The following is a 115343-nucleotide window of genomic DNA, read 5'->3' as shown; positions in this document are numbered from 1 at the left end:
GCGGTCTCGGCGTCGAGGAAGCCAGCGATGCGGCGCTGCTCCTCCAGCGGAGGCAGGGGAACCGGCGCGTCGCCGAGCCGGTCTCGGTTGAGTTCGATCTGGTTTGTCGCCCCGACCACGAGGGCCGCGTACACGTACTCTTGGAACGGCCGTGAACTGAGCCAGTAATAGGAGAATCGAGCATCCAACTCGTCGGGCTTTGCCCGCGCGATCGTGACATGGCTGTCCGCCATGCAGGGGAGCCCGTCCGGCGAATCGGTGAAGTATCCGACACGGCCCAGAGTGCCTGTGCCCGTGGAGTTGATGAGCACATCGTTCGGGCGCAAGTTGCCCTTGAGGTTCTTCGGGTTTCCGCTGAAGTCATGGAAGCGAGTGCGCGACCAGTCTAGACCGCTGGCTTGGTTCGAGGCCTGACTAATTGCCCGTACGGGTCCGACATCCACGTAGTCCGGAGCAGACCCACGATTCAACATTGCTGTCACGTGCTTCAGCGGAGCGGCGGACCAAGAGGTCGGGAGGGTAACGCCCAGCACGGTGCTCATTCCGTCACCTCGCCCAGCAGCCCCTGAATCTCCGCCTCCAGCGACTTCAACTCCGCGTCGATCTCAGCCAGCGGCCTCGGCGGCTCGTAAACATAGAAATGCCGAGTGAACGGAATCTCGTAGCCGATCTTCGTCTTCGAGTGGTCGATCCATGCGTCCGCGACGTGCGGCAACACTTCGCGCTTGAGGTAGTCCTCGACATCCTTGCCGAGCGGAACGTTCTCGTAGTCTCGCAGGTCCGCGTCCGGCTCCGGCGTGCCCTTGACCTTCTGGACCTCGCCCTCGGGGTCCCGGACGCCGATCGTCTCCCGTACCGCCTTCGCGAACGGCGCTCCCGAGGGCCAGGTCAGGCCGGCCTCGACCACCGCGTCCTTAAGCGCAATGAACGCCTCGGACTTCGTCGTCCAGGACGAGCCGAGCAACGTACGCACCGCCGCGACGACCTCCTCACTCCGTTCCAGCCGCGCCACCGGCTTGGCTTCCTCTAGAGCCGCCAACGTCTCCTCCGTGACTTCGAAGCGCAGCTTGAGCGGGCGTTCGACGGTGATGCGCTGGTAGCCGAAGTCCTCGTTGGCGATGACCTTGACCTTCCCGTGCAGCGGGTGCCCGGGGTCCTTCGCGACCTGCAGCGCCTCCGCGTACAGCCGGGTGATGTTGCCGATGTGGTCGGGGCGGCCGTTCGTTCCGTCGCCGAGTTCCTTGCGTTTGTCGCCGAGCGACTTGCGCATCTTCTGCCATTGGTCGCGCGCATCGAGCAGGACGACCCTGCCCTTGTGGTCGGCGTCCTTGCGGTTGGTGAGGATCCAGAAGTAGGTGGAGATGCCGGTGTTGTAGAAGAGCTGGTCGGGGAGGGCGACGATCGCCTCCAGCCAGTCGTTCTCCAGGATCCAGCGGCGGATGTTGGACTCGCCGGATTCGGCCGCACCCGTGAAGAGCGGGGAGCCGTTGAAGACGATGGCGATGCGGGAGCCGCCTCCGCCGTTGACGTCCACCGGCTTCATCTTCGAGATCATGTGCTGGAGGAAGAGCAGCGAGCCGTCATTGATGCGCGGCAGGCCGGCGCCGAAGCGGCCGGCGTCGCCGAGCGACTTGTGTTCGTACTCGACCTCCTCCTTGACCTTCTTCCACTCCACGCCGAACGGCGGGTTGGCGAGGATGTAGTCGAACTTCCGGCGGGCGTGGCCGTCGTCGGAGAAGGAGTTGCCGAAGCGGATGTTCTCCGGGTCCTGGCCCTTGATCATGAGGTCGGAACGGCAGATCGCCCAGGACTCGGGGTTGAGCTCCTGCCCGTACACCTCGACCGTCGCGTCCGGGTTGAGGGCCAGGATCCGGTCGTCGGCGGCGCTGAGCATGCCGCCCGTGCCGCAGGCCGGGTCCATGACCGTGCGGACGACACCGGGCAGACTGAGGGCGTCCGCGTCGGGCGCCACCAGCAGGTTGACCATCAGCTTGATGACCTCGCGCGGGGTGAAGTGCTCACCCGCGGTCTCGTTAGACTGCTCGGCGAAGCGGCGGATCAACTCCTCGAAGATGTAGCCCATGTTGTGGTTGGGCACGACATCGGGGTGCAGGTCGAGGTCGGTGAACTTGCCGATGACCTGGTAGAGCAGGTTCGCGCCGTCGAGCTTCCTGACCTGCTGGTTGAACTCGTACTTGTCGAGGACCTCGCGGGCGTTGTCGGAGAAGGCGCCGACGTAGATCTGCAGGTTCTTCGCCGCGTTCTGCGGGTCGGCTGCGATCTTCCGCAGCGTGAGGTCGCTCTTGTTGTAGAAGGAGTTACCCGAGGCCTTGCGCAGGAAGTGGTCGGTGTCGATTTCCTGGCCCGCGAACTTGGCGACGGTTTCGACGACCTTCTCGCGTGTCGGCTCCAGGACGCACTCCAGGCGGCGCAGCACGGTGAACGGCAGGATGACCTTGCCGTAGTCGGACTGTCGGTAGTCACCGCGCAGGAGGTCGGCGACGGACCAGGCGTGATTTGCCAGCTCCGTGTGCTTACTGATGTTCAAGAGGTCCAGGCTTCCTTCCGAAGAGCACCATCCGGGCGGGGGATGGCAAGGATCCAGTGTGGTCGCATGCGGTGGGACGCGTCGGGTGTTTCAGGCAGAACGGATGTCCGGGGTGTCCGGTGGCAGGAGTACGCCGGCGGTCAGGCCGGTGGTGAGGGTGGCCGCGGTGTCGGCGGCGAGGTCGGCGGTTCGGCGGACGGCTGCGCGCAGTTCGTGCACGCGGCGGAAGGCCTCCCCGTAGCGCCGCTGTTCTTCCAGAGGTAGCAGCGGCACGCGTAGGCGGCCCGGTGTGACGTGTACGAGGCTGCTGCCGGTCGACGCGGAGGCGATGTTGTCCTCGGCGCCGAGGAACCCGGCCAGGAACCACGGGTCGAGGCGGGCGGGGTCGGGGCGCAGGAGGTGGATGTGCTGCCCTAGCAGGGCTCCGGCGTCCCGGTCGTCCGCCACCCGGGTCATTGCGGCCGCGTTGCCGCCGCCCGCGACGGCGCGTACGAGGACGTCCCCGGCGGCCACGGGTTGCACGGCGTCCGTGTGGATGTCGACAGCCGTGCCGGACGGCGGGTTTCCGGCCGCGATGTCGCGGGCGGCGAGGACCGGCCGCTCCACGGCGGGGGCGTCGGAGCCCTTGGAGCCCCGGGTGCCGGGCGTCGCCGCCCGCAGCACGGTCAGGGCTCCGCCGCGTGCCAGGTCGGAGACGGTCGCCGTACGCCACTCGCGGGCCGAGGCCCCGGACGGTTGCCACCCGCCGGAGGCGGAGGAGGCCGCCAGCGCGGTGACCTGTTCGGCCAGTTGTCCGTGCAGGTCGTGAACGCGGCGGGCCAGGGCGGCCGGGTCGATGTCGGCCGCGGTCGCCCGGACATGGCGGGCCGGGGTGACGTCGACGACGTCGTCGAGGAGGTCGACGAGCGGCACCGCGCGGGCGACGCCCGGCTCGTCGGCGTAGGCGTCGGGTGCGGTGGTGAACGCGGCCCACTGGCCTAGGACCCGCTCCGTCAGCCCCGGCCAGTCGAAGGAGGCGGCGGAGGAGGAAACGGTGGAAGAGGACGAGCCGGAGCGGCGGGTGCGTGAGCCGCCACGGGTGCCGGTTTCGGCCGTGGCCGTGTCTGTGGCGGGCGCCGTGCCCGGGGCGCCGTCCCGCTGCTCGCCCTCCCCGTCGACGAACAGCACCGTCGTACGGTCCGTGCCGCCCGGCTCGGGGCGTTGGAACACCCAGATCTGCAGGCCGATGTGGAGCGGATACGCGGCACGCGCCGGAAGGGACACGACGGCGCGCAGGGCCCCGCCGCGGATGAGTTCCGCGCGGACGCGGCGGCCGGAGGAGCGGAAGGCGAGCGCGGGCGGCAGCAGCATGACCGCGTGGCCGCCGGGCTCCAGGTGCGCGAGGGCGTGCTGCACCCAGGCCAGTTCGGACTCGAAGCGCGGCGGAAGTCCGTACGCCCACCTCGGGTCGTAGGCCAGCTCGTCGTGACCCCAGTCCCGGTCGCCGAACGGCGGGTTGCACAGGACGGCGTCCACGGTGACGTCGGGAAAGGCGTCGTCGCGCAGGCTGTCGCCGACGCGGATCGTCGTCTCTGCTTCGGGTGCGGCCAGCAGCAGCCGGACCGCGGTGCGCCGGCCCTGGACGGGGAGCGAGTCCTGGCCGAACAGCTTCCGCGCGCCCTGCCGGGCCGCGGCAGCCAAGAGCGTGCCGCTGCCGCAGGCGGGGTCGAGGACGCGGGACGCGTCGGCGGGCAGGAGCCGTGCCATGAGCAGGGCCAAGCTCTTCGGGGTTTGGTAGACGCCGCTGGCGGCGCCCTCGTCCAGTTCGCGTTCGGCGAGGACGTCGACGGCGGCCTGTGGCCCCGCCTCACGGACGCAGCCCAGCAGCGCGCGGACCGCGTCCGCGTCGTCCGGACCGTAGCGGACCGGCTCGGCCTCGGGCACGGCGGCTGGAAGCTTGCCCGCGGTCTTCTCCGCCAGGGCGATCAACCGGTCGTCGGGGAGGGCGGCGAGTTCGGCCAGCTCCTCCGGTGTGCGGCGGGACGCGCCGGCCGCCAGTGGGAACAGTCGCGCGGCCACTCCCGAGCCGGGGCCCAGCAGTCGGAGCGCCGTACGCAGTTCCTCGGTCGGCGAGGCGGTGGAGGTGTGCCCGCGGCCCCGCAGCCAGGCCTGGACGGCCGGCAGGTCGTAGAGCGGGCTGGATTCCGTGCCTGCGCTGGGAGCCGGGAAGTCGTCGTGGCGGCGGCGCCAGTTGCTGACGGTGGCGCGCGTGACCCCTGCGATACGGGAGATCTCGGCGGCTGTCACATGCGCTGAGGGCGCCGGTCGGGCTGGTGGCTGCTGGGGCATGGCGTGGGGCTCCGCACCTCTCGGGCCAGTCGGACAGGGACGGTTAACAGATTACAACAGTCGTCAAATTCGTCAAGCTGTTTGACAGTGCTTTCAGTGTCATGCTTATCTAGCGATGGTTCCGAGTGGAAGCGTGATCCCACCGCGCAACTGCACTGTGGACCCCCCGACGCGAACGCCGGGGCGCCATCCGCACCAACCGCGTGCCGGTGCCCGCCCCACCCTCCGAACGAGCATCCGGCCCCCGGGAGACGCACATGACCGTGACGGAACAGTTCCAGCGCAACGCGGACGAACCCACCGAACCCGCTCGGCCGAACTCCGCCGACCAGCCCCCGCCCCTGGCCGATCTCGTACGGACCCGTCTGGGCGAGGCGGCACTCCCCGAGTCCGTGAAGGCGCTGCTGAAGGAGGCGCTGGGCGAGAACGAGACCCGTGGAACCTCCCCGGGCGGCCGGATCTACCTCGGCTCCCTCGCCGTCAACGGCTTCCGCGGCATCGGGCCTCGTGCCCGGCTGAGCCTCAGCCCCCGCCCGGGCGTCAACCTCGTCGTGGGCCGCAACGGCTCCGGCAAGTCCAGCCTCGCCGACGCCATCGAGGTCGGCTTCACCGGCACCCGGGCCCACCGGCCGGGCCAGGACGCCACGCGCGGCGGCCACTGGTACAACCTCCACAACGCCGACAGCCCCAAGATCGAGCTCAAGCTCGCGATCGAGGGCGACACCGGCAACAGCACCGTCACCCGCACCTGGACGAGCCAGGAGTTCGGCAGCTCCGAAGCGACCTTCAAGCGCCCGGGTCACGGGACCGTCCCCGTGGCCGAGGCCGGCTGGGACACGGCCCTCGCCGACCACCGGCCGTTCCTCTCGTACACCGACCTCGACCTCATGCTCACCGGCAAGCCGTCCGAGCGGTACGACGCGATCGCCACCATCCTCGGCATGGAGCTGCTCTCCACCGCGACGAACCGGCTGAGCGCGCGGGAGAAGGCCATCGCTGCCGTCGCGAAGGAGATGAAGGACGCCCTCCCCGGCCTGAAGGACGCCCTCTACACCCTCGAGGACGACGACCGCGCCGTGCAGGCCCTGCTCGCCGTGGACACCCCGGGCGCCCCGGACCTCGACACCATCGACGCCCTCGTCACCGGACTCCCCCCGGCCGACGACAGCCGGCTCGCCGAGCTCCGGATCGAGGCCGGGGTACACGGGCCCGACCTGGCGGAAGTCGAGGAGGCCGTCCGGCGGCTGCGGAACGCCCTCGCCGACGTGGAGGACCTGCACGGCACCGACGCCGAGAACGCCCGGCTGCGCGCCGACCTGCTGGAAAAGGCCCTCGACCACGCCCACCGGCACCCCGACGACGACGTCTGCCCTACGTGCGGAGCGGAACGGGTCCTCGGACGGGAGTGGTACGACCGCGCCGCCCGACAGGTGGCGGAGCTGCGCCACGAGGCGAAGACCGCCGAGGACGCGCACGCCGCCGTCCGGACCGGCAAGCGGAACCTCCACAACCTCATCGAGAACCCCCAGCGGATCCCCGCGGCTCTGGCCGACCCGTGGAAGGGGTGGACCGACTGCCGGCGGATCACCGACCCCGCCGATCTCGCCAGGAGCGCCGAAGAAGCCGCCACGGTCCTCGTCGACGCCTGCGACACCGTCAGGAGGCACGCGGCCCACGAGCTGGAGGAGCGTGACGAACGGTGGCGCGCGCTCGTCACCCGGCTCGCCGCCTGGGCGGACAAGGCGCGCGAGACCGAGCGGGACAAGCCTCTGCTGGGCAACCTCCGCAAGGCGGTGAAGTGGCTCAAGGACCTCTCCACCGAGCTGCGGGAGCAGCGTATGGAGCGCTTCACCGACGCCACGCAGGCCATCTGGGAGCGTCTGCGGCAGGAGAGCAACGTCGACCTCACGGCCGTGGGCCTGAAGGGCAGCGAGAAGGCGAACGTCCGCAAGCTCGTCATGGCGGCCTCCGTCGACGGCCAGGACGCCCCGGCGCTCGACGTCATGAGCCAGGGCGAGCTGCACTCCCTCGCGCTCTCCCTCTTCCTGCCGAGGGCCACGACCGCGGACAGCCCGTTCGGCTTCCTCGTCATCGACGACCCCGTGCAGTCCATGGACCCGACCAAGGTGCACGGACTCGCCCAGGTGCTGCACGAGCTGGGCAGGCACCGGCAGATCGTCGTCTTCACCCACGATCCCCGTCTGCAGAAGGCGTTCACCGACCAGGAGCTGCCGGTCACGGTCTTCCAGGTGATGCGTGGCGAGGGGTCCCGGGTGAAGGTCGACCGCGTCGACGACCCGGTCAAGCAGGCCATCGGCGACGCCCGGGCCATCGCCGCCACCCCGGGGCTGCCCCCCGAGACGTACAGCCACGTGCTGCCCGGCCTGTGCCGGATCGCCCTGGAGAACGCGTTCCTGGAAGCCGCGTGGATCCGCCACCACCGCACCGGCGGCTCGGAGCACGACCTCCAGACCGCGATCGACAGCGCGGAGAGGTTCCTGGAGGTCGCGGCCTTCGCCCTCTTCGGCGACGTGACGCGCGGTGCCGACGTCACGGGGGAGGTGCTCCGCCGCTACGGAAGCCCGGCATGGTCGCTGATCCAGCAGTGCCAGAAGGGGTCCCACTCCAGCGGCGCCTCGATCCCTGACCCGCACCGCTTCGTCTCGGACGTGGAGAGCCTGGCGCAGAAGATCCGCAAGCCGGAGGTGACCGCATGACCACCCCTGTTCCCGCATCCGTCGAAGGCCTGCTGCTGACGGCCGACCGCCTCCTCGACGGCGAACTCGCCGACGCGACCACCGCCGGCCGGCACCGCGGCGCCTGCCTCGCGCTGCGGACCGCGCTGGAGCTCTGCGTCGACCGGGTGCTGGAAGCCGCGACACCCGGTCTGTCCCAGACCACGGGGCGCGCCAAGCTGCTCCTTCTGCACTCCGTCGCGTCGGCCGAGACGGCCCGACGGGCTAAGGCCCTCTGGTCCCAGCTGAGTCTGGGGTGCCACTACCACCTGTACGAGCTCGGGCCCACGTACGACCAGGTGCGGGCCTGGCGGGCCGAGGCCGACGGCCTCGTCCGAGAACTGGGCCACTGACCCTTCGTCACCGTCCGGTTTCTGATAGTTGTTTCAGCGGGGTACGGGCACATGCCCGCGGCGGTGTTCCTTGGCACCGCAGGGAGGACGCACATGAGCACCACCACTCGGGACGAGACCCTCGCCGGCGAGCAGCGGGCGGTGGACCACGCGTACGACTGCTACACCACGAAACTGGCTGAACTGAGCGGCACCTCGGCGGCCACCGCCTCGGCGAGCGGCAAGGACGGGATCACCAACCGGGCCGAAGCGGAGGCGCGGGCCGAGGCCTACGGAGGACTGGGCGACGAGGCGCTGGTCTTCTCCCGCGTCGACGCCCCGGAGGACCCGGGCGGAGAGCCCCGACCGTGGTACATCGGGCGCCGAAGCGTGCACGACGCCTCGCACGAGCTGGTGGTGCTGCCGTGGACCAGCCCCCAGGCGAAGACCTGGATCGAGACCCGGCCCGAGAGCCCGGGCGAGGTGGTCCTGCGCCGGCAGCTCCGCTGCGTACAGCGCATCGTCGAGGGCTACTTCGACGAGATCTCCCCGGCGGCACCCGCTCCCGCTCCCGTACCCGAGCCCGTCGGCGTACCCGAGTACGCCGACGTACCGGTGCCCCGTCAGGCCGCCGACGACAGCGTGGCGGAGGAGGCGGACGCGTCCCCCGCCCCGGAACGTACGACGGCCCCCACGCCCGGCGATGTCGTACGACGGCAGCGGCGTAAGGCACCCCAGCCGGACGACTTCCTGCTGCAGGAGCTCCAGCGGTCGCGCGGTGGTCGGATGAGGGACATCGTCGAGACCATCCGCCGTGACCAGATGGCGCTGGTCACCGGCTCGCCCTCGGACATCCTCGTTGTGCAGGGCGGCCCCGGTACCGGCAAGTCGGCGGTCGGTCTCCACCGGGTGACCTGGCTCGTCAACAATGAGCACTTCAAGGCCCAGGACATCCTCGTCATCGGCCCCCACCAGCGGTTCCTCGACTACGTCGGCCAGGTCCTCCCCACCCTCGGCACCCGGGATGTCAACGCCGTCCAGCTGGACCGGCTGTGGGAGGGCGAGACCCTCGGTGTGGACTCCCCGAAGGCGCGTCTGGCGAAGTCAGGGGAAGGCATGGCGGCTGTACTGCGGCGCCGGGTCGAGAGCGACTACCGTCCCGAGGCCCTCGACGCCCTCACCGTCGCCCCCTCCTACGAGGGCGACGAGCCCGGGGTCGTCGTCACCGCCGGCAGTACGACCCTCCGCGTGCCGAAGTCCGAGGTCCTCGCCCTCCTCGACCAGGCTCACGCCGGCGACGGGCCCTTCCGGGAGCGGCGGGACCGCTTCCGCGGCCTGTTCGTCGACCGGCTTCTCCAAGAGCTCGCCGATGTCGCACCGCGCCGCGGACAGGCCGGTACGATCCGCCGCGACCTGGAACGCAACCGCCGCGTCGAGCGCCTCGTCGAACGCGTCTGGCCGTCCCCCGGACCCCGAGAGGCCCTGCGTAGCCTCTACGACTCGGCCGACCTCCTGCGGGACTGCGCCGACGGCATCCTCGACGAGTACGAGCAGGCAGCCCTGTTGCGGGCCCGCGCTGCCAGCGCCGACGCCGACCCGTGGACGCTCGACGACCACGTCTGCCTCGAAGAGCTCGGGGTGCTGATCAGCGGCGACACTCCACCGCGATACGGCCACATCGTTGTCGACGAGGCCCAGGACCTCACGCCCATGCAGGCCCGCTCCCTGCGGCGGCGGTGTGCCGTGGGCGGCTCCATGACCGTCCTGGGCGACCTCGCGCAGGCGACGGGCGCCCACATCCCGACGAGCTGGGACCTGCTGGGCGCACTCCTTTCCGACCACGGCGACTGGAGCGTGGCTCAGCTCATCACCAGCTACCGCGTCCCTGCCGAGATCATGGAGTTCGTCGCCCCTCTCGCCCGCGTGGTCGCCCCGTCCCTGCCATATCCACAGGCTGTCCGTGAGGCGGGCGCGGACGCCGTGCGGACCGTGGCGACCGAACCATGGAAGCTGCTCGACGACACCGTCGCCCACGTGGCACGACTGGTGCGCACCAGCGACGGCAGCAACCCCCGCTCCGTTGCCGTCATCGTCCCCGACGACTCCGACTGGCTGGACGCCATCAGCCACCGGATCCACGAGGGCGGCGACATCGCCGAGCGCGATCGCGATGCCGTGTCCGTACTGGCCGCCGCGCAGGCCAAGGGAATGGAGTACGACCACGTCCTGGTCGTCGAGCCCGCGACGATCGCCGACCGTGGTCCGGCCGGGCTGCGTCAGCTGTACGTGGCCCTCACCCGCAGCACCCAGAGCCTGACGGTCCTGCACACCGCCGCATTGCCGGAGGCGCTCACCGCATCAGCGGACGACTCCGAACCCGCGGCACCGGACCTCCGGCCGGCGGGCGCGGCGGAAAGCGTTCCCCGGATCGGCAGCGATGTCCGGGTCGAGGTCGTAGGCCACGTCTCTGGCGGTCGGTACAAGGTCAGGCCGCTGTCTCCGGTGATCGGTCGGCCGCTCGTGCTCACCGTCCGCCAGGGCTCGGTTCCCCCGCGCCGGGGTGACGAGCTGGACTGCTGGGTGTTCGCGAACGATACGAGTCAGACCGTGCTCACCGCTGATCAGCGTGGCCGGTCGCCCGTCTCGGAGCGGATGGCGGGGCGCTATATCGCGGCGCTGGACGTGCTGGGAGAGCTGACCGGCAGCGACGGCGACGTTCCTGACGCCCGCAGCCGCCTCTCCGAACTCCAGGGCATGGCCAATCGCATCCTTCGCCGGGACCAGGCTGACTGGGTCGATGTACTTCATCTGTTCGGTGATCCGGACAGAGAGCGACTCGGACTTCTTCGAGACCTTGCCGCGACAACCAACCGTGCGCTCAAGGAGGGCGCTTTCGACGCAGGTCGGCTCGCGGAGGGGCTGGATGCTTCCGGCTGGGCAGGGCCCCTCGCTGAAGCACGGCGAGAGCTTCAGGAACGCTTCAGCATGGCGACGAAGCCGAACTCTGACGGCGCGATCCCCGTCGCCCCGACGCAACCAGATCAGAAGGAAAAGGTGCAGATGACCACCGCGGACACCGCCGCCGCAACACCGGCTGCGACCACGAAGGACGGTTTCCTCCGCGCGCTGGAAGCGGCTGCCGAGGCCGACCGTACGTGCAAGAAGCACGAGGCGGTCCGTCATGCGCTGAAGGCATCACTTCTCTGGGCGGACCTCCAGCCGGCCGACTCCTCGGTCGTCGACGTCAGCTGCGTCACCCAGCACGGTCTCTTCCTCTACGAGGCCCTGGGCGCAGGCTGCTCCACCTATGCGGACCTGCGATCGGGCGCGACCCGCCTCCTCGAGATCAACCACACGCTGCCCGCGCCGGCCGAGGGTCTGCACCTTGTCCTCTCCGAACCGCCTACCGAAGACTGGTCTGCAGACACGATTCGCGATGTCTTCCGTGTCAATGTCATCTGGCGCAGCCCGACCGGCTGGGGCGGCGACAACGCGCACACCGCCTTCGGTTCCTCCGGGGTGAGCAATCACCAGTAACCGTCGTTCAGTTCTCGCCTTCGCCTGCTGGAGCAGGCGAAGCACAAGCAGGTGACACCGCGGGGTTGGGAGTGAAGTCGAGCAGTTCAGACGCATGTCGCTCTCCCTCTTCGCCCCCGTGGCCCCTCAGGGGCGCCGTGATCAAGCGTTGTTCACCTGGTCATCTGGCCAGCTCCGTGAAAGGGGCGTCGGTGCGCCCGGCGTAGAAGCCACGCACAGGTTGGCTGATACGAGCCGGTGTGTGGCGGGGAGCTGACCTTGACCAGGGTCCGTGAGAGCTGGTCCGCTTATGCGCGATAGGGCGTCGGATTCGGGGGTTGCGTTCGTGACCGGAGCTACAGCTGGAAAGCTGTGCCGCGCCACAGGCGGCCAGCCCGAACGGACCAATCCCTGCTCCGTCAAGACGACCCACGTATGAGGCTCCGGCGGGGGATTTCCGTCGCCGTCGTGGCTGCCGGCGGAGCCGTTACGACCATGCTCGTGGGGCTCGTCACCAACGCCGTGTCCGAGTCGCAGTGGCCCGGGTGGCTGGGGTGGTTGCAGCGGCATGGCTGGTTCTCGTTCGCTTTGCTCGGCGGGGCCATGGTCGCGCTGGCGGTGCTGCTTGCCGCTCTGTCGGAGTCGGGGGCGCCGGAACGCCGCGCTGCGTCGACGCCCCAGCCAGAGGAAGGGGCGGTGCCTCCGGGTGCTGCCCTCGTGCTGCGGTCCCTGCCACGCGACACCAACGCGTTCACCGACCGGACCGCCGAGCTCGAGGCGCTGGTGCGGTCCGTACGGAACTCGCAGGAGAGCGGTGACGCGCTGCCTGTGCATGTGATCGACGGAATGCCAGGAGTCGGAAAGACGACGTTCGCCGTACACGCAGGACATGTGCTGTCGGAGCGTTTCCCGGACGGCCAGCTCTTCGTGAATCTCAACGGGCACACGACAGGAAGGCCCCCCGTACAAGCCACGGAAGCGCTTGCATCGTTGCTGGCGGCGACCGGAGTTCCAGCGCAGCGGATTCCTGTCGGCGACGACCTGGGTGCGGTCACCGAGGCGAGGGCGGCCATGTGGCGGAGCCAGCTCGCGAACAAGAAGGCACTGCTCATCCTCGACAACGCGGCCAGCTATCGCCAGCTGGAGCCCCTGCTCCCCGGCGGGAGCGACTGTCTCGTGCTGGTGACGAGCCGGAAGCGGCTGGCTGCGTACGAGGAGGTGGTTCTGCCAGTGGAGGCGTTGCCGGCGGAGCATGCGGTCGAACTGTTCGTACGCCTCAGCGGGCGGTCGGCGGAGTCGCTGGATCGGTCCGCCCTCGAGCAGTTGGTGGAGCTGTGCGGGTACCTGCCACTCGGGGTGTCGTTGCTCGCCGCGCGGCTGCGCCATCGCCCGTCGTGGAGCGCCGAGGATCTCCGTGCGCGTCTGGTCACGGCCGGGGACCGGCTGGGAGAGCTCCGAGCTGGGGAGCGCGCGGTCGCCGCGACGTTCAGTCTGTCCTACCAGGACCTCACACCTGAGCGGCAGCACTTCTTCCGGTGTCTCGGCCTCTACCCTGGAACCGAGCTCGATGCCTTCTCCGGGGCCGCGCTCGGCTCGGTCTCGGTGGCGGCGGCACGCGAGGGACTCGACGCGCTCTACGACGCCCATCTGATCGAGGAACATCCGGGAAGCCGGTTCCGGCTTCACGATCTCCTACGCGACTATGCCCGCGGTCTCGCCGACGAGGGAGGCAGCATGACCCCTGTTCATGCCGTTCAGCGCGTGTGCTCCTACTACTTGGCCGCCCTAGCTGTCGCGAACAGACACATTGCCCGAAGCGGCGCCTCCACGCCGAATTCTCCGGACGGCGCCGCCCAGGTCGAGACCCCGCCCATCGATTCACGTACGGCGGCTCTGGGATGGCTGGAGGACGAGCGGGCCAACGTCCTGGCCTGCATCCGGAGGGCGAACGACCTCGCGCTGCACGAGTTGGTGATCCACATGGCTGCGGCGATGGCGCCCTTCCTGCGGCAGGCCGGGCCTTGGGATCAAGCCGTTGGCCTCCACCGGACCGCCGCCGAGGCCGCCCGGCACACCGGCGACCGGCGGGCGCTGGCCAACGCGCTGGCCGAGCTCGGAGTCGTACGGCGCTTCATGGCGGCCTACCCCGAGGCCATCGAGGCACTGAACGAGGCGGTGACGCAGTACGAGGCAGTCGGCGAGAAGCGAGGCAAGGCCGACGCTCTGAACCAGGTGGGCATCGTCTGGTACATGACCGCGGACAACGACGCCTCTGCCCAGGCGCAGACCGAGGCCCTCGCGCTCTATCGGGAAGTCGGCGACCGTCTCGGCCAGGCCAACGCGCTCGCGGACCTTGGCATGGTGCGCCGGCAGACCAGCCGGTTCGACACAGCGGTGGCGGCACAGACCGAAGCGTTGTCGATCTACCGGGAGCTGGGCGACCGGTACGGGGAGGCCAACTCACTGCGGGACCTCGGCGTTGTGCACTGTCTCCTGGGCGAGTATCAGCTGGCTGCGCAGCGCCACCGTGAGGCATTCGACATCTACCGGGAGCTCGACGACCGGGTCCACCAGGCGTACGCCCTCAACGAGCTCGGAGTCGTCAGGCGTCTGACTGGCGATCCCACCGGAGCGCGGGAGGCTCACACCCAGGCGCTGGAGTACTTCACCGAGCTCGGTGAACGGTTCGGCCGCACGAACAGCGTTCGCTACCTCGGGGTACTGGACCGCATGGACGGGAACGTCACGGAGGCGATCCGGCTGTTGGATGACGCCCTGGGCTCGTACCGCGATCTCGGCAGCCGTGGTGGCGAAGCCGCCGCTCTGGGCGAGCTGGGTGTGGCGCGCGGGGTCGCCGGCGAGCGGGACGGTGCCGTCGAGTCGTTCCGGCGGAGTCTGGACATCCTCCGAGAGCTCGGCGACCGGTGCGGTGAGGCGGAGGTCCTGAATCACTGGGGGACGCTGCTGCACTCCTCCGGTGACTGGACCGCCGCCCGCGGAATCTTCGAGCAGGCGCTGGGGCTGGCCCGGGACATCCGCTGCCCGCTTGAGGAGGCACGGGCCCTGGACGGGATCGGCCGTTGCGACTGGACGGCCGGCGAGCGGGCGCGGGGCGCAGGGGCGCTGCGTGAAGCGCTCGATGTGTACCGACGGTTGGGCGTGGTCGGGGCGGCAGATGTCGTCGAGCGGCTACTTGCGTTGCAGGCCGAGTAGCCGGGCACGTGGCCGGATTCGTTATGTCGCCGAGGGTAGCGGTGCTGCTACCTTGCGGGCTGGTCTGCCGCCTCAATCACCGTTGTACTGCCACGAGGAGCGTCGAATGCCGTCACGTACGCCCGTTCCCGCACCGCAGGCTCCGGCGCCCGTCGTCGCGGAGTCCATCAACGGTTCGGTCGTCCTGGATCGTGTCGCCGTCCGCGTACGGCAGCGGCTGGCGGCCGAGCAGACGGCGTCAAACCACGTCGGCGAGAGTGGTCACCAGGCTTCGCTGATCTGGACCTGGCCTCTTTGAGTCGTTCCGCTCGATGACACCGCGCGCGGACGTCGCCCCCTTTCGGTCGTTCATCCTCAAGGTTGCCAATCGCTGCAACATCGACTGCGACTACTGCTACGTCTTCAACTCCGCTGACCAGGCGTGGCGGCACCTGCCTGCCCGGATGAGTGCGGATGTGGCCCGGGCGGCTGGGCTGCGAATCGGTGAGCACGCAGCGGTGCACGGCCTGCGGAGCGTGCACGTCGTACTGCACGGCGGTGAGCCGTTGCTCGCCGGCCCCCGGCACATGGCAGACCTGCTCGGCGCCGTACGGGAGGGTGTTCCGGCTGGTGTGGCGGTCCGTTTCGAGCTTCAGACCAACGGGACGCTCCTCACGCAGCCGTGGCTGGACCTCTTCGAGCGGTACGAGGTCGTCGTGGGCGTCAGCCTCGACGGACCGCCGACCGCGAATGACCGGCACCGGCTGACGCACGCCTCGCGATCGAGCGCCGCCTCGGCCGTACGAGGTATCGAACTCCTGCGTTCCCGGCCGCACCTGTTCGCAGGGCTGCTCGCCGTCGTCGACCTGGCCAACGACCCGGTCGAGGTCCACGACTACCTGGCGTCGTTCGAGCCGCCTGTGATCGACTTCGGCCTGCCGCACGGGACGCACGACGAGCCGCCGCATCGCGACGACCCGAGTGTGCCCGAGTACGGGTTGTGGATGAGCCGCGTCTACGACGCCTGGCTCGCCCGGCCGGAGCAGCGGCACAGCGTGCGGATGCTGGAAGACATCGTGGCGCTGAGCTCCGGGGTGCACAGCTCGGTGGAGTCCCTCGGCCTGGCCCCGCCGACGAGCATCGTGATCGAGTCGGACGGCACGATCGAGGGCGTGGACACCCTGCGGTCCGTCGAGGAAGGCGCCTCCTGGCTGGGACTCGACGTCTTCAGGCAGTCCTTCAATGAAGTCCTTCACCATCCGAAGCTCCTGCACCGGCAGAACGGGAAGGCCGCGCTCGCCGATCAGTGCCGGAGCTGTCCTCTGGTGGAGGTGTGCGGTGGGGGCTATCTACCGCACCGCTTCAGCACCGACCGCGGCTACCGAAACCCCTCGGTCTACTGCGCGGATCTGGAGTACCTCATCCGGCATGTTCAGGGCTCCCTGCGCCAGCACGGCTGGGCTCCTCAGGCACTGACGCCCCCGTAGCCACGAGCAGTGCCGCCACCCCATGATCACGCATTGAAACGAACGAGTGAAGCGATGCAAAAGCGACAGGAGATGTCGATGACCGTGACGATCCGCCCCGCCGAAAGGCGCGACACCGAGGCAGTGGCCGATCTGATCGAGGAGATCGAACGGTTCTACGGATCGACCGAGATCCAGCCGTTCGAGGAGCGACGCTCCCAGGTGGAGGAGGCGCTCTTCGGCTCCCCGCCGTTGGCGTCCGCTCTCTTGGTCGAGGACGAGGCTGGTGATCTCGTCGGGCTCGCCGCCTACTCGTTCCTCTGGCCGGCAGCCGGCTCCTCCCACTCCCTGTTCCTGAAAGAGCTCTATGTCCGCGGCACCCTCCGCCGCCAAGGCGTCGGCGCCCGCCTCATGGACGAGCTCCGTGCCCTGGCCTCCGCACGTCCCGGATGCAGCCGGGTCGAGTGGATGACGGACCACGACAACCCCGGCGCGCGCGCCTTCTACAAGTCTTTGGGGTTCGCGGAGTTCGACGGGAAGATCGTCTACCGTGTGGACACCGGTACGACGTGAGGGTGGGCGGGTACCGTGAAGGAAGAGCGTTGCAGCTCGCCAGACGGATTCCGTGCCAAAGGTGCGCCCTGTGACCTCACCTCAGCAAGAGTGGCGACGCTTCGGTGCGGACACGATTCTCATCTCCCGACGCAGTACGCGCACCTTCCCGGAGCCTGCACCCACCTGACCGAGGAAATCGGTGACCGCCCCGCGCTGTGGATGGATCCCCACAGCTCCGAAAGGGCTCTGGGACCGGTTGAGGCAGTAGCTATCCGGCGACCGGGCATGAGGGCCTTCTGTTGGTCGGTGGAGATGTCGCAATCCACACACCGAACCCGGAAGGCCCTCACCCGTTCAAGACGCCTCAGCCGAGACCTGCATCACCGGTCCATAACCTCCCAGGGCAATACAACTAGGCAACCACTCGCCCACCTCAGTGTCCGTTCCGTCCCGACAGGTTGTCACGGCGGTCGTCGGCGTCCGCGTAGTTGATCTTTGCTTGTTCTTTGAGCTCTCCATAGTTGCGGACGATCAGGCGCGGTTAGGGTCAAATGGCCACGAGTGCAACGGGAGGGGACACAAGTGGGCGACGATGGCAAGATCCTTGACATCAAGATGGCGGATCTGAAGGCGACAGCACCGACGTTCCACGATCAGAGCGAGGCGCTTGGCAAGGCTCTGGGTACGCTTCGCACGTCGCTGGCGAAAGCGGGGGCGGCCTGGGGAGATGACGACCCGGGGAAGCAGTTCCACGACAAGTACGGGCCGATCGTGGCCCGGATCGAGGAGTCTGCCGGCATCATCAAGGACGGCCTGGCGAGCATCCACACGGCAATGACCGACATGGCAGACGGGCACATAGAGAACGACGCTCTGATCGGGGCCATGTTCCGCAAGATCACACCTCAGCCCCACGGCGAGCCCGATGCCCCAGGGCACCAGCAGTGAGCACCGGTGACAAGGTCCGGGAGATCGTCACCGACGTCACCGGAATCGAGTGGCCTGCCGGCAACGTAGGCAAACTGCGTAACATCGCCAACGCGTGGCGAACGTTCGCCGACGACATGGAAGACGTCGCGGCGGCCGCCAACAAGGCGGCTCAGACGCTGATTCACAACAACAGCGGAGAGGCGATCTCCGCGTTCGCCGACCCCTTCTGGGCCCGCTACTACCACGACAAGAAGGGGTGGCTCCAGGACCTCGTCGAGGGTCCCCGCTCGCTTGCGGACGGGATCGACAAGTACGCCGATGCCGTGGCCGACGCGAAGAAGAAGCTCGACCGCGAACTGGAGATCGCCGGCGCCGTCATCGTCGCCGGCACAGGCCTGGCGTTCTTCACCCTGGGTGCTACCGAAGTCGCCGCGGCTGCGGCCACCGCCACCATCGTCGAGCTCGCCGCGACTGTGGGCGTGGCCCTCACCACCGAGGTCGCCACCATCGCCGGCACCGTCTTCGCGACCGCTGCCATCGCGGGCATCGAATCCGTCACCGTCGACCTCGCCGTCGCGCAACCGCTCAAGATAGCCGCGGGGCTGCAGACCGGCTTCAACCTTGACGAGGCACAGGACGCCGGAGTCTACGGAGGCCTTACCGGCGGAGCCTTCGGCGGAGCCGGGAGGGCGTTCCAGCTCGCGAGGGAGGGCGGTGGATGGACCAGTCTCCTGGGAGGTGTCCGCCTGCCGGGCTACACCCCGGAGTTCGCGCTGCCCAGCGGGCTCGCGGTCGAGGCGGGCGATCTCGGCATGCTCCTCCGCGACGGAGAGCCGAACGCATGGCCTCGCAGCAAGCGCAAGGGGCCCGTCAATCCCAAGTACCGTGCGGATATCGCGGGGGACGAAGGAATCAACGGCTCGCATACCATCGAGCGGCACGTGACGATGACGACACGCGACCTGCGTGCGCGTCTGCGGAGCAACCCCAAAATGCCTGCGGCATCCAGATACATAGATGAGGCTTCGGCTCAGAGATTCACTGATGCGGCGATGCTGAAAAACCAGAAAAAAATCGGCGAATGGCTCGCCAGCCCCAGGGGGCAGAAGATGGACTTTGCTGAGGAATTCGATGAGGCAACCGGCCTGAGTTTGACCCGGGAGAACTTCAAACGCGGAACCGCCGCGCAATGGGTGAACGGAGTGCAAGTGGTTCTTAAGCGCGACCCGTCCGCTGCGAACGGCTACCGAATCCTCACTTCATATCCCATTCCATAGCTCGAGAGTAAGGCGCGAACAGGTGACACCGTCGAACGATCGTTTCCGTGAGCTGCGCGATCTCCTGCGCTCTTATACAGTGACTGGCTACGCCTTCGATGACACAGAGGACCGTCGCGGAGTTGCGCTCAGTGCCTACCTCAGGCAAGCGGCGATCGAGCCCGCGCGCGCAGCCGAGGCGGCAGCCGAAATCGACGATCTCCTCGAGGCCGGCCTGTTCAATGATGAGATCGCGGATGATGTCGACCTCTTGCCTCACATCCACCCTCCCCACGGGAAGACGGTGGAAAGCTGTCTTGCCGTCATCGGCGGGCACCTCCGGCAGTTCCTCGCAGAGCCGGAAACTCCCTCCCAGTCGCCCCCTCAAACCTCATGGGAATGGAGAGAGCGTTTTCCAGGACTCCGACACCTGTTGGCAGCATACTTCCATCAAGATTTCTCGCTGGAGTACTCCTCGCACAGGGAGGCTCTGGACGACTACCTTTCAGATGCTTCGGAGAGTGACCTCCGACAGTTGGCGGGCGAGATCCGTGAATTCATGATCCTCAACGAATCGGATCACATGCTCAAGGAGTCGGCGGCGACGCTGGGGCTTGGCGTTTTCCCGCCTAAGGGTGTGCGGCTGCGTCAATGGTTGGCGGATGTGCGGGAGATCGTTCTCCACCAAACGCAGGGATGAGTGACGGGTAGTCGGCATCGCTTGGCGGTCGATACCTGGCTCGCCAGGCCCAGCCCTGCCTTGTCGGTGACACCCGCAGGTCCGGTGCACGGAGGTTTTACGTCCCGGGCCTGCCTTTGACTGTTGAGATACGGATCAGGGATCGGCCGCAACAGCCACCCTCCGGCTGGAGGGGCTGGATTGGCTCGTAGGTGCTCCGGCCGGCAGCCTGGCTCTGTCGCCTGCCCATGTTGCGCAGCATCCGGCCAGCACCGGCTGCGGTCCGTTCAACGGGTCAACGCCTGGAACCTGGTCGGCGGAAGCTTCCGGTTGGAGACAACCGATGGCCCTCCGTGCCCCACGCTCACGAAGCGTGCCGTCCGCGCAGGCGCTCCGCAGGGGGAACCTCTTCGGCGTTCCTCACCGTCACAGGTCAGCAACGGCAGTGCCAACGGCTTTGAGCCGTGCCACGCTCCCTTCAAGGGAGAAGGAGCCATGATGATCTCCGCAGTTCGCCGTCGGCTCGTAGAGCGTGAGTGGGGCCTGGCCCGCGGGAATTGGCCGTCGCTGCGGTCCGACATCGTCCAATGGGCGGAAGGCGTCACGAGCGACCTGCGTGCCACCGGGACTGAGGCCACGCTGCGGCCGCCCCTGCGGAAGGCGATCGCTTGGCACGTGTACGTCGCGGCACGCGCGAAGGACATGAACAGCATCCTCTTCGCGATTTGCCTCCTGTGGCTTCCTTGGTTCGCCTGGGCGGTCACCAGTCACCCTCACGCAGGTGAGATCTACGGTGCACCTGTCGCCCTACTGCCGATGCTCTACGCACCGCTCATCCTGTGGAAGTTCGGGGTCGTGCGTTGGGCGAAGGGCAGATGCCTGCCCCCTTGCCCTGACGCTGCCCGTGATCCATGCCCTCGGGACAATCGCGGAATGCGCTCGGCTCGTAGCTGTACCTGCCAAGCTCATGCCTGTCACGCTCCAGGCTGTTTCGAAGAGCCTCCGCGCCACGGAGCGTGCCGTACTACGAGCACGCCGCCGGTGCCGATTGATTCCTCGCTCGTTACCGCGTCGCGGGCACATCGATCGGCACGCCAGACTGGTCGTGGCCGCGCTGCGCAGGGCGGAGCTTCGACTGGATGCCGAGGCTGCCGACGGTGCACGAGAGCTGTCCCGGCTTCTGATCCTCGTCGCGGAGGGCTACGCTTCCGGCCGTCTCGGTTCCCTGCTGCCCGAGGATGAGCTCAAGGATCTGGAACCGGTTCGAGACAGGACTGCTCTTTGGGAAACGCTGCACGTCATGGCTGCGCTGGCCGTGATCGGGGCTGTCGGGTGGACCAGTACCTGGTACGGGGAGCAGATCGGGGTGGAGGCTCCGTGGTCGCTGATCCCGGCGGCCATCGCTGCGGTCCCTCGTCTTTCCTCGGCTACGAACGTCGGGGCCGGACTTGCTCATGTCCTACCTCGGTCCGTAGCTCCTCCAGTTCTGCCCGATGTCAGTGGGCGACCTGGGGAAAGCCCACGCCGCAGAGATCCACGGCGATCACGCGGCGGCAAGCTCGCCGACGATGGCCAGCGCCTACCCCCGGGTGGCCCTGGACGCTCTGCCATGGCCGAGGTGGCACAGTCGTAGCGGGGGGTTCACTGAGCGTACCTATCGGGCCCCGCAGATGCCGGACGTGGTAGTGCCCGAAAGACCCGCGAGGGCTTACCGATGGTGTGGGTTTCAGGGGGTGACTGCGCCCACCGGGGGTGAGGTGATCCTCACGCCTCTGACCTGGGGTGATGAGTATTGCGTTCCGGTACAGGTGGCGAAGCGTTTTCAGACGCATCCGTAGCACTTCCCTGACCTGCGCCTTTGAGGTTTCCCGCAAGCCCCACGAAGGCGGGGCTCTGCCGAAAACGCGCGTCACCGGCAGGGTGCGGAGACCAGGCCGTGAGGCCGGGCCACCGCGGTCAGTGTAGCGGGTGGCGCATGATCCGCATCTGCGTTACCGCCCCCACCCCCTCCGGGCGGCCCGGGCGGGCGCCGGTCGGGTCACTGCGTGCCGTCCAGGCCCTCCAGGCTGTCCATGAACGAGCTGACGGAGAACACCGCGCGGCCGGGGCCGGCCGGGCCGTAGCCGGGCGGGGAGCTCAGGCCGTACTCCTCCAGCGTCGCCCGGTAGGTCTCCAGCAGGCGGATGTGGTATTCGAGCGGGGCGCCCTGGGGGTTGGCCTTGCCCAGCGGGGTCGTCGGTTCCGGGCACCAGGTGGTGAAGCGCGGTACGACGCCGTTCGACATGAAGAACCGCAGCCCCTCGGCGGTGGAGTCGATCGCCTCGCTCACCTTGGTGAAGCCGAACGGCTCGGCCATCTCGATGCCCGCCACGAAGTTGGGGATCACGTTGCGCGCACCGAACACCTCGGCGGAGTCCAGGATCCTGCGGTGCCACTCGTCCCGCCCGACGTAGCGCTCCTTGCCCGGGCAGTGCAGCTGGAACAGCCGCCGGTCCCACACCTCGAAGTTGGGGTGGTAGATCCGGATCCCGTAGTCGTGGAAGCGCTGCACCGCGTCGCGCGGCAGCGCCTGCGCGACGACCTTGCCGATCCAGCGGCCGGGGAAGCGTTCCTCGATGGCCTTCGCGTAGTGCCCGTAGAAATCGGCCTCGTCGCGGCCGGCGACCTGCGAGGTGATCGAGCCGCCCGTGAGGGTGTAGGCGCGGGAGGTCCCGGCGGTGTCGTAGCGGTCGATGATCTCCAGGGCCTCCAGGACCTCCTCGACCGGCTTCACCCCGGTGTACGGACGGCCCGCCGCCTTGTGCTGGCGCCAGTTGTGGTTGATGTCGCAGAACTGGCACTCCTCCTTGGCGCCGAAGTACTGGCACACCCGGAACACCGTCAGGTAGACGAGGTAGCCCCACTGGATGGTCGGCGCGACCTCCATCACCGACTTGCCGTTCGAGAGCTTGTGCCGGTAGTACTCCGGCATCGGCGGCAGGCCGACGTCCGCGATCCGCGCACCGTCCAGGTACAGGCCGAGGGAGCCGTCCTCACCGCCGCGCACGACGTACGGGGAGTCCGGGTTGACCCGTACCGACACGACGGTGCGGCGCAGCCCGTACGGTCCGCCCGTCAGGACGATCTCCTCCGGGGGCCGGTTGAGCGCGGCGGCGCCGAGCTCCGGCAGGGTGCGGTGGTCGAAGGAGAAGATGAAGTACGACTTCGGCTTGACGTCGCCGGAGGCCCCGTCGGCGCCGCCGCTGAGCGCGGACTCGTCGAAGGCCATCCCGCCCCGCAGCAGGTCCTCCTTGATGACGGCCTCCCGCGGCACGTGCGGGAACCGCCCCATCAGGTCCTCGACCAGCGCCGTACGGCTGGGGCTGTCCATGTCCTGCTCCACCATGTCCGACTCCTCGCGGGCCGCTCGGCAGCGCGCCCTTGTTGTTCCTATGACCCACCCTGACGCCTGGATGTGACGGGCCCCGCGCCGGGGGTGCCGCACACCCCGGGGCGCCCTTCAGGGTCTGCGGGCGTGCAGCACGCGCATGCCCCGCGGGCCCGGGCCGTCGTGGGCGATCTCCAGCCCGGCGTCACGGCACCGGCCGGCCAGCCACTCGGCTCCGATCCGCAGCTTCGGATAGCTGCCGGTCCGCAGGGACCACTCACCGTCGACCCGGGTGTGCAGCAGGTCGTGGACCATCACGGTGTCCTCGTCGACGTACTCCAGGAAGCAGGTCAGCAGCCGGTTCTCGTCGCCGCGCACGGGCAGGAACCGGTCGGTCCCCTCCAGTGGGCGCGTGAGGTCGCGATAGGTGATGACGAGGTGGCCGCCCGGAGCCAGCGCCTCCCGGACGTCGGCGAGGAGGGCCACCACGTCGGAGGCGGCGGGGAGGTGCGGGAGCGTGTCCCCCATGCACACGACCGCCGCCACCGTCCCCGGGGAGGCGACCTCCGGCAGGGCGGTACGGATGTCCGCGTGGACCGTGCGGACGGGCGAGGACCCGCCGGTGTGCCGGCCGAGTTCGTCGAGCAGCTTCTCGCTGGTGTCGACCGCGGTCACGCACCGGAACCCGAGGCCGGCCAGGGCCAGCGACTGTGCGCCGGGCCCGCAGCCGAGGTCGACGGCGGCGTCCCCGGCGGGTCCGCCGGGCAGGACGCCGAGGCCGCGCAGCAGCGCGGCCTGGGCCTCGGCGAGGGAGGCGAGGTCACCGCCGAGCATCCAGGTGTACTGGTCCGCGAGCAGGTCTTCGTAGTGGTCGGTCACTGATGTCATCCGGACTCCCCTGGTCGAGCGGTGCGTCGGCACCGTCAGCTCGCCTCCTCTTCGCCCTCTGCGGCGTCAGCGCCCCCTGCGGCCCCTGCGGCCCCTGCGGCCTCTCCGGTACGGACCCAGTTGGCGAGGTCGGCGAGGTACATGTTGGCCCGGGCGGCGTCGAGTTCGGCTCCCAGCGCCGCCCGGTAGGTGGAGGTGGCCGCGGTGTACCGCTCGCGCCCCGCGGCGGTGACGACGGCGCTCACCGCCCGGCCGTCGCCGCCGCCGGAGATCCGTTCGGCCAGGCCCTGGGCCTCCAGCCGGGCGATCAGCCGGGTCACCGAGCTGTCCTTCATCCCGATGCGGTCGGCCAGTTCACCCATCCGCAGTCCGCCGGTGCTCTCCGGGCGGCTCAACGCGCACATGGCCCGGTACTCGGACAGCGGCAGACCGTGCCGGCGCTGCAGCGCCTCGTCGAGCCGGCGCTCCATCCGGCCCAGCAGCCGTACGGCCATGCACCAGCGGTCGTCGACGGCGTCATCGGCGGTGAGGGGGGCCAACTGCGTTGCTACCGGGGGCACATCCACAGGGCCGAAGATATCTGCTTGCTCATACAAGGATCAAGGCAGGGGGTGGCGGAACGCCCGCGCGCCCGCCCCGCCGAGCTCGCCGGGGCGCCGAGCCCGCCGCCCCGCCGCAGCCTCAGGGCCGCGTCACCCGCACCTGGAAGCTTCCGTTCCGCAGCTCGCCCACCACCGAGATGCTGATGCCCGCCTTCTCGTCGGTGAAGGTCTCGCCCGGCCGGAACGGCGCGTCGGACAGTTCCGCGTGCACATTGGGCCGCCGGGTGCAGCCCCCGCTGCCGCTCACGCTGTCGGACACCGTCACCGGCCCGCGCCCGGTGTCCACCTCGGAGTCCACCTTGTAGATCAGGACGCCCGGCTTGCAGACGGACTCGTCGTTCCCGGCCTGCGTGCGCACCTCCATCGCGTACCCCGAGCTCTCCGACAGCGGTACGAAGGCCAGCTTCATGCCGCCCTCCACCGCCAGCGGCGACAGCACGTGGTCGGTGACCCCGGACTTCGCGGCGCAGCTGATCTGGTCGCTGTCCAGCCAGCCCAGCTTCCACTTGTGCCAGCCCAGCAGGTCGTTGTTGGAGCCCCAGTCCTCGCTCATGATGTCCCAGTGCCCGACCGCGCCGCCCCCGTCGGAGGTGTACAGGTCGGGCAGTCCGAAGACGTGCCCGTTCTCGTGGGGGAGCACCCGGTAGCCGGTCTCCCGGTAGGTGCCCGAGCCGTCGTCCTGCCGGCTGTAGACGAAGGACGTGTTGGCGAGCGGCACCCCGTCGGCCATCGGGGCCTCGCTGTTGCCGGAGAAGGTCACCGACAGGACGGTGTCCAGGGCGGAGGGCCCGGCGTTCGGGGTGACCAGGATGTTGATCAGGTCGTACCGGCTGAAGTCCACCTCGGAGTCGGCGGCCTTCGCGATGTGCTCGACGAGCTGCCGGTAGCCGGGCTCGTACGCGGACCCGCGCCCGATCCCGTACGCCGCGAACGGCATCGGCATCCGCAGCCAGGTCCTCACCGGCGCCTCGGCCCGGTAGCTGAGCCGGCCGTAGGAGCTGGTCCGGAACCAGTCGGAGGTCTGCGGGAAGAACTCCGCCAGCCGGTCCACGGCCGTGCCCTCGCCCTTGGCGTCGGGGAAGTCGATCATCAGGTTCAGTGCCCGGACCTCACCGGTCGACCGGGAGTACCCGGGCGGGGTCGGCAGTCCCTCGGACATCTGGACGCCCATCGTGGCGGTGATCCGGCAGGGCGCCAGGGCAGACTCGGCACTCGTGGCCACGGGCCCGGCCGCCGAGTGGCTGTGGCTGGATATCCCGTCGCTGGCGGTCGCCGTGACGCCGAGAGCCAGCGCGGTCAGGCCGATGTACGCGCAGGTGCGGCGTGGTCTGCGTATCCGGTGGCGGGTCTGCGACATGGAGATCGCCTTCGGGTCCGCGGCAGCCGGCCGGGCCCGACTGCGCTCTGTGGGCTCACCCTCCGACGGCGGCGGCGCGCCCGCGCGTCGGGAGAGGCCAAACGGGATCGCGGGCCCATGGGGAGTGTGACCCAGGTCACACGGACGAGTGAAATAACCGGGGACGCAATCCCCGTTTGAACCTACGTCCCACGAAGTGGGGACCGCTTCCCCGTTTGGGTGGGCGGTGCCGGTTGTAGCCGTACGAGTCCCCGTGCCGAGGAGGCCCCCGAATGAAGAGCCGCGACGCGGTCGCCGCCCAGGAGGCGCCGGGCACGCTGGTGGACCTGTCGGCCCCGGCCGCCGCCCCCGCGGGACGGCGTACGGTCACACGCGAAGCGGTCGCCGCGGCCGGACCCGGCCCGGGACCCGCCGCCGGACCCGGCCCGCGACCCGCCGCCGGACCCGTCGCCGCATCGGGCGCGGGACCCGCCGCCGGGTTCAAGCTGCCGCGCCCGCGGGCCGACGCCGTCCGCAACCGCGAGCGGATCCTGGCCGCGGCCCGCGAGGTGCTGGTCGAGCTCGGCTCGACCGCCCCCTTCGACGAGGTCGCCCGCCGGGCCGGCATCGGGAACGCCACGCTCTACCGGCACTTCCCCGACCGGGCCACGCTGGTCCACCACGTCGTGCTCTACGTGATGGACCGGGTCACCGCGCACGCGGAGGACTCCCTCGCCGAGGAGTCCGACGCCTTCGCCGCGCTGTGCCGCTTCACGCACGCCGCGGCGGACGAGCGGATCGGGGCCCTGTGCCCCATGCTCTCGGGGGACTTCGACCGGGACCACCCCGAACTGGTCGCGGCCCGTACCGCCTTGGAAGACGCGGTGAACGAACTCGTGGTCACCGGCCAGGAGTCGGGGCTGCTCCGCACGGACATCGGCGTCGGCGACCTGATGGTCGCCCTCTCCCAGCTCAGCCGCCCGCTCCCGGGCACCGGCTGCCTCGAAGTGGACCGCTTCGTGCACCGCCATCTCCAGCTGTTCCTCGACGGGTTGAGGGCTCCGGCCCGCTCCGAACTGCCCGGCACGGCCGCCACGCTGGAGGACCTGAGGCGGAAAACCATGTGACGGCCCCGGGTCGCGCACCGTAGCGTCGTGAATCCTGCTTAAACCTTATTTTTCAGTCATTCCGCACAGTGAGTGGGTACCCCCATGCCTAAAACAGCCGCGAGTCTCGCGCCGGCTGCCGATCCCAGCCGCTGGAAGGCACTCGTCTTCATAGCCCTGGCCCAGCTGATGGTCGTCCTCGACGCGACCATCGTGAACATCGCCCTCCCGTCCGCCCAGACCGATCTCGGCATCTCGGACGGCAACCGCCAGTGGGTCATCACCGCCTACGCGCTGGCCTTCGGCGGACTGCTCCTCTTCGGCGGCCGCATCGCCGACAAGTGGGGCCGCAAGAACGCCTTCGTCGTCGGCCTCATCGGCTTCGCCCTGGCCTCCGCGCTCGGCGGCGCCGCCACCGGCGAGGCGATGATGCTGGGCGCCCGCGCCCTCCAGGGCGCCTTCGGCGCACTGCTCGCCCCGGCCGCGCTCTCCCTGCTGGCCGTCATGTTCACCGACGCCAAGGAGCGCGCCAAGGCCTTCGGCATCTACGGTGCGATCGCGGGCGGCGGCGGCGCCGTCGGCCTGATCCTCGGCGGCTTCCTCACCGAGTACCTGAACTGGCGCTGGACGTTCTTCGTCAACATCCCCTTCGCGATCGTGGCGGCCGTCGGTGCCTGGCTGGTGATCCGTGAGCCCGCGGGCGCCCGCAACAGCGCCAAGCTCGACATCCCCGGCGTGATCCTGTCCACCCTCGGTCTGGTCGCGCTCGTGTACGGCTTCACCCGCGCCGAGTCCGCGGGCTGGTCGGACGCCCTGACCGTGGGCATGTTCATCGCCTCGGCGGTGCTGCTGTCGGCCTTCGTCTACACCGAGTCCAAGGTGCGGTCCCCGCTCCTGCCGCTGCGCGTCCTGCTGGAGCGCAACCGCGGCGGTGTCTACCTCTCGCTGGGCCTGGCCGTCATCTCGATGTTCGGCCTGTTCCTCTTCCTCACCTACTACCTCCAGGTCGTGAAGGGCTTCTCGCCGGTCAAGACCGGCTTCGCCTTCCTGCCGATGATCGCGGGCATGATCACGGGCTCCACCCAGATCGGCGCCCGTCTGATGACCCGCGTCCCGCCGCGGCTGCTGATGGGCCCGGGCTTCCTGCTCGCCGCCACCGGCATGCTGCTGCTGACGCAGCTGGAGGTCGGCTCCTCGTACCCGGCGCTGATCCTGCCGGCGCAGCTCCTGCTGGGCCTCGGCATGGGTACGGCGTTCATGCCGGCCATGTCCCTGGCCACGCACGGGGTGAACCCGGCCGACGCCGGTGTCGCCTCCGCCATGGTCAACACCTCGCAGCAGGTGGGCGGCGCGATCGGCACCGCCCTGCTGAACACCATCGCCGCCTCGGCGACGACCGCGTACCTGACCGACCACGCGGCCGAGGCCGCCGCCGGCGGGCCGGGCGCGAAGCTGATCCAGGCCCAGGCCATGGTCGAGGGCTACTCCTCCGCCATCTGGTGGGCCGTCGGCATCCTGGTGGCCAGCTCGCTCATCGCCCTGACCCTGATCACCACGGGCCGTCCCGGCTCGGGTGGCCCGGTGGCCTCGGGCGAAGGCTCCGAAGCCGAGGTCAAGATCCCCGTGGTCGCCCACTGACGGCGGGCCCGCGCGCTCGGGAATGACTGATGACCCCGCTTCGTTCAAATTTGAACGAAGCGGGGTTAGTCTTGTCGTGGCGGCCCCGCCCGACGACTGAGGAGCGCCCCCGTGAACCGCATGCCGGCCCTGTACCTGAGCCATGGCGCACCCCCGCTGGCCGACGATCCGCTCTGGCCCGGCGAACTCGCCGCCTGGTCCGCCGGCCTGCCCCGCCCCCGGGCGGTCCTGATGGTCTCCGCCCACTGGGAGGAGGCCCCGCTGGCCCTCGGCGCCACCGAGACGGTCCCCCTCGTCTACGACTTCTGGGGCTTCCCCGAGCACTACTACCAGGTCCGCTACGAGGCCCCCGGCGCCCCCGGGCTGGCCGCGTCGGTACGGAAACTCCTGCGGGCCCCCGGCATACCCGTCCAGGACATACCGGACCGCGGGCTCGACCACGGGGCGTACGTCCCGCTGGTGGAGATGTTCCCCGAGGCCGACGTGCCGGTCCTGCAGATATCCCTGCCGACGCTGGACCCGGCCCGCCTGATGGACATCGGCCGCAAGCTCGCCCCGCTGCGCGACGAGGGCGTGCTGATCGTGGGCAGCGGTTTCTTCACGCACAACCTCGCGGCGCTGCGGCACACCGGCCCGGGCGTGCCCGGCTGGTCGGCCGAGTTCGACGCGTGGGGCCGCGAGGCGCTGGCCGCCTCCGACGTCGACGCCCTGCTCGACTTCGAGGCCAAGTCCCCCGCGGGCCGTCTCGCCCACCCCCGTACGGAACACTTCGCCCCGCTGTTCGTCACCCTGGGCGCGGCCGAGGCCGCCGGGGACCTCGGGGCGTCGCAGACCCCGGTCGACGGCTTCTGGATGGGCCTCTCGAAGCGCTCCCTCCAGTTCGGCTAGATTGCCGGACCGCCAAGGGGCTTCTCGTACCAGCGGACGTCCCAGTACCGGCCGAACTTCCAGCCGGCCTCGGTGAACTCCCCGACGCGGCGGAAGCCGAACCGCTCGTGGAGCCGTACCGACGCCTCGTTCGGGAGGGCGACGCCCGCGAAGGCCCGGTGGACCGGCTCGTCCGCCAGGGCGGCGAAGAGGGCGTCGTACAGGAGCGTGCCGATGCCCCGGCCGACCGCGTGCGGTGCGAGGTAGACGCTGACCTCCACCGAGCTGGCATATGCCGGTTTGGGGCGAAATGCGCTGCTTGTCGCGTATCCAGCTATTCGATCGCCAGTCCAGGCAACCAGAAGCCGGTGAGGGCCGTCTTCAGGGTGGGAGTGCAGCCAAGGGCGGCGCTGCTCCGGGGTGAAGGCGACCGTATCGAATGTGACGGCGGTCTCACGGACGTAGTGGTTGTACAGCTCCGTGAGGGAAGCCAGATCGGCTTCGACCCCGGGCCTGACCTGCACCTCTTCGAGTTCCGGCAGCACCGCGTCTCCTTCATGGCCATGAGGGTGACGGGGCAGGATACTGCAAGATCTCGGAAAACAGGGGGCAACGTGGGAATTCTGTCCCGTTTCCAGTCGTTGTTTCCTTCGGAAGCGGGCACTCGGGAGAGTGTCCGAGGACGCACACCGGATCCAGTGAGGTGTCCGACGCGTCCGGCAGCCGCACCGCGAACGAACTCATCGCATCGCAAGGGAGCACGCATGGCAACCCGCGCCGTCGCCCGTCGTCAGTCCACGAGCAGCGCCCGCGCTGTGGGCGGGGAGATCGCAGACCGTGACCTGGTCGGCATGTACCTCGACGAGATCGCGCGCACCCCGCTGCTCGATGCCGCCAAGGAAGTGGAGCTCTCACAGATCATCGAGGCGGGCGTGTACGCCCGGCAGATCCTCGACGGCGAGATAGACCGCGAGGGCGAGTCCCCGGCGCGCGAGGAGCTGGAGGCGCTGGCCGCCGAAGGCGAGCGCGCCAAGGAGGTCTTCATCCGCTCCAACCTCCGCCTCGTCGTGGCGGTCGCCCGCCGCTACCCGCGCAGCGGTCTGCCCCTGCTCGACCTGATCCAGGAGGGCAACGCCGGTCTGGTCCGCGCGGTGGAGAAGTTCGACTACGCCAAGGGCTTCAAGTTCTCCACGTACGCCACGTGGTGGATCCGCCAGGCCATCACCCGCTCCATCGCCGACCAGTCCCGCACCATCCGCCTCCCCGTCCACCTGGTCGAGGAGCTCGGCCGGATCCGCCGGGTGCAGCGCGAGTTCAACCGCGAGAACGGCCGCGACCCGGAGCACGCCGAGATCGCCGCCGAGCTGGACACCACCGAGAAGCGCGTGGGCGACGTCCTGGACTGGGCGCGCGACCCGGTCAGCCTCAACATGGCGGTGGACGACGAGGGCGACACGCAGTTCGGCGACCTGCTGGAGGACACCTCGGCGATCTCCCCGGAGCAGTCCGTGCTCTCGCTGCTGCGCAGCGAGGAGCTGGAGGACCTCCTGGGGAAGCTGGACCAGCGCACCGCGTCCATCATCAAGATGCGGTACGGCATCGACGACGGCCGGGAGCGTACGCTGACAGAGGTCGGCAAGCAGCACGGCCTGACCCGCGAGCGGATCCGGCAGATCGAGAAGCACGCGCTGCTGGAACTGAAGAAGATGGCGCGCGACACCGGCTTCGACGCCGTGGCCTGAGCGGCCCGCGAAGGAGCCCCCAGTACGAGCCCCCGGTGCCTAACCCCCCCAGGCGCCGGGGGCTCCCTCCATGCCGGACGCGGCGGCCCCGGCCCCGCCCCCGGACCCCTATCCGGCGGCAGCGGTCAGCCGCGCGGCCAGCTCCCGGGCGCCGGCCGCGAGGGCGGCCGGCGCGCACACCGTGAAGGCCAGCCCGGTCAGGGCCAGCCGGGCCGCCACCCATTCGGGGGAGTCCCCGGTCTCGAACCGCACCCGGCAGCCCCCGGGCTCCGCGACGGCGTCGGCCCGCAGCCACCCCGGCAGCGCGTCGGCCGGCGCCGCGAAGACCACCTCCACCGGATAGGTCCGGCTGCCCCGCAGCCCCCGCCCCACGAACTCCACGGGATCCATCGGCAGCTCCCGCGGTGCGAACCGCGCCCCCGTCGCGAACGGCTCGCTCACCCGGTCCACCCGGAAGGTCCGCCAGTCCTCGCGCTCCATGTCGTACGCGACGAGGTACCACCGGCTCCCCGTGCTCACCAGCCGGTACGGCTCCACGAGCCGCCGCGTGTCCACCCCGTCCCGCGCCCGGTACGCGAACCGCAGCCGCTCCGGCCCCGCCACGGCCGCCGCCATCGTCGTCAGGGTCCGGGGGTCCACCGTCGCCCCGTCCCCCCGGGTCACCGCGACCGTGGCCGACTGGAGGGCGCCCACCCGGTGCCGCAGCCGCGACGGCAGGACCTGCTCCAGCTTCGCCAGGGCCCGTACGGAGGCCTCCTCGACCCCCTCGATCGCATGCCCGGCCCCCGCCCGGAGGCCGACCGCGATCGCCACGGCCTCCTCGTCGTCCAGCAGCAGGGGCGGCATCGCCGCGCCCGCCACCAGCCGGTAGCCGCCCTCGGAGCCCAGCGTGGCCTCCACCGGGTACCCCAGGTCCCGCAGCCGGTCGATGTCCCGCCGGATCGTGCGGGCGCTCACCCGCAGCCGTTCCGCCAGCTCGCTCCCGGGCCATTCCCGCGGGGTCTGGAGGAGGGACAGCAGGGTGAGGAGCCGTGCCGGGGTGTCGTTCATGACATCAGGTTGCCAGCGAAATAGGACACCATCTGACCTACATGCCGTCTAGGTTTCTCCCCATGAGCACCGAGACAGCCAAGGCATCGCCCGAAAGAGAGAACGGGCCCGTACAAGAAGAGCGGAACGACGCCCTCCTTACCGCAGCAGACGCAGCAGACGCAGCCGACGCGGCTGACCCCTCCGGCGCAGCGGACGCGGCAGCGGGCGCACCCGCCGACCGCCGCCGCTGGCTGGCGCTCGCCATCGTGATGACCGCGGCCTTCATGGACCTCGTCGACGTCACGATCGTCAACATCGCGATACCCACGATGCGCGCGAACTTCGGCGCCTCCACCAGCGCGATCCAGTGGATCACCGCCGGTTACGCGCTGGCCTTCGCCGCGGGCCTGATCACAGGTGGCCGTCTCGGTGACATCTACGGCCGCAAGCGCGTCTTCCTCATCGGCATAGCCGGGTTCACCGCCGCCTCGCTGCTCTGCGGCATCGCCGCCAACCCCGCCATGCTCGTGACCTCCCGCGTCCTCCAGGGCGGCATGGCCGCCATGATGGTCCCGCAGGTCCTGGCGATCATCCACGTCACCTTCCCGCCGCACGAGCGCGGCAAGGTCTTCGGCATGTTCGGCGCGATCGTCGGCCTCGGTGCGGTCTCGGGCCCGATGCTGGGCGCGCTGCTCACCGAGTGGAACCTGTTCGACCTCGAATGGCGCCCGATCTTCCTGATCAACCTGCCCGTCGGCATCGCCGGCGTGCTCCTGGGCCGCAAGTTCATCACCGAGTCCAAGGCCCCCAAGGCCCTGCGCCTCGACCTGGTCGGCGTCGTGCTCGCCACCCTCGCCCTGGTGATGCTGATCTTCCCGCTCACCCACGGCCGGGAGAACGACTGGCCGTTGTGGGGCTTCGTCTGCATGGGCCTCGCGCCGGTGGTCTTCGCGTTCTTCATCGCCTACGAGAAGCACAAGATCCGCAAGGACGGCTCCCCGCTCGTCGAGCTCTCCCTCTTCAAGGTCAAGAGCTTCGCGGGCGGCATCGCCGTCCAGCTGACCTTCGGCATCGCGACGGGCATCTTCTTCCTGGTCTGGACGCTGTACATGCAGATGGGCCTCGGCTGGAGCGCGCTGCGCGCCGGCACCACCGGCATCCCCTTCTCGATCGCCGTCTCGGTCGCCGCGGGCATGTCCGTCCAGAAGCTCGTACCGCGCTTCGGCCGCAAGGTGCTCCAGGCGGGCGCCCTGACCATGGCCGCGGGCCTGCTCCTCTACATCTGGGAGTCCGACCACTACGGCATGGGGATCGCCTCCTGGCAGATGGCGGCCCCGCTGATCGTCATGGGCGCGGGCATGGGCCTGATCGTGGCCCCGCTGACCGACACCGTGCTCTCCCAGGTGCCGCGCGAGCACGCCGGCTCGGCCTCCGGCCTGATCAACACCACCGGGCAGATGGGCAACGCCCTGGGCCTCGGCCTCACCTCGGTCGTCTTCTTCGGGCTGATCGACGACGACATGGTCCTCGGCGCCCCGTACGTCGACGCCTTCCGCGGCGCGCTGTGGTGGGTCGTGGCGGTGCTCGTCGTGATCTTCGCGGTGATGTTCATGCTCCCGCGCAAGGCGGTCCCGATGGACGAGCGCGAGGGCGCCCACTAGGCACCACTCGGCACGACCGTCACATCTCGGCTCACGGGCATGTCCGCTTCTGTTGGCGGGCATGCCCGTTTGCTTTGTTTTTCAGCGAAACGGGCGTACCGTACAAGAGAACCCACACAGTCGGGCATCAGTCGGACCTGAACGGACCTGAAACCACGTGTACGCACCCGAGCGCCAGCAGGAGATCCTCCGCCTCGCCCGCGAGGCCGGCCGGGTCGACGTCCTCTCCCTCGCCGACCGCTTCCAGGTCACGGCCGAGACCGTACGGCGCGACCTGACCGCCCTCGACCGGGCCGGCCTGGTCCGCCGGGTGCACGGCGGGGCCATACCCGTCGGCCGCCTCGACTTCGAGCCGGACCTGACCGAGCGCGAGGCCACCTCCGCCGACGAGAAGGACCGGATCGCGGCTGCCGCCCTCGCGGAGCTCCCCGACGGCGGCAGCATCGTCCTCGACGCCGGCAGCACCGTCTCCCGCCTCGCGACCGCCATCCCGGTCGACACGGCACTGACCGTGGTCACGCACGCCCTGCCCGTCGCCGCCCGTCTCGCGGACCACCCCGGCATCGACCTCCACCTCGTGGGCGGCCGCGTCCGCCACCGCACCCGCGCCGCCGTCGACGCCTGGGCCCTGCGCGCGTACGCCGAGATCCGGGCCGACGTCCTCTTCCTCGCCACCAACGGCTTCACCGCGGACGGCGGGCTGACCACCCCCGACCTCGCCGAGGCCGCGGTCAAGCGGGCCGCGATGGCCGCCGCCCGCCGGGTGGTCCTCCTCGCGGACTCCTCCAAGGCGGGCCAGGAGCAGTTCGCCCGCTTCGGCGGCTTCGCGGACGTGGACCTGCTCATCACGGACACGGGGCTCGACCCCGCTCACAAGGCGGCGATCGAGGCCGCCGGTACGGAAGTTGTGCTCGTATGATCCTGACCGTCACCCCCAACCCCTCCCTGGACCGCACCTACGAGGTCCCCTCGCTGGACCGCGGTGACGTACTGCGCGCCACGGGCGACCGGGTGGACCCGGGCGGCAAGGGCGTCAACGTCTCCCGGGCCGTCGCGGCCGCCGGCGTCCGTACGACGGCGGTCCTCCCGCTCGGCGGAGCCCCCGGCACGCTGATCGCCGAACTGCTGGGCGCGCAGGGCGTGGACGTGACGGCGGTCTCCATCGCCGGGCAGACCCGCTCCAACATCTCCATCGCCGAACCGGACGGCACCCTCACGAAGATCAACGCGGCCGGCCCGGAACTCGGCCCCCAGGAGTCGGCGTTGCTCCTGGAGACGGTCCGCACCTGCGCGGGCAGCCCCGCCTGGATCGCCTGCTGCGGCAGCCTGCCGCGCGGACTGCGGCCCGAGTGGTACGCCGAACTCGTCGCCCGGGCCCATGAAGCGGGCGCCCGGGTCGCCCTGGACACCTCGGGCCCGGCCCTGCTGGCGGCGCTCCCGGCCCGCCCGGACGTCATCAAGCCGAACGCCTCCGAGCTCGCCGCCGCCGTGGGCCGCCCGCTGGACACCCTGGGCGACGTGGTCAAGGCCGCCGAGGAACTGCGCTCCCTGGGCGCGCGGGCCGTACTGGCCTCCCTCGGAGCGGACGGCCAGCTGCTGGTCTCCGACGAGGGCGGGTACTACGGCACCGCCCCCGTCGCCGAGATCCGCAGCAACGTCGGTGCGGGCGACGCGTCCCTGGCCGGCTTCCTCATCGCGGACGGCCGCGGCCCCCGGGCCCTCGCCTCGGCCCTGGCCCACGGCGCGGCCGCCGTGCAGCTGCCCGGCAGCGCCATGCCGACCCCCGCGGACCTGCGCCCCGACGCGGTCCGCGTCACCGAAGACCTGCCGCTGGACCTCCCCCTGACCGAACCCGCCACGGTCTGACGCGTACGAAGGAGCCCGCGATGAGCGAGATGATCACCCCCGAGCTGGTCGACCTCGACCTGTCCGCCGACTCGAAGGAATCGGCGGCGCGTGCGCTGGCGCGGCGGATGCTGTCGCTGGGCCGGATCGCGGACCTGGACGGGTTCCTGGCGGACGTGGCGGCGCGCGAGGCACAGATGCCGACCGGCCTGGAGGGCGGGATAGGCATCCCGCACTGCCGGAGCGCCCACGTCACGGCCCCCACCCTGGCCTTCGGCCGGTCCGCCGGCGGCGTGGACTTCGGGGCCCCGGACGGGCCCGCGGACCTGATCTTCCTGATCGCGGCCCCCGCGGGCGCCGATGACGCCCACCTGACGATCCTGTCCTCGCTGGCGCGGAGCCTGATGCGGCCCGAGTTCGTCGAGGCCCTCCGCGCCGCGGCGACCCCGGCGGAAGCCGCCGCCCTCATAGTCGGCACCGCGCCCCCCGCCCCCGCGTCCCCCGGCCCCGCCCCGGCCACCGCGGCCGCCCCGGCCGGGACCACTGCCGGGACCACCGCCGGGCCAGCGGCCGGGACCACTGGGACCACCGCCGAGAGCGCTGCCGGGCCAGCCGCCGGGACCGCTGCCGGGACCGCCGGGACCGCTGCCGAGAGTGGCGCAGGGGCCGCCGCGCGGGCCGGGTCCGGGCCGTTCAGCGTGGTGGCGGTCACGTCCTGTCCCACCGGGATCGCGCACACCTACATGGCGGCCGAGGCCCTCCAACAGGCCGCCGCCGAGGCCGGGATCGAGATGGCGGTCGAGACCCAGGGGTCGGCCGGCTTCACCCGCCTGACCGCGGAGCGGATCGCCGCCGCCGACGCCGTCGTCCTCGCCCACGACGTACCCGTCCGCGACCGCGCCCGCTTCGCCGGCAAGCCCACCGTCGACGTCGGCGTCAAGGCCGGCATCAACCGCCCCGCCGAACTCCTCGCGGAGGCCCGCGACAAGGCGGAACGCGGGGAGGTCGAAGCACACGCCCCCACCCCCGTCGAACGGCAGGGCCAGGAGGCCGACGGCTACGGAGCCCGGCTGCGGACCTGGCTGATGTCCGGCGTCAGCTACATGGTTCCGTTCGTCGCCGCCGGCGGTCTGCTCATCGCCCTCGCCTTCGCCATCGGCGGGTACGAGATCAACGAGGCGCCCTCCGTCGCGGACCACTTCGTCTGGACCGAGGCCGTCAGCTGGGCCGCCCTCCTCTTCCAGACCGGCGGACTCGCCTTCGGCTTCCTCGTCCCCGTCCTCGCCGGCTACATCGCCTACGGCATGGCCGACCGCCCGGGCCTCGTCCCCGGCTTCGTCGGCGGCGCCGTCGCCCTCACCATCAACGCCGGCTTCCTCGGCGGTCTGATCGCCGGCCTGATCGCGGGCGCCACCGTCCTCGCCGTACAGCGGCTGAGGATCCCCGCCGCCCTGCGCGGGATCATGCCCGTGGTCGTTCTCCCGCTCATCGGGTCGGCCGTGACCGCCTTCCTGATGTTCCTGGTCGTCGGCAAGCCCGTCGCCGCGCTCCAGAAGGCGCTCACCGACTGGCTGTCCGGCCTCTCCGGCGCCAACGCGATCATCCTCGGCGTGATCCTCGGCCTGATGATGTGCTTCGACCTCGGCGGCCCGCTCAACAAGGTCGCGTACGCCTTCGCCATCGGCGGGCTCGCCTCCCCCAACGAGGGCAGCCTGAAGGTCATGGCCGCCGTGATGGCCGCGGGCATGGTGCCGCCGCTCGCGATGGCCCTCGCCACCACCGTCCGCGGCCGCCTCTTCTCCAAGACCGAGCGCGAGAACGGCAAGGCCGCCTGGTTCCTCGGCGCCTCCTTCATCAGCGAGGGCGCCATCCCCTTCGCCGCTGCCGACCCGCTGCGCGTGATCCCGGCCGCCATGGCCGGCGGCGCCGTCACCGGCGCCCTCTCGATGGCCTTCGAGTGCACCCTGCGGGCCCCGCACGGCGGCATCTTCGTGATCCCGCTGATCGGCAACCCGCTCCTCTACCTCGTGGCGATCGCCGCCGGTACGGCGACCGGCGCCGGCCTGGTCATCCTCCTCAAGGGACTGCGCAAGCAGCCCGAAGCCCCGGCCGAGGCCACCCCCGCGACCACCGCCGCGGCCCGGACCGAGGAGGCCGGGAGCAAGCCGGTCACCGCCGCCGCCTGACCCCTCCGGCCGTTACGTCACCGGACCCGCGCGCGCAGCCGCATCGCTCCGCGCGCGGCGTCCTCGCTCTCGTACACCTCGCACATGTGCCGCCCGTCCGGCGTCGCCGTGTGCTCGACCTCCCACAGGCTGATCTCGGTCCCGTCCAGCAGGACGAACGCGTGCTCGTACAGGCTGAATCCCGCGTCCCGCCCGGAGGCCAGGGACTGCCGCCCGCCGAACGCCTGGGTGATCTGGTGCGCGTACGCCGACCGCAGCCGCTCCGTCAGCCGCTCGCCGGGCCGGTCCACGTTCTCCGCGCGGCGCAGGACCCGCCGGGCGTGGTCGGCGGACTGCTCCACCGTGTACTCCCGGTGCCGCCGCGCCGGAGCCGGAGCCGCGAGCAGCCCGCTCAGCGCCGCGTCGTCACCCGAGGGCTCCTCCTCGGCCGAGGACAGCGTCAGATCCCGCGCCACCTGCGACGGGGCCTCGCCGAACAACCGCGCCACCGCGAGGCACAGCTCAGCCCTGCTCGCGAACAGTTCGTGCCGGACGGCCCGGTCGCCCTCCTGCCGGTACACCAGCTCCCACAGCGACTCCGGGCTCCCGTCGGCCAGCAGGTACGCGTGCCGGTGGGTCTCCCGCCACAGCCGCGCCGACGGGCTGTGGTGCGTGGTGGTCAGCGAGGAGCTGTGGGCCAGCGCCGTACCGAGGCGCTCGACCAACGGGTCCGGCAGGTCGAAGGAGTTGAGGGCGCGGCCCAGGAGTCGCTCGAGGTGCGCCTCGGTTGTCTCGTACGGATCGCTCAAGGTGGGTCTCCAGGCCGTCGCAGCTTGTCACTTCGCGAGAGCTCAACGTAACCCCTGGCTCTGACATCACGTCCGGGGTTCGGTAAAACGTCCGGGAAGCTTCCGGGGTTCCCGCCACCCCTTCAGGTCAACTTACGTACGGATAGGCATGGTTAGCCCCGGTCTGGGGCACAGCGCGCGACTATGGGGGGCATGGCAACGAACACAGTGGGCGTCCCGCGTCAGCAGGGCCGGCCCGGAAAACAGCCCGAGGACGAACCGGTCGCGGCCTCAAGGGCGTTGGCATGGCTGCTGGTGCTCACCGGGGCCGCGGGGGTGCTGGCCTCCTGGGTCATCACCCTCGACAAGTTCCTCCTGCTGGAGGACCCGGACTTCAAGCCCGCGTGCAGCCTCAACCCCGTGGTCTCCTGCGGCAGCGTCATGAAGAGCGAGCAGGCCGCCGCCTTCGGCTTCCCCAACCCCATGCTGGGGCTGGTCGCCTACGGGGTCGTGGTCTGCGTGGGCGCGGGCGTGCTGGCCGGGGCCCGCTACCGCGGCTGGTTCTGGCTCGGGCTGAACGCCGGCACCCTCTTCGGCACCGGCTTCTGCGCCTGGCTGATGGCCCAGTCCCTCTACGAGATCAACGCGCTGTGCCTGTGGTGCTGCCTGGCCTGGGTGGCGACGCTGCTGATGTTCTGGGCGGTCACCGCGCACAACGTCCGTACGGGAGTCCTCCCCGCCCCCGGCCCGCTGAAGGGGTTCTTCACCGAGTTCGGCTGGGCCCCGCCCGCCCTGCACATCGGCGTGATCGGGATGCTGGTCCTCACCCGGTGGTGGGAGTTCTGGACGGGCTGACGGGCTGACGGGCGGACGGCATGCGAGGGCCCCGGCAGCTGGAGGCTGCCGGGGCCCTCGTCACATCGCTCCACGGGCGCCAGTGGCCCGGACCGTGAGGGGAAGCTGGGGTCAGCTGCCGATGGAGCCGTTGCCGGACAGGACCGGGATGTTGTCCAGGATGTGCGAGAGCGGCTCGTCGCCCTTGGCCTGGGTGGAGTTCTCGGTGCACTGCTGGTTCTGCGGGTTGGACAGGACGTTGATGTCCTGGACGCCGATGTTGACCGCGGCGAGGATCGACTGGGCGTTGAGCTTGGCCGGCAGGCCGATGCAGGGCTTGTTCAGGGTGCCCTGGACCAGGCTGAGCTGCGGGCTCAGGTCGCCGTGGGTCTTCTGGTTGCCGTAGATCTGCTGGGCGCCGTTGCCGTTGATGGTGGTGACACCGCCGTCGTTGCCGATGGCCATGGCCGGGGCGGCGGCGGCAGCGCCGGCGCCGACGGCGACGGCGGAGATCGCGGCGGCGGTCATGATCTTCTTGAGCATCATTGGTCCTTTTGTCGCACGAGTGCCCGCTAGTGGAGCGCCCTGGTCAACTGCCCCGTGGCGGGGTTGGTTCCGCTGCTTCACTCAAACGGCCCGCTTGGGGCGCGCTTTTCCCCGCCTGGGGTGAGAGGTCCCCGGACGCGTGCGCGAAGCCCGTACGAAGCCCGCAGGAAACCCGCCACGAGGTCCGCGGGCGCCCGTGCTCCGGTTGCGGTCGGTAGAAGGTGTTCGCACGGTGGGTAAGGAAGCGGATCGCTCGGGTCCGTCATCGCGCGACCACCAGAAGGAACATCCATGCAGCGCAACAAGCCGTTCCGCACCCGCGTCCTCGTCCCGTCCGCCCTCGCGGTCGTCATACTGTCCGGCGCGGCCGCCCCCGCGGTCGCCGCGGACGGTGAAAGCGCCGGCGCGCTCACGCGACGGGTGGAAGCCGTTCAGAAGCAGATCGAGGGGGCGGAGAAGCGGGCGGCAGCGGGCCCGATCGACGACCTCCTCGCCGGCCTCGGCAAGACGCTGGAGGATCTGCTCAAGTCCCTGCAGGGCCTGCTGCCCGGAGTCACGCTCCCGCCGATCCAACTCCCCAAACTCCCCACCCTCCCCGACATCCCGGTGATTCCGACTCTGCCGATCGAGATCCCGAAGATCCCGGAGATCCTGATCCCGCAGCTCCCCACCGTTCCGGCCGTGCCGCCGGTGGACACCGTCCCGGAGATCCCGGAGATCCCGGAGATCCCGGAGATCCCGGGGATCCCCGAGATCCCCGAACTGCCCTGACCGTCGGCGGGGTGGCGGAGGGCGGCCGGAACGGGTGGCGTGGTTACGACTATTGGGCTGAACAGGTCTGATCGCGGCCCTACCCGTGTCGTCAGGGAAACCTGAACCGTTTCGCTCGGTGTGAGCCCCGGGATCGGGGCAGGACATCGAAGAGAAGGTGCACTTCCCATGAACTCTGCTGCCAAGAAGGCCGCCGTGGCCCTGGCCTCCGCTGGTCTCGCTGTGGCCGGCGCCGCGGGCGCCGCTTCCGCCGACTCCTCGGCCGAGGGCGCGGCCGTGGGTTCCCCCGGTGTCCTCTCGGGCAACCTGGTCCAGGTGCCGGTCCACGTGCCGGTCAACGTCTGCGGCAACTCCGTGAGCATCATCGGCGCGCTCAACCCCGCCTTCGGCAACATCTGCGTCAACGACTGATCTCCGGTCGGCACAACCGACTGTGGGCGCCCCGGCCTCGCCGGTGGCGCCCACAGTCGTATCGGGTCCGCGCGGACTCAGTGGCCGCCGTTGAGCTGTACGCCGCCGAGCGCCGGGGAGGCCTGGGTGGCCGTGTTGGCGAGGCCGAGCGCGGTGCCGGGGAGGTCGTTGCGGGCCTTGTTGACCGACTGCACCGTGCCCACGACCCGGTTGACGCCCTCACCCTGTTCGGCCAGGCCGTTGCCCACCGTCTGGGGGAGCGACTCGGTGACGGGGCCGGCGGCGTTGAGGGTCTCCGTCACCCCGCTCGTCAGGCTCATGGGGGGCATCGCGGCCGGGGTCTCGGAGGCGAAGGCGGGGGCCCCGGCGCCGAGGGCGGCCACGGTTCCGGCGACGACAGCGGCGACCTGCTTGAACTTCATCTTCAAAAATCCTTTTCCAGCGGCGACCGTCGCGCCGCTTTCGACCTGGCTAACGATTCCCGGCCGGTACGGAAACGCGCGAGCGAACACGGCAACGGCCGGAGAATCCGACAAGGGATTCTCCGGCCGATATTTCTTCTGATTACCGGTATTGCCGGTCAGGCGATACGGGAGCGCCGGTACAGAATGGCGCCGCCCAGGATCAGGGCCGTCGCCAGGGCCGCGGCGGCTCCGGTCTGGCCGGCTCCGGTGGCGGCCAGCTCCTGTGCGACCGCGGCCGCGGGGACGGCGGCCATCGGCGGGAGGGCCGGCGCGGGGACGGGCGCGGGCGGCGGGGCGGCGGCCGGAGCCGGAGCCGGTACCGGAGCCGGGGGCAGGTGGACCGGGAAGTCACCGGCGGGGGCGGCCGGCGGCTGGTCCGCGGGACGTACGACCTCCGGAGCGGGCGCCGGAGCGGGCCGGAGGACCGGCTGGCTCCCGTGCGGCGGCGCGGGCGCGGGGCCCTCCTCCGCCACGGGCGGTACGGGCGCCGGGAGCGGCCTCGGGGCCTCGTCGACCGGGGCCGGGAGGGGGACCGGGGCGGGCAGCGGCGCGGGCTGCGCCTCGGGCTGCGGGGCCGGCAGCGGCTTCGGGGCCGGGTGCTCCGCGCCGGGCGCCGGCTCGGGGTGCGGCTTCGGCGCGGGGGGCGCCGGGTGCGGCACCGGGGCGGGGTGCTCGGCCTCCGGCCTCGGCTCGGGCCTCGGCGGGCCGACCGGGGGGTGGTCGTCGCACTCCTCCTCGCCCGAGCCCCCGTAACCGTCCTCGTGCCGGGCCTCGTCGCGGCGGGGAGCGGCGTGCTTGGGGGCCGCGTGCCGGGGCGCCGCGTGCTTGGGAGGCTGCGCGCGGGGCTCTTCGAGGCGCCGTTCCTCCCGGCGCTGCTCGGGCAGCGCGTGCCGGCCGCCCTGGCGCTCGTCGAGGTAGCGTTCGAAGGCCTCGGCGTTCTCGGGGCTGAGGTGGCGCCCGTAGTCGTGGCCGGCGTCCGAGCCGGTGGTGGTGGCGCAGGTGTTGCCCATCGCGGGGTTGAGCGCGGCACCCCCGTCCACGCTGTTGCCGCACACGTTCGGCGCGAAGGTGATCGGTACCGAGACGCTGTTGCCGGACAGCACGCCCGGCGAATGCGAGGCCTCGGCCGTCGCCCCGGGGTGTGCGTAGGCCGCGCCGGCCGCGATCGACAGCAGGCTCGAAGCGGCGGCCGCCGTCAGCATCCCCTTGCCCAGTACCTGTCGGCTCAGTACCTGTCGCATGGGTCCTTCCCTGTCTACCGGCGCTGGGGCCGGTGCTGAATCGAAGGTGGCCCCGAAGTGCACCGCCGTGCACTCCGAGGCCACCCCGAGGAGGTCTGCCCTTGCGGGCACAGGCACTTCGTCAGTCGTTGAGGCAGGTGTTGCCGAACGCGGGGTTCAGCAGCGCGATCACGTTGACGGTGTTGCCGCAGACGTTGACCGGGACGTGCACCGGAACCTGCACGAGGTTCCCGGAGGCCACGCCGGGGGAGCCGATCGCGTGGCCCTCGGCGGCCGAGTCGGCCATGGCGGGGGAGGCGGCACCGGCGGCCATCAGAACGCCGGCGGCCAGCACCACTGCCTTCTTGTACGTCATTTGTTTTCGATCCTTCCCGCAGAGGCGTATCCACTGCACAAATAACAACGAGCGGCGCCGGGAAAAGAAACCGCAGTTTTTCGGGAGATGCTCCGCAATTCACTCCGATGCCTGCCCGGTAATGGTGTGCGGGCCGGTGAATGAGAGGGATTTGCGCGGACTTCTGAATTCACGCCCCCCGCATGCGGCGAGGCCGCCGCGACCCGGAGGTGCGACGGCCTCGGCGGCACGGGTGCGATCAGCTGCCGGCGGAGACGTTGCCGGAGAGGATCGGGATGTTGTCCAGGATGTGCGACAGGGCCTCGTCGCCCTTGGCCTGGGTGGAGTTCTCGGTGCACTGCTGGTTCTGCGGGCTGGACAGGACCGGGATGTCCTGGACGCCGACGTTGAGCAGGGCCAGCACCGACTGCACGTTGGCCTTGGCGGGCAGGGCGATGCAGGGCTTGTTGAAGGAGCCCTGGATGAGCGCCATCTGCGGGCTCATGTTGCCGTACGTGGCCTGGTTGCCGTAGATCTGCGCGGCGCCGTTGCCGTTCACGGTGGTGACGCCGCTGTCGTTTCCGATGGCCATCGCCTGGGGGGCCATGGCGGCACCGATGCCCACGACGGAGGCGGCAACCGCTGCGCCGGCCACAAGCTTCTTGATCATTGTCGTCCCTTATTTGCAGGATTGCCCGGTACTGGAGCACCCGGGTCAACGGCGCCGCTCCGGTTCGGGTTGCGTGTCTTCACCCGGATGCCGAAGTTTCGGGCTCCGCGGTTGACGTCAGGCGTTGACGCGGGGGTGCCGGAGGCGGGGTTCGGCGGGGCGGTCGCGTCGGCGGTGTCGCCGCGGAGGTGCGCCGGGACGCCGGCGGGCACCCGGAGCGGGTCGCCGCCCGGGACACCGGGCTTCATCTCCGCTTTCCCTTATCGGTTCGAACAATGGTGCAACGGCATAACGACCCGCCCACTGCGAGGGTGCGTGTTATCGCCCAAAAGGCCGTACGAGCGAGTCCGACGTGATTTCGAGCCTGATTTCTGACAAAGTTCACTCCTGTTTTGTCCCCTTGATCGAAAATGGAGACAGGGTCATGGGTTCCTCCCGCAGAATCCTCGGCGCGCTCGGTCTGCTGTCCTGCCTCACACTTTCGGCGAACGCCCCCGCGGCCGGTGCCGCGGTGCCCGCCGGACCCAACGAATTGCCCCGCGTACCGTTCACTCAGCGTTACCAGGCCGTGCAGCACGGCGGGCTGGTACGGGCCTCGAACTCCGGGATCAGCTGCCGCAAGGAGGAGTCTCCGCAGGCCGAGCCGTGCGCCGATGTGAAGCGCGGCGCCGCAGGGGTCAACAGCGACTTCGAGATGTTCTACAGCGAGGTCGACAAGGACCCCGACACCTACAACTCCACCCGGGCGGAGCTCAAGGTCCCGCAGGGCGCGAAGGTCTCGTACGCCCGGCTCTACTGGGGCGGGAACCTGCGGGTGGGGGAGCAGAAACCGCCGGAGGACAACGGCCGGGTGCTGGTCTCCGAGCCCGGGGGCGCGTACAAGGAGGTCCTCGCGGACACCGTGATCGGACACCGCAGCGACGCGGGCAGCGATGCCTACCAGGCCTCGGCCGACGTCACCCCGCTGGTGCGCAAGGGCGGCGCGGGGATGTGGACGGTGGCCCAGCTCAACATCGCGATGGGGCACTCGGAGGTGGGTGCCTGGGGCGGCTGGACGCTGGTCGTCGCGTACGAGCACCCGCAGGAGCCGCTGCGCCGCGTCTCGGTCTGGGACGGGTTCGAGGGGCTGGCCGGCGGTGCCGGCGAGGCGGCCGGGGAGACGGTCGAGCTCGCCGGGCTGGACGCGCCGGCCGGGGCCACCGGCAAGGCCGGGGTGGTCGCCTACGACGGGGACCGCGGGACCCTCGGGGATTCACTCACGGTGACGGCCGACAGCGGCCGTCGGGTGAGCCTCAGTGATTCGGAAAATCCGTTCAATGATGTGATGAATTCGACGATCTCGGAATTCGGACGTCCCTCATCGGTACGACAGCCCGACTATATGAATAATCTCGGATATGACGCGGACGTGTTCGATCTGAGCCCCGCCCTGTCCGGTGGTGCCCGCAGCCTGAGCTTCAAGTTCACGGGCGAAAGCCAGGGCCAATTCCTCGGTGTGCTCTTCGTTCAGACAGACGCGCGCCGCTGAACGTAGGAGACCGCTCCACGTGTCGAAAGACAGTTCCGCCGCACAGCCCCCCACCTCACCGACGATCACCGTCCTCCACCTGGTCCAGCCCGTGGACGGCGGGGTCGCCCGGGTCGTCACCGACCTCGTCCGGGCGCAGACCGCCGCCGGCCTGCGCGTCCTCGTCGGCTGTCCGCCCGGCGGACAGCTCGCCGACGGCGTCCGCGCCGCCGGGGCACAGGTGCTCACCTGGCGCGCCGGTCGCTCCCCCGGGCCCGGGCTGCCCGCCGAAGTGGTCGGCGCCGCCCGGCTGATCCGCCGGGTCCGGCCCGATCTGCTGCACGCCCACAGCGCCAAGGCGGGGCTCGCGGCCCGGCTGGCCGTACGCGGCTCCGTACCGACGGTGTTCCAGCCGCACGCCTGGTCCTTCGACGCCGTGGGCGGCGCCACCGCCGCGCTCGCGCTGCGCTGGGAGCGGTTCGGCGCCCGCTGGGCCGACCGGGTGCTCTGCGTCAGCGAGTCCGAACGCCGGGCCGGTGAGTCCGAGGGCATCACCGCCCGCTGGTCGGTGATCCGCAACGGCGTGGACCTCGGCCACTTCCGCCCGGGCGGACCCGACCGCGACCGGGACCGGGCCGAGGCCCGCGCCGGACTCCCGCTGCCCGCCGCCTTCCGGGGCGACGCACCACTCGCCGTCTGCGTCGGGCGGATCTGCCCGCAGAAGGGACAGGACATCCTGCTGAGGGCCTGGCCGGAGCTGCTGGGCACCGTGCCCGGCGCCCGCCTCGCCCTGGTCGGCGACGGCCCCGACACCGAACGGCTGCGCCGCACCGCGGCGCTGTCCGGCACCGGCGTGCTCTTCGCGGGGCCCGCCCGAGACATCCGACCGTGGCTTCGGGCCGCCGATCTCGTTGTACTGCCGTCGCGGTGGGAAGGCATGGCGCTCGCCCCGCTCGAAGCCATGGCCTGTGGCCGCCCGGTCCTGGTCTCCGACGTCAGCGGTGCCCGGGAAAGCCTGCCGCCCGGCCAGGGACGGCTGTGCCTGGTGCCGCCGGAGGACCCGACGGCACTGGCCAAGGCCCTGGGACGGCTGCTGGCCGAACCGCGGCTGCTCGCCGAACTCGGGGAGCAGGCCCAGCAGCACGCCCGGACCGAGTTCGACGTGCGGCGAACCACGGACGCGGTCACCGGTCTGTACCACGAACTGCTGGGCAGGCCCCGGCCCTTGAACCAGGAGCGCATCAGCCGATGACGATGGACAGCGCACCCGCCCGGCACACCGGGCAGGGTGGCACGGGGCCCGCCGGCGGCAGCGCCTTCGCGCCCGCGCCACACCCGGCAGCCCGCCGTTCCGTGACCGCCATCCACCCCCCGCGCGGGCCCAAGGCCGAGCAGGCCCGGCCCGCCGTCCGGCCGGAGCGGGCCCGCCGCCGCGACCGGGTCGTGCCCCTGCTGACCGCCGACGCGCTGGCCGCCGTACTCACCGCTTCGGCCGTACCCGGGCTGGGGATCCCGGCCGGGGCCGCCCTGCCCCTCGCCGGGCTCCTCGCCACCCTGCACGCGCACGCCGGGCTGTACCGGCCGCGGCTCGCGCCGTCCGCGCTGCTGGAACTGCCGACGCTGGCCGGGCGCAGCGCCGTCCTGTGGTGCGGGGCCGCCGCCGTCGCCGCCGCCCTCGACCCGCACCACACCATGGGCTGGAGCGTGCTGCTCAGCGCCGTCTGCCTCCAGGTCGTCCTGGTCTGCGCGGGCCGCGGCCTCGTGAACCAGCTCCACCGGCGGGCCGCCGTCCGCCGGCCCGCCTCCGCCCTGGTCGTCGGTCCCGGCGAGGGCGCGGGCGCCGTCGCCGCCGCCCTGCACGGACGCCCCGAGTACGGGCTGCGGCCGGTCGGCATCGCGGACACCGGCGCCACGGACGGGGAGAACGGCCAGCTGCCGGTGCTCGCCACCCACGAGGACGTCCGGCGCGCCGTCATCCAGAACTCCGTCCGGCACGCCGTGTTCACCCGCCCGCCGGAGTCCGACGAGCGCACCGCCTCGCTGGTGCGGCTCTTCCACGACCACGGCTGCCGGCTCTGGCTCGCCGACCCGGCCGGCACCGCCAAGGTCACCGGCATGAGGGTCGCGCAGCCCGCCGACCAGCTGTGGGGATACGCCGTACAGCCGCTGCTGCCGCGCCCCGCACGGCCGTTGGAGCGGTACGCGAAGCGGCTCATCGACTCCTCGCTCGCCGCGCTGGCGCTGCTGGCCGCCGCACCCGTGATGGGCGCCTGCGCCCTGGCCGTACGGCTCTCCGACGGACCCGGCGTGATCTTCCGGCAGGAGCGGGTCGGCCTGTACGGACGCCCCTTCACCCTGCTGAAGTTCCGCACCCTGAGCGCCGACCCGCACGAGTCCGCCACCCGGTGGACCGTCGCCGGGGACCGCCGGATGAGCCCCATCGGCTCCTTCCTGCGCAAGTCCTCGCTGGACGAGCTGCCGCAGCTGTGGAACGTCGTACGGGGTGACATGAGCCTGGTCGGTCCGCGCCCCGAGCGGCCCTTCTTCGTCGCCAAGTTCAGCAGCATCCACCCCGGTTACGAGGCCCGGCACCGGATGCCCGTCGGAATCACCGGCCTCGCCCAGATCAACGGGCTGCGCGGGGACACCTCGATCGAGGACCGGGCCCGCTTCGACAACCACTACATCGACACCTGGTCGCTCTGGCAGGACCTGTGGATCCTGGCCCGTACCGCGGCCAGCTTCTTCCGATTCCGGCTGGGGGGCAGCTGAGCATGACACTTGCCGTATCCGCGCCGCCGTCGCCGCGCGTCCGCCCGGCCACCGGGGCCCTGCTGCGCCGGCACTGGCCACTGCTGCCGCTCGCCGCGACCGTCCTGTGCCTCCTCGCCCCGCTCCCGGCGGGCGACGCCACCGCCTCCGGCAAGGTCGGCCCGGCCGACGCCGCCTCGCTGCTGCTCGTGTTCGTGTGCGCCGTGCAGGGTCTGCGGGGCCGGGTGCGGGCGCTGACCCCGACGGGGGCGCTCGTCCTCGGGCTGCCCGCGGTCGGGCTCGCGGTGGCGACCGTGACCGCCGGGGACCCGTACGCGGCCCTGCCCGGCTTCGTGCGCTACCTCCAGGTGTTCGTACTGGTCCCGGCGGCGATCGTGCTGCTGGTGCGCGACGCCGGGGAGTTCCGGCTGGCCGCCGGGTGCTTCGTGGTGCTGGCGCTGGTCCAGGGCGCGGTGGGCGTCGTGCAGTTCGCGACCCACACCGGTGCCTCGTACCAGGGCGAGGACATCCGGGCCGTGGGCACCTTCGGCCCGGGTGACGTGATGGGCATGGCCACGGTCGTGGCGTACGGCCTGGTCGTCGCGACCGCCGCCGCGCTGGCGCCGGGCCTGCCGCAACGGGTCCGCAGGCTGGCCGGCGGCTGCGCGCTCGCCCTGGTGCTGCCGCTGGTCCTGTCCTTCAGCCGGGGCGCCTGGATCGCCACCCTCGGCGCGGCCGTGCTGGTGATGGCGCTCGCCGGGATCCGCCGGGCACTGAAGGTCCTGGTGGCGCTGGCCGCGCTCGGCGTGGTGCTCGTCGGCGGGCTCGGGGTCGGCTCCGAGATGGTCGCCGAGCGGCTGACCTCGATCACCCAGGTCTCCGACGCCCCCGACCAGTCGGTGACCGACCGCTACACGATGTGGGCCGCCGCCGAGTCGATGTGGCGCGAGCGGCCCGCGGCGGGCGTCGGCCTCAAGGGCTTCCCCGCCAACCGGGACGGGCACTCCTCGCTGGCGCTGTCCTCCGGCAGCGACACCGCGGGCGCGGGCCAGGCCTTCATCAAGCAGCCGCTGCTGTCCCCGCACAACATGTACCTGCTGGTGCTCAGCGAGCAGGGGCTGATCGGGCTGACCGCGCTCGCGGGCGGCTGGGCGGCGCTGCTGGTCGCGGGACTGCGCCGGATCACCGCCCCGGACCCGGCCGCGCGCCGGATCCGGGACTGCGGACTGGTCGCGCTCGGCCTGTTCGTGTGGCAGCTGACCGACTTCCTGTACGCGGACATCGGGGGGCCGTCCACGGTGCTGACCGGAGTGATCATCGGCCTGGCGGCCTGGTGGGCCCTGCCCTCCCCGGGCGATGCGGGCGTGCGCGGCCAGGGCGGCCCGGAGGCACGCGCCTCCGGCGCCGGTTCGGGCCGGCCGCCCCTTGAGGGGCCGGCCACCCGGTGACGGACACGACGCCCTGGCGGCCCGTGGCAGCGGCGACCGACCTCGCCGCCGCCGCGGGCCGTCCGCCGACCCCGGCGGAACCGGGTGCGGCCCGGGGCCCCGCCGTCCACGGGGACCGGGACCGGCCGGCCGCCCCCACGGGCGCCCGGCCGCCGGGCGGGCCCGGAGCGGGCGGCTCCGCCGGTGACCGGGGGCGCGTGATCGCCTCCGGCGGCCCCGCGACACCGGGGGCACCTGCCGCTGTCCCGGGTCCCGGCGACCCCGAGCGCGCGGGCGCCTTCCCCGCCGTACCGGCCGTGCCTGCCGTTCCCGCCGCTGTGCCCGCCGCCGTTCCCGCCCCCGTGGCCGCCGCCGTGCCGTCCAGGCCGTCGGCCGTCCCGGGTGGCGCCGGGGAGAGCGGGGGCCCCGCCGCCCCCACCGCCACGGGCGGCGGGGACGGGCCGGCCGCCGCCCCGAGGACCGTGGGTCCGCGCCCGTCCGCGACCGGCGCGGCAGGGCAACCCGCCGCCGCTTCCGGCACCCTGACGGCCGGGCCCGGGCGGCATGCCGCCGCCTCGTCGCGGGGACCGCGGGCCGGGTCGGGCGGGGTCGCCGGCCGCCGCGGCGCCCCCGCCGGCCCGGGGGCGGGCGAGGCCGCCGGGCCGACCGGACCACCCGGAGCCGGCGCGCCGGCTCCGCTCGGACGGTTCCTCGCCAAGGCCGCCGCCGTCACCGCCGGACTCACCGCCGCCGGGGCGGTGTTCGGGCTCGTACGCGACCAGACCATCGCGCACCTCTTCGGCGCCGGGCACGACAGCGACGCCTTCCTCATCGCCTGGACCGTCCCCGAGATGGCCTCGACGCTGCTCATCGAGGACGCCATGGCGCTGCTGATGGTGCCCGCCTTCAGCCACGCCCTCGCCCGCCGGGCCGCCAGCCGGGCCGGGCTCACCCGCAAGGAGGCCCGCGCGCAGGACCCCGTACGGCTGCTCGTGGGGGCGACCCTGCCGCGGCTCGCGGTGTTCCTGGCCGCCGTGGCCTCCGTGCTCATCGTCGCCGCGCCGCTCGTCGTCGCCGTGCTCGCACCCGGGCTGCCCGATCCGGGACTCGCCGTCCAGTGCACCCGGCTGACCGCCCTGACCGTGCTCACCTTCGGGATCGCCGGATACTTCAGCGCGGCGCTGCGGGCCCACCGCTCCTTCCTGCCGCCCGCCGCGATCTACGTCTCGTACAACGTCGGGATCATCGGCACGATGGTCACCCTGCACACCCTGTGGGGGGTGCGGGCCGCCGCCGCCGGGGTCGCCGTCGGCGGGGCGCTGATGGTGCTCGTCCAACTGCCGGCGTTCATCCGGAACGTGGGCTTCGGGCCGTCCCGGCCCAGGGGCGCCCCGCGCTGCCAGCGCGACCGGGACCGGCCCACGCTCATCGCCTTCGGGCTCATCGCCCCCGTCATCTTCTTCGCCGTCTTCCGGCAGTCCCAGGTGCTGGTCGAACGCTTCCTGGCCGCGTCCCTGCCGCCCGGCGCCATCTCGCACCTGAACTACGCGCAGAAGGTCGCGCAGATGCCGATGGTGCTGTCCCTGATGATCTGCACCGTCACCTTCCCCGTCGTCGCCCAGGCCATGGCCGGCGGCGAGCGGGAGAAGGCCCGGCGCCGGGTCGAACAGGACCTGGCGCTGGCCTCCCTCGCCGTCCTCATGGGCACCGCCCTCGTCATCGGGTACGCGCCCCAGATCATCCAGGTGCTCTTCGAACGCGGCGCCTTCACCCACCAGGACACCCAGGCCACCGCCTCAGTGATGCGGGTCTACGGCCTCGGACTGCTCGGCCACTGCCTCGTCGGGGCGCTCAGCCGGCCCTTCTTCTCGACCGCCCGGCCCACCTGGTTCCCGGCGCTCGCGATGGGCGCCGGACTGCTCGTCAACATCGTGGCCGGAGCCTTCGCCGTCCGCTGGTGGGGCACCTACGGCATCGCCGCCGCCAACGCCGCCGGCATCTCCACCACCGCCGCCCTGCTCCTGACCGGACTCGGCACCCGGATCATCGCCATCGAGGTCCGCCGGGTCGCCGTCAGCATCGGCCGGCTGGTGGTCGCCGCCTTCGCGGCCTGCGCCACCGGCTGGATCGCCGGGCCGATGGTCCCCGACCCGATGGTCAGCGCCGCCCTCGGCTGCCTGCTCGTCCCGGCCATGTTCGGGGCCACCGGGATGGCCATACGGGCACTGGAAGTCACCGCTCTGCCCGCCCAGATCGCCCAGCTCTCCTCCCAGCTCACCCAGAGGTTCCGCAATGCCCGCTGACACCGACACGGCGCCCGGCGCCGTGGTGGTCCCCACCCGCCGGACCGCCTCACCGTGGGTCCTGATGTACCACTCGGTCGCCGAGTTCACCGATCCCGCCGAGGACCCGTACGGGATCACCGTCACCCCGCTCGCACTGGAGGCGCAGCTGACGTGGCTGCGCTCCCGGGGCCTGCGCGGGGTCTCCGTCGGCGAGCTGCTCCGGGCCCGCGCGGCCGGGCACGGCGCCGGCCTCGTCGGTCTCACCTTCGACGACGGGTACACCGACTTCCTGACCCTGGCCCTGCCGCTGCTGCTGCGCTACGAGTTCACCTCCACCCTGTTCGTACTGCCCGGGCGGCTCGGCGTGGACAACGTGTGGGACCCGCTGGGCCCCCGCAAGTCCCTGCTCACCGCCGAGGGCATCCGTGAAGTCGCCGCCGCCGGACAGGAGATCGGCTCGCACGGACTGCTCCACCAGGACCTCACCGCGACCCCCGACGACGTGCTCCAGCAGGAGCTGCGCGGCAGCCGGGACCTGCTGCGTGAGCTGACCGGAACGCTGCCCGAGGGGTTCTGCTACCCGTACGGGCACCTCGACGCCCGGGTCGTCGACGCGACCCGCGCCGCCGGGTACGGCTACGCCTGCGCCATCGCCCCCGGGCGGCTGGCCGGCCTGCACGCCCTGCCCCGTACGCACATCAGCCAGGCCGACGGCGGGCCCCGGCTGCGGATCAAGCAGCTGCGGCACCAGATGCGGGAGCTGCGCAGGGGGGTGACCCCGCGATGACCGCGACGGACGCGGTGAGCGGCATGCACGCGCTGAAGGCGCTGCACATCATCACCGGACTGGGCGTCGGCGGCGCCGAACAGCAACTGCGGCTGCTGCTGCGGCACATGCCGATGCCGTGCGACGTACTGACGCTGACCAACCCCGGGCCGGTCGCCGAGGGGCTGCGCGCCGACGGAGTGCGCGTCGTGCACCTCGGGATGAAGGGCAACCGGGACCTGGGCGCCCTGCCCAGGCTGGTGAAGTTCATCCGGCGCGGCCGCTACGACCTGGTGCACACGCACCTCTACCGGGCCTGCGTGTACGGGCGGCTCGCGGCCCGGCTCGCGGGCGTCGGAGCCATCGTGGCCACCGAACACTCCCTCGGCGAGGGGGAGATCGAGGGCCGGTCGCTGACCCGCGGGGTCCGGGGCCTGTACCTGGCCAGCGAACGCCTCGGCGCGGCGACGGTCGCGGTCTCGGAGACGGTGGCGGCCCGGCTGGAGGCCTGGGGGGTGCCGGCCGCGCGGGTACACGTCGTACCGAACGGGGTCGAGGCCGTCCGCTTCCGCTTCGACGAGGGCGTACGGCGGGCCACACGGGCCCGGACCGGGCTGCCGGAGCGGGCGTTCGTGGTGGGCGGGGTCGGTCGGCTGGTGCCGGGCAAGCGGTTCGACGTACTGGTGCGGGCCGTGGCCGCGCTGCCGGGGGCGCACCTGCTGCTCGCCGGGGACGGGCCCGAGCGGGCCGCGCTGCGGCGGCTCGCCGCCGAACTGGGCGCGCAGAGCCGGATCCACCTGCTGGGGGAGCGGGATCCGCTGGGCGACAGCGCGGACGGGCGCACCCCGGGGATCCCCGCCCTGCTGGCCGCCATGGACGTCTTCGTGTCCCCGTCGCGGGAGGAGGCGTTCGGGCTGGCGGTGGTCGAGGCACTGGCCGCCGGGCTGCCCGTCCTGCACGTCACCTGCCCGGCCATCGACGACCTGCCCGCGACGCAGGCGCCGGGGGCGCGGCGGATCGGCACCGGCACGCAGGAACTGGTCGCCGCGCTGCGCGGGCACATGGAGGCGGGGGCCCGTCGGCTGCCGCAGCCGCCCGTGGTCCGGCGGTACGACATCGCGCGGAGCGCGGAGCGGCTGCTGGAGGTCTACGCCGTTGCGCTGGCCGCGCCGTTGACGGGGGCCCGGGGCTGCGCCCCGGACCGGGCCCCGGGTGCGGAGCCGGACCCGGACCCGGACCCGGGCTCGGGTGCGGATCCGGTCCCGGGTGCGGATCCGGCGGCGGGCGGGGTGCCGGTGCCGGTGCTGTCCGTTGCCGGCCGCGGGCCGGACTCCCGGGGCTCCGCCCCGGACCCCGCGCCTCAAACGCCGGCGGGGCTGGATTCGGCGCGACCGGACTCGGCGCGTCGTGCGCCGTCCGGGCTGGACGCGGCGCGCTCGGACGAGGCGCGTCGTGGGCCGGCGCGCCCGGACGCGGCGCGCTCGGACCAGGCGCGTCGTGCGTCGGCGGGGCTGGATTCGGCGCGACCGGATCAGGCGCGTCGTGGGCCGGCGCGGCCGGAAGAGGTGTCCCGTACGCACGCGGGGCGGGACGTGCCCGGCCAGGGCAACGGCTGAACCGTCCTCCCGCAGGGTCCCCGCACGGGGGCCGAAGGAAGTCCCCTCCACTCAGGAAGTGAGCACGCACATGGCCGACACCGCCGATCAGAAGAAGTCCGACCACCGCTCCGGAAAGAAGGGCCGCCGGATCCCCAAGCCGGCGCTGCCCCTTTGGTGGCCCCTGCCCGCCTGCGCATTGCTGGGGCTGGCCGTGGGCGGGGCGTACGGGGTGCTCAAGGCGCCCGAGTACGCCGCCACCAGCTACGTGGTCGCCGTCCCGGACGACACCACCGAGCCGGCCACCGCCCTCGGCTTCGCCCAGGCCTACGCACGCATCGCCACCAGCAGCTCCACCCTCGCGTACGCCCAGCCCCGCGCGGGCATCGCCGCCCGGCAGCTGCGGACCCAGGTGCGCGCCGAGACCTCCCCCGAGTCCCCGATGATCGCCATCACCGGGACCTCCAAGAGCCCCGGCGATGCCGCCGACATCGCCAACGCGGTGGCCGACGCGCTGTCGCTGAGCAGCAACCAGGCCGCCAAGAACACCGGTGTGCAGCTGCTGCTGTTCAACCAGGCCGTGGCCCCGTCCGAGCCGGCCTCCGCTTCCGCTCCGCTCAGCGGGGCCGTCGGCCTGTGCGCCGGAGGCCTGCTCGGCGGCCTGTGGATGCTGGCGCGCCCCGCGCGTCGGCGCCCCGAGGAGACCGCGCCCGGGCAGACCGCGCCCGAGGGGGTCGCGCCCGAGGGGGCCGCCCCGGAGGAGGGCGCCGCCGAGGAGACCGCCGGATCCGTGGCCGGGGAGTTCGCCACGCTGCCCGCACAGGGTGAGCCGGCCTCGGCCAAGGAGAAGGAGTCCGTGCGATGACGACGGGCTCCGCCGGGGCCCTGTCGGTGACGCTGTGCCGCGACCCCCGGCAGTTCGCCGCGCTGGAGGAGCCGTGGAACCGGCTCCTGCGCGGCTGTCCCACCGCCACCCCCTTCCAGAGCCATGCCTGGCTGCACTCCTGGTGGCTGTCCTACGGCAGGGAGGGACGGCTCCGCGTCGTCCTCGTCCGGCGCGGCGAGGAGCTGGTCGGCGCCGCCGCGCTGATGCTCGTACACCGGCCGCTGCCGCTGCTGGTGCCGCTCGGCGGCGGGATCACCGACTACTTCGACGTGCTCGTGGCCCCCGAGCACGTGGGCCAGGCCGTCCCGGCGCTGGCCCGCGGGCTGCACCGGGCGGCCCGGGGCGCGGTCGTCGACTTCCGCGAGGTGCGGCCCGGGGCCGTCGCCGAGGCGGTGTTCGAGGAGTGGCCGGGGGTCCGGGCGAGGCTCACCGACTCCACCTGCATGGAGCTGCCCACCCTGCCGTTCGACGAGCTGGTCAAGCGCATGCCGGCCTCCGGGGCCCAGCGGGTGCGGGCCAAGCTCCGCAAGACCGACGCGGCCGGGATCGAGGAGCACGAGGTCACCGAGCAGGAGGTGCCGCATGCCGTACGGACGCTGCTGCGGCTCCACGAGAAGCAGTGGCGCGGGCGCGGGGTGACCCCCGAGCACCTCAAGCCGAGGTTCGCCGAGCACCTGACCCGGGCCACCCGGCGGATGGTGCGGGCCGGGGAGGGCCGGCTGACCGAGTTCCGGCTGGACGGGAAGGTGGTCGCGGCCAACCTCACGCTGCTGTCGGCGGCGCTGAGCGGCGGCTACCTGTACGGCGCCGACCCGGACCTGCGCGACCGCAAGGTCGACATCGCCACGCTGCTGCTGCGCTACGAGGCGGGGCGCGCCCTCGCGGAGGGCCGCCCGGTGGTGAGCTTCCTGCGCGGCAACGAACCGTACAAGAACCACTGGCGGCCCGAGACGGTGGTCAACCAGCGGTTCCTGCTGGCCACGAGCGCGCTCGCGCCCCTGCTGCGACTCCACGAGTCGCAGGTGACGGGGCGCGAGCGGGCGGTGGACGCACTGCGCGAGGCGCTGCCGGCCGCCAGGGACTGGCGGGCCCGGCTCAACGAACTGCGGGTGCGATGACGGGAGTCACGCGACCGTGTCTAGAAGGGCCAGAAGGATTCCTTGCTCCAGTTGATCCGGATGCAGATCGCCTGGTTGCCGACGAGCTTGGAGAGCCACTCCCCGAAGTTGAGCGGCACGCACCACTGCGTGGTGTCGGTCGGCCTCGGGGGGTTCGGCTTGGGCGGCTGGGGGGTGGGCGAGGGCACCAGCGGGCTCGGTGCGACGGGGCTCGGCCTCGGCACCACCGGGGCGGCGGGACCGGAGTCCGCCGGGCTCGGCACCGCGGGGCTGGGGTGGACGGGGTCGGCCGGGCTCGGCACCACCGGGCTCGGCGCGACCGGGGAGGGTTCGGTTGCCGGGACGGAGACGTCCGGGGACGGGGTCACCGGCGCGGGGACCACGGGCGGCTCGACGGGCGCCTCCACCGGCGGCTCGACCGGCGGGACCGAGGGCGCCTCGGGCGACGGCACCTGCGGGCTGGGCACGACGGGGCTGGGCGAGACCGGGCTGGGCACGACCGGGCTGGGCACGACCGGGCTGGATGTCTCGGGGGCCGGGATCTGGGGCGTCGGGATCTGGGGAGTCGGGATCTGAGGCGTGGGGATCTGAGGCGTCGGGATCTGAGGCGTGGGTACGACCGGGGTGGGAATCACCGGCGTGGGAATCACCGGGGTCGGGATCACCGGCGTCGGGACGACCGGCGTCGGGACGACCGGGCCGGGCTTCTCCGGGGTCAGGGCGTCCCGGAAGGCCCGCGCGGACTGCGGGTTCTGCTTGCACTGCCAGACGCCGTGCGGGCAGTAGTCGGTGATGGTGTGGTAGAGCGGCTTCTGCTGCTCGATCCACTTCAGCATGCGCCGCACGTACTCCGGATTGTCCCCGCGCCGGAACAGTCCCCACTCCGGGTACGAGATCGGCTTGCCGTGTGCTTTCGCGAAGTCGACGTGCTGCTGGAGCCCGTACGGCTGGGAGACCTGCTCGTCGAACGTCCGGCCGGGACCCTGGTCGTACGAGTCCATCCCGACGATGTCGACCACGTCGTCGCCCGGGTAGCACCTGGTCCAGCCGATCGCGTCCGTACCCCGGTTCGGGGCGAAATCGAACTTGAACTTCTGTCCGGGCACGGACCGCATCGTGTTGACGATCCGCTTCCAGTACCGCTTCCAGTTCTCCGGGTCGGGGCCGCAGCGGTGGGTGTAGGTGGTGCCGTTCATCTCCCAGCCCAGGACGATGACGGTGTCCGGCACGCCCAGCCGCACCAGCCGCTCGGCGAGCCTTCTGAAGTGCGCGTCGAACCCGCCGTGCGCGCCCCACCTGATCAGCCGGGCCACCTGCCAGTCGGGCACCCGGCCCTCGTTGCGCTCCTGCATGGGCACGTTGAGGACGAACATCCGGTCGTCCTCTTCCTGGCGCCATTCGGCCCAGTCCTCAAGGAAGCTGACGTTGCCTTCGATGCCGGCCCACCGGTCTCCGGGCAGATAGGTGTGCCCGACCCGGATCTCCTTGCCGCCCAGCCAGCGCGACAGATACGGGATCCGGGCGACACCCGACGGCCCGTAGTGGAGGTAGGCGCCCATGGCGATGTCGGAGCCCTTGGGCACCTCGTCCTCGGGCGCCGCGAGCGCGGCGCCGGTGGCCAGCAGTCCGGCCGTGACCGTACCGATGCAGGTGCTCGCCAGTCGGCGGCGTGGTCTGGGCATGGCGTCTCCCGAGCTTTCCTGAACCGGTGTGCTTGCCAACGACGTTAGACATCACATCCGACGAATGGCCTGTCCGGTGACCGCTGCGTAGGCCATTCGCAGGTGCGCACCATCCCCGCTTGGTCCGACTAGGTGAAAGACACCGTTTCCATGCACGCGTTCGCCAACCATGTGCCCGCTGTTCTGCTCAGACTCGATCGGAATCCGTTCCACCACGGAACCCTCGGCGCCGTCAGATCCCTTGGGCGCAAGGGCGTGGAGGTCCATGCCGTCGTCGAGGCCGGGGGAGGTCCCATGGGACGTTCGCGGTACCTGCGCGCCGCGCATCCGGGACCGGAGGGCGGACTCGATCCCGAGGCGCCGGAGGCGCTCCTGGAGTGCCTCATGGGGGTGTCGGAGCGGATCGGGCGGCCCGCGGTGCTCATCGCGATGGACGACCTGAGCGCCATCGCGGTGGCCCGGATCGCCCCGAGGTTCGACGGGCGGTACCGGGTCCCGCACCAGCCGGACGGACTGCCCGCGCGGGTGGCCGACAAGGCCGAACTGGCCCGGCTGTGCGCGCGGTGGGACGTCCCGCACCCGGAGACGGTGGTCCCGGCGGGCGGGGCCGAGGCGGCGGAGGCCGCGTGGCGGCTCGGGCTGCCGGTGGTGGCGAAGTGGAGCCGGCCGTGGCTGCTCCCGGCCGGCGCCGGGCTGCGGAGCACCACGCTGCTGCACAGCGCGGCCGAGGCGCGGCGGCTGTACGAGCGTTCCGCGGAGGCGGGCAGCCGGCTGCTGCTGCAGCGGTTCCTGCCGGCGGGTCAGGACACCGACTGGTTCTTCCACGGGGCCTTCTCCCGGGGCGGGCATCCGCTGCTGGTGGGGTCCGGCCGCAAGGAACTGTCCTGGCCGGTGCGGACCGGGCTGACGGCGGTGGGGCGGTGGCTGCCGGACCCGGCGGTGGAGGAGGCGGGGCTGCGGCTCGCCGAACGGCTCGGCTACCAGGGGATCCTGGACCTCGACTTCCGCCGTGACGAGCGGGGGTGCTTCCGGCTGGTGGACTTCAACCCGCGGCCCGGGGCGCAGTTCCGGCTGTTCACGGACGCGGGCGGGCTGGACGTGGTCCAGGCGATGTACCTGGACCTGACGGGTCAACGGGTCCCGGAGCCGTCGGGCGGTCCGGGGCGGGTGTTCGTCGCGGAGAACTACGCGCTGCTGGCGGCGGTACGGGGGCGCCGCCTGCCGGTCGCTGCGCGGGTCGGGCGGGGTACCGGGCGCCGGGAGCGCCCCGTCCCGGAGCCGGGCCCGGTCCCGTCCCCGGCGGCCCCGCTGGCCGGGATCCCCGGGCCGGGTGCCCCGGCGGGCGGACCGCACGAGGTCGCGGTGATCCCGGATCCGGCGGGCCCGGACCGGCGCGGCCGCGCGGCCGGACGCCGGCCGGACCCCGCGGCCGGGCCGGAGGCGGACCGGACGGGCGCACCCCGGCCGGGCGCGGGCGCGGCTGCGGACCGGGTGCCGGGTGGCGGCTGCGTGCCGGCCGGGGACCGGATGCCGGAGGCGGGCCAGGACCGGGCGCCGGGCGGCGGCCGCGTGCCGGCTGCGGACCGGGTGCCGGGTGGCTGTGTTGGAGCCGCGGACCCGGACCGCACGCCGGGTGGCGGCTGTGTGGCCGAGCCGGGTCTGGACCGGGCACCGGGCGGAGGCCATGCGCTGGCCCGGGACCGGGTGCCGGAGGCGGGCCTGGACCGGGCGCCGGGTGGCGGCTGTGTGCCGGAGGCGGGCCTGGACCCGGCGGCGTTCGTGCGGTGGACCGAGCCGGCGGCAGCGGGGGACGAGGTTCGGGCTGACCGGTGCGCGGACCGCGGCGCAGCGGCAACGGCTTCGGCGGCGGAACCCGGCAGCGGCCCGGCTGCGCAGGGGCCCGAAGTGTCCGACCCGGCGGGGGCCGACGGCTCCGAGCCGGCCGGGTGTCGCGGTCCGGCCGGCTCCGGCGGAGGCGAGGCGGCCGGGCCCGGTACGCGGGCGGAGGCGGGCCCCGGCCGGCCGGGGCCGGGCCGGCCGGGCGCGGGCCGGCCGGGCGCGGGCGGACCAGGAGCAGGCGGCGCGGGTGCGGGCCGGCCCGGACCGCTGAGGCCGGCGCCGAAGGACCGCCGGGCGGAGGTGGAGGCGGCCTGGTTCGCCTCCGACGACCTGATGCCGTTCCTGGCGATGCTCGCCGCCTTCCTCGGACGGGGCTTCGGCAAGGGTGCGCGGGTGCTGCGCGGTGTCCCCGCGCAGGGCCGCCGCACCGCGCGCGCCGTGGTGCGCGCACCCCGCCAGCGGGGGCGGGAGCAGCCGTCCGCCGCCGCTCCGGGCGGACCCGCCGCCCGCCCCGCCCCGCCGGAGGCCCCGGCCGAGCCGGACGAGCTGGTGATCCGGTGACCCCCCACGCCTCCGGCGGAGCGCGGGCGACCAGTGCGCCCGCACAGCGGGAGGCACCGCCCGCCCGGCCCGGCGGTCTTGCCGGGTCGGGCGCCGCGGGTCGGGCTGCGCGCGGCCTCGTTGGCGGGTGTTCGGGCGTTCCCGGCGGGGGTCCCGTGCTCGGGGAGGGCCTGCCGGCCCGGGCCGAGGTTCTTGCCGGGTCTGATTGCGCGGGCCCGGCTGTGCGCCGCCCCGCGGGTCCGGGCCCGGGCGGCCTTGGCGGGAGGCGGGCTGGCGGGGTTGGTGGGGGGACCGCGCGTGGAGGGGGGTCGGTGGGGCGGCGGTTGTCGCCGGTTCGGGTCCGCGGGCGAGGGCTCCGGGTGCCCGGGTGCGGCGCCCGGGCGGGGCGGGGCGGCGGGGGCCGGCGGGAGCGGACAGCCATGACACTGGAAGGACAGCGATGACGCGGATGGACGACCTCGTGGTGGTCGGCGCGGGCCCGTACGGGCTGTCGGTCGCCGCGCACGCCGCTGCGGCCGGGCTCGGGGTGCGGGTGCTGGGGCGGCCCATGGCGTCCTGGCGGGACCACATGCCCGAGGGCATGTACCTGAAGTCGGAGCCCTGGTCCTCCAACCTGTCCGCGCCCGGCGGGCGGTACACGCTCGCCGACTACTGCGCCACCCGCGGCCTGGCGGCCGAGCACGGCAACCCGCTGCCGATCGGCACGTTCAGCGCGTACGGGCTCTGGTTCGCCCGGCACGCCGCGCCCGAGGTGGAGGAGGTGACCGTCACCGAGGTCAGCCCGCAGGGGGACGGCTTCCGGATCAGGACGGCGGAGGGGCCGCCGCTGCTCGCCCGTACGGTCGTCCTGGCGGTCGGGGTCATGCCGTTCGTGAACTTCCCCCGGGCGCTGCGGGACCTGCCGCCCTCCCACTACTCGCACAGCAGCGGCCACCGCGACCTGGCCCGGTTCGCCGGCCGGGAGGTCGCCGTGCTCGGGGCCGGGCAGGCCGCGCTGGAGACCGCGGCCCTGCTGGCGGAGGCAGGGGCGCGGCCGTGTCTGGTGGCCCGGCGGTCCCGGCTGAACTGGAACACCGTCCCGCAGCCGCTGGAGCGGACCCCGCTGCGCGCCCTGCGCGACCCGCACAGCGGCCTCGGCACCGGATGGCGCAGCTGGGCGTGGTCGGAGCTGCCCTGGGCGGTGCGGCGGCTGCCCGGGCCGACGCGGGAGCGGATCCACGCGACGGCGCTCGGGCCGGCCGGGGCCTGGTGGCTGCGGGACCGCTTCGAGCGGCGCGTCCCCGTGATGCTGGGCCACCACCTGCACCGCGCGGTCGCGGTGGGCGACCGGACCCGCCTCGCGCTGACGACGGCGGTGGGGGAGTCCGTCGTACTGGACACGGCGCACGTGGTCGCCGCGACCGGGTTCGCCCCCGCGCTGTCCCGGCTGGACCTGCTCGACGCGGGGCTGCGTGCCGCTCTGGAGACGGTCGGGGACGGTGGGACGCCGGAGCTGAGCGCGGGCTTCGAGTCCTCGTGGCCCGGCCTGTTCTTCGCGGGGCTGCTGACGGCTCCCTCATTCGGCCCTTCCATGCGATTCGTGCACGGCGCGGGCTTCACGGCGGGGAGACTGGTGAGGGGAGTCCGCAAGCGCCTCGGCGCCCGGGGTCCGCTGTCGGCCTCCCTCGGCGGTGCCCGTCCCGACCGGGCTGCCGCCGGGCATCCCAAGACGTATCTGCGGTGAGAGACGTATTTACGGTGAGAGGGGTCCGCGATGGGCGCGGAGCGAGCACAGGGCGGCCGTGGCTGGGTACGTATCCCCGCCAGCCGCGCGGAACAGTCCCCGGGCCGGCCCGGGGGCGGATCCTTCGGTCCCGGAGACCAGTCCACGATCTACCTCTCCCTCCTCAAGCGCTGGCGGGAGGCCGGACGCACCCTTCCGGGGCATCCTGACGAGGAGTGGGAGCGGCTGATCTCCCAGCCGTGCTGGCCGGGCCGTTAGGTGGTGTGACTCTTGGCAGCGGCGGAGCGATCCGACAGACCCGAGCCGGGCGGGCAGGACGGCGGCACTCCCCTGACCGGGCCCGGGGAGCGCCTCGCGCTGAACGGCATGGGCAGCTTCGAGTGGGACCTGGGTGCCGGGACCCTGCTGATCGACGAGGCCGGCCTGGCCGTCTTCGACCTGGAGCCGGAGGAGTTCGACAACACCCCGGAGGGTCTGGGGCTGCGGATTCCGGCCGATGACGGCGCGCGGCTGGCGGACACCGTGGTCGAGGTGCTCGACCGCGGGGAGGAGACGTACGGCTCCTACTTCACCGTGCAGCGGCGCGACGGCCGCGAGCAGTGGACGCACACCCAGGGCCGGGTGCTGCGCGGCCCCGACGGGCAGCCCCTGCGGATCGTCGGCATCGTCCGCGACGCGACGGCCGAGCTGGCCCACCTGACGGTGCTGCGGAAGCTGGAGTCGGCGCGCGCCCAGCAGGCCACGATCGTGCAGCGGACCACCGAGGCCCTGTCGCGGGCGGTGACGGTGGACGACGTGACGGCCACCCTGACGGGCGCCGGCGCGCTGGAGCGGCTCGGCGCGGACGGGCTGGCCCTCGGGCTGGTCGAGGGCGGCACCATCAAGATCATCGCGCTGAGCGGGGAGACCCTGGAGATCCTCGGCGAGCGGAGGTTCACCCGGCTGGACGGTTCGCTGCCGCTGTCCCAGGCGGTGATCACCAGGAAGGCGCGGTTCGTCACCTCCCTCACCGAGCTGGCGGACGAGTTCCCGCTGCTCACGGACTACCTGAGCCGGATCCAGTACGACGCGGCCGCCTACCTGCCGCTGATCGCCCAGGCCAAGGCCATCGGCGGACTGGTGCTCTTCTACAAGCGCCGCAGCGAGTTCAGCCCGGAGGAGCGCAACCTCTGCCTCGGCCTGGCCGGCATCGTCGCCCAGTCCCTCCAGCGAGCCCTCCTCTTCGACCAGGAGCGGGAGTTCGCCACCGGCCTCCAGGCCTCGATGCTGCCGCGCCGGATCCCCGAGATCACCGGCGGGGAGATCGCCGTGCGCTACCACGCCGCCTGGAGCGGGCGGGAGGTCGGCGGCGACTGGTACGACGTGATCTCGCTGCCCCGCGACCGGGTCGGCATCGTGGTGGGCGACGTACAGGGCCACGACACGCACGCGGCGGCCATCATGGGCCAGCTGCGCATCGCGCTGCGGGCGTACGCGGGCGAGGGGCATCCGCCGTCGACCGTACTGGCCCGGGCCTCGCGCTTCCTGGCCGAACTGGACACCGAGCGCTTCGCGACCTGCATGTACGCGCAGGTGGACCTGGAGACCGGCGGCGTACGGGCGGTCCGCGCGGGCCATCTCGGCCCGCTGATCCGCCATACGGACGGACGCACGGGCTGGCCCAACGTGCGCGGCGGTCTGCCGCTCGGCCTGGCTTCGGCCTTCGAGCAGGAGGAGTTCCCCGAGACCCGGCTCGACCTGGTCCCGGGCGAGACCCTGGTGCTGTGCACGGACGGCCTGGTGGAGGAGCCCGGCACCACCATCACCCAGGGCATGGACGCCCTCGCCCACGCCGTCCGCAGCGGCCCCCAGGACGCCGGGGCGCTCGCCGACCACCTCTCGGACCGGCTCTGGGAGCGCTGGGGCTCCGGCGACGACGTGGCCCTGCTGGTGCTGCGCCGGGCCCCCGACCCGGGTACCCACCGCGCTCCGCGCATCCACCAGTACATCCACCAGGCCGACCCGGAGGGCCTCTCCGAGGCCCGCTACGCCCTGCGGCAGGCCCTGCGCGACTGGGGCATGGCCGAACTCGCCGACGACGTGGAACTGGCGGCGGGGGAGCTGCTCGTGAACGCCCTGCTGCACACGGACGGCGGAGCGGTGCTGACCATGGAGGTGCTGCCCGAGCCGGTGCGGCGGATCCGGCTGTGGGTCAAGGATCGCTCCAGCGTCTGGCCGCGCCGGCGCACTCCCGGGGAGTCGGCCACCACGGGGCGCGGGCTGCTGCTGGTGGACGCGCTGGCCACGCACTGGGGGGTGGAGTCGCGGGGGGACGGGAAGGCCGTCTGGTGCGAGTTCACCGCCGGGGTCAGCCGCGGCAGCCTGGGGTGACCGGGCGGTCACCCCGAGTTGTGGGACCGCGGAGGTGGCGTCATGATGCCGCCATGGAACGGATTCTGCTGTGCGCCGCCTGAACAGGGGCGCGGTGACGGGCATCTTGGCCCTGCTCCTGCTGGCGGCCGGGGTTCCGGCGGCCGTGGACTGGACCACGGGGCGTCCGCACGCGGACCCCGGATGCCAGACGGTGGCGTTCATGTCGATGACCGGCGTCGCGCCGGAGTGCCGCTGACGGCGTTCGGCGTTCGTGGTGCGGGTGCGGGTGCGGGTGCGGGTGCGGGTGCGGGTGCGGGTGGGCGTCCGGGTGCGGGCGTGCGTTGCGTCCGGCGCCGCGGCCCGGGCGGGCCGGCCCCGGGCGCCCGCCCCGGTAGCGGCGGCTACCGGACGGGCGGGCGCGTGCCGCGGGCCCGTCGCCGCTCAGTGCTCCTCGTGGACCTCGACGTCCTGCGTGTCCTGGGCGACCGTGGCCACCGACCGCGGCAGCAGGTTCCCCGAGAGGTGGATCTCCTGGAGCTCCCCGGTGACCGTCGCGCGGCCCGGGTGCACGCTCGCGAAGGAGCCCGGTGCGTGGGCCACCCACCGGCGCTCCGTGCCGTCGCAGACGACCTGCTCCGCGCCGATGCTGAGCCGGCTGCCGTCCTGCTCGACGGTCGCCTTGATCTGCATCGCCCCCATGGGTGACGCCTGCTCGCAGTGGTAGGTGCCGGAAAGGGTGACGGCGCCGTCCCCGGCGACATGAGCATCAGGATGTACGGAAATACCCTGATCGAAAACGGTGGCCCCGGCCGGGACGGTGAATACCGTGGTGGCGGCCAGTGCGGAGAGGGCTGCCAGTGCCATTCGGCGGCCGGACATGCGCATTCTTCCTCCAGGTGGATCGGGTGGCGGGAATCCGTCGGAACGCATTGTGCTGGCAGTTGGCCGCAACCGGCCGCACACGACTCCTCGGGCGCACTCGTGTCGGTGAGTGCAATTGCCCGCTCGGGCGCGTGAAACTGGCCGAAATACTTCCCCGCCCCGAAGATCCCCGAAGGGATCCGCATGCGTCAGCCTGCTTCCGTCCTCGCCGCCGCCGCCCTCCTTCCCCTCCTCCTGCTGGGCGCCACCGCCTGCCAGAGCGCGCCCGAGGGGGCCTCACTGGCCCCCGCCGCGGTACCCGCCGTCCCGGTGGACGACGGGGTGCCGGGCGTCGACGAAGATCCGGCCGCGCCCGGCCCGGGGGTGGTGCCGGTGGCCGCGAAGGATGCCCATGTGGGTGACTCCGTACGGGTGCGGGGCCGCCAGGTCGGCCGCCACCTCCAGGCGGTGCTCAACGCGTACGTGGACCCCGCCGTCAGCGTCGAGAAGAACTTCGCGCCGCCCGCCGGGAAGCGCTGGGTGGCCGCCTCGATGTCGTTCGTCAACGTGGGCGGTGCTTCGTACGGGGCTCTCGGGCGCATGTGGGCGTACGACAGCGCGGGGCAGCGCCACCCGGTGGTGCCCACCGGCGAGCTGACGACCGGCAAACCCCTCGTCTTCGATTCGCTGGAGGTCGGTGAGCGGGCCGAGGGATGGGTGGTGTTCGAAATTCCGGAAAAGGCCCGCATCGTGCGGCTCCAGTACCAGGACGCGAACATCCAGGCGAATTCCGGAGGGGGTTTCTGGGCCGTATAGCCCGCTCGGGTGAAAGGCCGTGAAAGGGCCGGGGGCGGGACCACTAAGGTGCGGCGCATGACTTCAACGCAAGCCGAAATCGACCGGTCCCAGCTCGGCACCCTTTCCGTGCTCGCCTGGATCGGTGACCCCTCCGACGGCCACGACATCCCGTACCTCCTCGCGTACACCCTGGGCGACGGCCCGGGCGGCAAGGAGGCCGGCGAGGCGGCCGCCCGCGGACTGCTGGAGGAGATCGGCCTGCCCATCGGCGACGTGGTCATGGACGGCACCCTCAAGGCGGCCACCTTCCCGGTGAAGATCCTCCTGGCGGACGACCAGATCGCACTGACCCTGCCCGGGCTGAACGCCACCTGCACCGCGCCGCCCGAGTGGGTCGCGGCGGCCAAGGAGAGCGGGCAGGCCTACTTCCTGTTCGCGACGCGCGCCTGGCCCGAGGCCGTCCCGGGCCAGCCGGTCAGCGCGGAGGTGCTCCAGGCCTTCGCGGGCGACGAGGAAGTGCTGACCAGCAGCGCCCACTGCGTCCTCACCGTGCAGAGCCTGCGCAACTAGGCCGGATCCGAAAGAGACGGCCCGGCCCCTGCCCGCGGGCGCCGTCGCCGCGCACGTCTCCGGCCGCCGGGCTCCCAGCCCGCCCGGTGGCCGGTCCGGTCCCGCTCCCTTCGCTACGGCTGCTCGAAGGCGAACCGGAGCGAGCGGACCCTGTTGTCGAAGTTCGACCCCGCCAGATCGGGCAGGCCCACCGCGCGCAGCCCCACCGGACGGGTCAGCAGCTCGCGGAACAGCGCCTTCATCTCCACCCGGGCCAGATGCGCCCCCAGGCAGAAGTGCGGCCCGCCGCCGCCGAACCCCAGGTGCGGATTGGGCGAGCGCGTGATGTCGAAGGCGTCCGGGCCGGGGAAGACGGCCTCGTCGCGGTTGGCGGAGGCGTAGTACAGCACCACCTTGTCGCCGGGGGTGAACAGGTGCCCCCCCAGGGTGTGTTCGGCGACGACCGTGCGGCGGAACTGGATGATCGGCGTCGAGTGGCGGATCATCTCGTCCACCGCGCCGTCCGCGTACGTCTCGAAGTCCGAGAGCAGCAGGTCCCGCTGGTCGGGGAAATCGGTCAGCAGGCTCAGCCCGTGCGTGATGGCGTTGCGGGTGGTCTCCACGCCGGCCACCATCAGCAGGCTGAAGAAGGCGCCCAGCTGGCGGGCTCCCAGCGCCTGGCCGTCGACGTTGGCGCAGACCAGCGCCGAGATCAGGTCGTCGGTGGGGTTCTTGCGCCGCTCCCGCCCGATCCCCGCGACCATCCGCTGCATCCGCGCCAGCGCCCGCAGCCCGCGCCCGGGCATCCGCAGCCGGGCGGCCAGCCCGCGCTCCACCCCGATGTTCTCGGAGGCGTGGTTGACCCGGTCCGCGATCTCCGCCCGGTAGCGCTCCGGGATGCCCATCATGTTGCAGATGACCTCCAGCGGCAGCCGGGAGGCCACCGCCGAGACGAACTCGTCCGGCTGCTCGGCGAGGACGTCGTCCACGATCCTCGCCGCCACCGCGTGGATGTCCTCCTCGGCGGCCGCCAGCAGCCGGGGGGTGAAGGCCCGCTGCACGATCTTCCGCAGCTGCGCGTGGTCCGGCCCGTCCAGGTTGACCATCGAGTCCCCGAACAGCGCCCGCACCCAGCGCGCCGGCTCCGGGGTGGTCACCCCGGGCGCGCTCGCGAAGACCTTGGGCAGCCGGCTCGCCTCCTGCACGTCCGCGTGCCGTACGAGGGCCCAGTGCCCCCGCTCCCGGCCCTCGGGCACGTACACCGGGGAGTCGAGCGCCCGCAGCCGGGCGAAGGCCGCCAGCCGCTCCTCCGGCGGCGACTGCCAGAAAGCCGGATCGGCCAGAGCCGCCCCGGGCTGCTCCGTGTACCGCTGTGCCGGGACTGTCATCGCCCGCACCTTCTTCCTCGTCGTCGGCAGCACGCCGAATCGCCCCCGACCGTCCTCACGCACCAGAACGCTCCCGCTCGGCCAAGGTCACGCCCACCGCCACGGTGGCGGCCGCCACCAGCCCGGCCCACAGCACCGCGTGCTCTCCGGTCCAGGCGCACGCGAACACGGCCAGCGCCGAGACGGGCAGCACCAGCTGCTGGGCCGTGCCCCGCTTGAAGTGGCGGGAGTGCAGGAACCACACGAAGAGCAGGAACAGCGCCGCCGGGAGGGTCACCGAGAGGTTCGCGGCCAGGTCCGAGACGTGCGCCTTGCCCACCGCCTGCTCGATCGCCACCTCGATGCCCGCACCGATCGCGGCCGCCGACGCCAGGATCACGAAGTGTCCGTAACCCCACGGGATGGCCTCGCGGTTGGAGCGCAGCCCCTCGTGCACGGGAACCGCGAAGTAGATCCACCAGGCCGCGAACACCAGCAGCAGCCCGCCCGCCGCGATCGGCAGCAGCTCGCCCAGCGCCTCGTGCTCGTCGATGGCCGACTGCACCGCCACCGTGCTGGCGGCGATCGTCTCGCCGAGCACGATGATGGTGAACAGCCCGTACCGCTCCGCGATGTGGCGCGGGTGCCAGGGGGTCTGGTGGCCGTACTCCGCGACGACCGGGACCAGCAGCTCGGCGGCGACCAGCCCCAGGAACAGCCACTTGCGGGCCGACTCGGGGGCCGCGAGCAGGGCCGTCCAGCCGGCCTGGCAGATCACCAGCCCGACCGCGTACGTGAGGCAGCAGCGACGGCCCGGACCGTCCTCCCCGGCGGCCGCGCGCAGCCACTGCACGGTCAGCGCGAGGCGCATCACCAGGTAGCCGACGACGGCGATGGTCCAGTCGTTGTCGTTGAAGGCGCGCGGGATCCCCGCCGAGTAGATGAGCACGCCGGAGATCTGCACCAGGGTCGCGATCCGGTACGGGACGTCGTCGACGTCGTAGGCGGAGGCGAACCAGGTGAAGTTCATCCAGGCCCACCACACCCCGAAGAACACGAAGAGGTAGCCGGTCACGCCGCTGCCGACGTGCCCCTCCGCGAGGGCGTGCACCAGCTGGCGGCCCGCCTGCGCCACCGCGACCACGAAGCACAGGTCGAAGAAGAGTTCCAGGGGGGTCGCGGCGCGGTGGCCTTCCTCGCGGCTCCGGGCGGTCATCGGTACGTAGGTCATGGCGACCAGCACAGCAGCCGGGTGCGGGAAGGCAGGCGAGGCGCGCGGCCCGCACCACCCGGGTACCCCGGGCGGACTGAACCGTGCCTACGAAGGGACCGTGGCCGGCGGGACCTTGTCCCGTCGGCCACGGTCCCTTCTCCTCTGCCGCGCGGTACCCGGCCCGGCGGAACCTGGATGGGTCAGGACCATCGGGACCCTTTCGGTTCCGCTTCCCAACCACCCAGGACACGCCATGAGTTCCGCCATACAGGACGCGCGCTCGGCGACCGGACGTACGCAGGCGCCCGACCCGGCGCAGTACCGCCCAGGCCGCACCATCACGGACTGGACGCCACAGGACCCGTCCTTCTGGCGGTCCACGGGCAAGCGGGTCGCCACCCGCAACCTGTGGATCGCCGTGCCGGCACTGCTGGTGGCCTTCGTGGTCTGGCAGGTCTGGAGCATCACGGCGACCAACCTCAAGGACGTCGGCTTCGGCTTCTCGCAGTCGCAGCTGTTCTGGCTGACCGCCGTCCCGGGCATCACCGGCGGTACCGCCCGGATCTTCTACACCTTCCTCGGCCCGATGATCGGCCAGCGCCGCTTCACGGCACTGTCGACCGTCGTGCTGGTCGTACCGCTGCTGTGGCTCGGATTCGCGGTGCAGGACCCGGACACCTCGTACACGACGATGGTCGCCATCGCGGCGCTCTGCGGCATCGGCGGCGCCAACTTCTCCTCCTCGCTGGCCAACATCGGCTTCTTCTACCCGAAGCAGGAGAAGGGCAACGCGACCGGCATCAACGGCGGCCTGGGCAACCTCGGCGTATCGGTGGTCCAGCTGCTGACCCCGATCCTCATCACCTCCTCGGTTCTCGCGATCGGCGCGGGCCAGCGCAAGGCGGACGGCTCGGAGGTCTACCTCCAGAACGCCGCCTTCGTGTGGGTCCCGGTGCTGGTCGTGCTCGCCGTGATCGCGTGGTTCGGACAGAACGACCTCAAGGTGGCCGCCACCCCCTTCAGCCAGCAGAAGGTCATCTTCAAGCGCAAGCACAACTGGGTGATGACCTGGCTGTACGTCGGCACCTTCGGCTCCTTCATCGGCTTCGCCGCGGCGCTGCCCCTGCTGATCAAGACCACGTTCCCGGCGTACTCGGTGGCCACCTACGCCTGGATGGGCCCGGCGCTGGGTGCGCTGGCGCGCTGGGCGGGCGGCTGGATCGCCGACAGGCTGGGCGGCGCCCGGGTGACGATCCTGTCCTTCGTGGGCATGGCCGCCTCCATCATCGGCGTGATCACCTTCCTCCCGGCCGGCTCCGACCAGGGCTCCTTCCGCGGCTTCTTCCTCTGCTTCCTGGCGGCCTTCTTCTTCTCGGGCATCGGCAACGGGTCGACCTTCCGCCAGATCCCGGTGATCTTCCGGGGGCAGCACCTGAAGGGACTGACCGAGGGCACCCCCGAGTACGCGGCCGCGCTGAAACGGGCGGAGATCGAGTCGGGTGCGGTGACCGGTTTCACCGCCGCGATCGCCGCGTACGGGTTCTTCTTCATCCCGGCGATGTTCGCCAACTTCGCGGTGACCAGCGCGATGTGGGGCTTCGTGGCCTTCTACGCCAGCTGTGTGGTCGTCGCCTGGTGGTTCTACGCCCGCCGCGGCGCCGAAGCCCCCAGCTAGCCCGTCTCTTTCGCGTCGCGCCCGGCCCCGGCAGGCTCCCGCCCTGCCGGGCCGAGGCCGTTCGGGGCGGCTCGGCCCACATTCTTGTGAAAGTTTTCACAAGTGGACAAGGGGCTTTGGGCCTGTAGGGAACCCCAGGTCAGGTGGGGTGCCGGGGCGCCGCGGGCGAAAGCCGGGGGACCTTCGGGCCGCAGCTCGGGACCAACGCGGCGGCAAATGATCGATCAAAAGGCGTGCAATGGATACAAGCAACGAGGCGACTGAAGAAGGTGCGGGCCATGACTGCCACCCCTGCGGAAACCACGAGGAACGGCGAAGCCTGGGACGGCTTCAAGGGCGGTCTGTGGCGCGACGCCATCGACGTCCGCGACTTCATCCAGCAGAACTACACGCCGTACGAGGGTGACGACTCCTTCCTCTCGGGCCCCACCGAGCGCACCACCGCCGTGTGGAAGGCGATCACGGACAAGTTCCCGGAAGAGCGCGAGAAGGGCGTCTACGACGTCGCGTACGACATCCCCTCCACGATCACCGCACACGCCCCCGGCTGGATCGACCGCGACAAGGACCTGATCGTCGGCCTCCAGACGGACGCCCCCCTCAAGCGCGCGATCATGCCGTACGGCGGCTGGCGCATGGTCGCCGGCGCCCTGGAGACCTACGGCTACCCCGTCTCCGAGGAGCTGGAGAAGGTCTTCTCCGAGTACCGCAAGACCCACAACGCCGGGGTCTTCGACGCCTACACCCCCGAGATCCGCGCCGCCCGCAAGGCCGGCGTCGTCACGGGTCTGCCGGACGCCTACGGCCGGGGCCGCATCATCGGCGACTACCGCCGCGTCGCCCTCTACGGCGTCGACCGCCTCGTCTCCTTCAAGAAGGAGGAGAAGGAGGAGCTGAACACCCTCCCCGCGGGCCACCGTTCGCTGGAGGAGGCGATCCGGCTGCGCGAGGAGCTCTCCGAGCAGATCCGCGCCCTCGGCGAGCTCAAGGCGATGGCCGCCTCCTACGGGTACGACATCTCCGGCCCGGCGGCCACCGGCCGCGAAGCCATCCAGTGGCTGTACTTCGCCTACCTGGCCGCCGTGAAGGAGCAGAACGGCGCCGCCATGTCGCTCGGCCGCACCTCCACCTTCATCGACGTCTACCTCCAGCGCGACATCGAGGCCGGACGCCTCACCGAGGAGCAGGCCCAGGAACTCGTCGACGACTTCATCATCAAGCTCCGCATCGTCCGCTTCCTGCGGACGCCCGAGTACGACGAGCTGTTCTCCGGCGACCCGACCTGGGTCACCGAGTCGATCGCCGGCATGGGCGAGGACCTCCGTCCGCTGGTCACCAGGACCTCGTTCCGCTACCTCCAGACCCTCTACAACCTGGGGCCCGCCCCCGAGCCGAACATGACGGTCTTCTGGTCGCCCCGGTTGCCGCAGGGCTTCAAGGAGTTCTGCGCCCGTGTCTCGATCGACACCTCCTCGGTGCAGTACGAGTCCGACGAACTGATGCGCCCGCGCTTCGGCGACGACACCGCCATCGCCTGCTGTGTCTCGGCGATGCCCGTCGGCAAGCAGATGCAGTTCTTCGGCGCCCGCGTGAACCTCGCCAAGACCCTCCTCTACGCGATCAACGGCGGGCGGGACGAGAAGTCCGGCGCCCAGGTCGGACCGCCCACCGGCGCCCTCACCTGCGAAGTGCTGGACTACGACGAGGTCATGGCCAGGTTCGACGAGCAGATGGAGTGGCTCGCCCGGACCTACGTCCACGCGCTCAACGTCATCCACTACATGCACGACCGGTACGCCTACGAGCGCATCGAGATGGCCCTGCACGACCGCGAGGTGCGCCGCACCATGGCCTGCGGCATCGCCGGGCTGTCGGTCGCCGCCGACTCGCTGTCCGCCATCAAGTACGCCAAGGTCAGCGCCCTGCGCGACGAGACCGGCCTCGCCACCGACTACACCGTCGAGGGCGACTACCCCGCCTACGGCAACAACGACGACCGCGTCGACGACATCGCCGTCCGGCTGGTCGAGGAGTTCATGAAGAAGGTCCGCAAGCACGAGACGTACCGGGGTGCCGAGCACACCCAGTCCGTGCTGACCATCACCTCGAACGTGGTCTACGGCAAGAAGACCGGCAACACCCCGGACGGACGCCGCGCCGGCGAGCCGTTCTCCCCGGGCGCCAACCCGATGAACGGCCGCGACACCCACGGCTACGTCACCGCGGCGCTGTCGGTCGCCAAGCTCCCGTACGAGGACGCCGAGGACGGCATCTCGCTGACCAACACCGTCACCCCCGACGGCCTGGGCCGCACCCCCGAGGAGCGGATCAAGAACCTGGCGGGCGTGCTCGACGGGTACATGGCCAGCGACGGCTTCCACATGAACGTGAACGTCCTCGACCGCGACACGCTCATGGACGCCATGGAGCACCCGGAGAACCACCCGCAGCTGACCATCCGGGTCAGCGGCTACGCGGTGAACTTCGTCCGCCTCACGCGGGACCAGCAGCTCGACGTGCTGAACCGCACCTTCCACGGCTCCCTCTAGAGCGGCCACCGGATCAGTCTGGAGCACCTGCCATGACCGTCGTCTTCGGTACGAGCATCCCCGTCGGCCGGGCCGGCGCCCGCGCCGCCGTCGCCGGCGCGGGCCGGACCCCGGCCGCCGCCGCCACGCAGCGGCCGAGCGAGGGCTCGCTGCACTCCTGGGACCTGTCGACCGGGGTCGACGGCCCCGGCACCCGCTTCGTGACCTTCCTGGCCGGCTGCCCGCTGACCTGCCTGTACTGCCACAACCCCGACACCTGGAAGATGCGGGGCGGCAAGCGCACCTCGGCCGACGCGGTCATCGCCGAGGCCCGCAAGTACACGAAGTTCATCGCCGCCTCGGGCGGCGGCGCCACCGTCTCCGGCGGGGAGCCGCTGCTCCAGCCCGTCTTCGCGGGCGAGCTGCTGCACCGGATGAAGAACGACCTGGGGCTCCACACCGCCCTCGACACCTCGGGGTTCCTCGGCGCCCGCGCCACCGACGCGCTGCTGCGGGACGTGGACCTGGTCCTGCTGGACGTCAAGTCCTGGGACCGGGAGACGTACAAGAAGGTCACCGGCCGTCCACTGGAGCCGACCCTGGACTTCGCCCGGCGCCTCGCGCACCTCGGCAAGGAGGTGCACCTGAGGTTCGTCCTGGTGCCCGGGCTGACCGACGCCGCCGAGAACATCGAGGGAGTCGCCCGCTTCGCCGGATCCCTCGGGAACGTCTCGCGGGTGGACGTACTGCCCTTCCACAAGCTGGGAGAGAGCAAGTGGGAGGCGCTGGACATGCGCTTCACGCTGCACGACACCCCCTCGCCCACCGCCGGGCAGGTCGCGGACGCGAAGGCCGTCTTCGCCGCGCACGGGCTGACGGCGGTCTGACCCGTCCGACCCGTCTGACCCGGCCGACCCGTCTGACCCGGCCGACCCGTCTGACCCGTACGGGCCGGACGGATGTCACCCGGACGGCCCACCCCTGGGCTCCACATAACAGGCCTAATCGGTACAGAACACCTAGCGTGGTGCTGTGTCCGAGCCCTCAGATGTCCTCGCCGCAGAGCCGCCGCCCTCCCCGCCTCCGACCGAGTCCGGGGCGGCGGGGACAGCGACGCTCCCGCCGGCCGCGCGGTCCGTCACCGCACGGGCCACCCTGGCCGGCGCCGTCGTCTCGCTCCTGCTCGTCCTCGCGATCGTGCTCGGCAGCCGGCTGCTGCGCGACTTCGACTCGGCCCTGCTGCCCTACGCCGTCGCCACCGTCTTCCTGGCCTTCGGCGTGGCCTACCGTTACACGGTCTGGGTCTCCGCGCCCGGCGCGCGCCGCCTCTTCAAGAAGGGCTTCGGCAGCTTCTTCTCGGCCGACAACTTCCGCACGGCACCCACCGCCCTGCCGAAGATGATCGCCACCTACCTCGGCTTCCAGAAGTTCCTCGGCGCCCGCTCCCGCGCCCGCTGGGCCGCCCACCAGCTGATGTTCTGGGGCTGCATCCTGGCCGCGCTCATCACCTTCCCGCTGACCTGGGGATGGTTCACCTTCACCGCCGACAGCGGCGCCGGTCCCGGCTACGAGATGCGCGTCTGGGGCTTCAAGGTCCTCGGCTTCGACTCGCTCGACTTCCTGGGCTGGTTGATGTTCCACGGCCTCGACATCGCGGCCGTGCTGGTCATCCCCGGCGCCTCGTACTTCCTGTGGCGGCGGATGAAGGACCGCGGGGCCATCACCGGCCAGCGGTTCGCCTACGACCTGCTCCCGCTGATCTGCCTGATCGTGATCTCCGTGACGGGCCTGCTGCTGACCTTCTCGTCGATCTTCCTGCACGGCGGGGGCTACGAGTTCCTCGCGATCCTGCACATGGTGTCGGTGGTCTTCACCCTGATCTACATCCCCTTCGGGAAGTTCTTCCACATCGTCCAGCGGCCCGCCGCCGTCGGCATGCAGCTCTTCAAGTACACCGCCCGCCAGGACGAGCAGGTCTTCGCCTGCAAACGCTGCGGGGAGCCCATCGACACCGCCCCGTACGTCGAGAACCTGCGCGGCACGATGCGGGACCTGAAGCTCGACTTCAACGCCTTCGTGGAGTACTGCCCCCGCTGCAAGCGGGTGCTGCGCGGCAACGCCTACCTGTCACACGTGAAGAAGGGCTTCAAGTGACCGCGACGGACCCCTCCAAGGCCGTGCCGCGGCCCGTGCCCGTACCGCTGGACCCGTCGATCGCCCCGCCCGGCACCCGCAACTTCCGCGACGCGGGCGGCATCCCGGCCGACCAGTGGCACGCCGACCAGAACGGCGAGACCCTCGTCCCCACCCACTGCTGCTTCTGCGGGGTGCAGTGCGGGATGTACCTGCGCGTCGACAGGGGCGGCAAGGTCTTCGGCGTGGAGCCCCGCAACCACGACATCAACCGGATGCGGCTGTGCCCCAAGGGCATCAACGCCTACCAGCAGGTCAACCACCCCGACCGGCTCACCTCGCCCCTCATGCGCCGCTCCCGGGACGAGGAGTTCCGGGAGTGCTCCTGGGACGAGGCCCTCGACTTCACCGTCTCCGAGATCCGCCGCATCCAGGGCGAGTACGGCAACGACGCCTTCGGGCTGCTCGGCGGCGCCAGCCTGTTCTCCGAGAAGACCTACCTGGTCGGCAAGTTCGGCCGGGTGGCGCTGAAGACCAAGCACGTCGACTACAACGGCCGCCTGTGCATGGTCAGCGCCGCCGGCGCCAACAAACTCGCCTTCGGCATCGACCGGGCCGGCAACCCCTTCTCCGACATCCTGCTCAGCGACTGCCTGCTCATCGCGGGGTCCAACGTGGGGGAGTGCTTCCCCGTGATGACCCAGTACCTGTGGGGAGCCCGGGACCGGGGCGCCTCGCTGATCGTGATCGACCCGCGCGAGACGGCCATCGCCCGCACCGCCGACATCCACGTCGCCCTCAAGCCCGGTACCGACTCCGCCCTCTTCAACGCCGTCCTGAACGTGGTCATCGCCGAGGGGCTGACCGACGAGGCCTACCTCGCCGCCCACACCACCGGCTGGGAGGAGGTCAAGAAGACCGTCGCCGACTACCCGCCCGCCCGGTCCGCCGAGATCTGCGGGATCCCGGCCGCGCAGATCGTCCAGGTCGCCCGCGTCTTCGCCGGCGCGGACCGGGCCATGGCCTGGCACGCGCGTGGCATCGAGCACCACTCCCAGGGCGTCGAGAACTGCCTGTCCGTGATCAACCTGTGCGTGGCCACAGGGAACATCGGCAAGCCCGGCGCCGGCTACGGAACCATCACCGGCCAGGGCAACGGCCAGGGCGGCCGCGAGCACGGCCAGAAGTCCGACCTCCTGCCCGGTGGACGCTCCATCACCAACCCGGAGCACCGCAGGCAGATCTGCGAGATCTGGGGCATCGAGGAGTCGGAGCTCCCCGGCGCCGGCACCTCCATGATGGAGATGGTCTGGCAGATGCAGCGCCGCGAGATCCGCGGCCTCATCGGCATCTGCAACAACCCCTTCGTCTCCCTCCCCAACTACGCGGTGGTCAAGGACGGGTACGACGCCGCCGAGTTCCACGCCCAGTTCGACTTCTTCCTCTCCGAGACCGCGGCCAACGCCCACGTCGTCTTCCCCGTCACCACCTGGGCCGAGGACGAGGGCGTCATGGCCAACGCCGAGGCTCGGGTGGTCAAGCACAACAAGGCCCAGGAGCCCCCCGCGGGCGTGCGCACCGACACCTGGGTCATCTGCGAGCTCGCCCGGCGGCTCGGCGCCGGAGAGCACTTCGAGTTCCCCGGTTCCCGCGAGGTGTTCGAGGAGCTGCGGATCGCGTCCGCCGGCACGGTCAACGACTACTACGGCATCACCTACGAACGCCTGGAGGAGACCGGCGGGATCGCCTGGCCCTGCCCCTCCACCGAACACCCCGGTACCCCGAGGCTCTTCGAGGACGGCCGGACCTACCACCCCGACGGCAAGATCCACCTCCAGGTCGTGGAATGGCATCCGCCCATGGACGCCTACACCGAGGAGTTCCCCCTCTCCCTCACCACCGGCCGCACCGTCGCGCACTTCCTCTCCGGCAACCAGACCCGCCGCCTGGGCGCCCTCGTCGAACAGACCCCCCGCCCCTGGGTGGAGGTCCACCCCTCGCACGGGTTCCAGAACGGCGATCCCGTACGGGTCGTCACCCGCCGCGGCAGCGAGGTCTTCCCGGCCCTGGTCACCGAGGCCATCCGGCCCGACACGGTCTTCGTCCCCTACCACTGGCCCGTCCCGACGGCCGCCAACGCCCTGACCATCGACGCCCTCGACCCCCGCTCGAAGATCCCCGAGTACAAGGTCTGCGCCGCCCGGATCGAGGCTGCCGAACGCATCGACGAGGTGCCCGCACCGCCCACGGCCCCGGGGCACGAGGCCTATCCGGAGACCCAGGTCTCGCGCACCGACCCCCTGCCCCCCACGTCCCCCCAGGGCCGTGGCACCTCGGAGAGGAGCTGACCGCGCCATGATGGGCCGCACGATCTTCATCGACCCTGGCCGCTGCATCGGCTGCCAGGCCTGCGTCTCCGCCTGCCGCGAATGCGACTCGCACCGCGGCAAGTCGATGATCCACCTGGACTACACCGAACCCGGCATGTCCGTCGCCTCCCTCCCGACCGTCTGCATGCACTGCGAGGACCCGGTCGCCCCCTGCGCCGAGGTCTGTCCCGCCGACGCGATCCTGGTCACCGCCGACGGAGTGGTCCAGCAGGCCGACACCTCCCGCTGCATCGGCTGCGCCAACTGCGTCAACGCCTGCCCCTTCGGCGTCCCGAAGATCGACCTCCAGGCGAAGCTGCAGATGAAGTGCAACCTCTGCTACGACCGCACCGCCTACGGCCTGGCCCCCATGTGCGCCACCGTCTGCCCGACCGGAGCCCTCTTCTACGGAACCCTCGAAGAGCTCCGGGCCGAGCGCCCCGGCGTGCAGGTAGCCGACTCCTTCGCCTTCGGCGACGTGATGGTCAGCACCGGGGTGGCGATGGTCGTCCCCGCCGACAAGGTCCAGTGGCCCGTCCCCGGCGGCCTGCCCGTCGTCGAGATCAATGGAGTCGATGTCCGATGAGCGTGACCCAGCAGCCCGCTCCCGGCGGTGGTCCGGGTCCGGAGGCCGAGGACGAGGCCGCCGAACAGCTCCGGGACCGGATCAGCGCCGACTCCCTCACCACCCGCCGCGACTACCTGCGGATCGTCGCCACCGTCTCCGGCGGCCTGGCCGTCGGCGGGGTCGGTGTCGCCGCCGGCATCCTGCACCGGCACGGGGACAGCGAGCAGCTGCCCGCGCCCAAGAAGGTCACCGACCGGCTGGCGCCGGGCCAGTCCGTGGCCTTCCGCTTCCCCGGCGAGGAGGACCGGGCCCTGGCGGTACGGCTGGGCGACGGCAGCCTCGTCGGGTACTCGGCGGTCTGCACCCACCTGGCCTGCGGCGTGCTGTGGCGCGAGGACCGCGGTCCCGACGGGGAGTTGTACTGCCCGTGCCACGAGGGCGTCTTCGACGTGCGCAGCGGCGCGGTGACCGCGGGCCCGCCACCGCGCCCGCTGCCCAAGGTCTTCCTGACCGAGCAGGCCGACGGCAGCGTCTGGGCCGTCGCCACCGCCAGGTCGGGAGAGCCGGCCAAGGACGCGCTGTGCCGGCAGTTCGGGGACAACCATCCGGTGGACGCCGCACAGCTGCGCTGCCCCGGCGCGGTCCGCGCCGCCACGGAGAGCGGGCGTACATGAGCGACGCACAGCTTCCTCCCCCGCCCGCGGAGCTTCCTCCCCGGCCCGAGTACCACCCGGGCAGTGCCCAGGCCCGGCTGAACCGGCCGGTGCGCGAGCGGTATCCGCAGATCCGCCCCACCAGCGGGTACGGCGACCCCCGGACCCGGCACACCGGACCCGGCCCGGGCGCCGGCACCGAACAGGAGCCGGAGCGCTCCTCGAAGCTCAACGCCCGGCTCTTCCTGGCCCTCACGGTGGTGGTCGGCCAGCTCTGGGCGCTGACCGTGACCGTCAACGAGTGGATGGAGGGCAACACCGGCACGGCCTGGTGGGGGGCGGGATTCCTGATCCTGTCCTTCCTCGTCGTGATCGGCCTGTGGCTCCTCGACCCGAAGGACAGGTGACCATGTCCATACCCACGCCCACCCCGACAGCGTGCCGCTCGCACCGGGCCGAGACCTACAGGCCCGGCGCCACCATCGGCGACTGGCGGCCCGAGGACGAAGGCTTCTGGCAGACCACCGGCCGCCGGGTCGCCCAGCGCAACCTCTGGGTATCGATCCCCGCGCTGATGCTCGGCTTCGTGGTCTGGCAGGTCTGGTCGGTCACCGTCGTCAAACTGAACGACGTCGGCTTCGGCTTTTCGAAGTCGCAGCTCTTCTGGCTGACGGCCATCCCCGGCATCACCGGCGGCACCTTCCGGATCCTGTACACCTTCATCGGGCCGATGTTCGGCGAGCGGAAGTTCACCGCCGTCAGCACCTTCATCCTGATCGTGCCGATGCTGTGGCTGGGCTTCGCGCTCCAGGACACCGACACCCCGTACTGGGAACTGGCCCTGATCGCCGCCGTCTGCGGCATCGGCGGCGCGAACTTCGCCTCCTCGATGGCCAACATCGGCTTCTTCTTCCCCAAACGGGAGAAGGGCAGCGCCAACGGGCTCAACGGTGGTCTCGGCAACCTCGGCGTCAGCGTGGTCCAGCTGGTCGCGCCGCTGGTCGTCACGGCGGCCGTACTGGGTGCCCCGGCGGGCGGCCCGCAGCACGACGCCAAGGAGAACACCGACATCTGGCTGCAGAACGGCGCCTTCCTCTGGGTGCCGCTGCTGGTCGTCGTGGCGCTGGTGGCCTGGTTCCTGATGAACGACCTCAGGGTGGCCGCGGCCCCCTTCAGCCAGCAGAAGATCATCTTCAAGCGCAAGCACAACTGGCTGATGACCTGGCTCTACGTCGGCACCTTCGGATCCTTCATCGGCTTCGCCGCGGGCCTGCCGCTGCTGATCAAGAACAACTTCGAGGCCCAGGGCTACCAGGCCACCACCTATGCCTGGATCGGCCCCTTCATCGGCGCGCTCATGCGCTGGGCCGGCGGCTGGCTCTCCGACAGGATGGGCGGCGCCAGGGTCACCATGCTGTCCTTCGTCGGGATGGCCGCGGCGCTGGTGGTCGTCGTCTTCGCCCTGCCCTCGGGCGGGGACGCGGGCGACTTCTGGGCCTTCTTCATCGGCTTCCTCGCCGCCTTCGCCTTCTCCGGCCTGGGCAACGGCTCGACCTTCCGGCAGATCGCGGTCATCTTCCGGGACCAGCACATGAAGGCGGCCGAGGGCCAGGGGCCCGAAGTCCAGGCCGCGGCGCTGAAGCAGTCCGAGATGGAAGCGGGCGCCGTCACCGGCTTCTCCTCCGCCATCGCCGCCTACGGCTTCTTCTTCATCCCGGCGATGTTCGCGGCCATGGCGGTGACCAGCGCACTCTGGCTGTTCATCGGCTTCTACGCCACCTGCCTGGCGGTGTGCTGGTGGTTCTACGCCCGCAGGGGCGCGGAAGCCCCCAGCTGAGCGGAGCCATAGCCGGAGCCGGGAGCCGAGCCCTAGCCGGAGCCGGAGCCGGAGCCGGCGGCCGGGGCGGGAGCGGGGGCGGCCGTACCCTGGAGGCATGAGCACCGCCCCCGCCTCCGACCCGCAGGACGCGAACCCCGAGCCCGAGCCGGCGCCCGCCGTCACGCCCGCGGCCAGGCCGAAGCCGAAGGCCAGGCTCGTCTTCGACGACCCGCTGGACCAGCAGTCCTCGGACGACACCGACCGGGGGTGGGGCGAGCGGCCTCCCGCCGGCGGGAGCGCGGCCGATCTGGCCCGCTTCCTCGACGAGAAGCCGCCCCACCACGTCTGAGCGCGGTGGCTCAGAGCGCGCCGTCGCGCCCCTGGCCGTACCCCTGGGCCTGGCCGTGGCGCTGAGCCTGGCCGTCGACCCGGCCGGCGACCGAGCCGGAGCCGTTGCGCTGGGCGACGAGGGTGTCCCGGATCTCCTTGAGGACCTCCAGCTCGGTGATCTCCATGGTCTCCTGGACGCCTTCCCTGGCCTTGCGGCGCTGCTCCACCCTGGCGAGGTACTTGGCCATGGGCAGCACCATCAGGAAGTAGACGACCGCCGCGGTGATCAGGAAGCTGAGCGTCGCGTTCAGCACCGTGCCCCACATGATCGGGATACCGCTGACGACGGTCCCCGTCGCATCCGTCCGGCACGGGGCCTTCAGGCAGGACGAGTACTTGTCCAGGTCCTTGGTGCCGATCGCGCCGACCAGCGGGCTGATGATCCCCTTGACGACGGAATTCACGATGTTCGTGAACGCCGCACCGATGACCACGGCCACCGCGAGGTCGACCACGTTGCCGCGCATCAGGAAGGCCTTGAAGCCTGCCAGAACGCCGGTCTTCTTGTCGCTCACCACTGAACCCCTCTTCAATCGTCCTCGGCTCCATGGCGGAGCCAACGGTTCCGAAAGCTACGGCAGTCCGGGCCCGGCGTGTCCAATCGGCGTCCGAATCAAGGCGACTTGACCGTGTGTGCGTACGATTCAGCACAGTGTCACCGCCAGCCGGGATACGCTGCCCGCCCCCACGAGGGCGCGCGCCGTCTCACGGGGCACGGACAGCACCACGAGCGCCCCGCCGTCCGCAACGCCCTTGTCCGGCTCGGGCACTTCGGCCACGCGGGCCGCCACCGCCACCACCCGCGGCGGTCCGGCGCGCTCCGCCGCCACCACGTCGACCCGGTCCCCCGGGCGCAGCAGCCGCACCGTCGCCGCGTCCGCGATGCGCACCGGGGCCGACACCATCCGCACCACCGCGGGCGGCGGTTTCGCCTCGGGCGGTGCGGGGTCCCGGGAGGCCCGGGCCTCCGCACCCCCGACGGCCAGGGCGGCCGCCACGACGGCCAGCCCGGCCGCGCCGGCCCGTCGCCGACGCCGCACGGCGCGCCGCAGCCGGTCCCCGCCCCGCCCCACGCGCAGCGGGGGGAAGAGGGGAACGGGGCGCGCGGGAGGGCACGCGGAAGGGGAGGGAAGGTGAGGGGACGAGCCCCGGGAAGCCGTACCGGAGATCCGGGAAGCCGTACTGGACATGGGGGAACACCGCCGAGCCGAATCGAGTCCGAGGTCCGGGCTGCTGCCCGGACACCCCTCACGATCCGCCGCCCCGCCGCATCCCGCCGGCGCCTGTGGACGATCCCCAGGTTGTGGAAAACTTCCTCACCCTCAGGAGTGACCCCCCGCCCCCGACCCGCCCCGAGGCCCGGCCGGGATCTCGCAGGCCTCCGCGAAGCCCTGGCTGGTCAGGCCGAAGGCGCTGTTGACGCGCGAGCGCCAGTTCTCCAGCGCGACCACCGCGGTGAGTTCGACGAACGCGGCCTCCCCGAGCCGGGCGATGAGCCCGGCGGCCAGCTCGTCCGTGACGGCGGGCTCGGTCTCGGTCATGGCCTCGGCGTACTCCATGACCAGCAGTTCCAGCTCGGTGAACGCCTCGCGGGCCTCACGCCACCGCGGCACCTTCCCGGCCTTCTTCGGGGCCAGCCCCATCCCCTGGCCCTCCCAGTAGCCGAAGTCCAGGCACCACGAGCAGTTGATGCGCGCCGCCGCCGCCATCACCGCGAGGTGCTTCAGCCCGGCGTCGAGGGCGTTCCACTTCGCCGCCCGCTGTTCGAGGCGGACGTACGAGAGCAGCACGCGCGCGTTGTGGCCGTAGGCCAGGCCCGGTTCCAGCACCTTGCCGTAGGCGCGGCGCGAGTACCAGGCGCCGATGCGGTTGAGGAGGGTGCGGGGCGGGGTGAGCGAGATGCGCGGCATGGTCGTCGCCTTCTGTGCCGGACGGCCCCGGTGGCCGCCCTTCACCAGCTGAGACCGGACAGCCCCGCGGAACGTGACACCCCGCCGCCCAGGCGCTACGGCAGCTCGATGCCCAAATCCCAGCCGTCGTGCGCGTGCGTGCACAGGCAGGCGCGGGACTCCGTCGGCGGGAGGGCGGCCACCGCGTCGAAGAGCACCTCACGCAGCCGCCCGACGTTCTCGCCGAACACCTTGAGGACCTCGGCGTGGGACACGCCCTCGCCCGTCTCCGCGCCCGCGTCCAGGTCCGTGACCAGCGCCATCGAGGTGTAGCAGAGCCCCAGCTCGCGGGCGAGGACCGCCTCCGGGTGGCCCGTCATGCCGACCACCGACCAGCCCGCCGCCGCGTGCCACCGCGACTCCGCCCGCGTCGAGAAGCGCGGCCCCTCGATGACGACCATGGTGCCGCCGTCCACCGGCTCCCAGTCGCGCCCCCGGGCCGCCTCCAGCGCCACGGAGCGGCCGACGGGGCAGTACGGGTCGGCGAAGGTGGTGTGCACGACGTTCGGGACGGACCCGTCGGGCAGCGGCTCCCCGTCGAAGAAGGTCTGCGCGCGGGACTTCGTACGGTCGACCAGCTGGTCGGGGACCAGCAGCGTGCCCGGACCGTACTCGGCGCGGAGCCCGCCCACCGCGCAGGGCCCGAGCACCTGGCGGACGCCGACCGAGCGCAGGGCCCACAGGTTCGCCCGGTAGTTGATCTTGTGCGGGGGCACGGTGTGGCTGCGCCCGTGCCGCGGAAGGAACGCCACCGTCCGGCCGGCCAGCTCACCCAGGTACAGGGAGTCGCTCGGGGGGCCGTACGGGGTCTCCACCTGGATCTCGGAGACGTCCTCCAGGAAGGAGTAGAACCCCGAGCCGCCGATCACGCCGATCTCTGCATTCACCATGCGGCCACCCTAACCGGGCGCCGAAACCGGGTACGCGAAAGGCCCCGCTGCCCGGGAAGGGCGGCGGGGCCTGACGGAAACCCGGTGGGATCAGGCGGCCGAGGTGGAGCTGCCGCTGGAGGCGGCCGTCGAGGACGACGAGGCGGCCGGGGCGGCGGTCGACGTCGTGGACGACGAAGACGACGCCGGCTTCGAGGCAGGGGTGCTGCTCGACGAAGCGCCACGGCTGTCGTTCCGGTAGAAACCGGAGCCCTTGAAGACGATGCCGACCGCGGAGAACACCTTCTTCAGGCGTCCGTCGCAGTTCGGGCACACGGTCAGTGCGTCATCGGTGAACTTCTGCACGGCCTCAAGGCCCTCACCGCACTCGGTGCACTGGTACTGGTAGGTCGGCACGAATTTCCTCCTGGCACTCTGACTCAATGAGTGCTAACGACGCTCCATGGTGACGTATTCCGGCCGATCAGTCCACCGTCCTCGGCGTGCGGTGACTCAGGCCACGCTCAGACCGTGCTCAGGTCGCGCTGCTGAACGCGCTTCTCGGCGGTCCCCGAAGCGCTCACGATCCGGCTCGGAGCCGTCGGCGCGAGCTTGGCCCGCAGGGCCAGCAGGGTGACCAGCGCCACGGCGGTGGCCGCCAGCGGCACGAGGAAGCCGTACGAGGAACCGTGCGCGTCCGTCAGCCGGCCGGCCACGATCACGGCGATGGCCTGCCCGAAGGCGACCGCGCCGGTCAGCCAGGTGAAGGCCTCGGTGCGGGCGTTCGCCGGGATCAGCGACTCGATCATCGTGTAGCCGGTGATCAGGGCCGGGGCGATGCACAGTCCGACCAGCAGGCCGAGCGCTGCCAGCAGGGCCATCGAGTCGGCCGCCCACAGCAGCGACGCGGCGGCGGTCAGGCCGATATAGCCGAGCAGCAGCCGGCGGCGCGGGCCGATCTTCCAGGCGATGGCGCCGCAGGCGATGCCGGCGACCATGTTGCCGGCCGCGAAGACGCCGTACAGCAGGCCGTTGGCGCCCGGGTTGCCGATCTCGTTGGAGAACGCGGCCAGCGAGACCTGCATGCCGCCGAAGACGGCGCCGATCCCGAGGAACGCGACGATCAGGACGCGCAGGCCGGGGAAGGACAGGGCCGAGGCGCGCTTGGCGGAGCCGGCGGCCTGGACGTGGGTCCTGGGCTGGGTGGCGCGCTGGGCGGCGAACAGCAGGCCGCCGAGCAGGGTCAGGGTGGCCTCGGTGATCAGGCCGGCCGAGGGGTGCAGGCCGGTGCAGAGCGCGGTCGCCAGGACGGGGCCGACGACGAAGGTGAACTCGTCGGTGACGGACTCGAACGCGGCGGCCGTCGGCAGCAGCGGCGAGCCCTCCAGCTTGGCGGCCCAGCGGGCCCGGACCATCGGGCCGACCTGCGGCACGGAGGCGCCGGCCGGGATCGCGGCGGCGGCGAGCGCCAGGACGGGCGCGCCGGCCAGGGCGAGCGCGGCCAGGCCGCTCACGGCGGCGGAGTGGATCAGGACCCCCGGCAGCAGCACGGCGCTCTGGCCGTGGCGGTCGGTGAGGTTGCCCATGACGGGGGCGCACAGCGCCATGGAGATACCGGTGACGGCGGCGACGATGCCGGCGCTGGCGTAGGAACCGGTGGTGTGCTGGACGAGCAGCAGGATGCTGATGGTCAGCATTCCGAAGGGCAGCCGGGCGGCGAAGCCCGGGAGCAGGAAGCCGAGGGCGCCGGGTGTGCGCAGGAGCTGCCCGTAGCCGGGGCGGGCGGACTTGTCGGTCGTGACCGCGGATGTCACGGCCTGGCCTTTCCGCTGCCTGGTAGAACTCCCCGACTGCGGACGATGCATCACCTTGTGAGCGATCGCACCCGTACATGTGGGAGCCCCGAGAGCTGTCCTCTTGCGCAGAACCGAGTGATACCTGGGCGCCCACTGCGGGAGGGTGCCACGGCCGCTTTGCGGTCGCGCCAGCTCTGCGTCAGGCAGAGTTGGTTCGATATGGTGTGCCTTCATCGTACAGGGGAATCCACTATCACGCCCTGTGATTACGGCGACAAGGCGATGTCTTCACCTGCGATTAACTGGAACTTCGCATTCCAAAACCCGCATATATGGGGTCAGACCCGGGCGCACACCACCGAAAATGGCCGAATTAGAACGCCGCTCTAAACGGAATCGTTCACCGAGTTCGCCGCGTTCGCCAAGTTCGCCGCGTTCACTAGGTGCACCGCGTTCGCCGCGTTCACCACGTGCACCGCGTTCACTTCCGGTTCTGGCCGTTGCCCGAGCCCAGCCAGCCCGCCAGCTTGCCGCCGCGGGCCACCGCCCGCAGCCGCGCCTCCGCCGCGTCCCGTACCGGATCCGTGGCCACCACCAGCAGCTCGTCCCCGCGCCGCAGCACCGTCGACGGGGCCGGTACGAAGCTCTTCGCGTCCCGCACCACCAGCGTCACCGACGCCCCGGCGGGCAGCCGCAGCTCGCTGACCTCCACACCGTGCATCCGCGAGGCCGGGGGTATCGCGAAGGACAGCAGGTGCCCGCGCAGCTTCTCCAGCGGCGCCGATTCGATGCCCAGGTCCGAGGCGGTCTCGTCGGTGTCGCCGAGCTTCAGCTTGCGCGCCAGCCACGGCAGGGTCGGCCCCTGCACCAGGGTGTAGACGACGACGAGCACGAAGACGATGTTGAAGACGCGGTCGCTGCCCTCGATCCCGGACACCATCGGGATGGTCGCCAGGATGATGGGCACGGCCCCGCGCAGGCCCGCCCACGACATCAGGGCCTGCTCCTGCCAGGGGATCCGGAACGGCAGCAGCGAGACGAAGACCTCCAGGGGCCGCGCCACCATCGTCAGCACCAGCCCGATGACCACCGCCGGCCAGAAGTCGTGGACCAGCTCGTGCGGGGTGACCAGCAGACCCAGCAGCACGAACATGCCGATCTGCGCTATCCAGCCGAGCCCGTCCGCGAACCCCCGGGTGGCCGGCCAGTGCGGCAGCTTCGCGTTGCCCAGCACCATTGCCGCCAGGTACACCGCGAGGAAGCCGGACCCGTGCGCCATGGCGCCGGCCGCGTACGCGGTGATGGCGATGGCCATCACGGCGATCGGGTAGAGGCCCGAGGCGGGCAGGGCCACGTGCCGCAGCCCGTACGAGCCCAGGAAGCCCACCGCCAGGCCGATCGCCGCGCCGATCGCCAGCTCCAGCGCGATCTTGCCGAGCAGTACGTACCACTCGTCCACCGGTCCGACGGTCGCGAAGGCCACCACCAGGATGACCACGGGTGCGTCGTTGAAACCGGACTCCGCCTCCAGCACACCCGTGATCCGGGAGGGGAGCGGGACCTTGCGCAGTACGGAGAAGACGGCCGCGGCGTCCGTCGAGGAGACGACCGCGCCGATCAGGAGGGACTGCCGCCATTCGAGTCCGACCAGGTAGTGCGCGCCCGCCGCCGTGATGCCCACGCTGACCGCGACGCCGACCAGCGACAGCACGATCGCGGCCGGCAGCGCGGGTTTGATCTCTTTCCACTTGGTGCCCAGACCGCCCTCGGCGAGGATCACGACGAGCGCGGCATAGCCGATCACCTGGGTCAGCTCGGCGTTGTCGAACACGACGTTGCCGATGCCGTCCTGGCCTATCGCTATGCCTATGCCGAGGTAGATGAGCAGGCTGGGCAGGCCGCTGCGTGAAGAGATGCGTACCGCCGCGACGGCGACGAGCAGCACGAGCGAGCAGACCAGCAGGAGCTCATTGAGCGTGTGGACAGTCAGCGGGCGGCCCTTTCCTCAGAGCGCCCGTCGGAGCGGGGGATCGTTCCTCCCGGGGCGCGTCCGGCAAGTACTTCGTTACCTTACCTAATCTTTGACGATTCCTTGACGCGATAGTCACATTGTGAAACGCCTGTTCGGCCCTGTCCTCAGGACGAAGACCCCTGGCGGATCATCGGACCCGGTCCTGCGCCTATGGTTGCTCCCAGCAATCCCAGGACCACCCTGCCCCTCTAAGGACAGCGATGCCCGCCAACAAATCCGGCCCTTCCGTCAAGAAGAAGGGACGACGCGCACGTCTGATCGTGCTCGTCATGGTCCTGGCGCTCTTGGCGGGCCTCGGCTACGGGGCGTACTGGAGCGTCGACAGTGTGCGCGCCTCCTTCCCCCAGACCACCGGCTCCCTCAAGGTTCCCGGCCTGACCGGGACCGTCGACGTGAAGCGCGACGAGCAGGGGATCCCCCAGCTCTACGCCGACAACGACGAGGACCTCTTCCGCGCGCAGGGCTTCGTCCACGCGCAGGACCGCTTCTGGGAGATGGACGTACGCCGCCACATGACCTCGGGGCGGCTCTCCGAGATGTTCGGCTCCGGTCAGGTGGAGACCGACGCCTTCCTGCGGACCCTCGGCTGGCGCCAGGTGGCGCAGACCGAGTACGACACCAAGCTCTCACCGGAGACGAAGAAGTACCTCCAGGCCTACGCCGACGGGGTCAACGCGTACCTCAAGGGGAAGTCCGGCAAGGACCTCTCCGTCGAGCACGCCGCCCTCAAGATCAGCGACGACTACGCGCCCGAGCAGTGGACCCCGGTGGACTCGGTGGCCTGGCTCAAGGCGATGGCCTGGGATCTGCGGGCGAACATGCAGGACGAGATCGACCGCTCGCTGATGGCGGGCAAGCTCTCGCCGCAGCAGATCGACGAGCTCTACCCGCCCTACCCCTTCGACCGGAACAAGCCGATCGTCGAGGGCGGCTCGGTTTCGGGCGGCAAGTACGCCCCCCAGGGCACGGCGGGCTCCGGTACCGGTACCGGCTCCGGCTCCTCGGGCTCCGGCACGGGCAGCGGCTCCGGCACGGGCTCCGGCTCCGGTGCGGGCACGGGCAGCGGCGCCGGCTCGCAGCCCACCCCCAACGGCGGGATCACCACCGGCCTCGCCGACAACACCACCGCCCAGGGCGCGAGCGTCGGCCTGCGCACCCAGCTGAGCTCCCTCGCCAAGACCCTGGACGAGATCCCGGCCATCCTCGGCCCCAGCGGCAGCGGCATCGGCTCGAACTCCTGGGTCATCGCCGGGCGCTACACCACGACCGGCAAGCCGCTCCTCGCGAACGACCCGCACCTCTCCCCGCAGCTGCCCTCGGTCTGGTACCAGATGGGCCTGCACTGCCGCGCGGCCTCGCCCCAGTGCCAGTACGACGTGGCCGGCTACACCTTCTCGGGCATGCCCGGCGTGGTCATCGGCCACAACGCCGACATCGCCTGGGGCATGACGAACCTGGGCGCCGACGTCACCGACCTCTACCTGGAGCAGGTCAAGCCCGAGGGCTACGTCTACGACAACAAGGTCGTCCCCTTCACCATCCGCGACGAGACGATCAAGATCGCCGGCGGCGGCGAGAAGAACATCAGGGTGCGCAGCACCAACAACGGCCCGCTGGTCTCCGACCGCAGCGACGACCTGGCGGCCGTCGGCTCACGGGCCCCCGTCGCCAGCTCCGCCCCCGACCGCGGCAGCGGCTACGCCGTCGCCCTGCGCTGGACCGCCCTGGACCCCGGCAAGTCGATGGACGCGGTCTTCAAGATCAACCGGGCCAAGGACTTCACCTCCTTCCGCGCCGCGGCGCGCGACTTCGAGGTCCCGTCCCAGAACCTGATCTACGCCGACAACAAGGGCCCCAACGGCAACATCGGCTACCAGGCCCCGGGCCGCATCCCGATCCGCACCACCGGCGACGGCCGGATGCCGGCCCCCGGCTGGGACCCGAAGTACGCCTGGAAGGGCGGCAAGGACGGCAACGCGGGCTACGTCCCGCAGGACGAGATGCCCTGGGACCTCAACCCGGCCCGCGGCTACATCGTCACCGCCAACCAGGCCGTGGCCGAGGGCGGCACCGGCGCGGGCAAGTACCCGTACCTGCTGACCACCGACTGGGGCTACGGCGCCCGGAGCCAGCGGATCAACGACCTCATCGAGGCGAAGACCAAGGACAACGGCAAGATCTCCACGGACGACATGCGCACCATGCAGATGGACAACAGCAGTGAGATCGCCGCGCTGCTGACCCCGATGCTGGCCAAGATCCAGGTCTCCGACCCGGACGTGCGCTCCGCGCAGAAGCTGCTGGACGGCTGGAACTACACCCAGGAGCCCGATTCGGCGGCGGCCGCGTACTTCAACGCGGTCTGGCGCAACATCCTCAAGCTGTCCTTCGGCGACAAGATGCCGAAGGAGCTGCGGGTCGAGGGCAGCTGCATGAACGTCCGCGAGGCGACCACCGGCCCGGTCGACGACCTCGCCAAGACGGTCCGCGAGTGCGGTACGCGGGGCCCGGACTCGGCGCAGCCGGACGGCGGCGACCGCTGGTTCGAGGTGGTCCGCCGCCTGGTCAAGGACGAGAAGTCGGCCTGGTGGCAGACGCCCGCCGCCCGCAACAAGCCGGCCACCACGACCCGTGACGAGCTGTTCGCGCGGGCCATGAAGGACGCCCGCTGGGAGCTGACCGCCAAGCTCGGCAAGGACCAGTCCACCTGGAGCTGGGGCCGGATGCACCAGCTGACGCTGAAGAACCAGACCATCGGCCTGGAGGGCCCGGGCTACATGCAGTGGCTGCTGAACCGGGGCCCCTGGAACCTGGGCGGCGGCGAGGCCACGGTCAACGCCACCGGCTGGAACGCCTCCAGCGGCTACGGGGTGACCTGGGTGCCGTCGATGCGCATGGTCGTGAACCTCAACGACCTGGACAAGTCGCGCTGGATCAACCTGACCGGTGCCTCGGGGCACGCGTACCACTCCAACTACACCGACCAGACGGCGATGTGGGCCAAGGGCGAACTGCTGGACTGGCCCTTCGGCAAGGAGGCCGTGGACAAGGCCACGGTGGACACCCTCACGCTGAAGCCCTAGGCCCGAGGGCCCGGCCGGCGGCCGGCTCGGAAACGGATCACCCCCGACGGGGTGGCCACCGCCTGGACGGGGTGGTCGTGCGGTTCCTCCGGGACCCGCGCGACCACCTCTTCGTCGTAGAGGAGCACGACCAGCGCGGGGTGCGCCCCCGCGCGCTCCAGCCGTTCCAGCACCCGGTCGTACGAGCCCCCGCCCCGCCCGAGCCGCATTCCGCGCCGGTCCACGGCCAGTCCGGGCAGCAGGACGGCGTCGGCGCCGGTCACCGCGTCCGGGCCGAGCGGCGGGCCGGAGGGCTCCAGCAGGCGCATCTTCCCGGGGTGCGCGGCCTCGGCGAGGCTGTCCGGGCCCTCGTACGCGGCCCAGTCGAGGTCGTTGTCGGGGAGCAGCAGCGGCAGCAGGACCCGCTTCCCGGCGGCCCGGAGCGCGTCGAGCAGTTCGCGGGTGCCGGGTTCGGCGCCGACGGAGACGTACGCGGCCACCGTGCGGGCGCCGGCGAGCTCGGGCAGCCCGGACGCGGAGCGGGAGAGCGCGCGGGCGGCCGTACGGCGGGCGTCGGGGGACAGGGCCCGGCGGCCGGCGAGGAGGTTCCGGCGCAAGACGGCCTTCTCGGACACGTGGGCCGCCGGTTGCTCCGACGGATTTGGCGGGTTCCCTACCACAGCTGACTCAAATATCCTTTCAAAACCACGCATAAGCGGGCTTATTCACCGGAATCAATCCTGGCGGTTCTGTAGGACCCACTATCGTTCTGCCCATGACTCAGTCGCACCCCGTGATCAAAAAGGCCGTCATCCCGGCCGCGGGCCTCGGCACTCGGTTCCTCCCGGCGACCAAGGCGACCCCCAAGGAAATGCTCCCGGTCGTGGACAAGCCGGCGATCCAGTACGTCGTCGAGGAGGCAGTCTCGGCCGGACTCGACGACGTACTCATGATCACTGGCCGTAACAAGCGGCCGCTGGAGGACCACTTCGACCGGAACTACGAGCTGGAGTCCGCCCTCATCGCCAAGGGCGACGACGACCGGCTCAAGAAGGTCCAGGAGTCCAGCGACCTCGCCACCATGCACTACGTCCGCCAGGGCGACCCGCGCGGCCTCGGCCACGCCGTGCTCTGCGCCGAGCCGCACGTGGGCACCGAGCCCTTCGCCGTCCTGCTCGGCGACGACCTCATCGATCCCCGCGACCCGCTGCTGCGCCAGATGGTCGACATCCACGCCCGCACCGGCGGCACCGTGATCGCCCTGATGGAGGTCGACCCGGCCAGCGTGCACCTCTACGGCTGCGCCGCCGTCGAGGCGACCGACGAGCCCGACGTCGTACGGGTCACCGGACTCGTGGAGAAGCCGGACGCGGCGGACGCCCCCAGCAATTTCGCGGTCATCGGACGCTATGTCCTCAACCCGGCGATCTTCGGCATACTGCGGGAGACCGAGCCGGGCCGCGGTGGGGAGATCCAGCTCACCGACGCCCTGCAGAAGCTGGCCGCCGACGAGACCGTGGGCGGCCCGGTGCACGGCGTGGTCTTCCGCGGCCGCCGCTACGACACCGGAGACCGCGGGGACTACCTGCGGGCCATCGTCCGCCTCGCGTGCGAGCGTGAGGACCTGGGCCCGGAGTTCCGCACCTGGCTTCGCCGTTACGTCACGGAGGAGATGTAGCACCTTGACCAGTTCCGCACCGCAGGACACCGGCCACCGTCTGTGGTCCGTGGACGAGCACCTCGCGGACATCCTCGCCGCCGTCCGGCCGCTGGAGCCCATCGAGCTCCAGCTGCTCGACGCCCAGGGCTGCGTCCTGGTCGAGGACGTCACCGTGCCCGTCGCCCTCCCGCCCTTCGACAACAGCTCCATGGACGGGTACGCCGTCCGCACGGCCGACGTCCAGGGCGCGAGCGAGGAGTTCCCCGCGGTGCTGACGGTCATCGGGGACGTGGCGGCGGGCAGCGGCGAGCTGCCCACCGTCGGCCCCGGCCAGGCCGCCCGCATCATGACCGGCGCCCCGCTGCCGCCCGGCGCGGAAGCCGTCGTACCGGTCGAGTGGACCGACGGCGGCACGGGCGGCGGCGCCGCCTCCGGGATGACCCCGGCCAGCTCCGCGCCGGAGGGCGCGGCCGGCGAGGTGCGGGTGCATCGCGCCGCCGAGGCCCGGGCGCACGTCCGCTCGCGCGGCAGCGACGTACAGGCCGGGGACCTGGCCCTGGCCGCCGGCACGGTGCTGGGCCCGCCGCAGATCGCCCTGCTCGCCGCCATCGGGCGGGGCGCGGTCCGGGTCCGGCCGCGGCCGCGGGTGGTCGTCCTGTCCACCGGCAGCGAGCTGGTCCAGCCGGGCGAGCCGCTGACCGCCGGCACCATCTACGACTCCAACAGCTTCGCGCTGGCCGCGGCCGCGCGGGACGCCGGAGCCCTCGCCTACCGGGTCGGCGCGGTCGCCGACGACGCGGACGCCCTGCGCGCCACCATCGAGGACCAGCTGGTCAGGGCCGACCTGCTCGTCACCACGGGCGGGGTCAGCGTCGGCGCGTACGACGTGGTCAAGGAGGCGCTGACCTCGGTGGCCACCGGCGAGGAGGGCGTCGACGGCGGCGGGATCGACTTCCGCAAGCTCGCCATGCAGCCCGGCAAGCCCCAGGGCTTCGGCACGATCGGCCCCGACCACACCCCGCTGCTGGCCCTGCCCGGCAATCCGGTGTCCTCGTACGTGTCCTTCGAGCTGTTCGTGCGCCCCGCGATCCGCACCCTGATGGGCCTGCCGCCGGGCCAGGTCGGCCGGCCGGTCGTAAAGGCCGTGCTGAAGGCCGACAAGGCGCTCGGCTCCCCGGCCGGCCGCCGCCAGTTCCTGCGCGGCGCGTACGACCCGCAGAGCGGCACCGTCAGCCCGGTCGGCGGATCGGGGTCGCACCTGATCGCCGCGCTGGCGCACGCCGACTCGCTGATGGTGGTGCCGGAGGACGTCACCTCGGTGGAGCCGGGCGCGGAACTGGAAGTGGTCCTGCTCGGCTGAGGACCGGCGGGTGCGGGTAGCGTGTTGCACCACACAGGCCCTTGCGGGGCCCGGAGCGGGAGCGGCACCAGATATGAGCACGCAGAGCAGGCTGACGCACATCGACGAGGCCGGCGCGGCCCGGATGGTCGACGTATCGGCGAAGGACGTCACCACCCGGACGGCGCGAGCCAGCGGGCGCGTCCTCGTCTCCCCCCGGGTGATCGAACTGCTGCGGGGCGAGGGCGTGCCCAAGGGCGACGCCCTCGCCACCGCGCGGATCGCCGGGATCATGGGGGCCAAGAAGACCCCCGACCTGATCCCGCTCTGCCACCCGCTGGCGGTCTCCGGGGTGAAGGTGGACCTGTCGGTCGCCGACGACGCCGTCGAGATCCTCGCCACCGTGAAGACCACGGACCGCACGGGCGTCGAGATGGAGGCGCTGACCGCGGTCGCGGTCGCCGGGCTCACCGTGATCGACATGGTCAAGGCCGTCGACAAGGGCGCCGTCATCACGGACGTCCGGGTGGAGGAGAAGACCGGCGGCAAGTCCGGCGACTGGACGCGTTCGTGAACCCCCCGCGCGGCGGTGAGGTCCACAGCCACGTGAGCCACGTACCGCCGGTGGCGGGCGAGGCCTGGCCGGCGCGGCCCGACGCCCCCGCACAGGCCCCGGTGCTGCGCGCCCTGGTGGTCACGGCCTCCAACCGCGCATCGCGGGGCGTGTACGCCGACAAGGGCGGACCGCTGCTGGCCGAGGGGCTCCGGGAGCTCGGCTTCACCGTGGCCGGCCCGCGCGTCGTCCCGGACGGGGATCCCGTCGAACAGGCCCTGCGCGAGGGCGTGGCCGCCGGGTACGACGTCATCCTCACCACCGGCGGCACGGGCATCTCGCCGACCGACCGGACCCCGGACGCCACCGCGAAGGTCCTCGACTACGAGATCCCGGGCATTCCGCAGGCCATCCGGGCCGAGGGCCTGGTGAAGGTGCCGACCGCGGCGCTGTCCCGGGGTCTGGCGGGCGTCGCCGGGCACACCCTGATCGTGAACCTGCCCGGCTCGACCGGCGGCGTACGCGACGGCCTCGCGGTGCTCTCGCGGATCCTGCTGCACGCCGTCGACCAGATCCGGGGCGGCGACCACCCCGCGCCCCCCGGCAGATCCTCCGGGAGCACGAGCTGAACGGCCCTTCCTGGCCCGTGGTGCTGACGGACGGGGATGTCACGCTCCGGCCGATAAAGCTGCGGGACCAGCGCGCCTGGCGGGAGGTCAACCGGCGCAACCGCGAGTGGCTGCGCCCGTGGGAGGCGACGATTCCGCCGCCCGCCCCCTGGGGGCCCGTGATCCACCGCCCGACGTACCGTCAGATGGTCCGCCACCTGCGGGCGGAGGCGAACGCCGGGCGCATGCTGCCGTTCGTCATCGAGTACCAGGGCCGGCTCGTCGGCCAGCTCACGGTGGCCGGGATCACCTGGGGCTCGATGTGCGCGGGCCACGTCGGCTACTGGGTGGACCGCGACGTGGCGGGGCGCGGGGTGATGCCGACCGCGGTCGCGCTCGCCGTGGACCACTGCTTCGCGAAGGTCGGACTGCACCGCATCGAGGTGTGCATCCGGCCGGAGAACGGGCCGAGCCTGCGGGTCGTCGAGAAGCTGGGCTTCCGCGAGGAGGGGCTGCGGCCCCGCTACCTCCACATCGACGGGGCGTGGCGGGACCATCTGGTCTTCGCGCTCACGGCGGAGGAGGTTCCGGAGGGGCTGCTGCGCCGCTGGCACCGCACGACGCGGCACCGCGAAAGCCCGCCGAAATAGCAGAATCGCAAATGTGTTCGAATTCTTGGCGGATTCGCCCATAACCTGATCCGAAGAATCACAAAAAAAGTCCGTGATATCAGCGAGATCGTGCGACACACCGGCTCAATTGGCTGATCCCCCCGGCCACGCCCCTCTACGGTGTGAGGTGTGAGCAGCAGCGGCCTCATCTACGCAGTCATCGTCGGGGCCTGGGCCGCCTACTTGGTGCCCATGTGGCTCCGGAGGCAGGACGAGCTGAACGAAGCCCGTCCGACGGAACGCTTCTCCACTGCCATCCGGCTGCTTTCCGGCCGGGCGGGAATGGAGCGCCGTTACGCCAAGGGGCTGCGTGAGCGCGGTGCCGAAGAGGTGGATCCCCAGCCCCACGCGGACCCGGACGCGGCGACGGAAACGGTGAACTCCGTGGACGCCGACGCCCGGGCCCTCGGCGTGCCCCCGACCAGGGCCGAACCCAGATCGGCCGGTGCCGAACGGGCCGAACGGGCCCGGCGGGAGCAGCGCCTGCAGGTGCTCGCGCGCCGCAGGCGCACCACCGCGCTCCTCTTCCTGGTCTTCACCCTCGGCGCGGTCGTCGCCGCCGTGGGGGGACTCCAGTACCTGTGGGCGCCCGCCCTGCCCGCCCTGCTGCTGAGCGCGTACATCGTGCACCTGCGGGTCCAGGAGCGGCGGCGCTACGAGTTCACGATGGACCGGCGGCGCGCCGAGGCAGCCGCGCGCCGGCTGCGCGAGAACCGTCCGCACCGCCGCCACCCCGAGGACGCCGAGGCCCCGGGCGCCGAGCCGGACCCCGCCCCACCGGTCTCCCCGCAGGAGGCCGGACGGCGTGCGCTGGTCGAGCAGACCGACCACGCCGAGTGGGTGGACCAGCAGCGCGAGCGCGAACGCGGCCCCGCCCGGGGGGACAGCTGGGAGCCGGTCCCGGTCCCGCTCCCGACGTACGTGACGGCCCCCGTGGCCCCGCGCGCCACCGGCCCCGCGGCCCCCGACGGCTGGAGCGCCACCCGCTCCAGCACCGCCGAGCCGACGGAACCCCGGCTGCGCGCCCAGCCCGCCGTCCCGGCCCCCGCGCCCGCGCCGAAGGAGGAGTCGAGCCCCCAGCCCACGCCGCGCCCGCGCGGCCGCGACCGGGGCCGCACTCCGCTGTTCGACCAGTACGAGAGCGAGGACCGGCCCCGGGCCGCGAACGAGTGATCGGTGACCTGCGCGGACGCTCCCGGGAACCGGTTTTGGAGCACCCGCGCGGGGATGCTAATGTTTCACACGTCGCAAGGGCCTGTGGCGCAGTCTGGTAGCGCACCTCGTTCGCATCGAGGGGGTCTGGGGTTCAAATCCCCACAGGTCCACAGACGACAGTTTCCGAGTAGCTCTCGGAAACGTCACGAGATCCCGTCCGGTCGAAAGACCGGGCGGGATCTCGGCGTTTGAGCAGGGATCGCAGGCATGGAGGCGGGCTCCTGCGAACTCGCGGCGTGGGCAGCGGGTATTGCGGCCGGAGCGGTTCCCGGAACGGGCCGGAGGCCGGCGCTGGGCGGCGCCGGCCTCCGGGGGCCGTGCTGGGGTCGGTGGGGGTGGGGAGCCGGCCGGTCTACTGGCCTTCCGCGATGAGGTCCCGGATCCGGCGGATCGGGCTGAGCAGCAGGACCACCGGCGCGATGGCGATGACCAGGCAGGTCAGCCACAGTGCGCCGCGCGGGCCGACGGTGGTGGCCGCGATGCCCGCGGCCAGGGCGCCGAAGGGGATGGCGCCCCAGGAGATGAAGCGCACCGTCGCCATGACGCGGGGCAGGAGGTCCGGCGGGGTCACGGTCTGACGGTGTGTCCGGGTGAGGACGCTGACCACGACCACGCCGGTGGTGAAGCCCGCGCTGCCCAGGGCGAACAGGACGAGGGACCACCCGCTGCCGGCCAGGGGCATCAGGACGGTCGCGGCCGCGGCGGTGAAGCTGGCGAAGATCACGGCCCGGGCGCTCCCCAGGCGCTTGCTGACGAGCGGGGTCCAGGCCGCGCCGATCAGGCTGCCCACGCCCCCGGAGGCCATCAGGACGCCGACGAGGGCCGCGGGTGCGTCCAGGGTCCGGACCAGGAAGACCGGGGTGAGCGCCATCTGGGCGCCCGCGACGAAGTTGATCAGGGTGGCCACCGCCACGCACGGCGCCATGACACGGTGCCGTACGACGTAGCGGACCCCGTCCTTGATCAGCGTCACGAACGGGACGCCGGCCTGCGCGGGCGGCGTCGGGGCGGGCCGGGGCAGGGTCCAGAGCAGCACCGCGGAGACCACGTAGCTGACGGCGTCGACGATCAGGCTGGTGGCCGCTCCGAACAGCTGGACGAGGAAGCCGCCGAGTGACGGGCCGCCGAGGTCGGTCGCCGCGCCGGAAGCCGAGGTGAGGCTGTTGCGCGAGGTGAGCTCCTCCTTGCTGACGATCGAGGGCAGGAAGGAGGAGTTGCCGACGTCGAAGACGACGTTGGCCAGCCCGATCACCAGGGCCACCACGACCAGTTGGGCCATGGAGAGGACGCCGAGAGCGGCCGTCACCGGTATCGACAGGATGGCGGCGGCGCGCACGAGGTCCATCGCCACCTGCGTGCCGCGCAGTGGCAGCCGCTGGACGATGACCCCGGCCGGCAGGCCGATGAAGAGCCAGGCCGCATAGCTTGCAGCCGCAATGAGACTGACCTCGAAGTTCGAGGCGTCCAGTGTCTCCACCGCGACGAGCGGCAGTGCCACCGCCGTGACCGCGCTGCCAACGCTGCTGGCGGTGGAAGCCGTCCAGAAACGCCAGAAGATGCCGGCGTTCGATGTCTTGGGCGGCGTTTCCCGCTCCGATGCCAGGTCGGTCATTTCCCCTCCGAGGTCAGTCGTGCAAGGGGATCACTTTAGCGACGTTCGCATCGTTCACAATGCGTCGCTTACAACTCAGCATTCCACAATAAACGTCCACTATCTGGACATTTGCTTATTGCTGGAATGTTGAATTCCGAATAAGTGAACCGTCAGAACGGGGCGTCTGATGGCGGGAAAGATGCGTCAACCGGGGGGATAAATCAGACCTTAAGGGGGCAAGTCGGTCACGTTGTTCTAGGATTCCTCAAGGGTCTTGACTGGCGGGTAACTCGAATGATCAACTGGCGTCAATAAGCGGGGCTGTAACGGGGAAGTGGCGCCAGTGAAGGCGCGACGGGGGAATCTACCGGGGCTTGCGCTGCCGTTTCGGCGCGCCGTTCCATGCTTTCGTCCAAAGACCTTGCTGTGCTCTGCGCAGTGGTCTCTTCATTGGTTTGCCTATGCCAAAAATTGGCTCTTCGCGGGATGCTCGGCGCGTCTCAGAAGGAGGTGGAACCCATGCGTAAGTACACCAAGCCGGTGGCCAAGAAGGTCGTCTTCGGCACCGTTCTCACGAACGTCTGCTGATATCTGGATGTGCCGCACCCGTACGGGTGCGGCACATCCGCAGCATCGTTTCAATGGTCGAAAATGTTAGTGCAGGTGGGGGACCTATGTGCGGTTTGGCCGGAGTTGCCACGTTCGGCGGCGGCTCGCTCGGCGGCGAGGCGGATGATCTTCTGCGGCGCATGACCGGGGTGGTCGCGCACCGTGGGCCCGACGGTGAGGCCTTTCACCGGTCCGGACCCGTTGGCCTGGGCTTCGTGCGGCTTTCCCTGGTGGACCCGGTCGGGGGCGGTCAGCCGCTCAGCACCGACGACGGGTCTCTCGTCCTGATCGCCAACGGCGAGATCTACAACCACCGGGAGCTCGCCGCGGGACTGCCGCAGGGCACTCGGCTCAGGACCGGATCCGACTGCGAGGTCCTGCTGCACCTGTACCGGCGCGACGGCCTGGCCTTCCTGGACAAGGTCCGCGGCATGTTCTCCCTGGTCCTGTGGGACCGGGACCGGGGCCGCCTGGTGTTCGCCCGGGACCGGTTCGGCATCAAGCCGCTCTTCTACCACCGCAACGGCGAGCGCATCGTCTTCTCCTCGGAGATCAAGGCGCTGTTCGAGGACCCGGCCACTCCGCGCAGGATCGACTGGGCCGGCGCACTCTCCGACCAGCTGATGACCGGCGCCATGGTCTTCGACGACAGCCCGCCCCGGACCTGGTACGAGGAAATCGAACTCGCGCCGGCCGGCTCCATTGTCACCTTTGACCTGGGCAGCGGCGAGACGCGCACCCATAAATACTGGGACTTCCCCGAGTTCGACGGATCTTCCACCGGCTCCGAAACCGAGCTGATCCGCTCCTACGGTGACACGCTCGCCGCTTCGGTGGCGGAATGCGGAATGGCCGACGTCGAAATCGGCCTTTTCCTGAGCGGTGGCATCGACTCGGCCGCCGTCGGCGCCCTTTCGGATGTGAAGCCGCGTACGTTCACCGCTCTCAATGGAAGTACCCTTGCGAATGCCGATGCCGAATACGGTCATCGCATTGCGGGTTGGCTCGGTCTCGCCAATGAGCAGATCCTTTTCGACACTTCGGCCGTACCCGGCGTCGAGGAGTGGAAGCAGTTCCTGTGGCTGCTGGAAACACCTCTCGCGGGCCCGGAGGCGTTCTACAAGTACGAGATGTACCGCTACGTCGGACAGCACGCGCCCGAGATCAAGGCCATGCTGCTCGGCGGCGGAGCCGACGAGTTCAACGGCGGCTACTCGATGTCCTTCGCGGGCGGCGGGGAATGGCCCGACTTCGTTGCGAACGTGAACCGCATGGGGATCCGCAGCGACCAGCAGCGCAAGCCGGACCTGGGCGCCTGGTGGGACCAGTCCGACCTGCCGCTGGTCCGGGCGGCGGCCCTGCGCGACGCCGCAGCCGGGAGCAGGCGCGACCCGTACGAGATGCTGTACCGCTGGAAGTACCGCGACGTGCAGCAGTACAACTGCTGGCACGAGGACCGCACGGCCGCCGGGAACGGCATCGAGGCCCGGGTCCCGTTCCTCGACCACCGCCTGGTCGAACTCGTCGCCGCCGTCCCCGAGAAGCTGCGCCCCAGCCTCATCTGGGACAAGCAGATCCTCCGCCGGGCCATGGCCGGTGTGCTTCCCGAGGAGGCGATCGCCCGCCCGAAGGTGCCCTTCTTCTACGGAGAGGGCGTCCAGCACACCTACCGGACGTTCACCCGCATGCTCGCGCAGCACGGTGACCGGCTGCTCGACGAGGCGCTCAGCGGCCCCGGGGCACGGGAGTACCTCGACGCCGACAACATCCGGGCCACGCTGCGCCGACTGGAGCAGGACCCGACCGCCGGGCACGTGGAGTTCCTGCTCCGCGTCGTCAACCTCGGCCTGATGGAACAGCTCACCGCCGACATCCCGGCCACCCCGCTCGCGCAGGCCGCCAAGGCCCCCGTCCCGCCCTCCGTGGTGGTGACCGACTGGGACGCCCAGGAGGAGGCGATCGAGGCCACCGTGCTGCGCCGCCCGCCGGTGGACTTCGAGGAGGTGGCCGCGCTCGACGAGAGCGTGCTGCTGCTGCACTCCCCGGACGACGCCACGAGCTGGTACGTGGTGGTCAACGGCGCGGTGGAGTTCGTGATCGACGAGACGGACACCCCCGAGTGGCTGGGCCTGCTGCGCGCACTGGACGGCGTACGGAGCCTGGACAAGGTGCTGGAGTCCCTCGGCCACACCCGGGAGAGCGTCGAGCCGCTGATCGCCGACGCCCTCGAACTGGGCATCCTCACCCGCCCGTCGGCGGTGCTGTGATGGCCGACGTCATCGAGACCGGCACCGAGGGCGCCACGTCCACGGACCAGGGGAAGAAGGCCGTGAAGCGGCCCTACGCGTCCGCCTTCGACCGGGCGAACTACGTGTTCGACGTCCGGCGTCTGACCGCCATCTGCTGTGTCGTCGCCTTCGCCATCGGCCTGTGGAGCATGGATTCCACGACCACCCGGGTGCTGGCCGGCCTGCTGGTGCTGGAAATCGCCCTGATGATCCTGCCGTGGCGGGTCCCCCGGACGATGCGCAGCGGGCTCAGCTTCTGGACCGAGACGCTGGTGGGCCTGATCGCTCCGCTCGGCGCGCTGGTCCTGACCGCCGTCACGCGCCCGGAGTGGCTGTCCAAGGGCGCCGACTGGTGGTGGTTCGTCCTGGCGGTCGCCACGACCGCGGGACTGATCGCCCTCAGCAACATGCGGATGAAGTCGCTGCTCTCGGGCGAGCTCGCGTTCGTCTTCGGGCCGACCCCGAGGGCGCACGGCGCGGCCCGGGCCTTCGCCAGCGCGGTCTGCCCCGTCGGCGAGGAGGCGGTGTTCCGCGCCCCCGTCCTGCTGATCGGTGCCACGACCCCGCTGGGTCTGCTCGGCGCCATCGCGTTCGTCGCACGACACCACATCCAGCCGGGCACCAACCGGCGCGGTACGACCCGTTCGACGGCCGTGGAGATCAGCGCGGCCGCCGCGCTGCTGCTGCTGACCGTGGCATCGGGGTCCATCTATCCCGCGCTGCTGGCGCACGTGCTCAACAACATTCCGACGATCGTGCTGGAACTGCAGCGCGATGACGATGACAGAGGCTGGTCATGAAGCTCGACCTCAGTGGTTGCGTCGACGAACTGCGGCGCCGGGGCCTCGTGCCCGACGACACCCTGGCACTGTTCAGCGTCGGCTCGGTGGCCCGCGGCTGGGCGAACCCCAGCAGCGACTTCGATTTCTACCTGGTCTCCCGCACGGTGCCGGCGATCGAGGGCGCCCGGACCGTGCCGGTCCCGCTCGCCCACGAGACGATCAGCACCTTCGACTTCCCGGCCGAGGACCGCCGCTGGGAGGTCGCGTACTGGCTGGACTCGCAGGTCGACCAGATGCTCGCCAAGGTGTCCTGGGCCGAGTTCGACGACGGCGTCTCCTCCCTCAAGGTCATGGTCGACACCGAGGAGCTGTTCCTGGAGCGGATCGCCACGGGCCTTCCGCTGCTCGGCGAGGACTGGGTGAAGGAGCGCCGGGCGGAGCTCGACGGCACGGCGTACAAGGCCTTCGTCACCACCAGGTCGCTGGCGGAAGCGGACGGCAACGTCGAGGACGCCCTCGGCATGCTGGAGGTCGGCGACATCGAGAGCGCTGTGATGGCGGCCCGCAAGGCGCTGGGCCACGCCACCGACGCGGTGCTGGAGGGGTCCGGCAACTACGGCTCGCGCACGCCGAAATGGCGGGCCCGCCGGGTCAAGGAAGCGCACCTCGACGCGCTGCCCTTCGAGAAGTTCTGGGCCCTGGAGACCATGGCCGACTACGACGCGGGCGACCCGGGCGACTGGGTCCGCCGGGTCGTGACGCTCTGCAAGGACCTTTCGATCGAGGTGGAGATCTGATGTCGACCCCCCAGCCCCTGGGCCCCGACTCCGTACCGCGCCGCAAGCTCGAGGCGCGCGTGCGCAAGTTCCGGGGGAAGCTGTTCGTCGCGAACGCCTCGCTGGCCTTCGAGCTCGACGAGGTGGCCGAGTTCATCTTCAAGCAGGTCAACGGCACGGCCACCGTGCGGCAGATCGGCGAGAAGCTGGCCGGTGAGTACGACATCTCCGCGGACGAGGCGGTCGCCGACAGCCTGGAGCTCCTGACCCAGCTCGCCGCCAACGGCATGGTCGAGTAGTCGATGTGCGGCATAGTCGGCATGTTCGTCGGCTGCACGGCGCTGTCCTACTGTCCCAAGCAGCTCCTCGTGCGCGCGGACCCCGAGCCGGACGAGGCGCGGCCCGAGGCCCCGGAGAGCACCGAGGCCGAGTACCGCAGCCCGTTCGGCAACTGGTACGAGCGGGCCGGAGTGCGGCAGGCGCCGCGGCGGATGCTGGAGGACGACGAGCAGGAGCGCTACTACTTCTCGCCCGACCTCGTCCCCATCGCCCAGCACCCGCTGGTCAAGGGGCTCCCGGTCGGCTGTTTCGAGGAAGTGCTCGTCCAGCACCTCTACCGCTACCTCGACTTCACCGCGCGCCTGGAATACGTGGTGGTCAACCGGACGGTCCTCGGCATCGCGCAGGGTTCCGTCGGGGTGGAGCTCCCGGAGGAGATGCGGTTCGACGCCTACAAGATCTACTGCGACGAGGCGTACCACACCCTCTTCTCGGTCGACCTGTCCCGGCAGGTGCAGCAGCGGACGCGGATCGCGCCGCGGCTGCCCGAGGAGCCGTACTTCCTGGTGAGGCTGCGTGAAATCCTGGAGGAACTCCCCTCCCAGGACCGGGCGCTGGCGGAAATGCTCTTCGTCATCGTCTCGGAGACCCTGATCTCCGCGAGCCTCGCCGAGGTCCCCGAGCGGTCCGACGTCGTCGCCGCCGTCCGCAGCACCGTCCGCGACCACGCTTCGGACGAAGGACGGCACCACGCCTACTTCGCCGCCTTCCTGCGCCACCTGTGGGGACAGCTGTCCCCACAGGAGCGGCGCAGGTCGGGCCTGCTGGTCCCGCGGCTGATCGAGACCTTCCTGCGGCCCGACCTGCCGGCCGTCCGGCAGGAACTCGCCGGGTACGGACTGAGCCGCGACGACGCGGAGCGCGTCATCGCGGAGACCTACACACGGGAGGCGGTAGGAGAGCACCTGGCAGCCACGTCGCGGCAGACCGTCAGGTACTTCGAAGCACTCGGTGCATTCGACGATCCGGAGGCGGCGGAAGAGATCCGGCGCCTCGGGATCGTCGCGTAACAGAGAGAGAAGGCCTGCAATGGGCAACGTAATTGTGGAAGACCGGCACGAGGGCCTGGGGCTCCCGGTCGAGGTGCACTGCCATGGCTTCGGCGAGGTGGACTTCTCGGAGTTCGGGGCGCTGGACCTGCTCCTGCTCGACAGGAAGTGCGCCGAGGAGAACGTCGCCTGCATTCCCACGCTCTACCTCCGCCAGTCGAAGCTGGCCGATTTCGAGCAGTTCATGCGGCGCTACCACGCCCTGCGGACGGCCGGGCGGATCCCCCACATCGTGGGCATCGCGCTGGAAGGCCCGCTGCTGGCCAGCCACGGCGGTACGCCCGCCGCGACCGTGTGGGCGCCGACGCGCCAGGAGTGGGAGCGCCTGGCGCACCTCGGGGAACTCGGCCTGGTCTACACGGTGGTGAGCCCGGACGCCTTCACCACCGCCTCGGGACTGCACGACAACCTGGACGACCGGCACCCGCGCTTCGACTGGATCGTGCCGCTGCTCATGGCGCACGGGATCCGGCCCGCGCTGGGCCACTTCACCCGTGACGAGCCCAAGGGCGCGGCCGAGCTGGTGCACGACATCGTGGACCTGGCCTGGGAGAGCGAGTGGAACGGCTCGGGCACCCGGGTCATCACCGACCACCTCTTCAACGACATGCCGCTGAACATCCGGCACGCCTTCCGGACCTCCGCCGCGCGCGCCAAGCGGGAGAGCACCCTCGCCGCGTACGACCTCCCGGGCTGGACGCTGGCCGACATGGACCGGATCGCCGGGCCGGTCCCCGCCGCGATCATGCAGGAGGCGGCGGCCGGGCGGATCGCGGCCTGCATCAACTTCGACGGCGAACACGTGGACCTCGAGATCGCGAGCAGGGCCGTCGAACTCATGGGGTACGGCAACTCCATGATGATGACCGACCGCTGCGACTCGGCGCGGATCGGCGGGCAGGCCCTGCACCAGACCGAGGACAACGGCCTCTGGTACCAGGACGGCGGGATCGTCGCCGCGGGCTCGCAGCCCCTGGCGCGGCAGATGCGCAACGCGCGCGGCATGGGCGTCACGGACGCGCCGCTGTGGCAGCTGGTGGCCGGGACGGCCCACCGCGCCTTCGGCACCGGAGCCCCGACCGAACTGACCGCGGGAGTGGGCTCCGCCGCCGGCTGATCCGGCCGGGGCCGGACGGAGGCCCGCCCACCACCCCATCCAGACGTGGAAGCAAGAGGGAGTACTACATGTTGGACGCACTTGACCGCCTCACGGTGGACTGGTCGGACCTCCAGAAGGCGCGTGCCCAGACCCGCGAGATCCTGCTCGCCCTGTCGGAGGACAAGGACGCGCTGCGCGAGCTCCTGGAGCGGTCCCGCGAGGAGGAGGACCTCTTCGACAAGTGTGAGCACCACCGGCTGCTGGACAAGCTGGTCATCTACGACGCCCTGGACCGGGGGTTCCGCATCCGGGTGCACGTCTCCACCGAAGACCACCGGGACCGCCCGCACGACCACCGCTTCTCCTTCACGTCGCTGATCATGCGGGGCGGCTACCGTCACGTGCGCCACCAGCTGGTCGGCCGCCCCGAGGACATCCCCGACGAGGTCCAGGACGACTTCGACGCCCGCGACAGCGACCTGCGCGTCGAACCGCGGTTCGTCACCAACGAGATGGCGGGCAACTGCTACACGCTGCACCACAGCGAGATCCACACGACCTACACCACGCCCGACACCGTCTCGCTGTTCCTCCGCGGCCCGGCCGAGAAGGAACGGTCGCTGATCACCGAGCGGGAGACCGGCAAGGTCTGGTGGCGCTTCGGCGAGGACAAGGAGAAGGCGGAACGCCGGGGCAGCAAGCGCATCAGCAAGCAGTACTTCGACGAACTGACCCAGCGCCTGCAGGGGATGGAGGTCCTCTGATGGCCGGGACGACGACCGGGACGGCGACCGACGTGACCGACGTGACCGACGTGACCGACGTGACCGACGTGCTCCACAGCGATGTGACCGAGGCCGCCGCCGTCGCCTTCATGGACTCCCTGCCCTCCGTGCGCTGGGACGACCTGGAGGCCGCGGCCGAGGTCACCGAACGCATCGCCCGCCGGATCGGTGACGACCGCGCCCTGCTGCGCACGCTCGTCGACCGGGTGCGCCGGACCCCGGAGCTGCGCGAGAAGTGCGAGTGCCACGCACTCGACGACAAGATCGTGATCTGGGACGCCCCCGAGAAGGGGCTGCGGATCAGGCTGCGACTGGCCAACACCGACCAGTACGAGCGCGTGCACAACCACCGCTTCAGCTTCACCGCGTACATCCTCAGCGGCGCCTACGAGCACACGCTGTACGCGACGGACCAGCCGTTGGACGAGACCGCGGACGTCAGCCGGTTCTGGCCCCACTTCGTGCGCCAGGAGCCCGCCGGGCGCAGCATCACGCTGCACCACGAGCAGCTGCACACCACCATCACCGAGCCCGAGACGATCTCGCTGATGATCCAGAGCCCGGCGCAGAAGCGCCGCGCCTTCATGATCCGCAAGGACGACGGCCAGGTCTGGTGGCGGGAGGGCGCCGCGGACGAGTCCGCGGAGCGCCGCGCCGAAGTACGGATGAGCGACGAGCGCTTCGAGCACTGGATCACACGGCTGGAAGCGATCGGAGTGCTGTGAGCATCGTCGAGAGCGTCCTGCGCTACGGGCCGTCCCCCTGGCACCGCATCGATCTGTACGGCCCGGTGGACACCCCGGTGGAGTCCCGGATCGTGCTGTTCCACGGCGGCTTCTGGCGGCACGACCGCATCGCCCGCGACCTCGAACCGCTGGCGGTCGCGCTGGTACGCCGCCGCCGCGCCGTCGCGGTCGTCGAGTACCGGCCCGTGTGGGACGGCGGCAGCTGGCCCGGCGCGGCCGAGGACGCCGCGCTCGCGCTCGGGGCGCTCTCGGCACACGACCACGCCTGGGACGACGCGGTGCTCGCCGGCCACTCGGCCGGCGCGCACCTGGCGATGGCGGCGGTGACCGGCCGGGGAGCGGGGCGCAGGCTCGTGCTCCTCGCCCCCGTGGTGGACCTGGAGCACGCCGGATCCCTCGGCGTCGGCGACGCAGCCGTGGCCCACTTCACGGGCGCGCACCTCGCGGCGGGCGGCACCCTGGCCGAGGCCACGCCCCGCCCGGACCGCGCGGACGTGGCCGGGCTGACCGTCGTACGGGCGGGCAGCGACCAGGCCGTGCCCGACGCGCTGACGGACCTCCAGCTCGACGGCTGGCGGGGCGACGGCCTCGCACCCGAGGAGCGCGTCGTCCCGGAGGCCCGCCACATGCACCTGGTCAACCCCGAACGGCCGGGCTGCTCGGTCACGCTGGAGCTGCTCACCGCGTCCGCGGGAGTGCGGACGTGAACTCCGCACCGCACGCGGTCACCCCGCTCGGACCGCTGCGGCCGTCCGGGCCGCTGCGGATCGGCGTCCTCGTCTCCGCGACCGGCGCGAACCTGGGCACCCTGCTCGGCATGCGGGACCGGGAGCCGGACTCCTTCGAGGTGTGCCTGGTCGCCTCCCACGGCAGCACGGCCAAGGCCCTGGACGTGGCCCGGGACGCGGGGGTGGAGACCTGGACCGGTGACTTCGACGCGCACTGCGGGCTCGTCTCCAAGGCCACCGGGCCGGACGCCCTCCTGCGGTACCGCCGGCGCGCCCGGGCCTGGCACGACGCCCTCGACGCACGGATCGCCGCCTGGGAGGCGGAGCACGGCGCGCTGGACCTGATCGTGCTCGCGTACCACCGCTGGATCGAGGGAGACCTCCTCGACCGCTTCCGCGGGCGCATGATCAACCAGCATCCGGCGGACCTCTCGGTGCTCGACGCCGACGGCCGGCGGCTGCTGATCGGCAAGGACCCGGTACGGCTCGCCATGGAAGCCGGCCACACCGCCACCCGCACCTCCTGCTTCGTGGTGGACGGCACCCGCGACGGAGGGGCGGTGCTCTGCATGGGCCCGGCCGTGGACGTCGAGGCGCGCCGGGCCACGCCCGAGGACGCCTGGGAGCAGGAGCTGAGGCAGAAGACCCTCAGCGACCGGCCCTGCCTGGAATGGACCGTACGCGCCTTCGCGGCCGGCCGGCTGGCCCTCGGCGCGGGCACGCACGCGGACGGCAGCCGGACCGTCCTGGTGGACGGCCGGCCCACGGCCCTCGGTGGAAGGAGGCTCGGATGAGGACGGCACCGGTGACACCCGGATCCGCGATGGCCGCAACGGCGCTGGACACCCTGACGGCGGATCCCGCCAAGCGCGAGGTCTACCGCTACGACACCTACGCGCGGGAGGGCCTGCGCAGCTTCGCCGACGTGGCCGAGCTGCGCCGGAGCCACGACTTCACCTTCGTCGTGCTGAAACCGGACGCCATCGCGGGCCGGCGCTGCGAGCTGATCCTCGACATCCTGCGCGACGAGGGTTGGCTGCCGGCGGCCGCCACCACGATCCGGTTCTCCCCCCTGCTCACCCGTGAGCTGTGGCGCTACCAGTTCAACGCGGCCTCCGCGCAGCGCATCGACGTGGTCGACCACCTGCTCGGCTCCGGCCCCGCCCTGCTGGTGCTGCTGCACGACACCCGCAGGCCCGCCTGGATGCCGGCCAGCGTACGGCTGACCGCGGCCAAGGGATCCGCCGACCCGGAAGCGGCCCGCCACGCGGACCTGCGGACCAGGATCGGCCGGGTCAACGGCCTGCTCAACTTCATCCACACCGCGGACGACCCGGCGGACGTCGTCCGCGAACTCCAGCTCTTCTCGTACCAGGCGGGCTGGGACTGGTGCCGCGAGGCGCTCTCCGGCAGCGGCCCGCGAGCCGCCGACCGGCCGCGGTCGGCCGACCCCGCCCGCGCGCTGCTGGACGTCGTGCACGCGGCTGTTCCCGCGCACGACCTGGACGTCGACGCGGCCCTGGGCCGGCTGTCGCAAGGCACCGGGGCATGGGCCGGACTGGCCCGGCGGGCGGGTGCCCCGGCGCACATCGGCGCATGGCTCGCCGAGCTGCGGCGCGGAACGGCGCTGCCGGACGGGGCGGCCCGGTGGGACGTCCTCACCGTGGCCACCCAGTGGATCGATTGCAACGAACACGGTGTCGCCCCGATCCTGCCCACCTCCTCGGCGGCGGCATGGCGGGCGGACACCGACGAACGGCTCCGCACGGAGCAGGAGGTCGAAAGTTGTCGAGTGTGACGGGTGGCCCCGCGGTGCCGCCGTTCGCGGGCGCGGGGAACCTGATCTACCGGTCGGCCGTGGTCCCGAGGTTCGTACGCGGCTCCGGCTGCTTCCTGGAGGCCGACGACGGCCGCCGCTATCTGGACGCCGAGGCGGCGAACGGGACGGTGGCCTGGGGCTACGACGCGTCCATCCTGAAGGAGGCGGCCCGCCGCTGCCTCGACCTGCCGGCGCTGCCGTCGTTCTGCGAGTCCCCCCTGCGGCTGGCCGTGCTGGAGCGCCTGGAGCGGCTCTTCTCGGAGGTGCTCGGGACACCCGGGCGCGTCGAGCTGGACCTCGGCGGAGCCCAGGGCATGGAGACCGCCCTGCGGATCGCCTTCAGCGCCAACGGGCCCGGCACGGTCGTCGTGTTCGAAGGCGCCTTCCACGGCCGGTCCGGTGTGACCAGCATGCTCAGCTCCAGCCCGCGCTACCGCGAACTGCTGGCCGCCTGGGGACTGGAGGTCGTACGGCTGCCCAGTCCCGACTCCCGGACCTGCCCGCACGTGGACCCGTCCTCGGGCCGCTGCGGGCCCGGCTGCATCAGTGCGGTGACCCGCTGGGGCTCCGAACTGTCCGGGGTCGGCGGCGCCGGCTTCGGGCGCAAGGTGTCGGCGTTCATCTTCGAGTCCGTCCAGAACGTGGGCGGCATGGTGGTACCCGACCCGGAGCTGCTCCGGGCAGCCGTCGCCCACGCGCGCAGCCAGGGGGCCGTGGTCATCGCCGACGAGATCTTCACCGGTATGCACCGGGTGGGTCCGCGCTGGGGCTTCCAGCTGTCGGGCGTCGAGCCCGACGTGGTCGTGACGAGCAAGGGGCTGAGCAACGGCGGCGCGGCGCTGAGCGCGGTCTGGGCGCGGGAGCCGCTGGCCGACCCCGCGCACTACCCGCCCGGCAGCCACTCCTCCACGTACGTCGGGATCCCGCACGCACTGGCCGTGGTCGACACCGTGCTGGACCGCTGGGAGGCCTGGAAGGACGTCGAGTCGGACGTCGCCGCGCTGGCCGACGGCATGATCGCCCGGCTGGCCGCCCTCGCCGAGGCCCACCCGGCCCTCATCGACCGGGTGGACGCCACGGGCGGCACCGCGCGCATCGTGCTCCGCGCGGCGCACGCCCCGCGCCTGCGGCAGCTGTGCGCCACTGTGCACCCCGGCCTGGGTCTGCTGGTCGCCTCGACCGGCATGGCGCCCGATGTGATCAACATCCACCCGCCGTTGGTGATCACCCCGGGCGAGCTGGACCAGATGGCCGAGGTCCTGGACCTGGCCTTCCGCGCCCTGGCGGCGGAGCAGTCGCATGCATGACACGGACGACCCGCTGGTCTGCATCTGCATGGAGGTCACCGAAGGGGAGCTCCTCACGGCCGTGGCGCTGGGCCACCGCGACCTGCCGGCGCTGCGCGAGGCCACCGGCGCGAACACCGGATGCGGGGACTGCGCGGTCGACATCGAGGAGCTCCTGGAGTTCGCCGGTCCGGACGGGCGGACGAGCCCCCGATGAGCCCCGTCGAACTGGTCATCTTCGACAACGACGGAGTGCTGGTCGACTCCGAGCGTCTGGCCAACGGACTCCTGGCGCGGATGCTCACCGAGGAGGGCCTGCCCACCACGCTGGAGGAGAGCATCCGGACGTACATGGGCGGCTCGTTCGCCCGGGTCCGGCGGCTGGCCGAGGAACGGGCGGGCCGCCCGCTGTCCGCGGACTTCCAGGAGCGCTTCCAGCAGCGCCTGCTCGGCTCGCTGAGCACACGGCTGCGGCCGGTGGCGGGGGCCCGCGCACTCCTGGAGTCACTGGCGGCCGGGGGCACGCGGTTCTGTGTCGCCTCCAGCTCCAACCGTGAACGGCTCGCGCTGACGCTGCGGGTGACCGGTCTGTCGCCGCTGCTGGGGAACCGGGTGGTCAGCGCGGACGACGTCGCGGCGGGGAAACCGGCCCCCGACCTGTTCCTGCACGCGGCGGCCAGGATGGGCGCCGATCCCGCGAGGGTCCTCGTGGTGGAGGACAGCCCGCTGGGCGTGGAGGCCGCGAGGGCCGCCGGGATGCGGGTCGTCGGATTCGCCGCGACGACACCGGCCGACCGGCTGGCCGGGGCCGACCACGTCATCGCGTCGCTGGCGCTCCTGCCCGGGTTGATCGACGTACCGGCACCTTGAACGAGAAGGCGTGATCCATGTTTCTGGTGATACCCGCAGAGGACGACCTGACGGTCACCATCGTCCTGCCGACCGGAGTGCGTGACCGCGACGAGGCCGCGGCCGCGGCCCTCGCCCCGCTCGCCCGCGGTGTGCTCACCGCGACGGCGGGCCCGGACGGCACGACCCTGGGGGCCTTCCTGGCCTCCCGCGACGCCGTGGCCGAGGCCGCCATCGGCTACGAGACGCTCACCTTCCGGTGCCGGCTGCCCGCCGGCGCGATCGAGGAATGCCTGCCGGTCTTCCTCGCGGCCGTGGCCCGGCCCGCGCCGACCGCCGGCGGCGAGCAGCCGTACGACGCGCGCTCCGCGGCCCGTTCGAAGCTGAGGGAGCTGCTCTTCGCCGAGCATCCCCTGGCGCGCCCGATGCCCGGCGACCGGGGGGCGCCGGAGCTGTCGAAGGTGCACCAGGACGTGCTGGCGAGCGGGACCCCCGTCGTCGTCGTGGCCGCTCCGGAGGCGCTCGTGCCCGGGGCGCTGGAGACGCTGAAGCACGCTCTGCCGCAGGCCTCGGAGCCGGCCCGCGGGGTGAAGCGCGAGGCACCCCCGACGGAGATCTTCTCGGTCGGCGGCGTCAACCTGCGCGCCGCCGCCGGCGCGGCGCGCGCCCGGGTGGCGGCCGGAGGCATCGCCGCGGCCCGGACGCAGCCGGCCGCGTCCGCCCTCCAGGTGCTCACCGAACTGCTCGGCGGCGCGCAGGCCTCGGTCCTGCGGCGCACCCTGGACACCGATCTCGGCATCCACTGCGTCCTGGAGGCCACGTACGAGGGCTACCAGGACTGCGGGCTGTTCCAGGTCGAGCTGGACCTCGACACCGAGTGGGTCGCCACGGCGGAATCCCTGGTCCGCGAGCTGCTGGAACTCACCGCGGCGGGCCGCCTCGACGAAGCGGCGTTCCTGGCGGCCCGGACCGCCGCGTGCGAGCGGGCCGCCGCAGAGGCCTCCGACGTGCCGCTCGCCTCCTACCGGGCCGCCGTCGAAGCCCTCGACGGCAGCGCGCCCGGCGACCGGGCGCAGCGCTTGGAGCAGGTGACCCCCGAAGAGCTCGCATCGGCAGCCGCCGGGGTGCTGCGCACGTACTCGGTCGCGGTCGTCTGAACGGCCCCTGACCGACGGAAACTTGGAGAGTTGACAGATGGACCGTAATTTGACCCGGCTGCAGCGGCTCGACTGGTCGCGGATCGAGGTGGCCGAGCACGTGGCCGGCCAGGTGACCCACACGATCGGGTCCCCGGGCGCCCTGCGCGAGCTGATCGACAACGCCCTCGACGACACCCAGTTGCTGGGCCTTTCGGAACGCCAGTGGTGGGGCGACCGGATCGTGCTGTTCGACGACCCCGACAGCATGCTCCGCATCCGTCTGCACCGCTTCGACCAGGGCACCCACTTCCCGCACAGCCACCGCTGGCCCTTCCACACCCGGATCCTCAAGGGCCAGTACCTCCACCGCCTGTACGGACCCGAGGCGTACGTGAAGGCCCAGCTCGAAGGCGAGAATCCCAAGCCGTTGGTGCCCAGCACCATCCGGACCGAGGGCGAGGGCTCTTCGTACGCCATCGACCAGCACATGGTGCACTCGGTCACCTCGGCGACGAACACCTTCTCCCTGGTGATCCAGGGGCCGCGGCTGAAGGCCGAGTCCCTGCGCACCGCGCAGAACGGGTCGATCATCTGGAAGGGCGGCCGGGCGACCGAGAACAAGGTCGCCGTCGAGCAGGTCGAGATGCCGAAGGACCGGCTGCTGGAAGTGCGCGAACTCGCCCTGCGTTCGGGCGTGATCGACCGCTGAGGGTACGTCCGGGGTGTCGGGCGGCCGACACCCCGGACCCGCCGGGCCTCAGCCGACGGTCGCGACGAAGAGGGTCGCCTCACCCGTCGCGGTCACCTCGGCGTCCGCGGCCGACAGGAAACACGACTCGCCGCGGCCGAGCTTGAGCTCGGAGCCGCCGGCATCCCGCAGCACCGCGTCGCCCTCGACGCACAGCGCGATCCGCGGCCCGCCGTCCAGGACCCCGACCGGCTCGCCGCCGAGGCTGAACCGGTACAGCCGGAACTCCGGCGCCGTCGAGTCGTACACCGCCACGGCCGGGGAACCCGGCAGCGCCCGGGGCCGCAGCACCGGAACGTCGACCGTCGGGTCGACGACGCGGAGCAGCTCGGGAATGTTCATGTGCTTCGGGGTCAGACCGGCGCGCAGCACGTTGTCCGAGTTGGCCAGCAGCTCAACGCCGACACCCTTGATGTAGGCGTGCAGCCCCCCGGCGGGCATGAAGAGCGCCTCGCCCGGATCCACCGTCAGGTGCCGGAACAGCAGCGACGCGAGCAGCCCGATGTCCCCCGGGTGATCGACGGCCATCCGTACGACCGCGTCGTAGGCGGCCGCGTGCGCACCGCCCGCCCCGGCAAGCCGGGCGCAGGCCGACACGACCGCTTCGAGCAGGGCGGCCCGCTCCGGTCCGGGCCAGGTCAGCACCAGCCGCAACGCCTCCGTCAGGCGCTCCGGTCCGCCACCGCCGCGCAGCGCCCCGCTCACCGGCCGCAGCTGTGCCAGCCCGAGCCCGTCGAGCACGTCAGCGGCCTCGCCGACGTCCCGGAACCCGGCCAGCACCTCGAACGGGGTCAGCGCGCACAGGATCTCCGGCTTCGGCCAGTCGTCCACGTAGGTCCGCGCACCCCCCTGCCCCTGTTCCGCGGCGAACCCGGCCTCGGCCTGCGCCCGGTCGGGATGCACCTGTATCGACAGCGCGGTCTCGGCGGCGAGGATCTTCAGCAGGAACGGCAGCCGCCCCCCGAAGCGCTCCTGGCACTCCGCCCCGAGCTCCAGCCCGGGATCCGCGGCCACGACGGCATCGAGCGTCGTCTCCCGTCCGTCCCGGACGACCCCGGACGGGGCCGACGGATGGGCCCCCATCCACAACTCGGCCTCCGGCCCCGCGGACGGGGCCGGACGCCCTTGGATGCCGGCGATGACGTGCCTGGAGCCCCAGGCGTACGGCTGGATGACAGGTCGAAGAAGATCCATCCGGACAACGTACTGCGAGGGGAACGCCGGTACGAGGGGTGCCCGCCGCGGCTTCGGGCCGGCAGGGCCCCGCGGAGCGCCGCCAGGAGAGGGGCGCGGCCAAGAGGGCGCGGTGCGAGGCTCGTTGAGGACGGGTCGGGGGCGCCGGGGGTGCTGCCCGCGCAGGCCCTGGACCACGGGACGGGGTACCTGGTCGCCGCCGGGGTGCAGCGGGCGCTGGCCGACGGGGGCGGGCGGGCGCTGCGGTACTCCCTGGCCGGGACGGCCTCGTGGCTGGTGCGGGGGGTTCCGGCGGCGGGCCCGCGGGCGGCGGGGTACGCCCCGGAGCCGTGGCTGCGGGTGGCGGACTCGGGCTACGGGAAGTTGCGCCACGCGGCCTCCCCGCTGCCGTTCGGCTCGTGGGGGCGGGGGCCGTCCCGCTGGGGGACCGACCGGCCGGCCTGGCTCGCGGCGTAGGGGCCGCCGCGGGGGCCCTGCCCGGGCTCCCGGCCGCGCTGCG

General features: G+C 71.6%; 98 protein-coding genes, 1 tRNA gene and 1 pseudogene (1 of these 100 only partly in view). 71 read left to right on the top strand and 29 right to left on the bottom strand.

The features are described 5' to 3' along the window. The 3 genes from ACZ4TG_RS20395 to ACZ4TG_RS20385 form a co-directional block, all read right to left on the bottom strand. Positions 1-542: the start of a restriction endonuclease subunit S gene (locus ACZ4TG_RS20395; protein WP_468164643.1), read on the bottom strand. It extends 784 nt beyond the left edge of the window; the window shows 542 of its 1326 coding nt (coding positions 1-542); the start codon lies at positions 540-542; its stop codon lies off the left edge, out of view. Further along, the gene (locus tag ACZ4TG_RS20390; protein WP_468164641.1) at positions 539-2548 is read right to left on the bottom strand and encodes a type I restriction-modification system subunit M; all 2010 of its coding nucleotides are present in this window, start codon (positions 2546-2548) and stop codon (positions 539-541) included. The genes ACZ4TG_RS20395 and ACZ4TG_RS20390 overlap by 4 nt, the downstream gene beginning before the upstream one ends. Positions 2549-2638: 90 nt before the next feature. Beyond that, positions 2639-4834: an N-6 DNA methylase gene (locus ACZ4TG_RS20385; protein ID WP_468164639.1), complete on the bottom strand. Its 2196-nt coding sequence runs from the start codon at positions 4832-4834 to the stop codon at positions 2639-2641. A gap of 299 nt (positions 4835-5133) precedes the next feature. On the opposite strand from ACZ4TG_RS20385, the gene ACZ4TG_RS20380 reads away from it, so the two are divergent. From ACZ4TG_RS20380 to ACZ4TG_RS20335, 10 genes are all read left to right on the top strand, one after another. After that, on the top strand, positions 5134-7593 hold the full coding sequence (locus ACZ4TG_RS20380) for an AAA family ATPase (RefSeq protein ID WP_468164637.1): 2460 nt from the start codon (positions 5134-5136) through the stop codon (positions 7591-7593). Then, a complete protein-coding gene (locus ACZ4TG_RS20375; RefSeq protein WP_468164635.1) occupies positions 7590-7964 on the top strand; it encodes a hypothetical protein in 375 nt (124 codons plus the stop codon). The genes ACZ4TG_RS20380 and ACZ4TG_RS20375 overlap by 4 nt, the downstream gene beginning before the upstream one ends. Positions 7965-8057: 93 nt before the next feature. After that, the gene (locus tag ACZ4TG_RS20370) at positions 8058-11480 is read left to right on the top strand and encodes a HelD family protein (protein ID WP_468164633.1); all 3423 of its coding nucleotides are present in this window, start codon (positions 8058-8060) and stop codon (positions 11478-11480) included. A gap of 414 nt (positions 11481-11894) precedes the next feature. Further along, positions 11895-14672, top strand: a complete 2778-nt coding sequence (gene haaT / locus ACZ4TG_RS20365; RefSeq protein WP_468164631.1) for a cyclophane-containing RiPP biosynthesis TPR protein HaaT — start codon at positions 11895-11897, stop codon at positions 14670-14672. A gap of 106 nt (positions 14673-14778) precedes the next feature. Continuing rightward, entirely contained in the window at positions 14779-14970 is a 192-nt protein-coding gene (gene haaA, locus ACZ4TG_RS20360; protein WP_468164629.1) for a HaaA family cyclophane-containing RiPP peptide, read from the top strand. Between the two features lie 13 nt (positions 14971-14983). Beyond that, positions 14984-16138 carry an FxsB family cyclophane-forming radical SAM/SPASM peptide maturase gene (locus ACZ4TG_RS20355; protein WP_468164627.1) on the top strand — a complete coding sequence of 385 codons (1155 nt, stop codon included), beginning with the start codon at positions 14984-14986 and terminating at the stop codon, positions 16136-16138. Between the two features lie 78 nt (positions 16139-16216). Beyond that, a complete protein-coding gene (haaN, locus tag ACZ4TG_RS20350; protein ID WP_468164625.1) occupies positions 16217-16690 on the top strand; it encodes a cyclophane-containing RiPP N-acetyltransferase HaaN in 474 nt (157 codons plus the stop codon). 564 nt (positions 16691-17254) lie between these two features. Further along, positions 17255-17620: a hypothetical protein gene (locus tag ACZ4TG_RS20345; RefSeq protein ID WP_468164623.1), complete on the top strand. Its 366-nt coding sequence runs from the start codon at positions 17255-17257 to the stop codon at positions 17618-17620. Next, positions 17617-18879 (top strand): RNase A-like domain-containing protein, encoded by a 1263-nt coding sequence (locus tag ACZ4TG_RS20340; protein ID WP_468164621.1) that lies wholly within the window; start codon positions 17617-17619, stop codon positions 18877-18879. The genes ACZ4TG_RS20345 and ACZ4TG_RS20340 overlap by 4 nt, the downstream gene beginning before the upstream one ends. 22 nt (positions 18880-18901) lie before the next feature. Next, positions 18902-19558 carry a contact-dependent growth inhibition system immunity protein gene (locus tag ACZ4TG_RS20335; protein ID WP_468164619.1) on the top strand — a complete coding sequence of 219 codons (657 nt, stop codon included), beginning with the start codon at positions 18902-18904 and terminating at the stop codon, positions 19556-19558. A gap of 2017 nt (positions 19559-21575) precedes the next feature. On the opposite strand, the gene ACZ4TG_RS20330 is transcribed toward ACZ4TG_RS20335, so the two are convergent. From ACZ4TG_RS20330 to ACZ4TG_RS20315, 4 genes are all read right to left on the bottom strand, one after another. Continuing rightward, positions 21576-22907 carry a radical SAM protein gene (locus ACZ4TG_RS20330; protein WP_468164859.1) on the bottom strand — a complete coding sequence of 444 codons (1332 nt, stop codon included), beginning with the start codon at positions 22905-22907 and terminating at the stop codon, positions 21576-21578. A 129-nt stretch (positions 22908-23036) separates the two neighbouring features. After that, positions 23037-23792: a class I SAM-dependent methyltransferase gene (locus ACZ4TG_RS20325; RefSeq protein WP_468164617.1), complete on the bottom strand. Its 756-nt coding sequence runs from the start codon at positions 23790-23792 to the stop codon at positions 23037-23039. A 35-nt stretch (positions 23793-23827) separates the two neighbouring features. After that, positions 23828-24358 (bottom strand): MarR family winged helix-turn-helix transcriptional regulator, encoded by a 531-nt coding sequence (locus ACZ4TG_RS20320; protein ID WP_468164615.1) that lies wholly within the window; start codon positions 24356-24358, stop codon positions 23828-23830. A gap of 115 nt (positions 24359-24473) precedes the next feature. Further along, positions 24474-25751: a M6 family metalloprotease domain-containing protein gene (locus tag ACZ4TG_RS20315; RefSeq protein WP_468164613.1), complete on the bottom strand. Its 1278-nt coding sequence runs from the start codon at positions 25749-25751 to the stop codon at positions 24474-24476. 326 nt (positions 25752-26077) lie between these two features. Here ACZ4TG_RS20315 and ACZ4TG_RS20310 point away from each other — a divergent pair, with 326 nt between their 5' ends. The 3 genes from ACZ4TG_RS20310 (at position 26078) to ACZ4TG_RS20300 (ending at position 29362) form a co-directional block, all read left to right on the top strand. Next, positions 26078-26857: a TetR/AcrR family transcriptional regulator gene (locus tag ACZ4TG_RS20310; RefSeq protein WP_468164857.1), complete on the top strand. Its 780-nt coding sequence runs from the start codon at positions 26078-26080 to the stop codon at positions 26855-26857. 84 nt (positions 26858-26941) lie between these two features. Then, positions 26942-28474, top strand: coding sequence for an MFS transporter (locus ACZ4TG_RS20305; RefSeq protein ID WP_468164611.1), 1533 nt, complete (start codon positions 26942-26944; stop codon positions 28472-28474). 120 nt (positions 28475-28594) lie between these two features. After that, positions 28595-29362: a dioxygenase family protein gene (locus ACZ4TG_RS20300; protein WP_468164855.1), complete on the top strand. Its 768-nt coding sequence runs from the start codon at positions 28595-28597 to the stop codon at positions 29360-29362. Here the strand turns inward: ACZ4TG_RS20300 and ACZ4TG_RS20295 are convergent. Beyond that, positions 29359-29865: a GNAT family N-acetyltransferase gene (locus ACZ4TG_RS20295; RefSeq protein WP_468164853.1), complete on the bottom strand. Its 507-nt coding sequence runs from the start codon at positions 29863-29865 to the stop codon at positions 29359-29361. The two genes, ACZ4TG_RS20300 and ACZ4TG_RS20295, sit on opposite strands and share 4 nt — an antisense overlap. Before the next feature lie 240 nt (positions 29866-30105). Here ACZ4TG_RS20295 and ACZ4TG_RS20290 point away from each other — a divergent pair, with 240 nt between their 5' ends. Next, positions 30106-31083 carry a sigma-70 family RNA polymerase sigma factor gene (locus ACZ4TG_RS20290; protein ID WP_468164609.1) on the top strand — a complete coding sequence of 326 codons (978 nt, stop codon included), beginning with the start codon at positions 30106-30108 and terminating at the stop codon, positions 31081-31083. A 108-nt stretch (positions 31084-31191) separates the two neighbouring features. Here the strand turns inward: ACZ4TG_RS20290 and ACZ4TG_RS20285 are convergent, their stop codons facing one another. Next, positions 31192-32133, bottom strand: a complete 942-nt coding sequence (locus ACZ4TG_RS20285; RefSeq protein WP_468164607.1) for a helix-turn-helix transcriptional regulator — start codon at positions 32131-32133, stop codon at positions 31192-31194. A gap of 62 nt (positions 32134-32195) precedes the next feature. Here ACZ4TG_RS20285 and ACZ4TG_RS20280 point away from each other — a divergent pair, with 62 nt between their 5' ends. The 4 genes from ACZ4TG_RS20280 (at position 32196) to ACZ4TG_RS20265 (ending at position 37807) form a co-directional block, all read left to right on the top strand. Further along, on the top strand, positions 32196-33776 hold the full coding sequence (locus tag ACZ4TG_RS20280; protein ID WP_468164605.1) for an MFS transporter: 1581 nt from the start codon (positions 32196-32198) through the stop codon (positions 33774-33776). A gap of 157 nt (positions 33777-33933) precedes the next feature. After that, positions 33934-34695 (top strand): DeoR/GlpR family DNA-binding transcription regulator, encoded by a 762-nt coding sequence (locus ACZ4TG_RS20275; protein ID WP_468164603.1) that lies wholly within the window; start codon positions 33934-33936, stop codon positions 34693-34695. Beyond that, the gene (gene pfkB / locus ACZ4TG_RS20270) at positions 34692-35642 is read left to right on the top strand and encodes a 1-phosphofructokinase (RefSeq protein ID WP_468164601.1); all 951 of its coding nucleotides are present in this window, start codon (positions 34692-34694) and stop codon (positions 35640-35642) included. Before ACZ4TG_RS20275 ends, pfkB begins: the two co-directional genes overlap by 4 nt. A 20-nt stretch (positions 35643-35662) precedes the next feature. Beyond that, positions 35663-37807 carry a PTS fructose transporter subunit IIABC gene (locus tag ACZ4TG_RS20265; RefSeq protein WP_468164598.1) on the top strand — a complete coding sequence of 715 codons (2145 nt, stop codon included), beginning with the start codon at positions 35663-35665 and terminating at the stop codon, positions 37805-37807. A 17-nt stretch (positions 37808-37824) separates the two neighbouring features. Here ACZ4TG_RS20265 and ACZ4TG_RS20260 read toward each other — a convergent pair whose 3' ends face one another. Continuing rightward, positions 37825-38595 carry a DUF6227 family protein gene (locus tag ACZ4TG_RS20260; RefSeq protein ID WP_468164596.1) on the bottom strand — a complete coding sequence of 257 codons (771 nt, stop codon included), beginning with the start codon at positions 38593-38595 and terminating at the stop codon, positions 37825-37827. A gap of 192 nt (positions 38596-38787) precedes the next feature. On the opposite strand from ACZ4TG_RS20260, the gene ACZ4TG_RS20255 reads away from it, so the two are divergent. Next, on the top strand, positions 38788-39429 hold the full coding sequence (locus ACZ4TG_RS20255) for a vitamin K epoxide reductase family protein (protein WP_468164594.1): 642 nt from the start codon (positions 38788-38790) through the stop codon (positions 39427-39429). A gap of 111 nt (positions 39430-39540) precedes the next feature. Here the strand turns inward: ACZ4TG_RS20255 and ACZ4TG_RS20250 are convergent, their stop codons facing one another. Beyond that, positions 39541-39951 (bottom strand): rodlin, encoded by a 411-nt coding sequence (locus ACZ4TG_RS20250; protein ID WP_468164592.1) that lies wholly within the window; start codon positions 39949-39951, stop codon positions 39541-39543. 294 nt (positions 39952-40245) lie between these two features. Between ACZ4TG_RS20250 and ACZ4TG_RS20245 the strand changes: the two genes are divergently transcribed. Both ACZ4TG_RS20245 and ACZ4TG_RS20240 read left to right on the top strand, forming a co-directional pair. Then, complete coding sequence (locus tag ACZ4TG_RS20245) at positions 40246-40725, top strand: hypothetical protein (RefSeq protein WP_468164589.1); 480 nt, start codon at positions 40246-40248, stop codon at positions 40723-40725. Positions 40726-40893: 168 nt separating this feature from the next. After that, positions 40894-41136: a chaplin gene (locus ACZ4TG_RS20240; RefSeq protein ID WP_468164586.1), complete on the top strand. Its 243-nt coding sequence runs from the start codon at positions 40894-40896 to the stop codon at positions 41134-41136. Positions 41137-41213: 77 nt separating this feature from the next. Here ACZ4TG_RS20240 and ACZ4TG_RS20235 read toward each other — a convergent pair whose 3' ends face one another. The 4 genes from ACZ4TG_RS20235 to ACZ4TG_RS20220 all read right to left on the bottom strand — a co-directional run bounded on the left by ACZ4TG_RS20235 (position 41214) and on the right by ACZ4TG_RS20220 (position 43845). Continuing rightward, the gene (locus ACZ4TG_RS20235; protein ID WP_468164584.1) at positions 41214-41558 is read right to left on the bottom strand and encodes a hypothetical protein; all 345 of its coding nucleotides are present in this window, start codon (positions 41556-41558) and stop codon (positions 41214-41216) included. A 158-nt stretch (positions 41559-41716) separates the two neighbouring features. Continuing rightward, positions 41717-42841: a chaplin gene (locus tag ACZ4TG_RS20230; protein ID WP_468164582.1), complete on the bottom strand. Its 1125-nt coding sequence runs from the start codon at positions 42839-42841 to the stop codon at positions 41717-41719. A 121-nt stretch (positions 42842-42962) separates the two neighbouring features. Next, the gene (locus tag ACZ4TG_RS20225) at positions 42963-43196 is read right to left on the bottom strand and encodes a chaplin (protein WP_468164580.1); all 234 of its coding nucleotides are present in this window, start codon (positions 43194-43196) and stop codon (positions 42963-42965) included. A gap of 238 nt (positions 43197-43434) precedes the next feature. Continuing rightward, the gene (locus tag ACZ4TG_RS20220; RefSeq protein WP_468164578.1) at positions 43435-43845 is read right to left on the bottom strand and encodes a rodlin; all 411 of its coding nucleotides are present in this window, start codon (positions 43843-43845) and stop codon (positions 43435-43437) included. Between the two features lie 424 nt (positions 43846-44269). Here ACZ4TG_RS20220 and ACZ4TG_RS20215 point away from each other — a divergent pair, with 424 nt between their 5' ends. The 9 genes and pseudogenes from ACZ4TG_RS20215 (at position 44270) to ACZ4TG_RS20175 (ending at position 56180) form a co-directional block, all read left to right on the top strand. After that, on the top strand, positions 44270-45373 hold the full coding sequence (locus ACZ4TG_RS20215) for a DUF3344 domain-containing protein (protein ID WP_468164575.1): 1104 nt from the start codon (positions 44270-44272) through the stop codon (positions 45371-45373). A 19-nt stretch (positions 45374-45392) separates the two neighbouring features. After that, positions 45393-46604 (top strand): glycosyltransferase, encoded by a 1212-nt coding sequence (locus ACZ4TG_RS20210; protein WP_468164573.1) that lies wholly within the window; start codon positions 45393-45395, stop codon positions 46602-46604. Continuing rightward, the gene (locus tag ACZ4TG_RS20205; RefSeq protein ID WP_468164571.1) at positions 46601-48124 is read left to right on the top strand and encodes an exopolysaccharide biosynthesis polyprenyl glycosylphosphotransferase; all 1524 of its coding nucleotides are present in this window, start codon (positions 46601-46603) and stop codon (positions 48122-48124) included. The genes ACZ4TG_RS20210 and ACZ4TG_RS20205 overlap by 4 nt, the downstream gene beginning before the upstream one ends. A 2-nt stretch (positions 48125-48126) precedes the next feature. Next, a complete protein-coding gene (locus ACZ4TG_RS20200; protein WP_468164569.1) occupies positions 48127-49551 on the top strand; it encodes an O-antigen ligase family protein in 1425 nt (474 codons plus the stop codon). Then, positions 49548-51833, top strand: a complete 2286-nt coding sequence (murJ, locus tag ACZ4TG_RS20195; RefSeq protein WP_468164567.1) for a murein biosynthesis integral membrane protein MurJ — start codon at positions 49548-49550, stop codon at positions 51831-51833. The genes ACZ4TG_RS20200 and murJ overlap by 4 nt, the downstream gene beginning before the upstream one ends. Then, positions 51823-52602, top strand: coding sequence for a polysaccharide deacetylase family protein (locus ACZ4TG_RS20190; RefSeq protein WP_468164565.1), 780 nt, complete (start codon positions 51823-51825; stop codon positions 52600-52602). Before murJ ends, ACZ4TG_RS20190 begins: the two co-directional genes overlap by 11 nt. 32 nt (positions 52603-52634) lie before the next feature. After that, positions 52635-53744: pseudogene (locus tag ACZ4TG_RS20185) on the top strand (glycosyltransferase); the annotation flags it as partial. Positions 53745-54255: 511 nt separating this feature from the next. After that, the gene (locus tag ACZ4TG_RS20180; protein ID WP_468164563.1) at positions 54256-55041 is read left to right on the top strand and encodes a YveK family protein; all 786 of its coding nucleotides are present in this window, start codon (positions 54256-54258) and stop codon (positions 55039-55041) included. Continuing rightward, complete coding sequence (locus tag ACZ4TG_RS20175) at positions 55038-56180, top strand: GNAT family N-acetyltransferase (protein ID WP_468164561.1); 1143 nt, start codon at positions 55038-55040, stop codon at positions 56178-56180. Before ACZ4TG_RS20180 ends, ACZ4TG_RS20175 begins: the two co-directional genes overlap by 4 nt. 20 nt (positions 56181-56200) lie before the next feature. Here the strand turns inward: ACZ4TG_RS20175 and ACZ4TG_RS20170 are convergent, their stop codons facing one another. Beyond that, entirely contained in the window at positions 56201-57862 is a 1662-nt protein-coding gene (locus tag ACZ4TG_RS20170; RefSeq protein ID WP_468164559.1) for a glycoside hydrolase family 26 protein, read from the bottom strand. A 294-nt stretch (positions 57863-58156) separates the two neighbouring features. Here ACZ4TG_RS20170 and ACZ4TG_RS20165 point away from each other — a divergent pair, with 294 nt between their 5' ends. The 4 genes from ACZ4TG_RS20165 to ACZ4TG_RS20150 all read left to right on the top strand — a co-directional run bounded on the left by ACZ4TG_RS20165 (position 58157) and on the right by ACZ4TG_RS20150 (position 64593). Then, entirely contained in the window at positions 58157-60262 is a 2106-nt protein-coding gene (locus tag ACZ4TG_RS20165) for a carboxylate--amine ligase (protein WP_468164557.1), read from the top strand. 448 nt (positions 60263-60710) lie between these two features. After that, on the top strand, positions 60711-61985 hold the full coding sequence (locus tag ACZ4TG_RS20160) for an NAD(P)-binding domain-containing protein (RefSeq protein WP_468164851.1): 1275 nt from the start codon (positions 60711-60713) through the stop codon (positions 61983-61985). Between the two features lie 270 nt (positions 61986-62255). Further along, complete coding sequence (locus tag ACZ4TG_RS20155) at positions 62256-64355, top strand: SpoIIE family protein phosphatase (protein WP_468164555.1); 2100 nt, start codon at positions 62256-62258, stop codon at positions 64353-64355. A gap of 70 nt (positions 64356-64425) precedes the next feature. Continuing rightward, the gene (locus ACZ4TG_RS20150) at positions 64426-64593 is read left to right on the top strand and encodes a hypothetical protein (RefSeq protein ID WP_468164553.1); all 168 of its coding nucleotides are present in this window, start codon (positions 64426-64428) and stop codon (positions 64591-64593) included. A gap of 185 nt (positions 64594-64778) precedes the next feature. Here ACZ4TG_RS20150 and ACZ4TG_RS20145 read toward each other — a convergent pair whose 3' ends face one another. Continuing rightward, the gene (locus ACZ4TG_RS20145) at positions 64779-65216 is read right to left on the bottom strand and encodes a DUF6299 family protein (protein WP_468164551.1); all 438 of its coding nucleotides are present in this window, start codon (positions 65214-65216) and stop codon (positions 64779-64781) included. Between the two features lie 186 nt (positions 65217-65402). Between ACZ4TG_RS20145 and ACZ4TG_RS20140 the strand changes: the two genes are divergently transcribed. Both ACZ4TG_RS20140 and ACZ4TG_RS20135 read left to right on the top strand, forming a co-directional pair. Next, a complete protein-coding gene (locus ACZ4TG_RS20140) occupies positions 65403-66014 on the top strand; it encodes a DUF4352 domain-containing protein (RefSeq protein WP_468164549.1) in 612 nt (203 codons plus the stop codon). Between the two features lie 57 nt (positions 66015-66071). Further along, complete coding sequence (locus ACZ4TG_RS20135; RefSeq protein ID WP_468164547.1) at positions 66072-66566, top strand: DUF5949 family protein; 495 nt, start codon at positions 66072-66074, stop codon at positions 66564-66566. Positions 66567-66679: 113 nt separating this feature from the next. On the opposite strand, the gene ACZ4TG_RS20130 is transcribed toward ACZ4TG_RS20135, so the two are convergent. Then, positions 66680-67933, bottom strand: coding sequence for a cytochrome P450 (locus ACZ4TG_RS20130; protein WP_468164545.1), 1254 nt, complete (start codon positions 67931-67933; stop codon positions 66680-66682). A gap of 55 nt (positions 67934-67988) precedes the next feature. Then, a complete protein-coding gene (locus ACZ4TG_RS20125; RefSeq protein ID WP_468164543.1) occupies positions 67989-69143 on the bottom strand; it encodes a low temperature requirement protein A in 1155 nt (384 codons plus the stop codon). Between the two features lie 235 nt (positions 69144-69378). On the opposite strand from ACZ4TG_RS20125, the gene ACZ4TG_RS20120 reads away from it, so the two are divergent. The 10 genes from ACZ4TG_RS20120 (at position 69379) to ACZ4TG_RS20075 (ending at position 81219) form a co-directional block, all read left to right on the top strand. Next, positions 69379-70800 carry a NarK family nitrate/nitrite MFS transporter gene (locus tag ACZ4TG_RS20120; protein WP_468164541.1) on the top strand — a complete coding sequence of 474 codons (1422 nt, stop codon included), beginning with the start codon at positions 69379-69381 and terminating at the stop codon, positions 70798-70800. Between the two features lie 278 nt (positions 70801-71078). After that, a complete protein-coding gene (gene pflB, locus ACZ4TG_RS20115; RefSeq protein ID WP_468164539.1) occupies positions 71079-73349 on the top strand; it encodes a formate C-acetyltransferase in 2271 nt (756 codons plus the stop codon). A gap of 32 nt (positions 73350-73381) precedes the next feature. Continuing rightward, on the top strand, positions 73382-74215 hold the full coding sequence (gene pflA / locus ACZ4TG_RS20110; RefSeq protein ID WP_468164537.1) for a pyruvate formate-lyase-activating protein: 834 nt from the start codon (positions 73382-73384) through the stop codon (positions 74213-74215). Positions 74216-74360: 145 nt separating this feature from the next. Then, a complete protein-coding gene (locus tag ACZ4TG_RS20105) occupies positions 74361-75482 on the top strand; it encodes an MFS transporter (RefSeq protein ID WP_468164535.1) in 1122 nt (373 codons plus the stop codon). Continuing rightward, a complete protein-coding gene (locus tag ACZ4TG_RS20100; RefSeq protein ID WP_468164533.1) occupies positions 75479-77809 on the top strand; it encodes a molybdopterin oxidoreductase family protein in 2331 nt (776 codons plus the stop codon). Before ACZ4TG_RS20105 ends, ACZ4TG_RS20100 begins: the two co-directional genes overlap by 4 nt. Before the next feature lie 7 nt (positions 77810-77816). Further along, positions 77817-78416 carry a 4Fe-4S dicluster domain-containing protein gene (locus ACZ4TG_RS20095; RefSeq protein WP_468164531.1) on the top strand — a complete coding sequence of 200 codons (600 nt, stop codon included), beginning with the start codon at positions 77817-77819 and terminating at the stop codon, positions 78414-78416. Beyond that, entirely contained in the window at positions 78413-79072 is a 660-nt protein-coding gene (locus ACZ4TG_RS20090; protein WP_468164529.1) for a QcrA and Rieske domain-containing protein, read from the top strand. Before ACZ4TG_RS20095 ends, ACZ4TG_RS20090 begins: the two co-directional genes overlap by 4 nt. Then, the gene (locus ACZ4TG_RS20085) at positions 79069-79458 is read left to right on the top strand and encodes a hypothetical protein (protein ID WP_468164527.1); all 390 of its coding nucleotides are present in this window, start codon (positions 79069-79071) and stop codon (positions 79456-79458) included. The genes ACZ4TG_RS20090 and ACZ4TG_RS20085 overlap by 4 nt, the downstream gene beginning before the upstream one ends. A 2-nt stretch (positions 79459-79460) precedes the next feature. Beyond that, positions 79461-80888, top strand: coding sequence for a NarK family nitrate/nitrite MFS transporter (locus ACZ4TG_RS20080; protein WP_468164525.1), 1428 nt, complete (start codon positions 79461-79463; stop codon positions 80886-80888). A 97-nt stretch (positions 80889-80985) separates the two neighbouring features. Further along, entirely contained in the window at positions 80986-81219 is a 234-nt protein-coding gene (locus ACZ4TG_RS20075; RefSeq protein ID WP_468164523.1) for a hypothetical protein, read from the top strand. 10 nt (positions 81220-81229) lie between these two features. Here ACZ4TG_RS20075 and mscL read toward each other — a convergent pair whose 3' ends face one another. The 7 genes from mscL to ACZ4TG_RS20040 form a co-directional block, all read right to left on the bottom strand. Then, entirely contained in the window at positions 81230-81775 is a 546-nt protein-coding gene (gene mscL, locus ACZ4TG_RS20070) for a large conductance mechanosensitive channel protein MscL (RefSeq protein WP_468164521.1), read from the bottom strand. 129 nt (positions 81776-81904) lie between these two features. Next, the gene (locus ACZ4TG_RS20065; protein WP_468164519.1) at positions 81905-82300 is read right to left on the bottom strand and encodes a hypothetical protein; all 396 of its coding nucleotides are present in this window, start codon (positions 82298-82300) and stop codon (positions 81905-81907) included. Between the two features lie 282 nt (positions 82301-82582). Further along, a complete protein-coding gene (locus ACZ4TG_RS20060; protein WP_468164517.1) occupies positions 82583-83170 on the bottom strand; it encodes a carboxymuconolactone decarboxylase family protein in 588 nt (195 codons plus the stop codon). A gap of 95 nt (positions 83171-83265) precedes the next feature. Further along, positions 83266-84099, bottom strand: coding sequence for an S-methyl-5'-thioadenosine phosphorylase (locus ACZ4TG_RS20055; RefSeq protein ID WP_468164515.1), 834 nt, complete (start codon positions 84097-84099; stop codon positions 83266-83268). A 90-nt stretch (positions 84100-84189) separates the two neighbouring features. Continuing rightward, positions 84190-84495, bottom strand: a complete 306-nt coding sequence (locus ACZ4TG_RS20050) for an FmdB family zinc ribbon protein (RefSeq protein WP_468164513.1) — start codon at positions 84493-84495, stop codon at positions 84190-84192. 107 nt (positions 84496-84602) lie between these two features. Further along, positions 84603-85943: an MFS transporter gene (locus ACZ4TG_RS20045; RefSeq protein WP_468164511.1), complete on the bottom strand. Its 1341-nt coding sequence runs from the start codon at positions 85941-85943 to the stop codon at positions 84603-84605. A 412-nt stretch (positions 85944-86355) separates the two neighbouring features. Then, on the bottom strand, positions 86356-87819 hold the full coding sequence (locus tag ACZ4TG_RS20040) for a potassium/proton antiporter (RefSeq protein WP_468164509.1): 1464 nt from the start codon (positions 87817-87819) through the stop codon (positions 86356-86358). Positions 87820-88106: 287 nt separating this feature from the next. Here ACZ4TG_RS20040 and ACZ4TG_RS20035 point away from each other — a divergent pair, with 287 nt between their 5' ends. After that, positions 88107-90989 (top strand): penicillin acylase family protein, encoded by a 2883-nt coding sequence (locus tag ACZ4TG_RS20035; protein ID WP_468164507.1) that lies wholly within the window; start codon positions 88107-88109, stop codon positions 90987-90989. Here ACZ4TG_RS20035 and ACZ4TG_RS20030 read toward each other — a convergent pair. Further along, positions 90986-91648, bottom strand: coding sequence for a 5-formyltetrahydrofolate cyclo-ligase (locus ACZ4TG_RS20030; protein ID WP_468164505.1), 663 nt, complete (start codon positions 91646-91648; stop codon positions 90986-90988). The two genes, ACZ4TG_RS20035 and ACZ4TG_RS20030, sit on opposite strands and share 4 nt — an antisense overlap. Before the next feature lie 95 nt (positions 91649-91743). On the opposite strand from ACZ4TG_RS20030, the gene galU reads away from it, so the two are divergent. From galU to ACZ4TG_RS19995, 7 genes are all read left to right on the top strand, one after another. Next, positions 91744-92646: a UTP--glucose-1-phosphate uridylyltransferase GalU gene (gene galU / locus ACZ4TG_RS20025; RefSeq protein ID WP_468164503.1), complete on the top strand. Its 903-nt coding sequence runs from the start codon at positions 91744-91746 to the stop codon at positions 92644-92646. Positions 92647-92650: 4 nt separating this feature from the next. Next, the gene (glp, locus tag ACZ4TG_RS20020; RefSeq protein WP_468164501.1) at positions 92651-93988 is read left to right on the top strand and encodes a molybdotransferase-like divisome protein Glp; all 1338 of its coding nucleotides are present in this window, start codon (positions 92651-92653) and stop codon (positions 93986-93988) included. 73 nt (positions 93989-94061) lie between these two features. Then, the gene (gene moaC / locus ACZ4TG_RS20015; RefSeq protein ID WP_468164499.1) at positions 94062-94541 is read left to right on the top strand and encodes a cyclic pyranopterin monophosphate synthase MoaC; all 480 of its coding nucleotides are present in this window, start codon (positions 94062-94064) and stop codon (positions 94539-94541) included. Positions 94542-94591: 50 nt separating this feature from the next. Next, positions 94592-95149, top strand: coding sequence for a MogA/MoaB family molybdenum cofactor biosynthesis protein (locus ACZ4TG_RS20010; RefSeq protein ID WP_468164849.1), 558 nt, complete (start codon positions 94592-94594; stop codon positions 95147-95149). A 17-nt stretch (positions 95150-95166) separates the two neighbouring features. Further along, positions 95167-95778 (top strand): GNAT family N-acetyltransferase, encoded by a 612-nt coding sequence (locus ACZ4TG_RS20005; RefSeq protein ID WP_468164497.1) that lies wholly within the window; start codon positions 95167-95169, stop codon positions 95776-95778. 150 nt (positions 95779-95928) lie between these two features. Continuing rightward, positions 95929-96972 (top strand): divisome protein SepX/GlpR, encoded by a 1044-nt coding sequence (sepX, locus tag ACZ4TG_RS20000; RefSeq protein ID WP_468164495.1) that lies wholly within the window; start codon positions 95929-95931, stop codon positions 96970-96972. Positions 96973-97050: 78 nt separating this feature from the next. Further along, positions 97051-97124 (top strand) — tRNA-Ala (locus ACZ4TG_RS19995). Between the two features lie 242 nt (positions 97125-97366). Here ACZ4TG_RS19995 and ACZ4TG_RS19990 read toward each other — a convergent pair. After that, positions 97367-98626, bottom strand: a complete 1260-nt coding sequence (locus tag ACZ4TG_RS19990; RefSeq protein ID WP_468164493.1) for an MFS transporter — start codon at positions 98624-98626, stop codon at positions 97367-97369. Positions 98627-99249: 623 nt separating this feature from the next. On the opposite strand from ACZ4TG_RS19990, the gene asnB reads away from it, so the two are divergent. The 16 genes from asnB (at position 99250) to ACZ4TG_RS19910 (ending at position 113611) form a co-directional block, all read left to right on the top strand. Next, a complete protein-coding gene (gene asnB, locus ACZ4TG_RS19985) occupies positions 99250-101484 on the top strand; it encodes an asparagine synthase (glutamine-hydrolyzing) (protein WP_468164491.1) in 2235 nt (744 codons plus the stop codon). After that, complete coding sequence (locus ACZ4TG_RS19980; protein WP_468164488.1) at positions 101484-102305, top strand: hypothetical protein; 822 nt, start codon at positions 101484-101486, stop codon at positions 102303-102305. The genes asnB and ACZ4TG_RS19980 overlap by 1 nt, the downstream gene beginning before the upstream one ends. Next, positions 102302-103084 carry a hypothetical protein gene (locus ACZ4TG_RS19975; protein WP_468164486.1) on the top strand — a complete coding sequence of 261 codons (783 nt, stop codon included), beginning with the start codon at positions 102302-102304 and terminating at the stop codon, positions 103082-103084. Before ACZ4TG_RS19980 ends, ACZ4TG_RS19975 begins: the two co-directional genes overlap by 4 nt. After that, positions 103084-103362: a PqqD family protein gene (locus tag ACZ4TG_RS19970; protein ID WP_468164484.1), complete on the top strand. Its 279-nt coding sequence runs from the start codon at positions 103084-103086 to the stop codon at positions 103360-103362. Before ACZ4TG_RS19975 ends, ACZ4TG_RS19970 begins: the two co-directional genes overlap by 1 nt. A gap of 3 nt (positions 103363-103365) precedes the next feature. Then, entirely contained in the window at positions 103366-104412 is a 1047-nt protein-coding gene (locus ACZ4TG_RS19965; RefSeq protein WP_468164482.1) for a diiron oxygenase, read from the top strand. A 19-nt stretch (positions 104413-104431) separates the two neighbouring features. Then, positions 104432-105568, top strand: a complete 1137-nt coding sequence (locus tag ACZ4TG_RS19960) for an amidohydrolase family protein (RefSeq protein ID WP_468164480.1) — start codon at positions 104432-104434, stop codon at positions 105566-105568. A gap of 68 nt (positions 105569-105636) precedes the next feature. Continuing rightward, complete coding sequence (locus tag ACZ4TG_RS19955) at positions 105637-106314, top strand: hypothetical protein (RefSeq protein ID WP_468164478.1); 678 nt, start codon at positions 105637-105639, stop codon at positions 106312-106314. After that, on the top strand, positions 106314-107060 hold the full coding sequence (locus ACZ4TG_RS19950) for a hypothetical protein (protein WP_468164476.1): 747 nt from the start codon (positions 106314-106316) through the stop codon (positions 107058-107060). Before ACZ4TG_RS19955 ends, ACZ4TG_RS19950 begins: the two co-directional genes overlap by 1 nt. Then, the gene (locus ACZ4TG_RS19945; protein ID WP_468164474.1) at positions 107057-107788 is read left to right on the top strand and encodes an alpha/beta hydrolase fold domain-containing protein; all 732 of its coding nucleotides are present in this window, start codon (positions 107057-107059) and stop codon (positions 107786-107788) included. Before ACZ4TG_RS19950 ends, ACZ4TG_RS19945 begins: the two co-directional genes overlap by 4 nt. Next, a complete protein-coding gene (locus ACZ4TG_RS19940; protein WP_468164472.1) occupies positions 107785-108603 on the top strand; it encodes a formyltransferase family protein in 819 nt (272 codons plus the stop codon). Before ACZ4TG_RS19945 ends, ACZ4TG_RS19940 begins: the two co-directional genes overlap by 4 nt. Further along, entirely contained in the window at positions 108600-109607 is a 1008-nt protein-coding gene (locus ACZ4TG_RS19935; RefSeq protein ID WP_468164470.1) for a nucleoside-diphosphate kinase, read from the top strand. The genes ACZ4TG_RS19940 and ACZ4TG_RS19935 overlap by 4 nt, the downstream gene beginning before the upstream one ends. Continuing rightward, a complete protein-coding gene (locus ACZ4TG_RS19930; protein WP_468164847.1) occupies positions 109604-110935 on the top strand; it encodes an aminotransferase class III-fold pyridoxal phosphate-dependent enzyme in 1332 nt (443 codons plus the stop codon). Before ACZ4TG_RS19935 ends, ACZ4TG_RS19930 begins: the two co-directional genes overlap by 4 nt. Then, positions 110928-111131 carry a (2Fe-2S)-binding protein gene (locus tag ACZ4TG_RS19925; RefSeq protein ID WP_468164468.1) on the top strand — a complete coding sequence of 68 codons (204 nt, stop codon included), beginning with the start codon at positions 110928-110930 and terminating at the stop codon, positions 111129-111131. Before ACZ4TG_RS19930 ends, ACZ4TG_RS19925 begins: the two co-directional genes overlap by 8 nt. Further along, positions 111128-111784 carry an HAD family hydrolase gene (locus ACZ4TG_RS19920; protein WP_468164466.1) on the top strand — a complete coding sequence of 219 codons (657 nt, stop codon included), beginning with the start codon at positions 111128-111130 and terminating at the stop codon, positions 111782-111784. Before ACZ4TG_RS19925 ends, ACZ4TG_RS19920 begins: the two co-directional genes overlap by 4 nt. A gap of 17 nt (positions 111785-111801) precedes the next feature. Further along, on the top strand, positions 111802-112920 hold the full coding sequence (locus ACZ4TG_RS19915) for an insulinase family protein (protein WP_468164464.1): 1119 nt from the start codon (positions 111802-111804) through the stop codon (positions 112918-112920). A gap of 37 nt (positions 112921-112957) precedes the next feature. Further along, positions 112958-113611, top strand: a complete 654-nt coding sequence (locus ACZ4TG_RS19910; protein WP_468164462.1) for a hypothetical protein — start codon at positions 112958-112960, stop codon at positions 113609-113611. A 48-nt stretch (positions 113612-113659) separates the two neighbouring features. On the opposite strand, the gene manA is transcribed toward ACZ4TG_RS19910, so the two are convergent. Next, positions 113660-114844: a mannose-6-phosphate isomerase, class I gene (manA, locus tag ACZ4TG_RS19905; protein ID WP_468164460.1), complete on the bottom strand. Its 1185-nt coding sequence runs from the start codon at positions 114842-114844 to the stop codon at positions 113660-113662. 150 nt (positions 114845-114994) lie between these two features. Between manA and ACZ4TG_RS19900 the strand changes: the two genes are divergently transcribed. Next, positions 114995-115300 (top strand): hypothetical protein, encoded by a 306-nt coding sequence (locus tag ACZ4TG_RS19900; protein ID WP_468164457.1) that lies wholly within the window; start codon positions 114995-114997, stop codon positions 115298-115300. Positions 115301-115343 lie beyond the last annotated feature (43 nt).

It is taken from the genome of Streptomyces sp. NPDC028314, assembly GCF_055565795.1.
Note: the sequence above shows the minus strand (reverse complement) of the source record. Positions and strands in the feature narration are given on the sequence as shown.

Bases quoted from the DNA above. Each gene is read 5' to 3' on its own strand.
- ACZ4TG_RS20175 (WP_468164561.1), top strand. From the start codon at position 55,038: ATGACGACGGGCTCCGCCGGGGCCCTGTCGGTGACGCTGTGCCGCGAC.
- ACZ4TG_RS20045 (WP_468164511.1), bottom strand. From the start codon at position 85,943: ATGCATCGTCCGCAGTCGGGGAGTTCTACCAGGCAGCGGAAAGGCCAG.
- pfkB (WP_468164601.1), top strand. From the start codon at position 34,692: ATGATCCTGACCGTCACCCCCAACCCCTCCCTGGACCGCACCTACGAG.
- asnB (WP_468164491.1), top strand. From the start codon at position 99,250: ATGGTCGAAAATGTTAGTGCAGGTGGGGGACCTATGTGCGGTTTGGCC.
- ACZ4TG_RS19980 (WP_468164488.1), top strand. From the start codon at position 101,484: ATGGCCGACGTCATCGAGACCGGCACCGAGGGCGCCACGTCCACGGAC.
- ACZ4TG_RS20120 (WP_468164541.1), top strand. From the start codon at position 69,379: ATGAGTTCCGCCATACAGGACGCGCGCTCGGCGACCGGACGTACGCAG.
- ACZ4TG_RS20060 (WP_468164517.1), bottom strand. From the start codon at position 83,170: ATGCCGCGCATCTCGCTCACCCCGCCCCGCACCCTCCTCAACCGCATC.
- galU (WP_468164503.1), top strand. From the start codon at position 91,744: ATGACTCAGTCGCACCCCGTGATCAAAAAGGCCGTCATCCCGGCCGCG.
- ACZ4TG_RS20380 (WP_468164637.1), top strand. From the start codon at position 5,134: ATGACCGTGACGGAACAGTTCCAGCGCAACGCGGACGAACCCACCGAA.
- ACZ4TG_RS20080 (WP_468164525.1), top strand. From the start codon at position 79,461: ATGTCCATACCCACGCCCACCCCGACAGCGTGCCGCTCGCACCGGGCC.
- ACZ4TG_RS19920 (WP_468164466.1), top strand. From the start codon at position 111,128: ATGAGCCCCGTCGAACTGGTCATCTTCGACAACGACGGAGTGCTGGTC.
- ACZ4TG_RS20250 (WP_468164592.1), bottom strand. From the start codon at position 39,951: ATGCTCAAGAAGATCATGACCGCCGCCGCGATCTCCGCCGTCGCCGTC.
- ACZ4TG_RS20090 (WP_468164529.1), top strand. From the start codon at position 78,413: ATGAGCGTGACCCAGCAGCCCGCTCCCGGCGGTGGTCCGGGTCCGGAG.
- ACZ4TG_RS20300 (WP_468164855.1), top strand. From the start codon at position 28,595: ATGCCGGCCCTGTACCTGAGCCATGGCGCACCCCCGCTGGCCGACGAT.
- ACZ4TG_RS19950 (WP_468164476.1), top strand. From the start codon at position 106,314: ATGGCCGGGACGACGACCGGGACGGCGACCGACGTGACCGACGTGACC.
- ACZ4TG_RS20355 (WP_468164627.1), top strand. From the start codon at position 14,984: ATGACACCGCGCGCGGACGTCGCCCCCTTTCGGTCGTTCATCCTCAAG.
- ACZ4TG_RS20035 (WP_468164507.1), top strand. From the start codon at position 88,107: ATGCCCGCCAACAAATCCGGCCCTTCCGTCAAGAAGAAGGGACGACGC.
- ACZ4TG_RS20225 (WP_468164580.1), bottom strand. From the start codon at position 43,196: ATGACGTACAAGAAGGCAGTGGTGCTGGCCGCCGGCGTTCTGATGGCC.
- ACZ4TG_RS20235 (WP_468164584.1), bottom strand. From the start codon at position 41,558: ATGAAGTTCAAGCAGGTCGCCGCTGTCGTCGCCGGAACCGTGGCCGCC.
- ACZ4TG_RS19915 (WP_468164464.1), top strand. From the start codon at position 111,802: ATGTTTCTGGTGATACCCGCAGAGGACGACCTGACGGTCACCATCGTC.
- ACZ4TG_RS19910 (WP_468164462.1), top strand. From the start codon at position 112,958: ATGGACCGTAATTTGACCCGGCTGCAGCGGCTCGACTGGTCGCGGATC.
- ACZ4TG_RS20165 (WP_468164557.1), top strand. From the start codon at position 58,157: ATGGGACGTTCGCGGTACCTGCGCGCCGCGCATCCGGGACCGGAGGGC.
- ACZ4TG_RS20085 (WP_468164527.1), top strand. From the start codon at position 79,069: ATGAGCGACGCACAGCTTCCTCCCCCGCCCGCGGAGCTTCCTCCCCGG.
- ACZ4TG_RS20145 (WP_468164551.1), bottom strand. From the start codon at position 65,216: ATGTCCGGCCGCCGAATGGCACTGGCAGCCCTCTCCGCACTGGCCGCC.
- ACZ4TG_RS20075 (WP_468164523.1), top strand. From the start codon at position 80,986: ATGAGCACCGCCCCCGCCTCCGACCCGCAGGACGCGAACCCCGAGCCC.
- ACZ4TG_RS20190 (WP_468164565.1), top strand. From the start codon at position 51,823: ATGCCCGCTGACACCGACACGGCGCCCGGCGCCGTGGTGGTCCCCACC.
- ACZ4TG_RS19935 (WP_468164470.1), top strand. From the start codon at position 108,600: ATGAGGACGGCACCGGTGACACCCGGATCCGCGATGGCCGCAACGGCG.
- ACZ4TG_RS20255 (WP_468164594.1), top strand. From the start codon at position 38,788: ATGGCAACGAACACAGTGGGCGTCCCGCGTCAGCAGGGCCGGCCCGGA.
- ACZ4TG_RS20305 (WP_468164611.1), top strand. From the start codon at position 26,942: ATGCCTAAAACAGCCGCGAGTCTCGCGCCGGCTGCCGATCCCAGCCGC.
- haaN (WP_468164625.1), top strand. From the start codon at position 16,217: ATGACCGTGACGATCCGCCCCGCCGAAAGGCGCGACACCGAGGCAGTG.
- pflB (WP_468164539.1), top strand. From the start codon at position 71,079: ATGACTGCCACCCCTGCGGAAACCACGAGGAACGGCGAAGCCTGGGAC.
- ACZ4TG_RS20375 (WP_468164635.1), top strand. From the start codon at position 7,590: ATGACCACCCCTGTTCCCGCATCCGTCGAAGGCCTGCTGCTGACGGCC.
- ACZ4TG_RS20265 (WP_468164598.1), top strand. From the start codon at position 35,663: ATGAGCGAGATGATCACCCCCGAGCTGGTCGACCTCGACCTGTCCGCC.
- ACZ4TG_RS20370 (WP_468164633.1), top strand. From the start codon at position 8,058: ATGAGCACCACCACTCGGGACGAGACCCTCGCCGGCGAGCAGCGGGCG.
- moaC (WP_468164499.1), top strand. From the start codon at position 94,062: ATGAGCACGCAGAGCAGGCTGACGCACATCGACGAGGCCGGCGCGGCC.
- ACZ4TG_RS19975 (WP_468164486.1), top strand. From the start codon at position 102,302: ATGAAGCTCGACCTCAGTGGTTGCGTCGACGAACTGCGGCGCCGGGGC.
- ACZ4TG_RS20135 (WP_468164547.1), top strand. From the start codon at position 66,072: ATGACTTCAACGCAAGCCGAAATCGACCGGTCCCAGCTCGGCACCCTT.
- ACZ4TG_RS19960 (WP_468164480.1), top strand. From the start codon at position 104,432: ATGGGCAACGTAATTGTGGAAGACCGGCACGAGGGCCTGGGGCTCCCG.
- ACZ4TG_RS20220 (WP_468164578.1), bottom strand. From the start codon at position 43,845: ATGATCAAGAAGCTTGTGGCCGGCGCAGCGGTTGCCGCCTCCGTCGTG.
- ACZ4TG_RS20280 (WP_468164605.1), top strand. From the start codon at position 32,196: ATGAGCACCGAGACAGCCAAGGCATCGCCCGAAAGAGAGAACGGGCCC.
- haaT (WP_468164631.1), top strand. From the start codon at position 11,895: ATGAGGCTCCGGCGGGGGATTTCCGTCGCCGTCGTGGCTGCCGGCGGA.
- ACZ4TG_RS20055 (WP_468164515.1), bottom strand. From the start codon at position 84,099: ATGGTGAATGCAGAGATCGGCGTGATCGGCGGCTCGGGGTTCTACTCC.
- ACZ4TG_RS19925 (WP_468164468.1), top strand. From the start codon at position 110,928: ATGCATGACACGGACGACCCGCTGGTCTGCATCTGCATGGAGGTCACC.
- ACZ4TG_RS20095 (WP_468164531.1), top strand. From the start codon at position 77,817: ATGATGGGCCGCACGATCTTCATCGACCCTGGCCGCTGCATCGGCTGC.
- ACZ4TG_RS20170 (WP_468164559.1), bottom strand. From the start codon at position 57,862: ATGCCCAGACCACGCCGCCGACTGGCGAGCACCTGCATCGGTACGGTC.
- ACZ4TG_RS20160 (WP_468164851.1), top strand. From the start codon at position 60,711: ATGGACGACCTCGTGGTGGTCGGCGCGGGCCCGTACGGGCTGTCGGTC.
- pflA (WP_468164537.1), top strand. From the start codon at position 73,382: ATGACCGTCGTCTTCGGTACGAGCATCCCCGTCGGCCGGGCCGGCGCC.
- manA (WP_468164460.1), bottom strand. From the start codon at position 114,844: ATGGATCTTCTTCGACCTGTCATCCAGCCGTACGCCTGGGGCTCCAGG.
- haaA (WP_468164629.1), top strand. From the start codon at position 14,779: ATGCCGTCACGTACGCCCGTTCCCGCACCGCAGGCTCCGGCGCCCGTC.
- ACZ4TG_RS20245 (WP_468164589.1), top strand. From the start codon at position 40,246: ATGCAGCGCAACAAGCCGTTCCGCACCCGCGTCCTCGTCCCGTCCGCC.
- ACZ4TG_RS20285 (WP_468164607.1), bottom strand. From the start codon at position 32,133: ATGAACGACACCCCGGCACGGCTCCTCACCCTGCTGTCCCTCCTCCAG.
- ACZ4TG_RS20125 (WP_468164543.1), bottom strand. From the start codon at position 69,143: ATGACCTACGTACCGATGACCGCCCGGAGCCGCGAGGAAGGCCACCGC.
- ACZ4TG_RS20330 (WP_468164859.1), bottom strand. From the start codon at position 22,907: ATGGACAGCCCCAGCCGTACGGCGCTGGTCGAGGACCTGATGGGGCGG.
- ACZ4TG_RS19970 (WP_468164484.1), top strand. From the start codon at position 103,084: ATGTCGACCCCCCAGCCCCTGGGCCCCGACTCCGTACCGCGCCGCAAG.
- ACZ4TG_RS19990 (WP_468164493.1), bottom strand. From the start codon at position 98,626: ATGACCGACCTGGCATCGGAGCGGGAAACGCCGCCCAAGACATCGAAC.
- ACZ4TG_RS20215 (WP_468164575.1), top strand. From the start codon at position 44,270: ATGGGTTCCTCCCGCAGAATCCTCGGCGCGCTCGGTCTGCTGTCCTGC.
- ACZ4TG_RS20230 (WP_468164582.1), bottom strand. From the start codon at position 42,841: ATGCGACAGGTACTGAGCCGACAGGTACTGGGCAAGGGGATGCTGACG.
- ACZ4TG_RS20240 (WP_468164586.1), top strand. From the start codon at position 40,894: ATGAACTCTGCTGCCAAGAAGGCCGCCGTGGCCCTGGCCTCCGCTGGT.
- ACZ4TG_RS20130 (WP_468164545.1), bottom strand. From the start codon at position 67,933: ATGACAGTCCCGGCACAGCGGTACACGGAGCAGCCCGGGGCGGCTCTG.
- ACZ4TG_RS20290 (WP_468164609.1), top strand. From the start codon at position 30,106: ATGGCAACCCGCGCCGTCGCCCGTCGTCAGTCCACGAGCAGCGCCCGC.
- ACZ4TG_RS20315 (WP_468164613.1), bottom strand. From the start codon at position 25,751: ATGTCGCAGACCCGCCACCGGATACGCAGACCACGCCGCACCTGCGCG.
- ACZ4TG_RS20200 (WP_468164569.1), top strand. From the start codon at position 48,127: ATGACACTTGCCGTATCCGCGCCGCCGTCGCCGCGCGTCCGCCCGGCC.
- ACZ4TG_RS20140 (WP_468164549.1), top strand. From the start codon at position 65,403: ATGCGTCAGCCTGCTTCCGTCCTCGCCGCCGCCGCCCTCCTTCCCCTC.
- ACZ4TG_RS19965 (WP_468164482.1), top strand. From the start codon at position 103,366: ATGTGCGGCATAGTCGGCATGTTCGTCGGCTGCACGGCGCTGTCCTAC.
- ACZ4TG_RS20325 (WP_468164617.1), bottom strand. From the start codon at position 23,792: ATGACATCAGTGACCGACCACTACGAAGACCTGCTCGCGGACCAGTAC.
- ACZ4TG_RS20205 (WP_468164571.1), top strand. From the start codon at position 46,601: ATGACGATGGACAGCGCACCCGCCCGGCACACCGGGCAGGGTGGCACG.
- ACZ4TG_RS19955 (WP_468164478.1), top strand. From the start codon at position 105,637: ATGTTGGACGCACTTGACCGCCTCACGGTGGACTGGTCGGACCTCCAG.